99 protein-coding genes, 6 tRNA genes and 1 other RNA gene (2 of these 106 running past the window's edge) are annotated in these 112,521 nt (G+C 69.6%); 41 read left to right on the top strand and 65 right to left on the bottom strand.

Going from position 1 to position 112,521, the window contains the following annotated elements; translation table 11 throughout:
• On the bottom strand, positions 1-813 hold the 5' portion of the coding sequence (gene thyA, locus ACFFJC_RS06200) for a thymidylate synthase (protein ID WP_379486623.1). 153 nt of this gene lie to the left of the window's left edge; 813 of the gene's 966 nt are visible here — the first part of the coding sequence; its start codon is at positions 811-813; the stop codon falls past the left edge of the window.
• A 183-nt stretch (positions 814-996) separates the two neighbouring features.
• Between thyA and ACFFJC_RS06195 the strand changes: the two genes are divergently transcribed.
• Together ACFFJC_RS06195 and ACFFJC_RS06190 are read left to right on the top strand one after the other, a co-directional pair.
• Positions 997-1,073, top strand: a tRNA-Pro gene (locus ACFFJC_RS06195).
• A 49-nt stretch (positions 1,074-1,122) separates the two neighbouring features.
• Positions 1,123-1,407, top strand: a complete 285-nt coding sequence (locus ACFFJC_RS06190) for an NAD-glutamate dehydrogenase domain-containing protein (protein WP_379486622.1) — start codon at positions 1,123-1,125, stop codon at positions 1,405-1,407.
• Between the two features lie 74 nt (positions 1,408-1,481).
• Here ACFFJC_RS06190 and recG read toward each other — a convergent pair whose 3' ends face one another.
• The gene (recG, locus tag ACFFJC_RS06185) at positions 1,482-3,539 is read right to left on the bottom strand and encodes an ATP-dependent DNA helicase RecG (protein WP_379486621.1); all 2,058 of its coding nucleotides are present in this window, start codon (positions 3,537-3,539) and stop codon (positions 1,482-1,484) included.
• A 112-nt stretch (positions 3,540-3,651) separates the two neighbouring features.
• Between recG and ACFFJC_RS06180 the strand changes: the two genes are divergently transcribed.
• Together ACFFJC_RS06180 and ACFFJC_RS06175 are read left to right on the top strand one after the other, a co-directional pair.
• A complete protein-coding gene (locus ACFFJC_RS06180) occupies positions 3,652-4,074 on the top strand; it encodes a baeRF12 domain-containing protein (protein ID WP_379486620.1) in 423 nt (140 codons plus the stop codon).
• A 73-nt stretch (positions 4,075-4,147) separates the two neighbouring features.
• The gene (locus ACFFJC_RS06175) at positions 4,148-4,417 is read left to right on the top strand and encodes an FAD assembly factor SdhE (protein WP_379486619.1); all 270 of its coding nucleotides are present in this window, start codon (positions 4,148-4,150) and stop codon (positions 4,415-4,417) included.
• A 51-nt stretch (positions 4,418-4,468) separates the two neighbouring features.
• On the opposite strand, the gene ACFFJC_RS06170 is transcribed toward ACFFJC_RS06175, so the two are convergent.
• The gene (locus tag ACFFJC_RS06170; protein WP_379486618.1) at positions 4,469-5,227 is read right to left on the bottom strand and encodes a glucose 1-dehydrogenase; all 759 of its coding nucleotides are present in this window, start codon (positions 5,225-5,227) and stop codon (positions 4,469-4,471) included.
• Between the two features lie 141 nt (positions 5,228-5,368).
• Between ACFFJC_RS06170 and mfd the strand changes: the two genes are divergently transcribed.
• Complete coding sequence (gene mfd, locus ACFFJC_RS06165; protein WP_379486617.1) at positions 5,369-8,860, top strand: transcription-repair coupling factor; 3,492 nt, start codon at positions 5,369-5,371, stop codon at positions 8,858-8,860.
• A 322-nt stretch (positions 8,861-9,182) separates the two neighbouring features.
• On the opposite strand, the gene ACFFJC_RS06160 is transcribed toward mfd, so the two are convergent.
• Positions 9,183-10,529 (bottom strand): EAL domain-containing protein, encoded by a 1,347-nt coding sequence (locus ACFFJC_RS06160; RefSeq protein ID WP_379486616.1) that lies wholly within the window; start codon positions 10,527-10,529, stop codon positions 9,183-9,185.
• Positions 10,530-10,619: 90 nt separating this feature from the next.
• Between ACFFJC_RS06160 and ACFFJC_RS06155 the strand changes: the two genes are divergently transcribed.
• Both ACFFJC_RS06155 and ACFFJC_RS06150 read left to right on the top strand, forming a co-directional pair.
• Positions 10,620-11,399, top strand: coding sequence for an NAD kinase (locus tag ACFFJC_RS06155; protein WP_379486615.1), 780 nt, complete (start codon positions 10,620-10,622; stop codon positions 11,397-11,399).
• 109 nt (positions 11,400-11,508) lie between these two features.
• A tRNA-Asn gene (locus tag ACFFJC_RS06150) sits at positions 11,509-11,583 on the top strand.
• A gap of 109 nt (positions 11,584-11,692) precedes the next feature.
• On the opposite strand, the gene ACFFJC_RS06145 is transcribed toward ACFFJC_RS06150, so the two are convergent.
• The 4 genes from ACFFJC_RS06145 to ACFFJC_RS06130 form a co-directional block, all read right to left on the bottom strand.
• Positions 11,693-13,036: a PepSY-associated TM helix domain-containing protein gene (locus tag ACFFJC_RS06145; protein ID WP_379486614.1), complete on the bottom strand. Its 1,344-nt coding sequence runs from the start codon at positions 13,034-13,036 to the stop codon at positions 11,693-11,695.
• Positions 13,033-13,611 (bottom strand): hypothetical protein, encoded by a 579-nt coding sequence (locus ACFFJC_RS06140; RefSeq protein WP_379486613.1) that lies wholly within the window; start codon positions 13,609-13,611, stop codon positions 13,033-13,035. Before ACFFJC_RS06140 ends, ACFFJC_RS06145 begins: the two co-directional genes overlap by 4 nt.
• Before the next feature lie 228 nt (positions 13,612-13,839).
• A complete protein-coding gene (gene secA, locus ACFFJC_RS06135; RefSeq protein WP_379486612.1) occupies positions 13,840-16,587 on the bottom strand; it encodes a preprotein translocase subunit SecA in 2,748 nt (915 codons plus the stop codon).
• Positions 16,588-16,704: 117 nt separating this feature from the next.
• Positions 16,705-16,983, bottom strand: coding sequence for a hypothetical protein (locus ACFFJC_RS06130; protein WP_379486611.1), 279 nt, complete (start codon positions 16,981-16,983; stop codon positions 16,705-16,707).
• A gap of 169 nt (positions 16,984-17,152) precedes the next feature.
• On the opposite strand from ACFFJC_RS06130, the gene argJ reads away from it, so the two are divergent.
• From argJ to ACFFJC_RS06115, 3 genes are read left to right on the top strand one after another with little or no spacing between them, the layout of a single operon-like run.
• Positions 17,153-18,379, top strand: coding sequence for a bifunctional glutamate N-acetyltransferase/amino-acid acetyltransferase ArgJ (gene argJ / locus ACFFJC_RS06125; RefSeq protein WP_379486610.1), 1,227 nt, complete (start codon positions 17,153-17,155; stop codon positions 18,377-18,379).
• A gap of 1 nt (position 18,380) precedes the next feature.
• Entirely contained in the window at positions 18,381-19,004 is a 624-nt protein-coding gene (locus tag ACFFJC_RS06120; protein WP_379486609.1) for a glutathione S-transferase family protein, read from the top strand.
• Complete coding sequence (locus ACFFJC_RS06115) at positions 19,001-19,810, top strand: inositol monophosphatase family protein (RefSeq protein WP_379486608.1); 810 nt, start codon at positions 19,001-19,003, stop codon at positions 19,808-19,810. The genes ACFFJC_RS06120 and ACFFJC_RS06115 overlap by 4 nt, the downstream gene beginning before the upstream one ends.
• Before the next feature lie 123 nt (positions 19,811-19,933).
• Here ACFFJC_RS06115 and trxA read toward each other — a convergent pair whose 3' ends face one another.
• From trxA to ahcY, 8 genes are all read right to left on the bottom strand, one after another.
• Positions 19,934-20,257 (bottom strand): thioredoxin, encoded by a 324-nt coding sequence (gene trxA, locus ACFFJC_RS06110; protein WP_379486607.1) that lies wholly within the window; start codon positions 20,255-20,257, stop codon positions 19,934-19,936.
• A gap of 76 nt (positions 20,258-20,333) precedes the next feature.
• On the bottom strand, positions 20,334-23,858 hold the full coding sequence (addA, locus tag ACFFJC_RS06105) for a double-strand break repair helicase AddA (RefSeq protein ID WP_379486606.1): 3,525 nt from the start codon (positions 23,856-23,858) through the stop codon (positions 20,334-20,336).
• Positions 23,855-26,830, bottom strand: a complete 2,976-nt coding sequence (gene addB / locus ACFFJC_RS06100) for a double-strand break repair protein AddB (protein WP_379486605.1) — start codon at positions 26,828-26,830, stop codon at positions 23,855-23,857. The genes addA and addB overlap by 4 nt, the downstream gene beginning before the upstream one ends.
• Positions 26,823-27,548, bottom strand: coding sequence for a nucleotidyltransferase family protein (locus tag ACFFJC_RS06095; protein ID WP_379486604.1), 726 nt, complete (start codon positions 27,546-27,548; stop codon positions 26,823-26,825). The genes addB and ACFFJC_RS06095 overlap by 8 nt, the downstream gene beginning before the upstream one ends.
• Positions 27,545-28,555 (bottom strand): aminoglycoside phosphotransferase family protein, encoded by a 1,011-nt coding sequence (locus ACFFJC_RS06090; protein WP_379486603.1) that lies wholly within the window; start codon positions 28,553-28,555, stop codon positions 27,545-27,547. The genes ACFFJC_RS06095 and ACFFJC_RS06090 overlap by 4 nt, the downstream gene beginning before the upstream one ends.
• Positions 28,552-28,998, bottom strand: a complete 447-nt coding sequence (gene tsaE / locus ACFFJC_RS06085; RefSeq protein WP_379486602.1) for a tRNA (adenosine(37)-N6)-threonylcarbamoyltransferase complex ATPase subunit type 1 TsaE — start codon at positions 28,996-28,998, stop codon at positions 28,552-28,554. Before tsaE ends, ACFFJC_RS06090 begins: the two co-directional genes overlap by 4 nt.
• Complete coding sequence (locus ACFFJC_RS06080; protein ID WP_379486601.1) at positions 28,995-31,352, bottom strand: sensor histidine kinase; 2,358 nt, start codon at positions 31,350-31,352, stop codon at positions 28,995-28,997. Before ACFFJC_RS06080 ends, tsaE begins: the two co-directional genes overlap by 4 nt.
• A gap of 126 nt (positions 31,353-31,478) precedes the next feature.
• Positions 31,479-32,885: an adenosylhomocysteinase gene (gene ahcY / locus ACFFJC_RS06075; protein WP_379486702.1), complete on the bottom strand. Its 1,407-nt coding sequence runs from the start codon at positions 32,883-32,885 to the stop codon at positions 31,479-31,481.
• Between the two features lie 269 nt (positions 32,886-33,154).
• Here ahcY and ACFFJC_RS06070 point away from each other — a divergent pair, with 269 nt between their 5' ends.
• Positions 33,155-33,634 carry a peroxiredoxin gene (locus ACFFJC_RS06070; RefSeq protein ID WP_379486600.1) on the top strand — a complete coding sequence of 160 codons (480 nt, stop codon included), beginning with the start codon at positions 33,155-33,157 and terminating at the stop codon, positions 33,632-33,634.
• A gap of 144 nt (positions 33,635-33,778) precedes the next feature.
• Positions 33,779-34,459, top strand: a complete 681-nt coding sequence (locus ACFFJC_RS06065; RefSeq protein WP_379486599.1) for an SDR family NAD(P)-dependent oxidoreductase — start codon at positions 33,779-33,781, stop codon at positions 34,457-34,459.
• Between the two features lie 3 nt (positions 34,460-34,462).
• On the opposite strand, the gene ACFFJC_RS06060 is transcribed toward ACFFJC_RS06065, so the two are convergent.
• The 3 genes from ACFFJC_RS06060 to ACFFJC_RS06050 form a co-directional block, all read right to left on the bottom strand.
• Positions 34,463-35,905 (bottom strand): hypothetical protein, encoded by a 1,443-nt coding sequence (locus tag ACFFJC_RS06060; protein ID WP_379486598.1) that lies wholly within the window; start codon positions 35,903-35,905, stop codon positions 34,463-34,465.
• Positions 35,906-35,992: 87 nt separating this feature from the next.
• Complete coding sequence (gene folE, locus ACFFJC_RS06055; protein WP_379486597.1) at positions 35,993-36,601, bottom strand: GTP cyclohydrolase I FolE; 609 nt, start codon at positions 36,599-36,601, stop codon at positions 35,993-35,995.
• Positions 36,598-38,076, bottom strand: coding sequence for a phospholipase D-like domain-containing protein (locus tag ACFFJC_RS06050; protein ID WP_379486701.1), 1,479 nt, complete (start codon positions 38,074-38,076; stop codon positions 36,598-36,600). The genes folE and ACFFJC_RS06050 overlap by 4 nt, the downstream gene beginning before the upstream one ends.
• A 510-nt stretch (positions 38,077-38,586) precedes the next feature.
• On the opposite strand from ACFFJC_RS06050, the gene ACFFJC_RS06045 reads away from it, so the two are divergent.
• A complete protein-coding gene (locus ACFFJC_RS06045) occupies positions 38,587-39,222 on the top strand; it encodes a hypothetical protein (protein WP_379486596.1) in 636 nt (211 codons plus the stop codon).
• 143 nt (positions 39,223-39,365) lie between these two features.
• Here ACFFJC_RS06045 and ACFFJC_RS06040 read toward each other — a convergent pair.
• The 3 genes from ACFFJC_RS06040 to ACFFJC_RS06030 all read right to left on the bottom strand — a co-directional run bounded on the left by ACFFJC_RS06040 (position 39,366) and on the right by ACFFJC_RS06030 (position 40,058).
• Positions 39,366-39,442 (bottom strand) — tRNA-Arg (locus ACFFJC_RS06040).
• Positions 39,443-39,489: 47 nt separating this feature from the next.
• Positions 39,490-39,566 (bottom strand) — tRNA-Arg (locus ACFFJC_RS06035).
• 72 nt (positions 39,567-39,638) lie between these two features.
• Positions 39,639-40,058, bottom strand: a complete 420-nt coding sequence (locus ACFFJC_RS06030; RefSeq protein ID WP_379486595.1) for a (deoxy)nucleoside triphosphate pyrophosphohydrolase — start codon at positions 40,056-40,058, stop codon at positions 39,639-39,641.
• Positions 40,059-40,482: 424 nt separating this feature from the next.
• Here ACFFJC_RS06030 and ACFFJC_RS06025 point away from each other — a divergent pair, with 424 nt between their 5' ends.
• Positions 40,483-40,674, top strand: coding sequence for a Flp family type IVb pilin (locus tag ACFFJC_RS06025; RefSeq protein ID WP_379486594.1), 192 nt, complete (start codon positions 40,483-40,485; stop codon positions 40,672-40,674).
• Between the two features lie 93 nt (positions 40,675-40,767).
• Here the strand turns inward: ACFFJC_RS06025 and ACFFJC_RS06020 are convergent, their stop codons facing one another.
• The 3 genes from ACFFJC_RS06020 to ACFFJC_RS06010 all read right to left on the bottom strand — a co-directional run bounded on the left by ACFFJC_RS06020 (position 40,768) and on the right by ACFFJC_RS06010 (position 45,173).
• Complete coding sequence (locus ACFFJC_RS06020; RefSeq protein WP_379486593.1) at positions 40,768-42,273, bottom strand: M48 family metalloprotease; 1,506 nt, start codon at positions 42,271-42,273, stop codon at positions 40,768-40,770.
• Positions 42,274-42,361: 88 nt separating this feature from the next.
• Complete coding sequence (locus ACFFJC_RS06015; RefSeq protein WP_379486592.1) at positions 42,362-43,255, bottom strand: tyrosine recombinase; 894 nt, start codon at positions 43,253-43,255, stop codon at positions 42,362-42,364.
• Positions 43,256-43,259: 4 nt separating this feature from the next.
• Positions 43,260-45,173: a hypothetical protein gene (locus ACFFJC_RS06010; protein WP_379486591.1), complete on the bottom strand. Its 1,914-nt coding sequence runs from the start codon at positions 45,171-45,173 to the stop codon at positions 43,260-43,262.
• A 212-nt stretch (positions 45,174-45,385) separates the two neighbouring features.
• On the opposite strand from ACFFJC_RS06010, the gene ACFFJC_RS06005 reads away from it, so the two are divergent.
• Positions 45,386-45,985, top strand: coding sequence for a shikimate kinase (locus ACFFJC_RS06005; protein WP_379486590.1), 600 nt, complete (start codon positions 45,386-45,388; stop codon positions 45,983-45,985).
• Positions 45,976-47,091 carry a 3-dehydroquinate synthase gene (gene aroB / locus ACFFJC_RS06000; protein ID WP_379486589.1) on the top strand — a complete coding sequence of 372 codons (1,116 nt, stop codon included), beginning with the start codon at positions 45,976-45,978 and terminating at the stop codon, positions 47,089-47,091. Before ACFFJC_RS06005 ends, aroB begins: the two co-directional genes overlap by 10 nt.
• 249 nt (positions 47,092-47,340) lie before the next feature.
• Here aroB and ACFFJC_RS05995 read toward each other — a convergent pair whose 3' ends face one another.
• The 12 genes from ACFFJC_RS05995 to gor all read right to left on the bottom strand — a co-directional run bounded on the left by ACFFJC_RS05995 (position 47,341) and on the right by gor (position 60,037).
• Positions 47,341-48,120: a thioesterase family protein gene (locus tag ACFFJC_RS05995; RefSeq protein ID WP_379486588.1), complete on the bottom strand. Its 780-nt coding sequence runs from the start codon at positions 48,118-48,120 to the stop codon at positions 47,341-47,343.
• Positions 48,120-48,491: a tRNA-binding protein gene (locus ACFFJC_RS05990; RefSeq protein ID WP_379486587.1), complete on the bottom strand. Its 372-nt coding sequence runs from the start codon at positions 48,489-48,491 to the stop codon at positions 48,120-48,122. The genes ACFFJC_RS05995 and ACFFJC_RS05990 overlap by 1 nt, the downstream gene beginning before the upstream one ends.
• Position 48,492: 1 nt before the next feature.
• Positions 48,493-50,514: an ATP-binding protein gene (locus tag ACFFJC_RS05985; RefSeq protein WP_379486586.1), complete on the bottom strand. Its 2,022-nt coding sequence runs from the start codon at positions 50,512-50,514 to the stop codon at positions 48,493-48,495.
• Positions 50,496-51,230, bottom strand: a complete 735-nt coding sequence (locus ACFFJC_RS05980) for an alpha/beta hydrolase (RefSeq protein ID WP_379486585.1) — start codon at positions 51,228-51,230, stop codon at positions 50,496-50,498. Before ACFFJC_RS05980 ends, ACFFJC_RS05985 begins: the two co-directional genes overlap by 19 nt.
• Positions 51,231-51,361: 131 nt before the next feature.
• Positions 51,362-52,414 (bottom strand): biotin synthase BioB, encoded by a 1,053-nt coding sequence (gene bioB / locus ACFFJC_RS05975; RefSeq protein WP_379486584.1) that lies wholly within the window; start codon positions 52,412-52,414, stop codon positions 51,362-51,364.
• A gap of 70 nt (positions 52,415-52,484) precedes the next feature.
• Positions 52,485-54,635, bottom strand: coding sequence for a methylmalonyl-CoA mutase (gene scpA, locus ACFFJC_RS05970; protein ID WP_379486583.1), 2,151 nt, complete (start codon positions 54,633-54,635; stop codon positions 52,485-52,487).
• 168 nt (positions 54,636-54,803) lie between these two features.
• Positions 54,804-55,241 carry a methylmalonyl-CoA epimerase gene (gene mce, locus ACFFJC_RS05965; protein WP_379486582.1) on the bottom strand — a complete coding sequence of 146 codons (438 nt, stop codon included), beginning with the start codon at positions 55,239-55,241 and terminating at the stop codon, positions 54,804-54,806.
• Positions 55,238-56,428 (bottom strand): beta-ketothiolase BktB, encoded by a 1,191-nt coding sequence (gene bktB, locus ACFFJC_RS05960; RefSeq protein WP_379486581.1) that lies wholly within the window; start codon positions 56,426-56,428, stop codon positions 55,238-55,240. The genes mce and bktB overlap by 4 nt, the downstream gene beginning before the upstream one ends.
• Positions 56,429-56,435: 7 nt before the next feature.
• Complete coding sequence (locus ACFFJC_RS05955; RefSeq protein WP_379486580.1) at positions 56,436-56,651, bottom strand: hypothetical protein; 216 nt, start codon at positions 56,649-56,651, stop codon at positions 56,436-56,438.
• Entirely contained in the window at positions 56,648-56,929 is a 282-nt protein-coding gene (locus tag ACFFJC_RS05950; protein WP_379486579.1) for a plasmid mobilization protein, read from the bottom strand. Before ACFFJC_RS05950 ends, ACFFJC_RS05955 begins: the two co-directional genes overlap by 4 nt.
• Positions 56,930-56,982: 53 nt before the next feature.
• On the bottom strand, positions 56,983-58,509 hold the full coding sequence (locus tag ACFFJC_RS05945; RefSeq protein WP_379486578.1) for an acyl-CoA carboxylase subunit beta: 1,527 nt from the start codon (positions 58,507-58,509) through the stop codon (positions 56,983-56,985).
• Between the two features lie 181 nt (positions 58,510-58,690).
• Complete coding sequence (gene gor, locus ACFFJC_RS05940) at positions 58,691-60,037, bottom strand: glutathione-disulfide reductase (protein WP_379486577.1); 1,347 nt, start codon at positions 60,035-60,037, stop codon at positions 58,691-58,693.
• Between the two features lie 224 nt (positions 60,038-60,261).
• Here gor and ACFFJC_RS05935 point away from each other — a divergent pair, with 224 nt between their 5' ends.
• Positions 60,262-60,912 carry an RBBP9/YdeN family alpha/beta hydrolase gene (locus tag ACFFJC_RS05935; RefSeq protein ID WP_379486576.1) on the top strand — a complete coding sequence of 217 codons (651 nt, stop codon included), beginning with the start codon at positions 60,262-60,264 and terminating at the stop codon, positions 60,910-60,912.
• Between the two features lie 60 nt (positions 60,913-60,972).
• On the opposite strand, the gene pgi is transcribed toward ACFFJC_RS05935, so the two are convergent.
• Positions 60,973-62,493, bottom strand: coding sequence for a glucose-6-phosphate isomerase (gene pgi, locus ACFFJC_RS05930; RefSeq protein WP_379486575.1), 1,521 nt, complete (start codon positions 62,491-62,493; stop codon positions 60,973-60,975).
• A 151-nt stretch (positions 62,494-62,644) separates the two neighbouring features.
• Between pgi and lepB the strand changes: the two genes are divergently transcribed.
• From lepB to ACFFJC_RS05910, 4 genes are read left to right on the top strand one after another with little or no spacing between them, the layout of a single operon-like run.
• Complete coding sequence (gene lepB / locus ACFFJC_RS05925) at positions 62,645-63,523, top strand: signal peptidase I (RefSeq protein WP_379486574.1); 879 nt, start codon at positions 62,645-62,647, stop codon at positions 63,521-63,523.
• Positions 63,524-64,192 (top strand): ribonuclease III, encoded by a 669-nt coding sequence (gene rnc / locus ACFFJC_RS05920; RefSeq protein ID WP_379486573.1) that lies wholly within the window; start codon positions 63,524-63,526, stop codon positions 64,190-64,192. It abuts the gene before it with no gap.
• Positions 64,189-65,082, top strand: coding sequence for a GTPase Era (era, locus tag ACFFJC_RS05915; RefSeq protein WP_379486572.1), 894 nt, complete (start codon positions 64,189-64,191; stop codon positions 65,080-65,082). The genes rnc and era overlap by 4 nt, the downstream gene beginning before the upstream one ends.
• The gene (locus tag ACFFJC_RS05910) at positions 65,082-66,164 is read left to right on the top strand and encodes an SGNH/GDSL hydrolase family protein (protein WP_379486571.1); all 1,083 of its coding nucleotides are present in this window, start codon (positions 65,082-65,084) and stop codon (positions 66,162-66,164) included. Before era ends, ACFFJC_RS05910 begins: the two co-directional genes overlap by 1 nt.
• Before the next feature lie 18 nt (positions 66,165-66,182).
• On the opposite strand, the gene ACFFJC_RS05905 is transcribed toward ACFFJC_RS05910, so the two are convergent.
• A complete protein-coding gene (locus ACFFJC_RS05905) occupies positions 66,183-67,220 on the bottom strand; it encodes a bifunctional transcriptional activator/DNA repair enzyme AdaA (RefSeq protein WP_379486570.1) in 1,038 nt (345 codons plus the stop codon).
• The gene (locus ACFFJC_RS05900) at positions 67,217-67,717 is read right to left on the bottom strand and encodes a DUF1203 domain-containing protein (RefSeq protein WP_379486569.1); all 501 of its coding nucleotides are present in this window, start codon (positions 67,715-67,717) and stop codon (positions 67,217-67,219) included. Before ACFFJC_RS05900 ends, ACFFJC_RS05905 begins: the two co-directional genes overlap by 4 nt.
• 228 nt (positions 67,718-67,945) lie before the next feature.
• On the opposite strand from ACFFJC_RS05900, the gene ACFFJC_RS05895 reads away from it, so the two are divergent.
• The 6 genes from ACFFJC_RS05895 (at position 67,946) to ACFFJC_RS05870 (ending at position 74,411) form a co-directional block, all read left to right on the top strand.
• Entirely contained in the window at positions 67,946-68,500 is a 555-nt protein-coding gene (locus tag ACFFJC_RS05895) for a F0F1 ATP synthase subunit delta (protein ID WP_379486568.1), read from the top strand.
• Positions 68,501-68,513: 13 nt separating this feature from the next.
• The gene (gene atpA, locus ACFFJC_RS05890) at positions 68,514-70,043 is read left to right on the top strand and encodes a F0F1 ATP synthase subunit alpha (RefSeq protein WP_379486567.1); all 1,530 of its coding nucleotides are present in this window, start codon (positions 68,514-68,516) and stop codon (positions 70,041-70,043) included.
• Between the two features lie 60 nt (positions 70,044-70,103).
• On the top strand, positions 70,104-70,979 hold the full coding sequence (locus ACFFJC_RS05885; protein WP_379486566.1) for a F0F1 ATP synthase subunit gamma: 876 nt from the start codon (positions 70,104-70,106) through the stop codon (positions 70,977-70,979).
• Between the two features lie 23 nt (positions 70,980-71,002).
• A complete protein-coding gene (gene atpD, locus ACFFJC_RS05880) occupies positions 71,003-72,460 on the top strand; it encodes a F0F1 ATP synthase subunit beta (RefSeq protein ID WP_379486565.1) in 1,458 nt (485 codons plus the stop codon).
• A 1-nt stretch (position 72,461) separates the two neighbouring features.
• Complete coding sequence (locus ACFFJC_RS05875; protein WP_103730432.1) at positions 72,462-72,719, top strand: ATP synthase F1 subunit epsilon; 258 nt, start codon at positions 72,462-72,464, stop codon at positions 72,717-72,719.
• 162 nt (positions 72,720-72,881) lie between these two features.
• Positions 72,882-74,411: a glycosyltransferase family protein gene (locus ACFFJC_RS05870; RefSeq protein WP_379486564.1), complete on the top strand. Its 1,530-nt coding sequence runs from the start codon at positions 72,882-72,884 to the stop codon at positions 74,409-74,411.
• On the opposite strand, the gene ACFFJC_RS05865 is transcribed toward ACFFJC_RS05870, so the two are convergent.
• On the bottom strand, positions 74,393-75,733 hold the full coding sequence (locus ACFFJC_RS05865) for a sulfatase-like hydrolase/transferase (RefSeq protein WP_379486563.1): 1,341 nt from the start codon (positions 75,731-75,733) through the stop codon (positions 74,393-74,395). The genes ACFFJC_RS05870 and ACFFJC_RS05865 overlap by 19 nt on opposite strands.
• A gap of 281 nt (positions 75,734-76,014) precedes the next feature.
• Here ACFFJC_RS05865 and ACFFJC_RS05860 point away from each other — a divergent pair, with 281 nt between their 5' ends.
• Positions 76,015-76,326 (top strand): I78 family peptidase inhibitor, encoded by a 312-nt coding sequence (locus tag ACFFJC_RS05860; RefSeq protein WP_379486562.1) that lies wholly within the window; start codon positions 76,015-76,017, stop codon positions 76,324-76,326.
• A gap of 77 nt (positions 76,327-76,403) precedes the next feature.
• Here the strand turns inward: ACFFJC_RS05860 and ACFFJC_RS05855 are convergent, their stop codons facing one another.
• Entirely contained in the window at positions 76,404-77,543 is a 1,140-nt protein-coding gene (locus tag ACFFJC_RS05855; protein WP_379486561.1) for an epoxide hydrolase family protein, read from the bottom strand.
• Between the two features lie 288 nt (positions 77,544-77,831).
• Between ACFFJC_RS05855 and leuA the strand changes: the two genes are divergently transcribed.
• A complete protein-coding gene (gene leuA / locus ACFFJC_RS05850; RefSeq protein ID WP_379486560.1) occupies positions 77,832-79,499 on the top strand; it encodes a 2-isopropylmalate synthase in 1,668 nt (555 codons plus the stop codon).
• 178 nt (positions 79,500-79,677) lie between these two features.
• Here leuA and ACFFJC_RS05845 read toward each other — a convergent pair whose 3' ends face one another.
• On the bottom strand, positions 79,678-80,850 hold the full coding sequence (locus ACFFJC_RS05845; protein ID WP_379486559.1) for an FAS1-like dehydratase domain-containing protein: 1,173 nt from the start codon (positions 80,848-80,850) through the stop codon (positions 79,678-79,680).
• A 182-nt stretch (positions 80,851-81,032) separates the two neighbouring features.
• On the opposite strand from ACFFJC_RS05845, the gene ACFFJC_RS05840 reads away from it, so the two are divergent.
• Entirely contained in the window at positions 81,033-81,983 is a 951-nt protein-coding gene (locus ACFFJC_RS05840) for an NAD(P)H-dependent flavin oxidoreductase (RefSeq protein WP_379486558.1), read from the top strand.
• On the opposite strand, the gene ACFFJC_RS05835 is transcribed toward ACFFJC_RS05840, so the two are convergent.
• The 4 genes from ACFFJC_RS05835 to ACFFJC_RS05820 all read right to left on the bottom strand — a co-directional run bounded on the left by ACFFJC_RS05835 (position 81,938) and on the right by ACFFJC_RS05820 (position 85,215).
• Positions 81,938-82,525 carry an AHH domain-containing protein gene (locus ACFFJC_RS05835; RefSeq protein WP_379486700.1) on the bottom strand — a complete coding sequence of 196 codons (588 nt, stop codon included), beginning with the start codon at positions 82,523-82,525 and terminating at the stop codon, positions 81,938-81,940. The genes ACFFJC_RS05840 and ACFFJC_RS05835 overlap by 46 nt on opposite strands.
• Positions 82,526-82,557: 32 nt before the next feature.
• Entirely contained in the window at positions 82,558-83,328 is a 771-nt protein-coding gene (locus ACFFJC_RS05830; RefSeq protein ID WP_379486557.1) for a hypothetical protein, read from the bottom strand.
• Between the two features lie 78 nt (positions 83,329-83,406).
• The gene (locus tag ACFFJC_RS05825; protein WP_379486556.1) at positions 83,407-83,850 is read right to left on the bottom strand and encodes an NAD(P)H-dependent oxidoreductase; all 444 of its coding nucleotides are present in this window, start codon (positions 83,848-83,850) and stop codon (positions 83,407-83,409) included.
• Positions 83,851-83,898: 48 nt separating this feature from the next.
• Positions 83,899-85,215, bottom strand: coding sequence for a hypothetical protein (locus tag ACFFJC_RS05820; RefSeq protein WP_379486555.1), 1,317 nt, complete (start codon positions 85,213-85,215; stop codon positions 83,899-83,901).
• 138 nt (positions 85,216-85,353) lie between these two features.
• Here ACFFJC_RS05820 and recJ point away from each other — a divergent pair, with 138 nt between their 5' ends.
• The 4 genes from recJ (at position 85,354) to kdsA (ending at position 88,526) form a co-directional block, all read left to right on the top strand.
• Positions 85,354-87,141, top strand: coding sequence for a single-stranded-DNA-specific exonuclease RecJ (recJ, locus tag ACFFJC_RS05815; protein ID WP_379486554.1), 1,788 nt, complete (start codon positions 85,354-85,356; stop codon positions 87,139-87,141).
• Between the two features lie 92 nt (positions 87,142-87,233).
• A tRNA-Glu gene (locus ACFFJC_RS05810) sits at positions 87,234-87,309 on the top strand.
• Between the two features lie 37 nt (positions 87,310-87,346).
• Positions 87,347-87,422 (top strand) — tRNA-Glu (locus ACFFJC_RS05805).
• A gap of 261 nt (positions 87,423-87,683) precedes the next feature.
• Positions 87,684-88,526, top strand: a complete 843-nt coding sequence (gene kdsA, locus ACFFJC_RS05800) for a 3-deoxy-8-phosphooctulonate synthase (RefSeq protein WP_379486553.1) — start codon at positions 87,684-87,686, stop codon at positions 88,524-88,526.
• Between the two features lie 66 nt (positions 88,527-88,592).
• Here the strand turns inward: kdsA and ACFFJC_RS05795 are convergent, their stop codons facing one another.
• From ACFFJC_RS05795 to hrpB, 8 genes are all read right to left on the bottom strand, one after another.
• Positions 88,593-89,402: a 3-deoxy-manno-octulosonate cytidylyltransferase family protein gene (locus ACFFJC_RS05795; RefSeq protein ID WP_379486552.1), complete on the bottom strand. Its 810-nt coding sequence runs from the start codon at positions 89,400-89,402 to the stop codon at positions 88,593-88,595.
• Between the two features lie 17 nt (positions 89,403-89,419).
• The gene (locus ACFFJC_RS05790; RefSeq protein ID WP_379486551.1) at positions 89,420-90,448 is read right to left on the bottom strand and encodes a KpsF/GutQ family sugar-phosphate isomerase; all 1,029 of its coding nucleotides are present in this window, start codon (positions 90,446-90,448) and stop codon (positions 89,420-89,422) included.
• A 450-nt stretch (positions 90,449-90,898) separates the two neighbouring features.
• Entirely contained in the window at positions 90,899-91,936 is a 1,038-nt protein-coding gene (locus ACFFJC_RS05785) for a phytanoyl-CoA dioxygenase family protein (RefSeq protein WP_379486550.1), read from the bottom strand.
• A 62-nt stretch (positions 91,937-91,998) separates the two neighbouring features.
• Complete coding sequence (locus tag ACFFJC_RS05780) at positions 91,999-92,334, bottom strand: YbaB/EbfC family nucleoid-associated protein (protein ID WP_379486549.1); 336 nt, start codon at positions 92,332-92,334, stop codon at positions 91,999-92,001.
• 1 nt (position 92,335) lies between these two features.
• Positions 92,336-94,192 carry a DNA polymerase III subunit gamma/tau gene (locus tag ACFFJC_RS05775; RefSeq protein WP_379486548.1) on the bottom strand — a complete coding sequence of 619 codons (1,857 nt, stop codon included), beginning with the start codon at positions 94,190-94,192 and terminating at the stop codon, positions 92,336-92,338.
• Positions 94,193-94,300: 108 nt separating this feature from the next.
• An RNA gene (gene ffs, locus ACFFJC_RS05770) (signal recognition particle sRNA small type) lies at positions 94,301-94,395 on the bottom strand.
• Positions 94,396-94,494: 99 nt separating this feature from the next.
• Positions 94,495-94,773 (bottom strand): ETC complex I subunit, encoded by a 279-nt coding sequence (locus tag ACFFJC_RS05765; protein WP_379486547.1) that lies wholly within the window; start codon positions 94,771-94,773, stop codon positions 94,495-94,497.
• A gap of 45 nt (positions 94,774-94,818) precedes the next feature.
• Positions 94,819-97,305, bottom strand: a complete 2,487-nt coding sequence (gene hrpB, locus ACFFJC_RS05760) for an ATP-dependent helicase HrpB (protein ID WP_379486546.1) — start codon at positions 97,303-97,305, stop codon at positions 94,819-94,821.
• 179 nt (positions 97,306-97,484) lie between these two features.
• Here hrpB and ACFFJC_RS05755 point away from each other — a divergent pair, with 179 nt between their 5' ends.
• Complete coding sequence (locus ACFFJC_RS05755) at positions 97,485-99,404, top strand: putative bifunctional diguanylate cyclase/phosphodiesterase (protein WP_379486545.1); 1,920 nt, start codon at positions 97,485-97,487, stop codon at positions 99,402-99,404.
• A gap of 9 nt (positions 99,405-99,413) precedes the next feature.
• On the opposite strand, the gene ACFFJC_RS05750 is transcribed toward ACFFJC_RS05755, so the two are convergent.
• Positions 99,414-100,178, bottom strand: coding sequence for an energy transducer TonB (locus ACFFJC_RS05750; protein ID WP_379486544.1), 765 nt, complete (start codon positions 100,176-100,178; stop codon positions 99,414-99,416).
• Between the two features lie 130 nt (positions 100,179-100,308).
• Positions 100,309-101,325 carry a polyprenyl synthetase family protein gene (locus ACFFJC_RS05745; protein ID WP_379486543.1) on the bottom strand — a complete coding sequence of 339 codons (1,017 nt, stop codon included), beginning with the start codon at positions 101,323-101,325 and terminating at the stop codon, positions 100,309-100,311.
• A 108-nt stretch (positions 101,326-101,433) separates the two neighbouring features.
• Between ACFFJC_RS05745 and ACFFJC_RS05740 the strand changes: the two genes are divergently transcribed.
• Positions 101,434-101,772 carry a chorismate mutase gene (locus ACFFJC_RS05740; RefSeq protein ID WP_379486542.1) on the top strand — a complete coding sequence of 113 codons (339 nt, stop codon included), beginning with the start codon at positions 101,434-101,436 and terminating at the stop codon, positions 101,770-101,772.
• 40 nt (positions 101,773-101,812) lie between these two features.
• Here the strand turns inward: ACFFJC_RS05740 and ACFFJC_RS05735 are convergent, their stop codons facing one another.
• The 4 genes from ACFFJC_RS05735 to ACFFJC_RS05720 form a co-directional block, all read right to left on the bottom strand.
• On the bottom strand, positions 101,813-102,016 hold the full coding sequence (locus ACFFJC_RS05735; RefSeq protein WP_379486541.1) for a hypothetical protein: 204 nt from the start codon (positions 102,014-102,016) through the stop codon (positions 101,813-101,815).
• An 88-nt stretch (positions 102,017-102,104) separates the two neighbouring features.
• Positions 102,105-103,421 (bottom strand): sensor histidine kinase, encoded by a 1,317-nt coding sequence (locus tag ACFFJC_RS05730; RefSeq protein ID WP_379486699.1) that lies wholly within the window; start codon positions 103,419-103,421, stop codon positions 102,105-102,107.
• Positions 103,422-103,482: 61 nt separating this feature from the next.
• Complete coding sequence (locus ACFFJC_RS05725; protein WP_379486540.1) at positions 103,483-104,160, bottom strand: response regulator transcription factor; 678 nt, start codon at positions 104,158-104,160, stop codon at positions 103,483-103,485.
• Positions 104,161-104,252: 92 nt separating this feature from the next.
• On the bottom strand, positions 104,253-104,558 hold the full coding sequence (locus tag ACFFJC_RS05720) for a PepSY domain-containing protein (RefSeq protein ID WP_379486539.1): 306 nt from the start codon (positions 104,556-104,558) through the stop codon (positions 104,253-104,255).
• 274 nt (positions 104,559-104,832) lie between these two features.
• On the opposite strand from ACFFJC_RS05720, the gene ACFFJC_RS05715 reads away from it, so the two are divergent.
• The 4 genes from ACFFJC_RS05715 (at position 104,833) to ACFFJC_RS05700 (ending at position 109,016) form a co-directional block, all read left to right on the top strand.
• A complete protein-coding gene (locus tag ACFFJC_RS05715) occupies positions 104,833-106,617 on the top strand; it encodes an ABC-F family ATP-binding cassette domain-containing protein (RefSeq protein WP_379486538.1) in 1,785 nt (594 codons plus the stop codon).
• 80 nt (positions 106,618-106,697) lie between these two features.
• Positions 106,698-107,270, top strand: coding sequence for a helix-turn-helix domain-containing protein (locus ACFFJC_RS05710; RefSeq protein WP_379486537.1), 573 nt, complete (start codon positions 106,698-106,700; stop codon positions 107,268-107,270).
• Between the two features lie 53 nt (positions 107,271-107,323).
• Entirely contained in the window at positions 107,324-108,553 is a 1,230-nt protein-coding gene (locus tag ACFFJC_RS05705; protein WP_379486536.1) for a glycosyltransferase, read from the top strand.
• A gap of 94 nt (positions 108,554-108,647) precedes the next feature.
• Positions 108,648-109,016: a putative quinol monooxygenase gene (locus ACFFJC_RS05700; protein ID WP_379486535.1), complete on the top strand. Its 369-nt coding sequence runs from the start codon at positions 108,648-108,650 to the stop codon at positions 109,014-109,016.
• Positions 109,017-109,070: 54 nt separating this feature from the next.
• Here the strand turns inward: ACFFJC_RS05700 and ACFFJC_RS05695 are convergent, their stop codons facing one another.
• From ACFFJC_RS05695 to ACFFJC_RS05680, 4 genes are read right to left on the bottom strand one after another with little or no spacing between them, the layout of a single operon-like run.
• The gene (locus ACFFJC_RS05695) at positions 109,071-109,490 is read right to left on the bottom strand and encodes a nuclear transport factor 2 family protein (RefSeq protein WP_379486534.1); all 420 of its coding nucleotides are present in this window, start codon (positions 109,488-109,490) and stop codon (positions 109,071-109,073) included.
• 13 nt (positions 109,491-109,503) lie between these two features.
• The gene (locus ACFFJC_RS05690) at positions 109,504-110,058 is read right to left on the bottom strand and encodes a VOC family protein (protein WP_379486533.1); all 555 of its coding nucleotides are present in this window, start codon (positions 110,056-110,058) and stop codon (positions 109,504-109,506) included.
• Positions 110,055-111,392 (bottom strand): aromatic ring-hydroxylating oxygenase subunit alpha, encoded by a 1,338-nt coding sequence (locus ACFFJC_RS05685; protein ID WP_379486532.1) that lies wholly within the window; start codon positions 111,390-111,392, stop codon positions 110,055-110,057. Before ACFFJC_RS05685 ends, ACFFJC_RS05690 begins: the two co-directional genes overlap by 4 nt.
• Before the next feature lie 25 nt (positions 111,393-111,417).
• A complete protein-coding gene (locus ACFFJC_RS05680) occupies positions 111,418-111,957 on the bottom strand; it encodes a nuclear transport factor 2 family protein (RefSeq protein WP_379486531.1) in 540 nt (179 codons plus the stop codon).
• A 241-nt stretch (positions 111,958-112,198) separates the two neighbouring features.
• Here ACFFJC_RS05680 and ACFFJC_RS05675 point away from each other — a divergent pair, with 241 nt between their 5' ends.
• Positions 112,199-112,521: the 5' portion of a TetR/AcrR family transcriptional regulator gene (locus ACFFJC_RS05675; RefSeq protein ID WP_379486530.1), read on the top strand. Its footprint extends 382 nt past the window's final position; 323 of the gene's 705 nt are visible here — the first part of the coding sequence; it begins with the start codon at positions 112,199-112,201; the stop codon falls past the right edge of the window.

Here is a 112,521-nt window from a genome sequence, read left to right as displayed (position 1 = left end):
CGCCGCATGGTTCAGGTACAGGTGGACATCGCCGCCTGTCCAAACGGCTTCACCCGGCTCGAGGTTGCACTGCTGCGCCATCATCCGCGTCAGCAGCGCCAGCGACCACATGTTGAAGGCGAAGCCGAGGCCCAGGTCGCAGCTGCGCTGGTAGAGCAGGCACGAGAGCCGCCCCTCGGCCACGTGGAACTGGTAGGTCTTGTGGCAGGGCGGCAGCGCCATCGCGTCGAGCTCGGCGACGTTCCACCCCTCGATGATGTGGCGGCGGCTGCCCGGGCTGGCCTTCAGGCTCTCCACCACCTGCGCCACCTGGTTGATCCCCGGCCCGCGGCGGAACAGGCCGGGCTCCCCGGCTGGCTCGTAGGTGGCCCAGTCCACCCACTGCTTGCCGTAGACCGGGCCAAGGTCCCCCCACTCCTCGGCGAACTGCGCGTCGGCGACGATGCGGGCGGAGAAGTCCTGGCGGCTGATCGCCTCCCCGGTCTCGCGCCGGTAGCGATCGAGCGGCCAGTCGGTCCAGATCTCCACGCCCTGCGCGCAGAGCGGGCGGATGTTGGTGCCGCCGGCCAGGAACCACAGCATCTCGCGCGTCGCCGTCTTCCAGTAGACGCGCTTGGTCGTCAGCAGCGGCATCGCCCCGCCCGACAGGTCGAAGCGGATCGTCGCCCCCAGGATCGAGCGGGTGCCGACCCCGGTGCGGTCGACGCGCTCGTCGCCTTGCGTCCATATGCGGCGCATGAGATCGAGGTACTGCCATTCCCAGTGCGGGGCGGCGGGGGCGGCATCGGAGCGCAGGGGCGTGGTGGTGGTCATGCCCGCAGACCTATCCGCCGCCGCGTCAGAGGGAAAGTGCCCTCGCGGATCGCCCTCCGGCCGCCGAATTCCGGGCCGCGTGCGCAGGGGCTCAGAATTTCCGCAAAGCCCCCTTGCCACCCCCGGAATCGCCCTATATAGGCGCGCTCCTGCCTCGGGCGGTCCTCGGATCGCTCGATCGGTCGGGGAGTAGCTCAGCCTGGTAGAGCACTGTCTTCGGGAGGCAGGGGCCGGAGGTTCGAATCCTCTCTCCCCGACCATTTATTCGCAAAGGGCGCGTCGCAGGACGCGCCCTTTGTCGTTTTGCGCATGCGGAGTCCGGTGGCAGAGTGGATTCCTGGCCGGGGTCGACGGTGCGGGGGCTTCGACAAGCTCAGCCTGAGCGGGTTTGGGAAGACCTGCTTCGATCGCGGCAGCTGGCGGAAAAGACGCACCTGGGGCCTCGATCAGCTGCGGCAAGCTATCGAGCACGACCCGGTCGCCCGCGGCCGGCTGCGGTGGTCGGACCGGCGGGACGACTTATGTACCGAGATCCTGGGCTCGATGAAGGCGCAGCGCGTATTGGAACACCTCCCCCAAACCCGCTCAGGCTGAGCTTGTCGAAGCCCCAACAGCACACACACCAGCGGCTCCTCCAAACCCGCTCGGGCTGAACTTGTCGAAGCCCCTCACCCCGAACGCAGGAGCTGTACCCCCCAGTCGCGCTCGAACAGGTAGAGCAGCAGGCGCGCCGCCTCGCCGCGCGGGCCGGCGAGGCCGCCGTCGCGCTCGATGAGCAGGCGGGCGTCGTCGTGGGCGAGCGGGAGCAGCTTGGTGATCTGGTCCAGCGTGGCGATGCGGAAGGGGGTGTCGCCGGACTGGCGCGTGCCGAGCAGCTCGCCGCCGCCGCGCAGCTGCAGGTCCTCCTCGGCGAGCCGAAAGCCGTCCTGCGTCTCGCGCATCAGCGCGAGCCGCTGGCGCGCGGTCTCGGACAGCTGGGCGCCGCGCAGCAGGAGGCAGGTCGACTTGCCCTCGCCCCGGCCCACGCGGCCGCGCAGCTGGTGGAGCTGCGCGAGGCCGAAGCGCTCCGCCTGCTCGATCACCATCAGCGTCGCGTTGGGCACGTCGACGCCCACCTCGATCACCGTCGTCGCCACCAGCAGCCCCGCCTCGCCGCGCGCGAACCGCTCCATCGCAGCGTCCTTCGCCTCGGGGCGGAGCTGGCCGTGGACCAGCGCCACCCCGTCGCCGAAGCGCGCCTTCAGCGCCGCGTAGCGGGCCTCGGCGGCGGCGAGGTCGTCGGTCTCGCTCTCGTTGACCATCGGGCAGACCCAGTAGGCCTGCTGGCCGGTCGCGACATGGCGGGCGAGCGCGCCGATCACGTCGTCCATGCGCTCGACCGCGACCACGCGGGTGTCGATCGCCTGGCGGCCGGGGGGCAGCTCGTCCAGCTTGGAGACCTCCATCTCGCCGTACTGGGCCAGCGTCAGCGTGCGCGGGATCGGCGTGGCCGTCATCGCCAGGGTGTGCGGGGTGCGGCGGCCCTTGCGCGCCAGCATGAGCCGCTGGCCCACGCCGAAGCGGTGCTGCTCGTCGATCACCACCAGCGCCAGGTTGCGGTAGGCGACTGCGTCCTGGAAGATGGCGTGGGTGCCCACGACAATGGAGATCGAGCCGTCCAGCAGCCCGATCAGGATCGCCTCGCGCGCGCGGCCCTTGTCGCGGCCGGTCAGCAGGGCGATCGCGACGCCGGTGCCCTGCAGCATGCGCGAGAGCGTCTCGTAATGCTGGCGGGCGAGGATCTCCGTGGGCGCCAGCAGCGCGGCCTGCGCCCCCGCCTCCACCGCGATCAGCATCGCGGACAGCGCCACCACCGTCTTGCCCGAGCCGACGTCGCCCTGCAGCAGCCGCAGCATCGGCGCGGGCTGCGCGAGGTCGCCCTCGATCTCGCGGATCGAGCGCGCCTGGGCGCCGGTGAGCGCGAAAGGCAGGCGCAGCCGGGCGCGCAGCGTGCCGTCGCCGGCGAGCGGCGTGCCGCGCTGCGAGCGGTTGCTCTCGCGCACCAGCATCAGCGCCAGCGCGTTGGCGAACAGTTCGTCATAGGCGAGCCGGTCGCGCGCGGCGGCGTGGACGCCGCGATGCGCCGCGGTCAGCGCCTCGCGCCAGGCGGGCCAGCCGGTGCGGCCGAGCAGCCCCGGCTCGATCCACTCGGGAAGCTCGGGCAGCGCCTTGACCGCCTGCGCCACCAGCGCGGCGACCCGCCCCTGCGTCAGCCCTTCCGACAGCGGGTACACTGCCTCGCAGAGCTGCCCGAGCGGCGTCGAGGCGTCCGGCGAGACATGCTCGGGATGCACGATCTGCAGCATCTGGCCGTACTGGTCCAGGCGTCCCGCCACCCACCGGAGTTCTCCCACCGGCAGTTGCTTCTTCGCGCTGTAGGACGCGCGGCCGAAGTAGGTGAGCGTGCAGATGTTGCCCGCCGCATCCTCCGCCACGACGCGGAACGGCCCGCGCCCGCCGGGGGCGCGGTGTTCGCGCACGGTGAGTGCGACGATCACGTTCTCGCCGACGCTGGCCTCGTCGAGGTTGGCGATGGCGCGGCGTTCCACGAAGCGGTCGGGCAGGTGATACGCAATGTCGCGGATGCGGGTCAACCCCAGCTTTTCCAGCGGCTTGCGCAGCTTGGGGCCGACGCCTTCGAGCGCCTCGACTTCGACGAACAGGGAGTGGAGCGCTTCGGGCCGCATGGCAGCGCCTCTTAGCGCGAGTGCGCACCGTTTCGCCAGAGCGTGCGGAACTGCCTCGCCGGCGCCGCCGTTGGCTGGCTGTCAGCATGTCACAGAAGTGAAGGAGAAGCCCATGCTCTTGCCGCACGGAACCGTTTTCGCGATCGTCGACGGAGAGAAGTTCGAGCTTTACCGCAACGCGGGCATGGAGGCCGAGCCGCAACTCACCGCCCTCGACACGCCGGACCTCGAGGCGACCAACTACAGCGCCGCGGCCAAGGACCACGACAAGATCTCGCGCTTCCAGTCCGGTGCCCCCAAGGACCGGCTCGACAAGATGGAGGAAGCCGCCCACGTCACCGCCGTCGCCGAGTGGCTGAACGCGCAGGTCCTCTCGCGCCAGATCGACAAGCTGGTGGTGGTCGCCGATCCCAAGTCGCTGGGGCAGATGCGCCGCCACTACCACAAGGAGCTGGAAGGCGTGCTGGTGGCCGAAGTGCCCAAGAACCTCGCCGGGCGCCCGGCGCAGGAGATCGTCCGGGTGCTCCACACCTGAAGCGTCGCGCAGCGGCAGGCTCCGGATCGACCCGGAGCTTGCCCCTGCCCGCGCCGCGCGGTAACGGCGCGCCATGACCGCGCTTCCGCCCCGCCTCGCCCGCCTCAAGTTCCGCGCCTGGCACCGCGGCACCCGCGAGGCCGACTACATGATCGGGTGCTTCTTCGACCGTTTCCACGCCGAATGGTCCGAAGCCGACATCGATCTCTTCGAACGCATGATCGAGGAGGAGGACGTCGACATCATGGCCTGGGCGCTCGGCACGCAGAGCATACCCGAGGAATACCGCGGCCCGCTGCTCGACCGCATGATGAAGCTCGACTACGTCGACATCCCGCGCTGAGGCCCTTCTGAGGCCGCGCTAACGCGGCGCTAACGCGGCGCTAAGGCCGCGCTAGAGCGTACCCAGCAGATGCCCGCCGTCGACCGGGATCACCACCCCCGTCATGTAGCGCGAGGCGTCCGAGCACAGCAGCAGCAGCGGCCCGTCGAGATCCTCGAAGGCTCCGAAGCGGCGCTGCGGGATCCGCCGCGCCATCGCCTCGCCCAGCTTGCTCTCCAGGAAGTCGCGGTTCATGTCGGTCGCGAAGTAGCCCGGCGCCAGCGCATTCACGCGGATTCCGAAGCGGGCCAGCTCCAGCGCCATCTGCTTGGTCATCTGCACCACGCCGGCCTTGCTCATGGCATAGACCGCCAGCTGCCCGCCCTGCGCCAGCCCCAGGATCGAGGCCACGTTGACGATGGCCCCACCCCCGCCGCCACTCTTGCTCCGGTCGCGCATCCCCCGCGCCACCGCGGTGGCGACCAGGAACGCGCCGCGCAGATTGGCGTCCATCACGTAGTCGTAGTCCTCGACCCCCACCTCCAGGACCGGCTGTGCCCGCGATACCCCGGCGTTGTTGACCAGCACGTCGATCGGCCCCGCCGCCGCCACCGCCGCCGCGACGCTGGCAGGGTCGGTCACGTCGAGCGGGACGCAGCGCGCGCGCTTGCCGATCTGCGCCGCCAGCTCCTCCAGTGCCGCGGTCCGCCGCGCCGCGAGCACGACTTCCGCCCCCGCCTCCGCCAGCACCCGGGCGAAGTGTCGGCCCAGCCCGCTCGACGCGCCCGTTACCAGCGCGCGCCTGCCTTCAAGCCTGTCCGATGCCGCCATGCCGCTCTCCTTGCTTCGTGCGTGTCCCGATCCCGCGATGGGCGTGTTCGCGCCCGCGTGCAACGCGCAAGGTGCCCGCGTGCAACGCGCAAGGTGATTGTATTTCCGCGGCCTACCGCATATCTCGACCCGATCCCCGCCATGCCCGATCTCTCCCGCATCCTCTCGGCGACCGCGCCGCTGACCCTCGCCTCCGTCACCCGCGGCGCGCAGCCGCTGGTCATGGCCGACCTCGCGCGCGCCGTCGCCGGAGCCCAGGGCGGCGCCGGCGGCCGCGCGGTCTTCGTCGCCGACAACGAAGGCGCCATGCGCGCCATCGTCGAGGCGGCGCAGTTCTTCGCGCCCGAGCTGGACGTCATCGAGTTCCCGGCGTGGGACTGCCTGCCCTACGACCGCGCCAGCCCCGCACTGTCGGTCAGTGCCCGCCGGCTGGCCGCGCTGCACCGGCTCCAGGCCCGGCGCACGGGACCACAGCTGCTGGTCACCACCATCAACGCCCTGCTCCAGCGGGTGCTCACGCCGTTCCGCATCCGCGAATCGGTGCGGCTGCTCAAGCCCGGCATGGAAGTGGGGCACGAGAGCCTGATCGCGCTGCTGCGCCGGCAGGGCTACCACCGCAGCGACACCGCCATCGACGCGGGCGAGTTCGCGGTGCGCGGCTCGATCTTCGACATCGTGCCCTCGGGCCTCGACGGCGGCCTCCGCCTCGACTTCTTCGGCGACGAGCTGGAGACGCTGCGCCTGTTCGACACCGGCACGCAGCGCTCCACCGGCACCGTGCCCGAACACCTCCTGCTTCCCGCCAGCGAGGCGCTGCTCGACGACGAGAGCGTCAAGCGCTTCCGCACCCGCTACCGCGAGATGTTCGGCGCGCATGCCACCGCCGACCCGCTCTACCAGGCGATCAGCGACGGCCGCCGTCTGGCCGGCATGGAGCACTGGCTCCCGCTGTTCGAGGACCGGCTGGTCACGCTGTTCGAGCACCTCGACGACGACGACCTGATCGTCATCGACAGCGCGGCCCTGGGCGCGGCGGACGAGCGCATCTCCGACATCGCGGATTACCACAAGGCCCGCCTCGACACCTCCGGCCAGAAGGCCGGATCGTACCGCCCGCTGGCCACCGACTCGCTCTATCTCGCGCGCGACGAGTTCGAGCGCCTGGTCGCCGCGCACCCGGTCCACCGCGCCGATCCCTTCGCCCAGCCCGAAAGCGCCAAGGTCATGGACTTCGGCTTCGGCAACGCGCGGGACTTCGCCCCCGAGCGGGCCCGCGGCGACAATGCCTACGAGGCCGCGGCGAAGCACCTCCACGCGGTCGCCAAGTCCGGCCGCAAGGCGATCCTCGCGGCCTACTCGCCCGGCAGCCGCGCCCGGCTGGTCTCAATCCTAGGCGAGGCGCAAGGGCCCGAGCCGCGGCTGGCGGAGACCTGGCAGGAGGCGCTCGGCCTCGCCGTCCAGGGCCGCTCCGCCGCGCTGGTCCTGCCGCTGGAGACGGGCTTCGCCAACGACACGGTCGAGGTCGTCACCGAGCAGGACATCCTCGGCGACCGGCTCGTCCGGCGAAAGAAAAAGAAGAAGGACTCCGACGCCTTCCTCGCCGAACTGGCAGCGCTGACCCCGGGCGACCTGATCGTCCACATGGATCACGGCATCGGCCGCTACGAAGGCCTGCAGTCGATCCCGGTCGGCAAGAGCCCGCACGACTGCGTGATGCTGACCTATGCGGGCGGCGACAAGCTCTACATACCGGTCGAGAACCTCGACGTCCTGTCGCGCTACGGCAGCGAGGCCGAAGGCGTCGCGCTCGACAAGCTGGGCGGCGAGGCCTGGCAGAAGCGCCGCGCCCGGCTCAAGGAACGCATCCGCGAGATCGCCGGCGAGCTGATGAAGACCGCCGCCGAACGCGCGCTGCGGCAGGCCCCGGCGCTGGTCGCCGAGGAATCGAGCTTCAACCAGTTCGTCGACCGGTTCCCCTGGGCCGAGACGGACGACCAGGAAGCCGCCATCGCCGATACGCTGGACGACCTCGCCTCGGGCAAGCCGATGGACCGGCTCGTCTGCGGCGACGTCGGTTTCGGCAAGACCGAGGTGGCCTTGCGCGCCGCCTTCGTCGCCGCCATGGCGGGCCAGCAGGTTGCCGTCGTCGCGCCCACCACGCTCCTGGCGCGCCAGCACTATTCCAGCTTTGCCGAGCGCTTCGCCGGTTTCCCGCTCAACGTCGGCCGCCTCTCGCGCCTGGTGCCTGAGAAGGAGGCCAAGGCCACCCGCGACGGGCTGGCCGACGGCACCGTCGACGTCGTCTGCGGCACCCATGCGATCCTCTCGAAGTCGGTCAGCTTCAAGAACCTGGGCCTCGTCATCGTCGACGAGGAGCAGCGCTTCGGCGTCACCCACAAGGAGAAGCTCAAGCAGCTGCGCGCCGACGTCCACGTCCTGACGCTCACCGCCACGCCGATCCCGCGCACGCTGCAGATGGCGATGTCGGGGTTGCGCGAACTGTCCACCATCCAGACCCCGCCGGTCGATCGCCTCGCGGTGCGCACGTACGTGATGGAATGGGACGACATGGTGATGCGCGAGGCGCTGTTGCGCGAGCACCATCGCGGCGGCCAGAGCTTCATCGTCGTGCCCCGCATCTCGGACATGCCCGAGATGGAGGACTGGCTGCGCAAGCACGTCCCCGAAGTGAAGGTCATCGCCGCGCACGGCCAGATGTCGGCGGGCGAGGTGGAGGAGCGCATGAGTGCCTTCTACGAGGGCCAGTACGAGGTGCTGCTGTCCACCACCATCGTGGAATCGGGCATCGACATCCCGCGCGCCAACACCATCATCATCCACCGCGCGGACCGCTTCGGCCTCGCCCAGCTCTACCAGCTGCGCGGGCGCGTGGGCCGCTCGAAGCTGCGCGCCTATGCCTACCTGACGACGCCGCCGAACCAGGCGCTGAGCGAAGTGTCGGAAAAGCGCCTCAAGGTGCTGGGCGATCTCGATTCGCTGGGCGCGGGCTTCCAGCTCGCCAGCCACGACCTCGACATCCGCGGCGCCGGCAACCTGCTCGGCGACGAGCAGTCCGGCCACATCCGCGAGGTCGGCTTCGAACTCTACCAGTCGATGCTGGAGGACGCGATCCTCGCCGCCCGCGCCGGCGGCGTGGGGCTTGAGAAGGACACCTCCGGCCTGTCTCCGCAGATCACGGTCGAAGCGCCGATCATGATCCCGGAGGAGTACGTCCCCGACCTGGCCGTGCGCATGGCGCTCTACCGCCGTCTCAACGATGCCGACAGCAAGGACGAGATCGAATCCCTGTCGGCCGAGATGATCGACCGCTTCGGCCCCCTCCCCCCGCCGACCGCCAACCTCCTCCAGCTCATCCAGATCAAGCGGCAGGCGATCGAGGCGCACATCGCCAAGATCGACGTCGGCCCGCGCGGCACCCTCGTCAGCTTCCACAAGGACAGCTTCCCGAACCCCGCCGGCCTCATCGCCTACGCCGAGCGCCTGAACGGCGCGGTCAAGCTGCGGCCCGACAACAAGCTCGTGCTGCAACGCGCCTGGGGCGACCCCAAGAGCCGCCTCAACGGCCTGCTGCAACTGACCAAGGGCCTGAGCGCCGTCGCCCGCAAGGGGTGAGCGGGGGGTCGGGTGACGTCGCGTCCGACCCACTCAGCCTGAGCCTGTTGAAGACCTCACGGCGACGCGTGAGGTTCCCATGCTTCGACAAGCTCAGCATGAGCGGGATGAACGGGCGAGGCAGCTCGACCGCAGCCGGTCCCCTCCACACCGCTCAGCCTGAGCCTGTCCAAGGCCCCGCGGCGCGGCGCGGGGTTCCCATGCTTCGACAAGCTCAGCATGAGCGGGATGAACGGGCGAGGCAGCTCGACCCGCAGCCAGCCCCTCCACACCGCTCAGCCTGAGCCTGTCGAAGGCCCCCGCGGCGCGGCGCAAGGGACGCTCAGGCAGCTCGGTGCTCCTCCGTCTCTCCCCGGGCGAGTTCGGCGAACATCGCGGCGCTCATCGGCTGGGCGCGCAGGAAGCCCTGGAAGTAGGCGCAGCCCTCGCGCGCGGCGACTTCGCGCTGGCCGTCCTCCTCGATGCCCTCGGCGATCACTTCCAGGTCGAGCGCGCGCGCCATGGCCACGATCGCGCGCAACACGGCCACGTCCCGGCGGTCGGTGGTGATGCCGTCGATCATCGAGCGATCCAGCTTGAGGTAGTGAATCGGCAGGACCTTGAGGTAGCGGAAGTTGCAGAAACCCGCCCCGAAGTCGTCGAGCGCGACGCGGATGCCTTGTGCCGAGAACTCGGCCATGGTCTGGGCGGCGAGGCCGACGTCGCCGATCAGCGCCTGCTCCGTGACTTCGAGCGTCAGCCGGCGGGGCGGGAAGCCGCTCTCGCGAACGAGGTCGAGCATCTGGCGCGTGTAGCTGGAGAAGGCGAGGTCGGTGGGCGTGACGTTGACCGACAGGCGCAGCGCGCCCGGCCACTCGCGCGCGGCCCAGAGCGCCTTGCGGGCGATGTGGCGCGACAGCGGACCGGTGTGGTCGGCCCGCTCGGCGATGGCGAACAGCGCCGCCGCGCCGATGCGGCCGAGCTCGGGATGGTTCCAGCGCGCGAGCGCCTCGGCCCCGGTGAGGCGGTCGTCGGCCAGGTTGAACTGCGGCTGGAACAGCACCTCGATCTGGTCGCGGTCGATGGCGACGAGCAGGTCGGCCTCGAGCTGCTGCGCCGAACGGCCCGGCGGCGTCACCTCTCCATCGGCCCAGGCCAGACGCGCGCCGTGCTGCTCGTGCGCTTCGCCCAGCGCATGGCCGAGCCGGTCCAGCATCGATTCGACGCTCTCCTGGGCCAGGGCCCGCACCAGCGCGATGCGGGGGGAGAGCCGCAGGACACCCGCGGTCACCGGGATGGGGCGGGAGATCATGTCCGCCAGCTGGTCGGCGACGAGCTGCCAACGCTCGCGGCTGCAGGCCTCGTTGGCGATCAGCAGGAAGCTCCCGCCGCCGGCGCGCGCGAGCAGCCAGGGTCCGTCGAGCTCCTCCTCGGCGAAGTGGCCGATGCGCGCGGCGACCTCCTCCAGCGCGCCGTCGCCGGCGGCCGCGCCGTAGGCCATGTTGATGGCGTCGAGCCGGCGCAGGCTGAGCAGCATGGCATGCACGTGCGCCCGGTGCGGCATCAGCAGCGGATCCTCGCGCCAGGCGGCGACGCGATCGTGCACCGCGTCCAGGCCGGGAATGCCGCTCAGCCGGTCGGCGATCGCCTTGGAGTGACTGTGAACCTTGTCGTGCGGTTTGGCGCCCATCGCCGCGCCATAGCCCAAAGCCCTTGCAAAACCCCTCAAAATTCGACAGCCCCGGTCCCGGATTGGGACCACTGCGCCCCGGGAGACATGATGAGCAAGGACGCCAAGCTGGCGCTGATCGTATCGGACAGCGCCAAGGCGCAGGCCGGCGCCCACGCCCTGCGCGAATCGCACCCCTGGGTGAGCCCCCAGGACGCCGACGTGCTGGTCGTCCTGGGAGGCGACGGCTTCCTGCTGCACGTCCTTCATGAGATGCTCGAATGGGACCGCCTCAAGCCGGTCTTCGGGATGAACCTGGGCACCGTCGGGTTCCTGATGAACGGCCCCGCCGGACCCGTGCCCCTGGCCGCGCGCGTGGCCGAGGCGCACCGCGTGCCGGTGCGCCCGCTCTGCATGCACGCCACCGCGCGCGACGGCGGCACCTTCAGCTATCACGCGATCAACGAGGTCTCGCTCCTGCGCGAGACGCGCCAGACCGCCAAGGTGGAGGTGCGCATCAACGGCCGCGTGCGCATGGAGGAACTGGCGGGCGACGGCATCCTGGTGGCGACGCCGATGGGCTCCACCGCCTACAATCTCTCCGCGCACGGCCCGATCCTGCCGCTGGGCAGCCGCATGCTGGCGATGACCCCGCTCAACCCCTTCCGCCCCCGCCGCTGGAAGGGCGCCATCCTGCCCGAGAGCGCGGAGGTCGAGTTCCGCATCCTCGAGCCCGAGAAGCGCCCCGTCGCCGCCGTCGCCGACCAGAAGGAAGTGCGCGACGTCGCCACCGTCCGGATCGCCGCCTCGGCCGAAAAGGAGCTGACCCTGCTGTTCGACCCCGGCTTCACGCTGGAGGAGCGGATCTTCGCCGAGCAGTTCCAGGTCTGACCCAACTTTGTGCGATCCGATCAAAATTTCCTGCTGCACGGGCTTGCCAATCCCGACGGCGCTGTTATAGGCGCACCCCTGCCCGGCGGTGGTGACACCGACAGGCTGCTCCCCGATAGCTCAGCGGTAGAGCATTCGACTGTTAATCGAATGGCCGTAGGTTCGAATCCTACTCGGGGAGCCAACTTCTTCTAGCACGAGAGACACCAGCCCGCCCGGGCCGCGCATGCGGTTCCGGCGCTTCGCCGTGGGCGAGGGTGGCGTTGGCCGTGCGGGCGGTGCGAGCGCTTGGCTCAGGCCCAGCGCAGAACGAGGGCCAAGAGGCAGGCGGCGCCGAGCGCCAGCTGCAGCGCCCTGCGGAACCGCGCCGGCCGCATCGGCGCGAAGGCTGCGGCGAGCGCCAGCAGCGTGCCGATCCAGAAGATCGCCACCAGCGGTGCCGCGTTGCCGAGGGCGAAGCGCGCGGCCAGGGTGAGCGCGAGCACCAGCGGCATGCCCCAGACCACCGCATCCCACGCCTTGAGCAGGCGCGGCTCGTCGTGCCCGCGGCGGCGGCGCTTGCCGAGCCAGATGTAGGTGCCGGTGGCACAGATCGCGGTCAGCGCGGCGCCCAGGACGAAGTAGGCCAGCTTGACCGGCAGGCCTCCGAAGTTGCCGAAGTGCAGCTTGTAGGTCGAGGCCGCCGCCTGCTGCCCCAGCTCTCCGTCGGCGAGCCCGGCGGGGCCGAGGAAGCGCCCCTGCCCGTCGAAGCGATAGGTCTCGCCGAAGATCAGGCGGCGCGGATGCTCGGCCGAAATCTGGACCTCCTGCCCGACCGTGAGCGGATCGTGGATGATCGCGTATGTCACGGTCACGCCGGGGTAATGCCGGGCCATGTAGCCGAGCGCCCGGGCGACGTCGGGCGCGGCGGCCGGCCGCTTGTCCGGCTTGCCCTCCGCGCCGAACAGCGGCGCATAGACCGCCTCGATGTCGCCGCCGTGATCGAGCGCGGCGAGCGCGTAGCCGGTCACCGCCGCCAGCCCGATCACCGCCCCGGTCAGCGCCACCGCCACCGAGAACGGCAGCGACCACACGCTCATCCGGTTGTGCCAGTCCGCCAGCCCCAGGCCGCTGCCGTCGCGGGCACGCAGGAGGAAGGCATCGCGGAAGATTCGCGGATGCGCGACCACGCCCGAGATCGCGAGCGCCAGGATCATGACGCCCAGCCCGCCCACCACGATCATGCCGATCAGCCCCGGCACGTTCAGGGCGTAGTGCAGCGCGACCAGGAAGTCGGACCAGGCGATTTCCTCGGGTCCGGCCAAGCGGCCGTCGGGCAGGACGTGCGTGGCGCGGGTGTCGGTCGTCACCGTGGCGCGCGGCAGCTCCGCCACCGGCAGGTGGACGTAGAGGTGGCTCGTGGTCGGCTGGCCGTGTTCGGCCGCGAGCGCCGCTTCCACCGCGCGCTGCGCCGCCGCAGGCGCGATGGCCGTCATCTCGGGCGCCTGCGCCTGTTCGAAGCGCTGCAGTTCTTGGTAGAACACCGCCAGGGTCCCCGTCAGGCACACCAGGTAAAGCAAGGCGCCGGCGACGAGGCCGATGGCGGCGTGGCCGGCCAGCGCCCGCTTGACGGTGGAGGGCTCGGGCGCCGCGCTCATGTCAGCAGCCCCAGGGCCAGCGCCGGCCAGGTGGGCAGGCTGGCGAGGGCCAGCGCCTTGAACTGTCCCTTGCGGGTCGCCTGCACCAGCACGGCATAGGCGATCACCGACCAGGCCAGCGGCATCGTGAACAGGAGCATGGCGTTGGCGTTCGCCGCGCTCCAGCCCGCCGCCCGGGCCAGCGCGCCGACGGCCAGCGCGGCGCCAATGGCGAGCAAGGCAGAGACGACCGCCACCAGCGCGAAAGTCAGGAGCCGGCCGCCGATGCGCCGCGGCTCTCCGCGACCGGGCAGCATGCCCACCCGGCGGTTGGACGCCTGGCCCTTGCCCGGAGGCGAGGAGATGGCGGCCCAGGCCAGCGCCGCGAAGGCGGCGCCCATCGCCCACAGCGATGCCACCGCGCAGCCCCAGGCCCCTCCCGAGATCGCGCCCAGGACCAGGCTCGCGAGCAACAGGCCCCAGCCCAGAGTGACGAGGATAAACGAGCGCTGCGGGCGCGACCACGCCGCGCGCAGCACCGCCACGCCGCCGACGCCGGCCAGCGCGGCCAGGGCCAGGACCGCGTCGGCGCTCATGCCAGCAAGCCCTCGGGGCCGCCCGCCGCGACGCGATGGCGGCGTCCGCGCACCTTCAAGCTGAAACCCCGTAGCCGCTGCATCGCCATTCCCCGATCCCTCGGAAGAACGAACTAATGCAACTCATTCGCAATCACAAGGCGAACGTACCGGGCCGGGGTGCCACCTGCGATCCGACCGGAGCACTCTTCCCGAGGCGCACCGCACCTCGGGGACGGTGGCCCCGCCTCAGACGAGCGCGCCGTGACAGTGCTTGTACTTGTTCCCCGACCCGCAAGGGCACGGCGCGTTGCGGCTGATCGCCAGGTCGGCCCAGGGATTGCTCTCGGCATCGGCGCCCGGGGCGGAGGCGGTGGTCCCCTGCGGGCTCCCCGCCAGGGTGCCGAACAACTCGGGCCGCAGCGACGATCCGTCGCCATCCTGGCTGTCGTCGAGGCCGGTGAACGGATCGATGTGACCGGTGAGGAAATCGGGCAACTCAGGAAGCTGCGCCGGCTCGGGCATGCGCAGTTCGCTGACGGCGATGATCCGGGTCACGTCCTCGCGGATCGAATCGAGCATGCGCTCGAACAGGCTGAAGGCTTCCTGCTTGTACTCGTTGATCGGCTGCTTCTGGGCATAGGCGCGCAGGAACACCACCTGCCGCAGCGCGTCGAGCGTGGCGAGGTGCTCCTTCCAGTAGTGGTCGAGGCGGTCGAGCAGGATCGACTTCTCCACCTGGCGCCAGATCGCCGGGTCGTCCTGCGCCATCTTCTCGGCCATGCGGGCGTCCGCCAGCTCGGTGATGCGCTGCTCGACGTCCTCGGAATCGATGCCGTCCTCCTCGATCCACGCCTCGAGCGGAATGTCGAGGTTGAGGGTTTCGAGGACGCGCTCCTTCAGGCCCTGGACGTTCCAGTGCTCGGGATACGAGCCCTGCGGGCAGGCATCGGCGACCAGGGCGTTGATCGTGTCGTGGCGCATGTCGACCACCACGTCGTCCACTGCCTCGGCGTCCATGATGTCCGCGCGCTGCTCGTAGATGACCTTGCGCTGATCGTTCATCACGTCGTCGTACTCGACGACCTGCTTGCGCACCTCGTAGTTGCGCGCCTCGACCTTCTTCTGCGCGGTCTCGATCGCTTTCGACAGCCACTTGGAGCCGATCGCCTCGCCGTCCGCCAGGTTGCTGTTCATCATCTTGGCGAACAGCGTGTCCGGCCCGAAGATGCGCAGCAGGTCGTCCTCCAGGCACAGGTAGAACTTCGATAGGCCGGGGTCGCCCTGGCGACCGGAGCGCCCGCGCAGCTGGTTGTCGATGCGGCGGCTCTCGTGGCGCTCGGTGCCGATGACGCACAGGCCTCCGGCAGCGAGGACCAGGCGCTTCTGCTCGGCGACCTCGGCCTTGATCCGGGCGATGGCCTCGTCGCGCTCCGGCCCCTCGGGCACGTCGCGCAGCTCGTCCTCGACGCGGAACTCGACGTTGCCGCCCAGCTGGATGTCGGTACCGCGGCCCGCCATGTTAGTGGCGATGGTGACGGCGCCCAGGCTGCCCGCCTGCGCCACGATATGCGCTTCCATCTCGTGGAAGCGGGCGTTGAGGACCGAGTGCTTGACGCCTTCCTTGTTGAGGAAGTCCGACAGCAGTTCCGACTTCTCGATCGAGACGGTGCCGACGAGGACCGGCTGGCCGATCTCGTTCTTCTCGCGGATCAGCTTGGCGATGGCGGCGAACTTGTCGAGCGTGTTCTTGTAGAACTCGTCCTCCTCGTCCACGCGCATGACCGGCACGTTGGTCGGGATGGTGACCACGTTCATCTTGTAGATGTCGTAGAACTCGGCCGCTTCGGTCGCCGCGGTACCCGTCATGCCCGACAGCTTGGGATACATGCGGAAGTAGTTCTGGAAGGTGATCGAGGCCAGCGTCTGGTTCTCCGGCTCGATCCGCACGCCTTCCTTGGCCTCGACCGCCTGGTGCAGGCCGTTGGACCAGCGGCGCCCGTCCATCATGCGGCCGGTGAACTCGTCGATGATGACGACCTTGCCGTCCTTGACGATGTAGTCGGTGTCGCGCTTGAACATGACCACGGCTTTCAGCGCCTGGTCCAGGTGGTGTACCACCTGCGTGTTCTCCACGTCGTAGAGGTTGCTGCCTTCGAGCAGGCCGGCGGCCTCGAGCATGCGCTCGGCCTTCTCGACGCCGTCCTCGGTGAGCGAGATGTTCTTGGTCTTCTCGTCCGCCTCGTAGTCCTCGGGGAGGAGCTGCTTCACGATGGCGTCGACCTGGACGTAGAGCTCGCTCTTGTCGTCGGTGGGACCCGAGATGATGAGCGGCGTGCGGGCCTCGTCGATCAGGATCGAGTCGACCTCGTCGACGATGGCGAAGTTGAAGGGGCGCTGGACCATCTGGCTGCGCTCGTGCTTCATGTTGTCGCGCAGGTAGTCGAAGCCGAACTCGTTGTTGGTGCCGTAGGTGATGTCCGCGGCATAGGCCTCGCGGCGCTCGAACTCGTTGAGGTTGGGCACGATAACCCCCACGGTGAGGCCGAGGAAGCCATGGAGGCGCCCCATCTGCTCGGCGTCGCGGCGGGCGAGGTAGTCGTTGACGGTGACGACGTGGACACCCTTGCCTTCCAGCGCGTTGAGGTAGGTCGCGGTGGTGGCGACCAGGGTCTTGCCCTCGCCCGTGCGCATCTCGGCGATCTCGCCGCGGTGGAGCACGATGCCGCCGATCAGCTGGACGTCGAAGTGGCGCATGCCGAACACGCGCTTGGACGCCTCGCGGACGGTGGCGAAGGCTTCGGGCAGGATCTGGTCGAGCGTGGCACCGCCCGCGATGAGCTCGCGCAGGCGGGGCGTCTGCGCCGCCAGCTGCTCGTCGCTATAGGCCTCGAACGTCGGCTCGAAGGCGTTGATCTGCGCGACGACCTTGTCGAGCGACTTGACGTAGCGCTCGTTGGACGAGCCGAAGATGGACTTGACGAGTGCGCCGAGCATGGCGGGAATCCCTGTTTTCGTGAATCTGGAAGGTTCGGATAGGGACGCAGCGCGCCTGCCCGGCGCCGGTCTGCGTCGAAGGGAGCCGGGGCGGCCGGGACGGCGCCCGGCGGCGCCTCACTCGCGCGCGCGGTCGATGCCGGTGCGGACCGTCGCCGCGGGAACGCGAATGGGCGCGACAGGGCGGGCGGGCGCATGCAGGCGGGGGTCCGGCAGCCCGGGGCCGGGCAGCCGGGCCAGGGCCACGGGGGCCCTAGGGGCCCTGAGTGCCAGCGTTTCGCGCGGCGATGCCAGCTGAATGCTCGCCACCTGCGAGGCACGCGCCTCGGCCGGGCCGATCTGTGCGGCCAGGCCCGTCAGCAGGGCAAGCAGGGTCAGGAGCAGGCGATGAGCCATCGCGACCAGATAGGGACGCGCATCGGCCCTGTCCACCGTGCAGATGCCCCGATGCCCCGCTAACCGCACGCTGATGCGCTGCTAATGCGGCGCTAACGGCGTGTTGAGGGGCCCGGTGCTGGCCGCCTGACGCTTGACCTTGGCGGGCCATGCGCTACGCGCTCTCGCCATGGCCCACCCCGTCTCCCCGCTCGCCTCCCCCTTCCCCGCCATCCCGGAGATCGCGGGCGTCACCCCGTACGTCGTGCGCGCCGGATACAAGGACTGGGGGCGCTGCGACCTGACCTACGTCACCTTCGAGGAAGGCACCGCGGTGGCAGGCGTGTTCACCCGCAACCTATGCTGCTCCACCGAAGTGGAGCTAGGCCGGCAGAACCTCGCCCAGGGCCGCGCGCGGGCGCTGGTGGTCAACGCGGGCAACTCCAACGCCTTCACCGGCTACCGCGGTCGCGAGGCGGTCGAGCAGATCATGGACCAGGTCGCGGCGCACCTGGACTGCCCGCGCGAGCAGGTCTTCGTCTCCTCCACCGGCGTGATCGGCGTCCCGCTCCCCAAGGACAAGGCGCGCGAGGGCGTGGCCAACGCGCTCACCGCCGCACCCTGCAGCTGGGAAGACGCCGCCAACACGATCGCGACCACCGACACCTTCGCCAAGGGTGCGACGGCGACCGCGATGATCGGCGACGTCAGGATCACCATCGGCGCCATCATCAAGGGATCGGGGATGGTCGCCCCCGACATGGCGACGATGCTGGGCTACCTGTTCACCGATGCGGCGGTGGAGCCGGCCTTCCTGCAGCAGTGCCTTTCGGAAGCGAACGCGCGCACCTTTTCGTGCATCACGGTGGACTCGGACACCTCGACCAGCGACACCGTCCTGGCCTTCGCGACCGGCCGCGCCGGGAACGCCCCGCTGGCCTCGTTCGACAGCCCCGGCGCCGATGCCTTCGCTGCCGCCATCCACGACGTCTGCCGGCAACTCGCCCATCTCGTCGTGCGCGACGGCGAAGGAGCGCAGAAGTTCATCGCCGTCGCCGTGAGCGGCGCTGTGTCGGACGAGAGTGCCCGAAAGGTCGGACTGGCGATCGCCAACTCGCCCTTGGTCAAGACCGCCATCGCGGGCGAGGATGCCAACTGGGGACGCGTGGTCATGGCCGTCGGCAAGGCCGGGGAGCCGGCCGATCGCGACAGGCTCTCCATCGGCTTCGGCGGCACCTGGGCCGCGCGCGAGGGGCTACCGCTTGCGACCTACGACGAAGCGCCGGTCGCCGCGCACCTCAAGGGTCGCGACATCACGATCGAGGTCGACCTCGGCCTCGGCGAAGGGCGCGCAACCGTGTGGACCTGCGACCTGACCCACGGCTACATCTCGATCAACGCCGACTACAGGAGCTGAGATGCCTGCACCGTTCTTCACGATCTGGGGCCGCCTGAACTCGCACAACGTCAAGAAGGTGGCCTGGTTCGCAGAGGAACTGGGTCTGGCGAGCATCCGGCACGATATCGGCGGCGCCTTCGGCTACACCGAAGACTATCTGGCGAAGAACCCCAACCGCCTCGTCCCCACGATAGAGGACGGCAAGGTGGTCCTCTGGGAATCCAACGCGATCCTGCGCTACATGGCGGCGGAATACGGAGGGCCGCGCTGGTTTCCGGCCGACCCGATCGACCGCGCCCTCGCCGATCGCTGGATGGACTGGCAGTTCGGCTATGCCGATGCCCAGCGCACACCGTTCCTGAGCTTTGCCAGAACGCCGCAAGAGCAGTGGGACGAGGACGCCATAGCGCGCGGCATGGCAGAATGCGCACGCCTGCTTGCCGTGCTCGAACGCTATCTGGCGGATAAGCCGTGGCTCTCCGGCGCGCAGTTCGGCATCGGGGACATCCCCATGGGCGTATACGCCTACACCTGGTTCAGCCTGCCCTTCGAGAAGCCCGAGTTCCCCGCCATCGCGAACTGGTATGCTCGCATCCGCGAGCGCCCCGGCTTCGCCACCCAGGTGATGATCCCCCTGACATGATGACCCCTGCCCTCCACGCCGCCGTCGAGACGATCATGCGCGAGGCGAGCGAGCGCGCCATCCTGCCCCGCTACCAGGCGCTGGCTCTCAGCGACATCGACAACAAGGCCGTCGACGATGTGGTCACCATCGCCGACAAGGAAGCGGAAGCGATGCTCACCGAGCGTCTCTCGGCGCTCCTGCCCGAGGCCAGCGTCGTGGGAGAGGAAGCCTGCTTCGCCGACATGACGGTGATGGAGCGGCTCAAGGACCGCCTCTGCTGGATCGTCGACCCGCTTGACGGCACCAACAACTTCGCCGCGGGCAAGCCGCCGTTCGGCGTCCTCGTGGCGCTGGCGGATCGTGGAGAGATCCTGGGCGGCTGGATTCTCGATTGCCTGAGCGGACGCTTCTGCCGCGCGGACGCCGGGGGGGGCGCATGGATCGACGGGGAGCGCATCACCGCCCGCACGACCGGCGAGGAGCCTCCCCTGGCCGCGATCTCGACGCTGTTCCTCGACCCCGAGGCGCGGGAGAAAATACGGGCCCACATCGCTCCGCACTACCGGCTGGTCGATATCCCCCGGTGTGCTGCGGAGCAGTACCCTCGGCTCGTCGTGGGCGTGAACGACATCTCGGTCTTCAACCGCACCTTGCCCTGGGACCATGCCGCCGGCGTGCTGTTCCTGAACGAGGCGGGCGGAAAGGCGGCGCGGCCTGACGGTAGCCCCTATCGAGCGGATGAGTATGAGCGGTCCGATCTCATCGGCGCCGCCAGCCCCGCCTTATGGGACGCGTTCGCGGAGATCGTGGCGCGGATCGGCTGAAGGAGCCCAGCCGCATTCCCGCAGCCCGTGCCGCGTAAAAGCGGCTCTCGGCCGGGCATCCTGAACATGACAAAGCCCCCGCCGCTCACGCGAACGGGGGCTTCGAAGCGGATACCCGAAGGTTCAGCCAAGCTCGCCTTCGAGCCAGCCCTTCAGCGCGCTCTTGGGAGCAGCGCCCAGCTTCTGCGCAACCGGCTGGCCGTCCTTGAACAGCACCATGAGCGGGATCGACTTGACGCCGATCTGCGTGGGGATGTCGGTGTTCGCCATGATGTCCATCTTGGCGATCGTCACCTTGTCGGACAGTTCCTCGGCGATCTCCTCCAGGGCCGGCCCGATCATCTTGCAGGGACCGCACCAGTCCGCCCAGAAATCGACAAGGACGGGCTTGTCGGACTTGAGGACCTCGTCGTCGAAGCTGGCATCGGTGACGGCAATCGTGGACATCGCATGACTCCTGGAAATCGAATGGGGTGCAATCTAGGGATGAACCGGGACGGTGCAACACCGTGAGCCGAAACCTTTACTCCCGGGCTTCCAAGGCGGGCTTGTGCTGGGCAAGCACCTCCGCAGGGACCGGTATCAGCCGCGGGACCGCGGTGTAAAGCAGCGCCACCTCGACGGTGCGCCCCGGAAAAGTCGCCTCAAGCGCTGCGGCATAGGCGGCCATCTGCCGCAGCACGCCTGCGGGAACTTCGGCCAGCGACTGCGGCGGCCGCCGGGCGCTCTTGTAGTCGACGAGGCGCACCCGCCCGGGCTCCACGACCAGACGGTCGATGGTGCCGGCAACCACTTGCCCGCCCACGACCGCGGCGACAGGAACCTCGGGCAGGCTTTCAGGCCCGAAGAGATCCGACCAATGAGGATTTTCGAGCACCGTCAGCGCGCTGGACAGCAGAGTGTCCCGATCGCTCGTGGAGAACTCCGCAGCGTGGCGGGCCAGCCAGGCGCGGCCGGCATCGCGCCTGCCGGCAGGCGCGACTTCCGGCAGTCTTTCCAGCAGCTTGTGCACCAGCGTCCCGCGGCGGGCGGCATCGCGGCCGGCGCCTGGAGGGAATGGTGGATCGGGGGCCTCGTCCTCGCCGAGTGCCGAGGGCGCGAGCGGACGCGGCGGGCGCGGCTCCGCGGCGGGGGCGTGCTCCAGCCAGCGCGGGAGCGGCTCGCGCAGGTCGAGTTCGGGCTGCGCGAGCGGCACCGGCAGCGGCGGACCGAGCCGGCCATGCTCACAGCGAGCGCCCCATATCGGATCGCCAAGCTCCGCCTCGGGAGGAAACAGGGCGCGAAGGCGTGCATACCAGCTCTTCGGGCTGGGCCCGTCGCGGTCACGGCTGCCGAGCGCCCCGCCGACGAACAGCGCTTCCTCGGCGCGCGTCATCGCCACGTAGAGAAGGCGCCAGTGCTCCTGCTCGTCCGCCCTTCGCGCCTCCTCCAGATGGTCGGCGATACGCCCCTGCTTTTCGTCGCCGGAGAGCGGGGGCAGCGGGATGGTGCGCCCTGCGTCACGCGGGTCGGGCAGGTCGATACCACGCTCCCGCGCGGTGTCCGGATTGCTCGTCGCATCGGCGAGGATGACGATCGGCGCCTGCAGCCCCTTGGAGCCGTGGACGGTCATGACGCGCACCAGCCCCGCGGCGTTGCCTGCTTCGCGCTTAAGCTCGCCGTCCCCGGCATCGAACCAGGCGAGAAATCCGGCGAGGCTCGGCGTTCCGGTCACGGCATAGGCCTTGGCAGCGTTGACCAGTTCGTCGATCGGATCGTTCGCCTCGCTGCCGAGCCGGGCGACGAGGCGCCGCCGGCCCTGCCAAGGCCCGACCAGCAGCCACTGCAGCAAGTCCTGCGGAGGATCGTAGTCGGCCAGCGCCAGCAGGGCGCCCAGCTGCTCCATCACCGCAGCCACGTCGGGCTCGCGCGAACGGCGCAGGTGCTCCCACAAGCGCGTGTGCTTGTCGCGATAGCCGTGCGCAAGCAGCTGCTCCTGGCTCCAGCCGACCAGGGGAGACACCAGGAGGGATGCAAGATTGAGGTCGTCCAGCGGCTGGACCGCGAAGCGCAGCGCGGCCACGAGGTCCTTGACCGCGAGCGGAGCGCCCAGGCGCAGCCGGTCGACGCCCGCCACGTCTACACCGGCCGCATGAAGGCGCGCGACGATCAGGCCGGCGAGTTCCTTGCGCTGGCGGACCAGCACCATGATGTCCCCAGGTCCGGCACGGCGGGGACGTCCCTTCACCAGCGTGAAGCCGGGCCCGCCGGGATCAAGCCAGTCGCGCACCTGCTGTGCGATGCGCTCCGCCATCTGCCGGTCGGGCCGGGACAGCCAGCCGGGCGCTGTTCCGTCCTCTTGCCCGTCCTCGACAAGATCGTCGTCCTCGGCAGCGGAGCCCGCCCCGACCGGCTGCCACAGCGCGACATAGCCCGGGCGTTCCTCGCCCTGGTGCGCGCCAGCGGGCCGATCCAGGCCGAAGTTCTCGTGGCCGATCCCCGCGATCGCTTCGTCCACGAAGTCGAGCACCGGCTGGGCAGTGCGGAACGATCGGTCGAGGCCGAGTTCGAGCAGGCGGCGCGGCATGAGGTTGCTGCGCAGCACCTCGGCGTTCTGCGCCGCTTCCCCCATCTCGCGGCGGACCCGGTCGGCGGCGCGCCGGAAGTTCTCGGGACTGGTGCCCTGGAAGCGGAAGATCGCCTGCTTGTAGTCGCCGACGACGAAGAGCGTGCGCAGCAACGCGTCTCGATGAGCCCCACGGCGGCCCTCGTGCTGGCCGAGGCCGGCCCAGAACTCGCCGGCCATGGCGAAGATGATGTCCCACTGTGCCGCGTTGGTGTCCTGCGCCTCGTCGACAAGGATGTGGTCGAAGCGCCGGTCCAGCTTGTAGCGAATCCAGTCTGCCTGGGCCTGGTTGCTGAGCAACCCTGCGGCGCGGCGGATCTGGTCGTCGAAGTCGATCAGCCCCTCGCGCTGCTTTGCCGCGTCCCACACCAGCGCGAAGGCGCGCCCGAGGCGGAGCGCCGGCACCAGGCGGTCGGCCAGGCTCAGCAAGGCGCGATCTGCCCGGATCGCCAGGATGCGCTCGACGATGCGCGAGCACGAGCCGGAGTAGCCAGCATCGATCTTGTCCTGCGACGTGCTGGAGCGCGGTTCCCCCTTCTGCGTCAGGAACACGCCGGCAAGCGTATCGAGGGCCGCAAGCCGTTGCGCGCCGGTGCCGAGCAGCCACTCGCTGATCGCGTCGACGGCGTCGCGCCCTTTCTTGGTGCCCCACGTGTTGTTCACCGCCATGCAGTGCCGCAACGACGCAACATCGAAGGCGGCATCGGCGCACCGGGCCGCCAGCCAGTCGGCGTCGGCCTCCGCCGGAAGGCCGATCAGGCGCAGCACGTGGGTGCGCATGTCGCTCGCCTGCCAGCTGCCCGGCCCAAACCAGGCCTCCCGCGCGGACGCACAGCGCAGCAGGAAGGCCATGACCGCGTCCGGCCCGTGCCGCAGCGAGAGTTGCTCCACCGCCTGCAGGAGCGCCGGATCGCCGAGCGGGTCGGTCTCCGCCCCAACCAGCAGATCGGCCAGCACCTGCCGCGCCAGCAGATCGCGCTCGCGCTCCTCCATCGGCCGACTGCCAGGGATGAGGTCGGCCTCTTGCGGGAAGGTCGCGAGGAGCCATTGCGAGAAGGCATGGATGGTGTCGATCCGCAGCCCGCCTCCCGGGCAGTCGAGCACGGAGGCGAACAGCGTGCGCGCCCGGGCCTTGTTAGCCTCGCTCGCCACGGCGCCGATCGCCGCAAGGCGCATGCCGAGGTCCGCGTCGGGCAGCCGCACCCATTCGGCCAGGGTGCCGTTGATGCGCGCCGCCATCTCTGTCGCGCCCGCCTTGGTGAAGGTGAGGCACAGCACCTGCGACGGTTCGACTCCCGGCTGCAGCAGAAGCCGCAGCACGCGCGAGGACAGCACTTGCGTCTTGCCCGTCCCCGCCGATGCGGACAGCCACACCGTCTCCTGCGGGTCGACGGCCAGCATCTGGTTGCCGTGCAGCGGATGAACCGTCGCAGCGCCGCTCATGCCGCGTCCTCCGGACGGTTGCCCAGCGCGGTGATCCACTCGTCCAGCCGCATCAGCTGGTCATAGTCGGCATAGCTGCCAAGCTCCGGATTGAGCCGGGCCGTGAAAGCCTCATCGCCGAGGATCCAACGGTCGAGGGCATCATCAAGGAAGCGGGCCGTTTCCGGCAGGAACGCCTCACGCGGGATGCCGAACTTCTTCTTGCCCTCCCGCACGGGCTCGAAGACGTAGCCCAACGTGCCGTCCTTGGACTTCGCCATCGACCAGTACTCGAAGGCGTCGGCGGTTCCCGCGATCCCCTCGAAGCCGCCGTCCTGCGCGATCAGCCCGACGAGGCCCAACTGCAACGCGAAGCCCTCCTGCACGCGGCGGCCGGTGGGCGGCTGGCCGGTCTTGTAGTCGACCACGACGAGGCCGCCATCGGGCTTGCGGTCGATGCGATCGGCCCGGCCATGGATGCGCACGCCGCGGTACTGCATGTCGCCCCACGCCTCGATACCAAGGACCTGACGCCCCTCTGCCTTGGCATCCAGCACGCGGCGCTCGAAAGTCTGCAAGGCCGCGGAGAGTCGCGGCCACCACAGCACCCGCATGAGCGGATGCGCATTCTTCTCGTCCAGGACCTCGCCCGCGATGGCCTGGATCCTGTCCTTTGGCTCAGCGGCCTTGTGCCAGCGCTCCATGATGAGGTGCGCGACTTCCCCCTTCCACGCCGCGCTCGGCTCGGCATCGAGAGCGTCGATGCTGCGCAATCCCAGCACGGCACTGGCATAGAACTGGTAGGGATCGCCGCGCAGCCGGTCCAATCCGGTCACCGAGACATCCACCCGTCGCTGCGCGGGCGAAGGCCGGGGCTGCGGGCGCGGATGAGGCGGCACGGGCGCCGCATCGTCCAGCTTTCGCGCCAGGCGCACGCACTCGCCCTCGACATGCCCATGCAGCTGGTCTCCCAGCATGGCGCTCACGCGAAGCACGAACCGCGAGGGGATGACCGGCCCGCTCTCGTCGCGCTGCGCCCAACTGAGCACCACCTCCGGCGCCCCGAGAGCCGATGCGAGATCGTGTGCCGAAAGACCGATGCGGAAATCCGCGCCGGGCACGCCGAGCGCGCGCAGGACGGCGGGGGGAAGCAGCGAGTCCTGGGCCGGGCTGGCCGGCCAGACACCTTCCACGAGACCACCGCAGACGACGAGATCGGCCCGGCTCATGCGCGCTTCCAGCAGGCCGTAGATCGAGACGCGGGGATGGCCGCCCCAGGGGGGACGCACCGAGACGCGGTCCATCGCATCGCGCAGGACCGCATGCAGTTCGCGCGGCTCGATCAGGGTGGCAGCAGCGGCGGCAGCCTCTCGCAGATCCTCGATGAAACCGCTCAGCGCGCGGCCATCGGCACCGCCCCACAAGGTCTCGCCGCAAAGGGCCTCCGCCACCTGCGCCATCACGCCGAGCAGGCGATCGAGCGGCTCGGCTTCGCCAAGCGTGAAAAGCGGCGCCAGCACGGCCTCCACCTCGGCCCACCACCGGTCGAGCTTCACCTCGGCTGCTCGCGTCGCCAGGGGTGCCAGCCCGGCGCCGAGTCGCGGCCCTCGCAAGGCCAGGTCGAGCCTGCGCGCTTGCTCGAGCCAGCGCGCCCGGCCCTCGCCGCTCCCCGCCAGCGGGTGGACCAGCAGGGCGATGAGCGGCACCGGTGCGGCCTGCTCCGACACCACCTCCGCCAGCAGCAGCAGCAAGCGCCCCGCCGCGGTCTGGGGCAGAGGCCGCCCGGCGGTGTCGTCCGCTTCGATGCCCCAGCGCTGCAGATGCGCCACCACGCGCGCAGCCAGACCGCGGTCGGGCGTAACCAGGGCTACCCGTCGCTCAGACGTCTCCAAAGCCTCGCGGATGAGCACGGCGATGGCCTGCGCCTCCTCTCCCGGATGAGCGGTCTCCATCAGCCTGACACCGGCGAGCCGCCGGCGCTCGGCCGGCAGGTCGACCCAGGCGGCGGATGCGCCGGGCGGCAGGAACAGACTGGAGAGCGCCCGGCTGCGCTCGGGCGGCGCCGCCGCCACGCCCGAACGATGCCACGGCAGGACCTCGGCCCGCGACACGCTCATGCGGTTCAGCAGGAGCTTGAGGTGATATTGCGGATGCGTCACCGCGTCACCGCGACCGAACGGTGGGTCGTCGTGCTCCGCCGGCGCGCCCGCCGTGCCGAGCTCGTCCCAGACCTCGTCCGACAGCGACAGGTCGAGGTCGGGCAGGATGACGCTGCCTCGCTCGGTTTCGCTCACCACCCTGAGCAGGCGGGCGAGCGCCGGCGAGGCGCCCGTCACGCCTGCGGCAACGACGGCATGCGCAGGCGGCGCTTCGCGCCACCGCCGCGCGGCATGATCGAACAGGCGGTTGCGACGTTCGGGCGCATCCACCTCGCCGCGCGTCGCCAACTCCGCGATCCAGTACTGCTGCACCTTCAGGAAGGTGCGGGTATTGTCCGTCCAATGTCCGGCCAGGTCACCCACGATGCCGATGACCCGGTCCGACATGAGGTCGATCGGAGCGATGTCCTCCGCGATCAGGCGGTCCATCGTGCGCCCCATCTCGAACGCCCGTCGCAGCAGCGCCGCGCCCTTGCCCGCAGCGTCACCCTCCACCTCGCGCAGGAAGTGGGCGAGGCGCAGCCAGCGACGCGTCGGGTCTGCAGCCGGCGGGATATCCGCCGCGCCGAGCGGGTCGAGCAAGGGCCCGAGGGTCTCGTCTAGGTCGAGGTCGCCGACGACGGCCATGCGCGGCAGCAACAGCCCAGTGCCTGAGTGGCGCACGAAGGCCTCGGTCACCGTGCGCACCGTGCGGCGGCTCGGCAGCAGCAGCGTCAGGCGTGCGAGGCCCAGCTCACCCTGGCCGTATCGCGGCACCAGGCCGGCTACCAGCGCATCCGCGAAGCCGCGGTGCGCCGCGATCGAATAGACCTTCGGCCCCGCCCTTTCAGGCACGCGCCAGCCATTCCTCGGTGGGCTTGATCGCCTCCGGCGCTCCCACCTCGAACCAGAGACCCTGGTGCGAGATGCCGTAGAGCCGGCCTTCCGCGATCGCCCGGGTCCACAGGAGGTTCGTCGAAAACGGGCCGGCCGGCGCGTCACGAAGCAACCGGTGCGAGACGAGCTGGATGCCAGTGTAGATGAACGGCGCCACGCGGCCGGGACGCCGGCGGGACACCTTCCCCTCGGGATCGAGGTGGAAGTCCCCCTCTCCGCGGTAGTTGCAGGCACGGGTATGGGGTACCATCAGCAGCAGCGCGTCCATGCGCTCCGGATCCCACGCCTGGGACAGCTCGGTGAAGACGTCGGCGGGACCATCCAGCCAGATGTTGTCGCTGTTGAGGCAGAAGAACGGCTCCGGTAGCAGCCCGGCCGCCTTTACCATTCCGCCCCCCGTCTCCAGCAACAGATCGCGTTCGTCGGAGAGAGTGATCCGCGGGGCGCCCTTGCGCATCCGAAGATGCGCTTCGAGGGCGTCCGCCATGTAATGCGCGTTGACCACCGCTTGCGCCACCCCGGCGGCGGCGAGCTTGTCGAGCGCGTGGTCGATCAGCGACTTGCCTGCCACGCGCACCAGCGGCTTGGGCTGGGCGGCGGTGAGCGGGCGCATGCGCTTGCCCAGGCCGGCCGCCAGGATCATCGCGGTGTCGCTGGAGAGCGGCCTGCCGGTCATGGCTTCCAGCTGCCTCCATTGGCCTGCCGCAAGGCGGAAGGGACGTTCTGCTCGAACCAGAGCGCCACGGGAGCGAGCGCCGGGTGCGCAAGGTCGCGCTCCAGCATCGCCCAGACGCGTGGGATGAAGTCCAGGTAGCGCGGCTTTCCGTCGCGGCGCCAGAGGCGCACGAAGATGCCCACGATCTTGGCGTTGCGCTGCGCGCCCAGCCTCGCATAGTCCGCAAGGAACGCCTCGGCATCCACGCCCGCGCGGCGGACGTAGTGATCGAACATCTGCGCTTCCAGCTCCTGCGGCACGTCGCGCCGCGCATCCTGCAGGAGCGACACGAGATCGTAGGCGGGATGCCCGACCAGCGCGTCCTGGAAATCGAGCAATCCCTGCTTCTCCAGGCTCGCCAGCAGCATGATGTTCTCGGCGTGGTAGTCGCGCAGCACGGTCACCCCGGGGCGCTGGCGCGGGAGCAGCTCGGACAGAACCTGCTCCCAGGCGGCGACGAAGCCCGCAGCGTCCACGTAGAGGTTCTGCGCGGTGCAATACCAGTCGATGAACAGGCGCACCTCGCGCAGGTACTCGCTCATCGAGTAGTCGAGGAAAGGCCCCGCCGGCAACTGGTGCAGCTTCACCAGCGCGTCGATCGCCGCGGTATAGATCGGCACCTCGTCGTCGGGCCACTGGTCGAGGTAGTCGCGCATCCGCGCCTCCCCGAAGTCCTCCAGCAGCACCAGCCCCCGCTCTGGCCGCTCCGCCAGAATCCGCGGCGCACGCATGCCGTTGGCGTCCAGCCAGTGTGCGGCGCGCAGGAACGGGCCCGGATCCTCGTGCGGCGGGGGTGCGTCCATAAGCATCGCAGTGGAGCCGTCTTCCCTGCGCACGCGAAAATAGCGCCGGAACGAGGCGTCTCCCGGCAGCGGCTCGACGGCGGCGCCGCCCCAGCCGGCAGAGCCGAGGAAGGCGTCGAGATCGGCGGGGAGGCCTTCCGGGCGGGTGGGTGGATTCAGGGTCATACCGGCATCCGCCCTAGCCAATCGGGCCCGCCCTCGACAATGGCGATCCTGCCCTGTTCCGCAACTTCCAGCGCTATGGAGAGGCAGGCGGCCTCATGCGCGAAGCCGCCGGCGTGATCGGGCCACTCGGCGATCAGAGCGGCGCCCTGGCGATAGTCGTCGAGGCCGATCTCGGCCGCCTCTTCCGGATGGGACAGGCGGTAGAAGTCGGCGTGGACGAGCGGAATGCGCAGGGCCGGCGGCTCATAAGGCTCGATGATGGCGAAGCTCGGCGACGGGACCTCGCCCTTGTGGCCGAGACCCGCGATGATGGCGCGCGCCAGGGTCGTCTTGCCGGCCCCGAGCCCGCCGGTGAGCGCGACCACGTCGCCGGGCCGCAGCACCTTGGCGACCGCACGACCAAGGGCGTCCATGGCCGCCAGGTCGGGCAGCGAGATTCTCACGGCAGTTCGATCACGGCGCTGGTGCCCTTCCCCGGTTCCGATTCCAGCCGCAGCGAGCCGCCATGCGCTTCGACGAGCTGGCGCGCGAGCGGAAGGCCCAGCCCCTGACGGCTCTCCACCTTGCCGTCCGCTCCCACTTTCATCCCGTCGAGTGCCCGGGCGAGGCTGCGGCTGTCCATCCCGGGCCCCTTGTCCTGGACCAGGATGCGGACGATGTCGCCCTCGCCCGAGGCCGCCTTGCGGCGGGAGAGCTGGAGAAGGATGCGACCGCCGCGCTGCGAAGCCTCGATGGCATTGTCGATGATGTGGCCGATCGCGCGGGCCAGTCGCCGGCGGTCGCCCACGACGGGGCGCATCAGACCCTTGGCCTGGAGATCGAGCGTCAGCCCGGCCCGTTGCAGCCGCCCTGCGCGCTCCTCCGCCACTTCGCGGACGAAGGGCATCGGGTCGATCTCCTCGAACTTGAGCGGCAGCAGCCCCGCCTCGCTCTGCGAGAGGTCGAGCAGGCTGTCGATATGCTCGCCGAGCTGCTGCGACGCGGCGATGATCGACTGTACGTAATCCTTGCCGGCATCGCTCAGATCACCGCCAATCCCGGCCTCCAGCATCTCGGCGAAACCACCAATGGAGGTGAGCGGCGTGCGCAGTTCCTTGCTCATGTTGGCCAGAAAGCGCGTCTTGATCGCATCCGCCTCGATCAGAGCGACATTGCTCTCGCGCAAGGCCTCCTCCGCCTTCATGGAGTCAGTGATGTCGAGCACCGCGAGCAATCCGTTGCCGTCGGGCAGCGGCACGCCGGCGAACTCGAGGACGCGTCCATCCGCCAGCGTGATGCGGCCGCCCGTCTGGGCGCGGTCGAGCGTGGCAGCCCGGACCACGTTGCCCACGGTCTCTGCCTCCGCCGGCCGCTTCAGGCGCGAGCCGATCTTGCGCAGCAGCGCCTCGACGTGGGGATGCGTGTCGAGGAACTCGCTCTCAAGGCCCCAGTCCGCGGCGAAGCGGCGGTTCCACAACTGCATGCGCCCGTCCGGCGCGAAGACCGCGACCGATTCGAACAGGCTGTCGAACGTGGCGGTGCGCGTGCGCAGGAGCGTGTCACGCATGGCGGAAAGCCGCAGCTGCTCGGTCCGGTCCTCCACGATCAGCAGCAAGCCACCGTCGGGAACGGGCTGCGCGACGATGCGCAAGTGGGTGCCGTCGGCGAGCGTCCAGGCTTCTTCGCGCGTGGCGCCGGCCGAGAACCACGAGGCCTTCTCGCGCCGCCAGGCGGGGAAATCCCGCGCCTCCGGAACGCGCCCGGCATCCCGCGCCGCGTCGAGCAGGCGTTCGAAGGCTGGGAGATCCTGGAGCAGGCGGGGGTCCAGCTTGAACAGCCGCTGAAACGGCTGGTTGGCGAACGTCAGGCGCTTCTTGGCGTCGAACTGCGCCACCCCGGCCGACAGCTGATCGAGCAGAGCCCGCTGCGCTTCCCGGAAGGCCCGGAAAGAGCGGGACATCTCCTCCAGGTCCTCGATGTCGACGGCGTAGCCCGCGACCCCGTCGTCACCCAGCGGCAGGTCGCTCACCCGCAAGGCCCGGCGCTGACCGTCGATCGTGGTCGACACGATCCGTTCGATCGGCAGCCCCTTCTCTGCCGCCTTGCGGGCCACCTGGGCCGGAGCGAGCCCATCGACCGCTTCGATCAACTCGATGCCGCGCGCCACCGCATCCTCGGCGCTCTTGGCGCCGACGGCGGCGACATAGGCGTGGTTCACCAGTTGCAGTTCGCCATCGGGCCGGCGGAACCACATCGGCATCGGCGCGGCCTCGATCAGCGAGACGAGCGCGTGGAAGTCACCCCGCGCCCGTGCCGCCTCGTCGCGCAGCCGGACCAGTTCGGTCTCGCTGTCGCTGAAGTCGAAGACCCAGACGAGCGCGGCACCGCCCGGAGAGACCTGCGGGTCGGCAAGATGAGCGCGCAGCGCGAGGCTGCGGCTGGAACCGCGCGGGGTCACCGCCATCCGGAAAGGAGCGGCCGTCCTCTGGCAGCGGCGCACCGCCTCGCTCAGTTCGGCAAGCTTGTCCGCGGGAAGGCCACGATCGTGCCCATCGAGTTCGGAGAGGTACTGGGGAATGGAATCGAGGCCCAGCCACTGCGCCAGTCGCGGGCTGGCCTCGATCCGGCCATCCGTGCGCACTAGCAAGGGCAGCGCCGGCGATTCCTCGACCATGCGGCCGAGCCTGCGGGCGGAACGCAACTGGCTTTCCGCACGCTTCTGGCGCACCCGGGCGACAAGTACGGCCCAAGCCGCAGCCATGGTCCAGGCGCCAAGCAGCAGACCGATCAGGAGAGGCAGGAAGCGCGGGATTTCCATGGCGCTAGGCTATGGTGCGCGGGGCATCGCATGACAATGGGGGACGGCGCTAAACTGGTAGATTCCGCCGGGCCAAGGCGGCCGCCGGAATAAAGGGGATGTGCCGGCAGGCACATCCCCTTCATGTCAGTAGCGGTAGTGGTCCGGCTTGAACGGCCCCGCTTCCGGCACGCCGATGTAGTCAGCCTGCTTCTTCGAAAGCTTGGTCAGCTTCACGCCCAGCTTCTCCAGGTGCAGCGCGGCGACCTTCTCATCGAGGTGCTTGGGCAGCACGTAGACGCGGTTCTCGTATTCGTCGTTCTTGGTGAACAGCTCGATCTGCGCCAGCGTCTGGTTGGTGAAGCTGGAGGACATCACGAAGCTGGGATGACCGGTGGCGCAGCCCAGGTTCACCAGGCGACCCTTGGCCAGCACGATGATCTGCTTGCCGTCGGGGAAGGTCACCAGGTCGGTGCCCGGCTTCACTTCCTTCCAGTCGTAGTTGTCGAGCGCGGAGATCTGGATCTCGCTGTCGAAGTGGCCGATGTTGCAGACGATCGCCTTGTCCTTCATCGCGGCCATGTGCTCGCCCGTGATGACGGCTTCGTTGCCGGTCGCGGTAACGAAGATGTCGCAGCGGGTAACCGCCTCTTCCATGGTGACGACCTCGTAGCCTTCCATGGCGGCCTGCAGGGCGCAGATCGGGTCGATCTCGGTGACCATGACGCGGGCGCCGCCCTGGCGCAGCGAGGCGGCCGAACCCTTGCCCACGTCGCCGAACCCGGCAACGCAGGCGACCTTGCCCGCCAGCATGACGTCGGTGGCGCGGCGGATCGCGTCGACCAGCGATTCACGGCAGCCGTAGAGATTGTCGAACTTGGACTTGGTGACGCTGTCGTTCACGTTGATCGCGGGGAACGGCAGCTTGCCGTCCTTGGCGAGGTGATAGAGGCGGTGGACGCCGGTGGTGGTCTCTTCCGAAACACCCTTAATCGCGTTGACGGTGCGCGAAAGGTAGCCCGGCTTCGCCTTGAGGAATGCCTTGAGAGCGCGAACGAACTCGATTTCCTCGGCATTGCCGGGCTCGAACAGCGGCTCGCCTGCTTCCACACGCGCGCCCCACAGCGCGAACATGGTGGCGTCGCCGCCGTCGTCGAGGATCATGTTGCAGGTGAGGTCCGGATGGCCGTCGCTCGACCAGTCGAAGATGCGACCGACGTAGTCCCAATAGTCCGACAGCGATTCACCCTTGATGGCGTAAACCGGGATGCCCTGCGCGGCGATCGCGGCAGCAGCATGGTCCTGGGTGGAGAAGATGTTGCAGGTGGCCCAGCGCACTTCCGCGCCGAGGGCGACCAGCGTCTCGATCAGAACGGCGGTCTGGATCGTCATGTGCAGCGACCCGGTGATCCGCGCGCCCTTCAGCGGCTGGCTGTTTCCGAACTCCTCGCGCAGAGCCATCAGGCCCGGCATCTCGGTCTCGGCGATGTCGATTTCCATGCGCCCGAAATCGGCAAGGGCGATGTCGGCGATGGCATAGTCGGGGGCAGTCATCGGGGCAGTGGCCACGGGCGCGAACTCCTGGATAGCAGAGAGACGGCGCCGCTTCGATGCAGCGCCGTCGATACGCTGCTCCTAGCCCCTCAACCTTTGCGAGGCAAATATAAAGCTATCTTTATATGATGGCGCCGCAATGCTGGACCGGTCGGCGAGAACGCCGGAGCGCATCCCGGCCGAATAGGCGACCTAGCGGCGTTGCCCGCGCGCGAGGCGCCCCTATATCTGCGGCTCCAGCGATTCACCTCCAGGAAAGGACCAATGCCATGACCATCGCCGTGGGCGACAAGCTGCCCGACGTGAAGCTGATCAAGGTGGGCGAGAGCGGACCCGAGCCGGTCCAGTCGGCCGAATACTTCGCCGGAAAGAAGGTCGCCCTGTTCGCGGTGCCGGGCGCCTTCACGCCCACCTGCTCCGCCAAGCACCTGCCCGGCTTCGTGGAGAAGGCGAGCGAGCTGACGGCCAAGGGGATCGACGAGATCGTCTGCACCTCCGTCAACGACGCCTTCGTGATGGGCGCCTGGGCCAAGGGTTCCGAAGCCCGCGACGTGACCTTCCTCGCGGATGGAAACGGCGAGTTCGCCCAGGCCGTGGACCTGGTGATGGACGGCTCGGGCTTCGGCATGGGCACCCGCAGCCAACGCTACTCGATGGTCGTGAACGACGGCGTGGTCGAGCAGGTCAACGTGGAAGCGCCGGGGACCTTCGAAGTGAGCTCGGCCGATTACCTCCTCGGCAAGCTCTGAAACGACAAGGTGCGGACGCCTCTCCAGGGGGCGTCCGTAGCCTCTGCCGACATCGGCGAGGCGTTAGAACGCAGGCTCCGCTTGTTGGGCCGCTCCGGCCACGTTAGCAGTCGTCCCGGGCCCAGGTCGGCGGAGGGAAGCAGCATGGCACGTTCGGTAGTCGTCACCGGTGGTTTCGGCGTTCTGGGGCAGGCGGTAGCACAAGCCTTCGCGGGTGCGGGCGACCAGGTGGCGCGCATCGACTTCGCGCCGGAGCCGAAGACAGACCTTCCCGGCACACTGGACGTCGGCGGCGTGGACCTTACCGAGGCCGCATCCACCGCAGCAGCGCTCGATCACGTGGTGGCGGCCCATGGCGGGATCGACGTCCTGGTCAACGTGGCCGGGGGATTCCTCTGGGAAACGCTGGAAGGCGGCGCCATCGCCTCCTGGGCCAAGATGCAGGCGATGAACCTGACCACCGCGGCGACGATCACGCAGCTCGCGCTCCCTCACCTGAAAGCCTCCGCCGCCGGCCGCATCGTCAACATCGGCGCGGGTGCGGCGCTCAAGGCCGGCATGGGCATGGGCGCCTATGCCGCCTCGAAGTCGGGCGTACACCGCCTTACCGAGGCTCTTGCAGAGGAGCTCGCGGGATCGTCGGTCACGGTCAACGCCGTACTGCCCAGCATCATCGACACGCCCGCCAACCGGGCCGACATGCCGGATGCGGATTTCTCGACCTGGGTGCAGCCCGCCGCGGCCGCGGACGTCATCCTGTTCCTCGCCTCGGATGCGGCGCGGGCGGTGACCGGGGCGCTGGTCCCGGTGACCCGCGGAGGCTGAGGCTCAGCGCCTTTCGGGGACATAGACCACCACCCCGTCGGCGGCGAAGATCCGCCGCCAGGAGGGGCTGCGGGAAAGTTCGCCTGCCAGGGGTGCGTTGTGGCGGGAATCGAGCACGAAGGCGGCCGGCCGCCACTTTCGCTCGACGTCGACCAGGGGAACAATGCCGTTCTCGATGCCCCCGTTGTACTGCCATTCCTGCCGCGAATACCGGTAGTAGCGGCCGTCGTAGGCCACCCGCCAGGCGGGATATCCGGTGTCGATGATGACCCCGCCGAAGGGGAAATCGCCGTAGACGGTGCCGCGGACACCCTCCTGCTTCAGGCGGGCGACGGCGGCCAGCGGCAGGCCGGGCGAGAAGCGCGTGGGGAACACCACCGGCGACAAGGCGGCAACAAGGCCCACACAGGAGAGCATTAGCGCGACATGAGCGCGCTCGGGCGGGACCCGCCGCGCCCCACCCGCGGCGCGGGCGACGACCGGGACCATCGCGACCGCCCAGAACAGCACGAAGCGATAGGCGGCCACCGTCATCACCAGCAAGCCCAGGAAAACCGCCAGTTCCGCCGCGTCCACACGCGAGGGCCTGCGCATCGCCAGCCACACCGCGACAAGGCCCACTGCCAGCACGGGAAGCGCATTGGTGTGGTTGGCGGGGATCCACAGCGGCAGCCACTCGCTGGCCCCGATCGCCATGCTCGCCTCGGCATTGCGGGCAGAGACGGGGAGGATTCCCACCCCATCGGGGGTCAGGAACACCGCAGCGAGGCCGGCGAGCGCCAGCGCCGTCGGCACGAGCGGCACAGCCCGTCGCCGGTCGCGCAGCCAGGCGAACCACCCCGGGAGCGCCGCAAGGCCCATCGCGGCAATCCCCACGGTCACCGAGGGATGAAGGTTCTGCCAGGCGACCAGCAGGATCGCGCCGAGACCGATCGTCGGGGCGGGCCGCAGTTCCAGTCGACGCAGCGCCAGCAGCAGGCCGAAGCACAGGCAGGCGAAGCTCTGGGGGCGGACGCTCGCGGCCGGAAGCGCCGGCAGGACGGACAGCCCCAGCGCCAGGGCCACCGCCAAAGCGGGGGCGCCCCGCAGCCGGCAGGCCGCGGCCACGGCCCAGAAGCCCCCCACCCAGCACAGCGCATCGACCAGGCGCAGGAGCTCCCAGCCCCCGACCCGGCGCGCCAGGGCCAGGATCGCCTGCCCGGCCCAGGCCACCGCCGGAAGCGGCTCCCCCAGGTGGAGCGCCGCGAAGGGCTCCCCCTGCACGGGACCGCCGCGCTCGAGGATCATCTCGCCCAGCTTGAGCTGCCAGAAGATGTCGACGTCCCAGACCTTGCGCAGCAGCAGCACCGCCAGCATCGCTGCCGGCACCAGCGCAAGCAGGTATCCGGCGCGCGATCGCCCGCCCGCAGCCCTGTCGTGCCCGTCGTCCTGCCCTTGCCCGATCATTCGCCGATTCCGCCCGCCTGCGCCGCCTGTCGCCGCAAGCGAAGCGGGTTTCAAGCCCTCATGATCGCGGGCCGTGCCGCGGCCGGATCAATAGCCCATCAGGCTGAGCACTTCCTTGCGCGACCGCTCGTCCTCGAGGAAAGTGCCCATCATCCGGCTGGTTATCATGCCCACGCCCGGCGTCCGCACGCCGCGCGCGGTCATGCAGGCGTGACTCGCCTCGATCACCACCGCGACGCCCTGCGGCTTGAGGTGATCCCAGATGCACTGGGCCACTTCGGCGGTCAGGCGCTCCTGGATCTGCAGCCTGCGCGCGAACCCGTGCAGCACCCGCGCCAGCTTGGAAATGCCGACCACGTGGTTGCGCGGCAAGTAGGCGATCGCCGCCTTGCCGATGATAGGCGCCATGTGGTGCTCGCAATGCGACTGGAACGGGATGTCCTTGAGCAGCACGACCTCGTCGTACCCGCCCACTTCCTCGAACACGCGCGACAGGTGGAGCGCCGGATCCTCCTTGTAGCCCTGGCAATATTCCAGCCAGGCTCGCGCCACGCGCTTGGGCGTGTCGAGCAGCCCCTCGCGCGCCGGGTCGTCTCCAGCCCAGGCGATGAGCGTGCGGATGGCGTCCTGGACATGCGCCGGAACCTCGGGCTTGCCCAGCGGGTTGTCTTCGTCTGGACCGACCAGGCTGCTCATCCCTCGCTACTCCTTCTCAATCTCTTCATGAGTCGGATACGCATCAGCTGTCCCTTCCGCCGGAACAACCCGCGCCGCTCAATCGGCTCGAACATTTCGCCGGGGCGTTCCGGATCGAGCACGCCACTGCCGGCAAGAGCTCTTTCAGCTTCCGAGAGGTCTGGCAAGGGCAGAGGCTCCAGATGCTTGTGCTCGGGATACCCTTGCGCGTTGAAGGCCGCGACCATCGCGATCATCGAACCGTGCCGCTCGATGCCCGCGGCGATCTCCTCCTCGGCGACCCCGCAGTGCTCGGCCAGCAGGCGCAGGCGGATCTTGGTGATCTCCGGCTCGACCCCCGTATTGACGGGCCGCGTGCTGTCGATGAACACGTCGCACTCGCTGTCCAGCCCCATCGAGCGGTTGTTCATGTTGGCGGACCCGACGCGGAGGATCTCATCATCGACGATCGTCAGCTTGGCATGCACGTAGATCGGGGTGCCATCCGCGGCGACGGGATTGAAGATCGCGAAGCGACCGTGGCGGTCCGCCGCCTGCAGCGTCTCGACCAGCTCCACGCGCGCGAGGTCCATCGCGACCTGTTCCAGCCAGCCGTCCGCCGTCCGGGGATTGACGATGAAGAACTCGGGCGGATCATCCTCCATCAGCCGCTCGCACACGGCCTCGGCGATTGCCCGGGAGGCGAAATACTGGGTCTCCGCGTAGACGAAGCGCCGCGCCCGCCGGATTTGCGCGATGAAGAGCTGCTCGATCTCGGACACCTGCTCGCATCCGCCGTATTCCGCGCGCGTGCGGGCGATGCCGACCTCGACGTTCCTGAACTCGGCCGTCAGGCCCTGCGGCCAGGGGCTTTCCGCCTGCGGCCGACAGGGCTGCATCTCGGCCCCGCCCGCCGCCTTCCACCGATCGCGCCCGAGTTCCCCCAGTGCAAGCGCCACTTCGCCCTCCATCATCATGGTGACGTCGTGCCAGGGCCCGTAGAGCCGCCCGCTCGGGCGGCGCCGGCGTCGGTCGTGCGGCAGGTGCTCCGGGGTGTCCCAGCGGTCCGAGGTCATGTCGATGCCGCCGCAGGCCGCAACCATGTCGTCGATCACCACGATCTTCTGGTGGTGGCTGCACCCGACAGGGTGCGCGGAATCGAACTTGAAATTGATCTGCCGCCGCAGCGCCCAGCGCACCAGGTCCACCAGCATCGTCCCGCGGAACAGGTACTTGACGATCGCGAAGTTCCACTTGAGCAGCAGGATCTCCAGCTCCGGGTTCTTCTTCACCAGCCAGACCATGTAGGCCCCCAGCCGTGCCGGGAAATTGCGCTTGCGCCCGCCCTGCCACCAGCGGCGCCCGGTGGAGAGCAGGATCCGCGAATCGAAGTCCCAGCCGATCAGGAAGATCCGCTGGCGCGCCTGCTCCATGGCCTCGCGAATGACTTCGAAGTAGTCGGCCGCGTCGATCACCAGATGGGCCCGGCGCGCCATGGCATAGCGCCAGACCGTGGCCGAGCCGCCCTCCGCGGCCTGCGCCCATTCCTCACCCCCGGTCGGCGCGGGCTGCCGCACCTCCGGTTCCCCTACGCTGACCTGCCCTGCCGGATCTTCCACCACGCCGGATCAAGCGCCGAGCCGCGCTGTTGTTCCCCGCATGCGTGCCCACGCGCGCGCCAGGATATCCGGTGCCGGTGCGCTGCGCCTGAACGCTGTCCGCGCCGTGATGGCGCAAAACGCGTGCAGTTATCCCCAGCCGGGCGGTTTCATCGTACTCAGGGGGCAGCCTGTCCCTGATTTGGGCAACCGTTCACCCCACGGCGCATTGGCGTGACTATGTCTGTCCGCTGTCCTCTTCGCCTTGCGAGAGCCCGGCCTTCGGGCGGTTCTGCCGAAGAGGACGTTTGTCCCGGCGCATCGCGCTTCGGACATCCTTTGCGCCCCGCACCCGGGGCCCGTTTCGAAGCCGTCCCTCCCACGGCTTCGCAGAAGATGGAGTACGCCATGAAGAAAACCCTCATTGCCGCCGCGATCGCAGCGACCAGCTTCGCGCCTGCCGCCGTCATGGCGCAGGCTGCCCCCGCTACCGCCCCCGCCGCGGCACCGGCTGCGACGGCCACCGGTTCGGCAAACCCGACGGTGGGCGCCAAGGTGTTCGACGCGCAGGGCGGCGACGTCGGCACGGTGGAATCGGTGCAGGGTGACATCGTCACCGTCTCCACCGGCACCGCCCGCGCCGGCCTGCCGAAGACGGCGTTCGTCGCGCGCGACAAGGGCCTCACCATCGGCATGACCAAGGCCGAGCTCGAATCGGCCGTGAACGGCGCCAAGGCGGAGACCTCCGCCGCGAAGGATGCCGCGATCGTCGCGGATGCGCCGATCAAGAGCAGCGACGGCATCGTCCTGGGTACGATCACCAAGGTCGTGGGCGACGACGTCACCGTCCAGCTGAGCAACGGCTCCGCGGCTGCCCTGAAGAAGTCCTACCTCGGCCTCGGTGCCGATGGCTCGCTGGCGCTCGGCATGACGGCCGCCGACTTCGCCAAGGCCACCCAGGCGGCAAGCTCGGCGCAGCCGGGTACCGAAGCCGGCGCGGCCGCGGGCGCCCAGGCTGCGGCGACCGAGGGCTCGGGCGAGTAATCCGCCCGCTGCGGCATCGGTCTGCACGAGAAGGGGCCGGGAGCGATCGCCATCGCTCCCGGCCCTTTCGCATGGCGGGGCCACGGCAGCGGTCTCTCCGAAACGAAAAACCCCGCCGTGGGGCGGGGTTTTCGTGTCATGGCTGGCGCGCCCGGAACGATTCGAACGTCCGACCCTCAGATTCGTAGTCTGATGCTCTATCCAGCTGAGCTACGGGCGCGCATGGCCATGTCATGCCTCGAGGGTCGGATCGACCTTCGAGGAAAATGGCGCGCCCGGAACGATTCGAACGTCCGACCCTCAGATTCGTAGTCTGATGCTCTATCCAGCTGAGCTACGGGCGCGTTGGAGGTGCGCCTTTAGGAAGGGAATCGGCCGGGGTCAACGCCTATATCGCGTTTGACGGATTTTCTGCGTCAGGGCCGCGGCACGTGGCGGCACAGGGCCTCTGCCAGCGGATAGTCGAGCGGCGGCATGGGCAGCTGCGAAACCTCTTCGAGCGCGATCCACTGCAGTTCCGCGCCCTGCTCCGCCCGCGGCGTGCCCTGCCACTGCCGGGTCGCGTAGAGGAGCAGGATCAGAGGGCGCGGCGCCTGCGCTCCCGCCTGGCCGTGCTGCGGCTTGCCGGCGACCTGCCCCACCGCGAAGGAGACCGGATGGAGGTCCCCGTGGGCGATCTCGACGCCCAGTTCTTCCGCGATCTCGCGCGCGGCGGCCTGTTCGGGCGTCTCGCCGGGCTCCACCTTGCCCCCCGGGAATTCCCATAGGCCGCCATGCACCGCGCCTGAAGGGCGGCGCTGCACAAGCACCTGGCGCGCCGGATCGAGCAGGGCCACGGCCACGACCAGCAGTGGTGTCGGAAACTCTGTCAGTCTGGCCTCCCGCCCTCAACGCACTTCAACGCCGCAACGCGACCGAAGCGCTCCTTGCACGAACCTCACGGTGGAACATGCCGCTGCATCGCATTCCTGGCCGCATCATGAAATGCCGAAGCGGCGCCTCTTCCGTGGAGTACGGCATGATCCTCGCCCTTGTCGTGCTGCTCGTGCTGGTCGCGATCCAGGCTCTCGCGGGTGGGGCCGTGGCGATGTGGGATCGCATCGCAGCGCAGTCGGATGCCGCCGCACCCGGTAACTAAGCCACTGTTCCTTTAAGGCTTTTTCAAGAATTGCCGTGTAGAGCGCAAATTGCCCGTGGCGCAGAAGAGAAACCCAAGCGAGCGGGCCGGGTACACAAAACTGCTTTTTCAGGAGACAATAGATGAAGTTTCTCGCCAAGCTGCGCCGCGACGAAAAGGGTGCGACCGCCATCGAATACGGTCTGATCGCCGCTCTCATCGCCGTCGCTGCTATCGCAGCCATGCAGGGCATGGGCTCGCAGCTGAGCTCCACCTTCAGCAAGACGTCTTCGACGATGGCAGACGCGAACGCGGAGCCGGCTGCAGACGACTAAGTCGTCGATCGGCTAGCAAACGAAGGGCGGCAGGGTTCACCTGCCGCCCTTTTCGTATGCGCCGTCGGGACGCGCACGGTCGCCGGCCGGCGCTCAGTAGGTGACCAGCTTCACCTTCTGCCCGGGCGCGAGCGTCGCGTCCTGCTGGAGCCCGTTGAGCACCAGGAACCGTTCGAGCTGTCCATCGCGGTAGGCCATCCTGGCCGCCAGCGAGCGGACGGTGTCACCGGCCTTCACGGTCGTGACCCGCAGCAGCCGCGGCTTGACGGTGCCTGCATCGGCCGCCGAGATGCGGCGCAGCGAGCGGAACATCGGGGTGAAGGCCTCCGCCCCGCCCGCCTGCGCGATCGCGACGAAGTGGTAGGCTTGGCCGTTGCCGAAGTCGTAGGCGAACACCACCAGGTCCATGGTGGAGCCCGAGGACTGGACCCGCGCGACGCCGTAGGCCGCGGGGATGCCGTTCACGGTGGTGCGCTGCACGCTGGCCGGCGCGATCCGCGACTGGTTCCCCTCGGTCAGGGTGCCGAAGACGTCGGCGATGTAGGACTCCAGGCCGCCGGTCAGCTTGCCCCCGGCGAACTGCGCCTTGCCCGAGGCGCCGTTGATCGCGACCGCGCTGGTGCCGTTGACCATGTAGAACCCGGCGGGCGCTTCGAAGGCGAAGCGCAGCACCGGGTGGGTGAACTTGCGCCCGTCCACCACGCCCTGCTTGGGATCGTCGCCATAAACCAGCCCGTCGATCCCGCCGAGGAAGGCGTCGCGGTTGGTCGTCCCGGTGCTGGTGGTCCCGGCGTAGGTCAGCGCGCTGCGCACGCGCGAGGCCGGGTCGGGGTGGGTGGAGGCCCATTCGGGCACCTCGCTGCCGCTGCCCCGCAGCTGCGCCTCCAGTGCGTTCTGCCGCGCCAGGCTTTCCAGCACCCCGGCCATGGCGCGGGGATCGTAGCCGGACCGCTTGAGGTAGGTGATCCCGAGCTGGTCCGCCTGCAGCTCCTGCGAGCGCGAGAACTTGAGCGTGAGCAGCTGCGACCCTTGCGAGAAGATCTGCTGCCCCAGCCGGCCGAAGGCGTTGTCGCCCAGCACCGCGCCCGAGAGGATCGAGCCCAGCACCCCCAGCACCTGGTTGCGCTGCGCCGCCTTCTGCCGCTGCGCCGAATGGCGTGCCGCCACGTGGCCGACCTCGTGGCCCAGCACCCCGGCAAGCTCCGCCTCGTTGTTCATCAGCGCCGTGAGCTGCCGGGTGACGTAGATGTAGCCGCCGGGGATGGCGAAAGCGTTGTTCACGGGCGAATTGAGCAGGGTGACCGTGAAGTCCCCGGTGGCGTTCGACAGGCCGGACTGGACCGCGATGCGCTTGCCCACCTGCTCGACGTAGCGCGCCTGGGTTCCGCTCAACGCACCTCCGAATTCCGCCAGCAGCTCGGGATGGGCCTTGGCGCCCTCGGCCTTGTCGCGGGCGGAGATGGCGTAGACCGGTGCCGCGCGCGCGCCGGACTGCGCGTCCAGTGCCGCCGGCCCCACCAGCGCCGGCACCGCCGCGACCAGGGCCACGACGCCGAGCGCGCCTCTCTTCCGCAAGCCGCGCCTGAGTTGAATCGCCATGGCTCTCCTTCCGATGTACGGATCGCGCGCCTCGCAGCGATCCTCTTCCCAGCCCGTCAACGATGGCCCGGCCGGCTTGTTCCGCGGCTCAGCCAGTCGCATCCCCCCTCGTCGCCAGCGGGTGACGCGCATTCACCAGCGCGACGAGCCGGGCGCTGTCCACGTGCGTGTAGATCTGGGTCGTGGCGATGTCCGCGTGCCCGAGCAGCAGCTGCAGCACGCGCAAGTCCGCGCCGCCCTCCAGCAGATGCGTGGCGAAGGCGTGGCGCAGCACGTGAGGAGAGACCCGCTGCGCATCAAGCCCCGCCCGCGTCGCCAGGGCCCGCAGCAGCTGGAACAGGCGCACGCGCGTCAGGTGACCGCTCGCCCCGGTGGACGGGAACAGGAAGCGCGACTGGCTCCGCCGCACCGCCAGCCAGCGCGAGAGCGCGTGGCGCGCGCGCGTGCTCACCGGCACCATGCGCTGCTGCCCGCCCTTCCCCGTCACGTGAACGAAGGGCGCGTCCCGCGGCACCGCGGCGAGCGGCAGCGAGACCAGTTCGGTCGCTCGCAACCCCGACCCGTAGAGCAGCTCCAGCAGCGCCAGCAGGCGGATGGCATCCGGGCGTCCGGCCGCCGCTTCCTCGTCGGCCCGCGCCAGGAACTGCTCCACTTCCTCGCGGCTGAGGAGCCGAGGCAAGGGCCGGCGCAAACGCGGGCGCGGCAGCGCCCCGGAGGGATCGTCGGCCCGCAAGCCCTCGTCCACCAGGAAGCCGTAGAACTGCCGCAGCGCCGAACAGCGCCGCGCCAGGCTGGACGCCGCAAGGCCGCCCCAGGCCGAGCCCAGGCCTTCCAGCGCATCGCCGTCCGCGGTGCCGAGGTCTCCCAGCACCGCGCGCGCGGCTTCCAGGTCGCGGCGGTACGCGGCCAGCGTGTTGGCGGCCGCCCCGCGTTCGGCCGCCAGCATGTCCAGGAACCGCTCGGCGAGATCCTCGCCCGCCATCCGCCTAGACCCGCGCCACGGCCTCGGCGGCGATCATCCGGGCCTCGGCGTCCAGACCCACCTCGCGAAGGGCGGAGACGATGTGGAACAGGTAGCGCGGGGTCATCCGCTGCCATCCGTCACCCTGCATGCCGAACGCCGCCAGCAGCACCACGGTCGCCGCGTCACCGCGCGCGGCCGCGCTGTCGAGGGCCTCGGTCCAGCGCGTGGTGCCACGGATGCCGGCGCCGGTGTCGGCAGCGACGCGGTCGGCGGAGCCCGCCTCCATCCGGCCCAGCCCCGCCAGGCCGGCGACGAGCAGCGCGGTGCGCCGCTTTCCGGTACTGTCGTCCTGGTCGAGGAAACTCTCCACCGCGCCGCCGTCGACGCTGCTGACGCGGCTCGGGGCGGCCAGGACGAGGAGGCCCCAGGCAGGCGTTCCCGCGCCCACGACGCTGGACCAGCGCGAGGCATTGGCATCATAGCCGGCGGCGAGCATCGAGGCGATCAGGGCCGCCGCGCCATCGGCCAGGTCGGCGCTGGGCGCCATGCGCGCGGCCGCCGCGGCGGTCAGGACCTGCCGCCCGTACTTCTCGGACCCCGTGACGTTCCACAGCGACTGCATGGCGGCGAGCCGTGCCGCCGCGTCCTCCAGCGTATAGGCGTCGCGCAGCTTCTCGGCGCGCTGCTGCCACTCCCCGGTCACATCCGGATCGGCATAGAGCTGCGAATAGAGGTCCACCATCGCCGCATTCGACAGCACGCCGCTGGCGCCGGCGCGATCGGCTGCGGCCGCGCGGCGGGTGAGGCCCACCATCGGCGCGAGCGCGGTGACGTAGTCATAGCCGGGGCCCGCCTGTGCCATCAGCGCCGATGGCGGCTCCAGCCCGACGCCGATGGCGAGGCCGTAGCGCCAGGGCGTCAGGCCCGTCACCTTGTCCCACTCGATGGTGACGGCGCGGCGGGACTTGCCGGCAGCGCCGGCGTAGCGCTGGGCGAGCAGGAGGTCGATCTGGTCCATGGTCCCGCGGTTGCGGTCGCGGTCGAGCCGGGAAAGCGCCGCGGTGCTGTTGCCGCGGAACGCCTCGCAGATGGAGCGGGACACGCTCCAGGCCGGGTCGTCCCGCAGCGCACTCTGCGTCGCCATGACGGGGCAGAGCCCAGTGAAATCGGCGTTCCGGGCATAGACGTCGAGCACCAGCGAGGCGATCGCCGGGGTGTAGGCGGCGACGTCCATGTCCTGCAGCAGGGCGCGGGCGGCATCGGTCTCGCCCATGCGCAGCAGGAGCGAGACGCGCAGCGCCAGGAAGTCCTGCGCACTCATCCCGCTGGGTGGCGCGAGGCGCGAGGCGAGCGCCCGGCGCAGCAGGATATGCCCCCAGCGCGAGACCAGGACCCCGCGGTTGCCGGCCAGCGCCACCTGGATCAGCCGGCCGTTCTGCCCCGCCAGCGAATCCAGCGGCAGCCCGCCCTCGCTCTCGTCCAGCAGGCCCGCCTCGTCAGGCGAGCGGCGCGCCTGCGGAGGCATGTCGATCACGATCTTGCTGCCGAGGAGCGCCTCGAAATCCTCGGGCGTCATCCGCTCCAGCTCTTCGAGCGAGGGGACGCGCGTGAGCCCGCCCTCGTCCGGCGCTGCGACCGCGGCGAGCGGGCCTGGCTGCGGGAACGGGATCGCCTGCACCACGGGTGTCGAGACCGATCGCGGCGCCGCGGCCGACGTGGGACCGGCATTGGGACTGGGAGTGGGATTGGGGCTGGCCGCGGGACGCGGCGCGGCGGCGCGCGGCGGCGTGCGCGCGGGCGGCGTGCGGGTGGGCGCGGGAGCCGGTGCCGGCTCGTCGAACATCTTGGGCAGCAGGGATTCGGGCGCGTCCTGCGCGGCGGCCCAGGCGGAAGTCAGCGCGAGCGTAGCGCCCGCCAGCAGATGGACCGCTCTCACTTGGACGGTTCCGGAACCGCTACCGGGACGACGATATCCTCCACCGGACGCTCCCTGGCGTTCGTCCAGGCGGCGATTCCCAGCGCGACCAGGGCGAGAGGAACGGCAACGACGATGACTCCACGAAGCTTGCGCCTGTGCTCTATGCTCGTCACTCGCCTTCCTTCACCATGCTTGCGCTGCGACCTAGCGCAACTATAGGCGATGGGGCAATGGACGTTCAACAGACCCGGTTTTCCGCGCAGGAAATCGCGGCGCTCGCGCGCCGCATCGACCGACCGATCGTGCTCGTCGGCATGATGGGGGTCGGCAAGTCCAGCGTCGGAAAGCGCCTGGCGTCGCTGCTCGACTGTCCCTTCGTGGACGCCGACGACGAGATCGAGCGCTCCGCGCAGATGACCATTCCGGAGATCTTCGACACCTTCGGCGAAGCCTACTTCCGCGACGGGGAGCGCCGCGTCATCGCCCGCCTGATGGCGGAGCGCGATGCCGCCGGGAACCGGGACGGTTCCAACCGCATCGTCATCGCCACCGGGGGCGGCGCCTTCTGCAATCCCCAGACCCGCGCGCTGATCCTGGAGAAGGCGATCACCGTGTGGCTGGACAGCGACGTCGACACGCTGGTGGAGCGCACCGCCCGCAAGGACAATCGGCCGCTGCTGCGATCGGGATCCCCACGCGAGATCCTCGGCCGCTTGCGCGACGAGCGGGCGAGCGACTATGCGCTGGCTCCGATCCACGTGCTGAGCAGCAGCGGGCCGCACGTCCAGACGATCAACAAGGTCCTGCAGGAAATCTCGCGATGGCTGTAATCCCCGTCGACATCGCCGCGCGGCCCTACGAGGTGCGCGTGGGCGCCGGCCTGCTGGCCGAGATCGGAGCGCAGTGCCGCGGGCGCCTGCGCAAGCCGCGCGTCCCGATCGTCACGGATGCCCATGTTCATGCCGCCTGGGGCCAGGTGGTCGAGGCCTCGCTGCGCGAAAGCGGGCACGAGCCGCACTGGCGCATCCTGGCGCCCGGCGAGCAGACCAAGTCGTGGGAGGAGCTCGCGGCCACGGTCAACTGGCTCCTCTCGCTCGAGGTCGAGCGCGGGGACCACGTGATCGCGCTCGGCGGCGGCGTCATCGGCGACCTGACCGGCTTCTGCGCGGCGATCCTGAAGCGGGGATGCCACTTCATCCAGGCGCCCACCACGCTCCTGGCGCAAGTGGATTCGAGCGTGGGCGGGAAGACCGCCATCAACACGCCGGCCGGCAAGAACCTGGTCGGTGCGTTCCACCAGCCCTCGCTGGTGCTGGCCGACCTCTGCGCGCTGGAGACGCTGCCCGAACGCGAACTGCTGGCGGGCTATGCCGAGGTGGTGAAGTACGGGCTGATCGACGATGCCGCGTTCTTCGCCTGGTGCGAGAGCAACGGCACGGCGATGATCGCGGGCGACGACGGGCTGCGCGAATACGCCGTGGCGCACTCGGTCTCGGCCAAGGCGCGCATCGTGGCGCAGGACGAGTTCGAGACCACCGGCCGCCGCGCGCTGCTCAATCTCGGCCACACCTTCGGCCATGCCCTGGAGGCGGAGACCGGCTTCGGCGCGCGCCTGCTCCATGGCGAGGCGGTGGCGCTGGGCATGGTGCTGGCGGCGCGCTACTCGGCGCGCCAGGGGCTCATGCCGCTCTCCGAAGCCGAGCGCATCACCCGCCACATCGGCGGCATCGGCTTGCCGGCGGACCTGCGCCGGCTCGGCCTGGCCTGCGACGGCGCGGTGCTCGTGCGCCACATGCTGCACGACAAGAAGATGGACGCGGGCACCCTGCCCTTCCTGCTGATGCGCGGGATCGGCGAGACCTACCTCGACAAGCACGTCTCGTTGGACGACGTCAGCGCGTTCCTCGACGACGAACTGGCGCGCGCTCCCGCCTGACACACGCTCCCCCGCCCTGGGCGTGATCGCGCGGCGCGTCGTCCCGTGCCTGAAACTCGGCGAGGCGCCGATTCCCGCGGAGCGCCCGCCGCCCCCGGACGTTTGCCCAAGACAGGTCCTCGGAAGGTTCGCGTCGTCACGCTGGCCGGGGGGCCGGATGCATCCCGAGCGAACCGCAGGATGCAACGGAAGGCGGCAGGCTGATCGGTCTGCCGCCTTTTCCACGAGGCCGCTCCGAAGGCTCGCCCCTCAGCCGAATACGGCGACCGACTGGATGCCCGCCATCGCGGGAGCGCCCGCGGCGTTCCACTGCAGGATGTGCTCGCTGGCGCCGCCGCTGCGGGCGAACGCGCTGGTCGAGCGGATGAGCCACCAGCCATCGGGTGCCGGCCGCGGGTCCAGCATGTTCACGTGCCAGTGCATCGAGCTGATCGGCACGCGGAAGGACAGCAAGGGCAGTACGGCGGTCGGCAGCGCATCGCCGCAGAGCAGGCACTCCACCGCAGGGTCGAGCCCGTCCCTCTCGCGGACGCGGACCCACCAGCACAAGTCCGCAGCCCCGAGCGACGCCTTGGGCAGCGCGAACCGCGCCTCGAAATGGTGGCGCAGGAAGGCGGGGGCATGGTCCATCGGCACCGGCTTGGCGGCGTCCACCGGCACGAGCCCTCCGGGGACGGGGTACTCGTCGATCGCGAGCGCGCTCTCGATCGGGCGCATGAACACGAAGCTGGCGGAGAACCCGATGCCCTGCTCGCCCGACAGCTCGGCGGCGATCCAGGTGGCGTTGCGGCCCCGGCGCAGCACGCGGGCGCGCGCCTCGATCCGTCCGGCCAGCGGCGCGATCATGGCGAGCTGGGCCGAGCGCAAGGGTGCCAGCTCCGGATCGATCCGCTGCGCCGCCGCGAGCGCCAGCGCCGAAGTCAGCCCGCCGTAGGCGGTCCGGCCCTGCAGCCAGTCGTCGGGGATCACCAGCGCGAAGCCGTCGTCGCGCGGCTCGGCCCCGGCGAGCATGTCCGCCAGCCCCGGCATCAGAACAGCCGCGATCCGTCCGGCACGCGCTTGTCCGGCGAGAAAAGCGTCACCCGCCCCTTCTCGTCCGCGAAGCCCAGCGTCAGCACTTCGGACAGCGCCTTGCCGATCTGGCGGACGGGGAAGTTCACCACCGCGGCGACCTGACGCCCGACGAGCTCCTCCGGCGCATAGAGCGCGGCCACCTGGCCGACGCTCTTCTTCTCGCCCACGCCGGGGCCGAAGTCGATCCGCAGGCGGTAGCTGGGCTTGCGTGCGCCCTCGTGGACCTCGGCCGCCAGGATGGTGCCGACGCGGATGTCCACCTTGAGGAAGTCGTCGAAGGCGATCGTCTCGCCGGCCGGCGCGGCCGGGTCGTGGTCGAGGTGCATGTCACTCCATCTCGAGGATGATCGCGTCCACCGCCAGGCTCTCGCCCGCCTTGGCGTTGACGGACTTCACCACGCCCGCCTTCTCGGCGCGCAGGATGTTCTCCATCTTCATCGCCTCGACCACCGCCAGCGGCTGACCCGCCTCGACCTTGTCGCCCTCGCCCACGTTCAGCGAGACGAGCAGGCCCGGCATGGGGCAGATCAGGTACTTCGAGAGATCCGGCGGGATCTTCTCGATCATGTGCTGGGTGAAGCGGGCGATGTGCGCGGGCAGGCAGGCGACCTTGTGGATCGCGCCGCGGGTGGTCATGCGAAAGCCGGTGCGGGTGGTCTCCAGCTTAACCGTCAGGTCCTCGCCGTCCACCTCCGCGTCGACGAAGCGGTCTCCCGGGGTGTACTCGAGCGCAAGGTCGACTTCCGTGCCGTTCACCGTGACCACGTCCTCGTCGAGCGCGACTGCGTAAGTGCCGCCGTCGATGGTGACCGTCCACTCGGCCGGAGGATCGAGCGGTGCGCCCAGCTGCCCTTCGACGCGGCGCGAGCGGTCGGCGCGCGCCGTGGCGACGAAGGCCGCGACGGCGGCGAGCTTCACCTTCAGGTCGTCCGACGCGGGCGCGCCGGTGAAGCCCTCGGGGTATTCCTCGGCGATGAAGCCGGTCGTCAGCTCGCCCGAGCGGAAGCGCGGGTGCTGCATGATGGCCGACACGAAGTCGATGTTGTGGCCCAGCCCCTCGATCTCGAAGGCGTCGAGCGCGGCGACCTGCTTGTCCGCCGCTTCGTCGCGAGTCTCGCCCCAGGTGATGAGCTTGGCGATCATCGGGTCGTAGAACATCGAGACCTCGCCGCCCTCGTAGACGCCGTCGTCGACGCGCACGCCGTCCACGCCGCGGCGCCCGTTCTCCGCGCCGTCGTCGGTCCAGCCTTCCACCGGCGGATTGTAGCGCGACAGGCGCCCCGTCGAGGGCAGGAAGCCGCGGTACGGATCCTCGGCATAGACGCGGTTCTCGATGGCCCAGCCGTCGATCTTCACGTCGTCCTGCGTCATCTGCAGCGTCTCGCCCGCGGCGACGCGGATCATCTGCTCGACGAGGTCGACGCCGGTGATCGCTTCGGTGACGGGATGCTCCACCTGCAGGCGGGTGTTCATTTCAAGGAAGTAGAAGCTCTCGCCCGTCGGGTCGGCGCCCGAGACGATCAGTTCCACGGTGCCGGCCGAGTAGTACCCCACCGCGCGCGACAGCGCGACGCACTGCTCGCCCATCGCCTTGCGCATCGCCGGGGTGACGAAGGGCGACGGCGCCTCCTCGACCACCTTCTGGTGGCGGCGCTGGATCGAGCACTCGCGCTCGTTCAGGTAGAGGATGTTGCCGTGCTTGTCGCCGAGGATCTGGATCTCGATATGGCGCGGGTTGAGGATGAACTTCTCGATGAAGACGCGGTCGTCGCCGAACGAGTTCAGGCCTTCGCGCTTCACGCTCTCGAAGCCCTCGCGCACGTCCTTTTCGTCGTAGGCCAGGCGCATGCCCTTGCCGCCGCCGCCGGCCGAGGCCTTCATCATCACCGGGTAGCCGATCTCGTTCGAGATGCGCACCGCGTGCTCGGTGTCCTCGATCTCGCCGACGAAGCCGGGGACGACGTTGACGCCCGCCTGCTTGGCGAGCTTCTTGGATTCGATCTTGTCGCCCATCGCTGCGATGGCGCCGACGGGAGGGCCGATGAACTCGATGCCCTCTGCGGCCAGCGCCTCGGCGAACGAGGTCCGCTCGGACAGGAAGCCGTAGCCCGGGTGGACGGCCTCGGCGCCCGTCTGCTTGCAGGCGGCAATGATTTTGTCGGCAATGAGATAGGACTGCGCGGCGGGCGCGGGACCGATGTGAACCGCTTCATCGGCCATCTGCACGAACGGAGCGCGCGCATCCGCATCGGAATAGACCGCAACTGTCTTAATGCCCATGCGGCGGGCCGTCTTGATGACACGGCAGGCGATCTCGCCCCGGTTGGCAATCAGGATTTTCTTGAACATGGCACCTCGAACCCCCATTCGGGATCTTGCTTGTTGTCGGTCGGGAACAGGAACTGCAGCGCCTGCGGCGAAAGCACGTGATAGGCGGTTGCGTGGGTGAGGTCCGGACGTGGGACCAGGCATACGAGCGGCCCACCTGCACTGGCCACGGCTCGGGCAGCCTGCGACGTCTCGGGCCCCTCGTTGGAATAGGTGAGGTACAGCCCCCCTCGCGCCGGCTTGCCTGCAAGAAGACCGGCGGCGGCGCCGGCAAGCCGGCCATCGTCCCACCACAGGCTTGCGTCGATCGCGGCATAGCGACCGAACAGGCCGGGTTCGCGCAGCCAGGTCTCGACGATGAACAGCCCGGCGAGCGATTCGCCGATGACGCCATCGTGCCCGTTGGTGCGGTACGTCGCCGCGACGAGAGGCTTCACCGTGTCGCGCAGGAAAGCGCGAAAGGCGGCGGACTGCCCGGCAGTCGGGTACTGCTCATGTTGCGCCGCATTGCCGGGGCTGCCGATCAGTTCGGCCCGCCGGTCCTTGCTTTCGATGCCGACGACGATGACCGGCTCGGACCGACCCCATACGGCCCCGAGCGCGGTGGTCCCGGCAACGTGGAGGAAGTCCTGCGAAAGGCCGCCATCTATGACGTAAAGGACGGGGTAGCGCTTGTTTCCAGCCGCGTAGCCTTCGGGGAGGTAGACGTTGACCTGGCGCTGGTCTCGCTTGGTCAAGGAAACGAGGTGCGTTTCGCCGATCGTGATCGGCTGTGCGGCGGACGGCGCCGCGGACGGTGCGGCAGGCGCAACGCCCGGCGCAAGAAGAAGGCAGGACAGCGCCAGCAGCCTTGGTCCTGCCCGAACGATCACTCGGCGGCTTCCAGCTTGGCGCAGCCCTTGGGCATGCGCTGGGCTTCGACCTGAGCGGGCGTCAGTTCGATCGCCATCGGTTTGAGGCCAAGGCGCGCGAACATCGCGAGGTCGTTGTCATCGCCGGCGTTGGGCGCGGTGAGCAGCTTGTCGCCGGTGAAGATCGAGTTCGCGCCGGCCATGAAGCACATCGCCTGCGTCATCTCCGACATCGATTCGCGACCTGCCGAGAGGCGCACCATCGAGCCCGGCATCGTGATGCGCGCGACCGCGACGGTGCGCACGAATTCTACGTCATCGATCTTGGCCAGCGGCGTGTCGGCCAGCATGTCGCCCAGCACGGTGCCCTTCACCGGCACCAGCGCGTTGACCGGCACCGACTGCGGGTGATCCGGCAGTGTGGCGAGCGTGTGGATGAAGCCGACGCGATCGGCGCGCGTCTCGCCCATGCCGACGATCCCGCCCGAGCACACGTTGATGCCTGCCATGCGCACGTTCGACAGGGTGTCGAGGCGGTCGTCCATCGTGCGCGTGGTGATGACCTGGTCGTAGCGCTCGGGGCTCGTATCGATGTTGTGGTTGTAGTAGTCGAGGCCCGCCTCGCTGAGCATGTCGGCCTGCTCGGGCGTCAGCATGCCCAGCGTCATGCAGGTTTCCATGCCGAGCGCGCGCACGCCCTTCACCATCTCGATGATGGCGGGCATGTCGCGGTCCTTGGGGTTGCGCCAGGCCGCGCCCATGCAGAACCGGGTCGAGCCCTGATCCGCCGCCTGCGCCGCGCGCTGAAGAACCTGCTGGACCTCCATCAGCTTGGTCGCCTTGACCCCGCTCTCGGCATGGACCGACTGCGAGCAGTAGCCGCAATCCTCCACGCACCCGCCGGTCTTGATCGAAAGCAGTGTGGAAAGCTGCACTTCGTCCGCCTTGTGGCTGGCGCGATGGATCTCGGCGGCGCGGAAGACCAGCTCGGGAAACGGCAGGTCGAACAGCGCCGCGATCTCCTCGCGGGTCCAGTCGTTGCGGGGGGTGGTGGCGGGGGTTTCGGTCATCATCATTCCTCAGCTGGCATAAGCCAGCCGGCGTCATACGCGCCGACGCAGCCCTGATCCAGCGTCCGCATCACTCCGCCGCCTGCAGCTCGGAGCCGAGCGGGGGCATGTTGTGGCCGAGCAGCCGCAGGACGTCCGCCGCGCATTCCACCACATTGGAACCCGGCCCGTAGATTCCCTGGACGCCCGCGTTGCGCAGGTATTCGTAGTCCTGCGGCGGAATGACGCCCCCGGCGATGACCTTGATGTCGCTGCGCCCCTGCTCGCGCAGTTGGCGGATGAGCTCCGGGATCAGCGTCTTGTGCCCTGCCGCGAGCGAGGAGGCGCCCACCACGTCGACCCCGCTCTCCAGCGCCAGCACGACGGTCTCTTCGGGCGTCTGGAACAGCGGCCCGGAGACGACCTCGAAGCCCATGTCGCCGAAGGCCGAGGCGATGACGTTGGCGCCGCGGTCATGGCCATCCTGGCCCATCTTGGCGACCAGCAGCTTCGGCTTGCGGCCGAGGCGGCGCTCCACCGCGGCCACGCCGTCGAGCACCTGCTGCCAGCGGCTGTCCCCCTCGTAGGGCGCGGAATAGACGCCCTTCACCGGGGTCGGCTGAGTGCCGTAGCGCGCGAAGCTCTCTTCCATGGCCGAGCTGATCTCGCCGAGCGTGGCACGGGCGCGAGCGGCCTCGACCGCATGGGCGAGGAGGTTGGTCTCGATCGACTGCGGCGCGGCAGCGGCCTTGCGCAGCGCATCGAGCGCGGCCTGGCAGGCGGCTTCGTCGCGCTCCGCCTTCACCTTTTCGATGCGGGCGATCTGGGCCTCGCGCACCTTGGTGTTGTCCACCTCCAGCGTCTCGAGCAGGTCCTCGTTGGCGAGGCGGTACTTGTTGACGCCGACGATGACGTCGTCGCCGCGGTCGACGCGCGCCTGGCGGGCGGCAGCCGCCGTCTCGATCATCGCCTTGGGCCAGCCCGCGGCGACGGCCTTGGCCATGCCGCCCTCGGCCTCGACGCGGTCGATGATCGCCTGCGCCTCGTCCACCAGCTGCTGAGTGAGCGCCTCGACGTAGTAGGAGCCGCCGAGCGGGTCGACCACCTTGGTCATCCCGGTCTCTTCCTGGATGATGATCTGGGTGTTGCGGGCGATGCGGGCCGAGAAGTCGGTCGGCAGCGCGATCGCCTCGTCCAGCGCGTTGGTGTGGAGCGACTGGGTCCCGCCCAGCATCGAGGCCATCGCCTCGATCGTGGTGCGAATGACGTTGTTGTAGGGGTCCTGCTCGGTCAGCGAGACACCCGAGGTCTGGCAGTGGGTGCGCAGCATCTTGCTGCGTTCGCTCTTCGCGCCCAGCTTGGTCATCGCGCGATGCCAGAGCACGCGCGCGGCGCGCAGCTTGGCCACTTCCATGAAGAAGTTCATGCCGATGGCGAAGAAGAACGACAGGCGCCCGGCGAAGTTGTCCAGATCGAGGCCGGAGGCCACGCCATAGCGGGCATACTCGATGCCGTCGGCGATGGTGAAGGCCAGTTCCTGCACCTGCGTCGCCCCGGCTTCCTGCATGTGGTAGCCGGAGATCGAGATCGAGTTGAACTTGGGCATCTCGCGGCTGGTGTAGCCGAAGATGTCCGAGATGATCCGCATGCTGGGTTCGGGCGGGTAGATGTAGGTGTTGCGGACCATGAACTCCTTGAGGATGTCGTTCTGGACCGTGCCGTCGAGCAGCTTGCGATCGACGCCCTGTTCCTCGCCGGCGACGATGAAGAAGGCCAGGATCGGGATCACCGCGCCGTTCATGGTCATCGAGACCGACATCTGGTCGAGCGGGATGCCGTCGAACAGGATCTTCATGTCCTCGACCGAGTCGATGGCGACGCCCGCCTTGCCGACGTCGCCGACGACGCGGGGATGGTCGCTGTCGTAGCCGCGATGGGTGGCGAGGTCGAAGGCGACCGACAGGCCCTTCTGCCCCGCCGCGAGGTTGCGGCGGTAGAAGGCGTTGGATTCCTCGGCGGTGGAGAAGCCCGCGTACTGGCGAATGGTCCAGGGCCGGCCTGCGTACATCGAGGCGCGCACGCCGCGGGTGAAGGGCGCGAAGCCGGGCAGGCCCGGATCCACGGCCACGTCCTCGGCCGTGTAGAGCGGCTTGACGGCGATGCCTTCAGGCGTCTGCCAGGTCAGGTCCTTGCCCTTGACCTCCTTCGCCGCCGCCGCCTGCCAGTCGTTGATGTCTGCCATTACCCAATTCCTTCGACCCCTCTCTCCGTCCGGGGGAGAGGATAAGAAGGCTTGCCAGCTTGCTGGCTAGCCGTAGGTGGAGAGGAGAACCCTCTCCGCTGCGACTAGGCCCGCTGCGCAGGCCCAGGTCTCGCGCCCCCTTCCCCGCAGGAGAGAGGGCCGGTCGTCTCAATGCCCCGCCTTGGGCGTCTCCATGATCTCCGTCAGCTGGCCGCCCATGTCCTTGGGGTGGACGAAGAAGATCAGGGTGCCGTGGGCGCCGATGCGCGGCTCGCCCAGCACGCGCTTCCCGAGGCCTTCGAACCAGGCCTTCGCCGCGTGGATGTCCGGTACTTCGTAGCAAAGGTGGTGCTGCCCGCCGAGCGGGTTCTTCTCCAGCCACTTGCCCACCGCCGAATCCGGCGTGGTGGGCTGGAGCAGCTCGATCTGCGTGCCGGCGGTGCCGCCCTCGCCCGGCGTGTTCACGAAGCAGACGCGCACCTGCTGGCTTTCGAGCACGAAAGGCTCGGTCACGTCGGTGGCGCCCATCACGTCCTTGTAGAACGCGATGGAAGCGTCGAGGTCGGGCGTGGCGACGCCGATGTGGTTGAGGCGGCCGAGCTTCATGCCGCCTGCTCCACGTTCTCGATCACCAGGGCGATACCCTGCCCGCCGCCGATGCACATCGTCACCAGGCCGTAGCGCCCGCCGCTGCGCTTCAGCTCGTACATGCACTTGATCGTCAGCATGGTGCCGGTGGCGCCGACCGGGTGCCCGATCGAGACGCCCGAGCCGTTGGGGTTCACCTTCTCGGCATCGAAGCCGAGCACCTTGGAGACGGCGGCGGCCTGCGCGGCAAAGGCCTCGTTGCTCTCGATCACGTCCATCTGCTCGAGCGACAGCCCCGCACGCTTGAGCGCGATCGGCACGGCCTGGATCGGCCCCTCGCCCATGTACTCGGGCTCGACGCCGGCGTGGCCCCAGGCGATGATCCGCGCCATCGGCTTGAGGCCGCGCTTCTCGACCTCCGCACCGGTGGCAAGCACCACCGCGGCGGCGCCGTCGTTGATGCCGCTGGCGTTGCCCGCGGTGACGCTGCCGTCCTTCTTGAAGGCGGGCCGCATCTTGCCGAGCACTTCGGCAGTGGTGTCGCCCTTCACGTGCTCGTCGGTGTCGAACACGGTGACGCCCTTGCGCGTCTTCACCTCGACCGGGAGAATCTGCTCCTTGAAGCGGCCTTCGCTGATTGCGCGGGCCGCGCGCTGGTGGCTGGTTACGGCGAGCGCGTCCATGTCCTCGCGGCTGACGCAGTGGCGGGTCGCCACGTTCTCGGCGGTGATGCCCATGTGATAGCCGCCGATGGCGTCGGACAGGCCGACGGTCAGCGCGTCCTCCTGCGTGTTCTCGCCCATCTTGCGGCCCCAGCGCACGCCGTGGTCGTGGTAGGGGACGTTGGACATGACCTCGGCGCCGCCGGCGATGGTGACGGCGGCCTCGCCCAGCTTCATCATCTGCGCGGCCGAGACGATGGCCTGGACACCCGAGCCGCAGAGCCGGTTCAGCGTCAGCGCGGGGACGGCGAGCGGCACCCCGGCGTTGATCCCGATCACGCGGCTCAGCATCTCGTCGCGGGCGCTGGTCGGCATGACCTGGCCGATGACGATGTGCTCGACCGCCTCGGGCTCGATGCCGGCGCGCTTCAGCGCCTCGGTGGCGACCAGGCCGCCCAGTTCGGCCGGCATGAAGCTCTTGAGCGAGCCGCCGAAGTCGCCGACTGCCGTGCGCACGCCGCTGACGATGTAGACCTCTTCCATGTCCATCCTATCCTTCAAGCCGCGGCGGCGAGGCGCCCCGGGCCGTTGTCATCTCGATCATGGTCTCGATGCGGACCACCCGCTTGTCGACGCCGATCAGGTCGGAGGCGATGCGCTCCAGCGCCTCCCCCTGCTTCGCCCCGGCCTCTTCCACGCGGCGCACCTGCTCCTGGAGCAGCAGCAACTGCTTGATCCCCTGCAGGGCATCGCCCAGCGCGCTCACTTGCGGACCCCCGCCTCGCGGAGCATGCGATCGACCCGGTCGACCGTCTCCTCCATCTGGCGCGCGGTCCGCTCCAGGCTTGCCCGCATCTCCGGCACGACGCCCGCCAGTTCGCCGACGAGGGCGGCCAGCTCCAGCTCCTCCGCCGTTTCCTCCGGCATGCTTTCCACGGCCAGGCGAATGTACTCGCCGGTCGAGAGACCACGCGCGGCGGCGCGGGCGGTGAGCGCCGCCTTCGCCTCGGGAGTGGTCAGAAAGGTCACGCGTTCGGTCTGCATCGGGCGGCTCCTACACATTACAATATCATTGTAATGTGTAGCTCTCCTTTGTGCTAGAGCGGGATGTTGTCGTGCTTCTTCCAGGGGTTCTCGAGGCTCTTGTTGCGCAGCTTGCGCAAACCGAGGGCGATGCGGCGGCGCGTCGAGTGTGGGTAGATCACCTCGTCGATGTAGCCGCGGCTGGCGGCCACGAAGGGATTGGCGAAGCGGTCCTCGTACTCCTTGGTGCGGGCGGCGATGCCGTCCGGATCGAGGCCGCGGAAGATGATCTCCACAGCGCCCTTGGCGCCCATCACCGCGATCTCGGCCGTGGGCCAGGCGTAGTTGAGGTCGCCGCGCAGGTGCTTCGAGCTCATCACGTCGTAAGCGCCGCCATAGGCCTTGCGGGTGATGACGGTGATCTTGGGCACGGTCGCCTCGGCATAGGCGAACAGCAGCTTGGCGCCGTGCTTGATGATGCCGTTGTGCTCCTGGTCGGTGCCGGGCAGGAAGCCGGGCACGTCCACGAAGGTGATGATCGGGATGTTGAAGGCGTCGCAGAAACGCACGAAGCGCGCGGCCTTCTTCGACGAGTTGATGTCGAGCACGCCCGCCAGCACCATCGGCTGGTTGGCGACGATGCCGATGGTCTTGCCCTCCACCCGGCCGAAGCCGATGATGATGTTCCCGGCATGCAGCGGCTGGAGTTCGAAGAACTCGCCCTCGTCCACCACCTTCCGGATCACCTCGTGCATGTCGTAGGGCTGGTTGGCGCTGGGCGGGATGATCGTGTCGAGGCTGGGCTCCTGCCGGTCCCAGGCATCGGCGCTCGGCCGCTCGGGCACCTCGTCGCGGTTGGACGAGGGCAGGAAGTCGAAGAAGTCGCGCGCGGCGAGCAGCGCCTCGATATCGTTCTCGAGCGCGAGATCGGAGACGGAGGTCTTGCTGGAGTGCGTGACCGCGCCGCCCAGTTCCTCCTGCGTCACCACTTCGTTGGTGACGGTCTTCACCACGTCGGGCCCGGTGACGAACATGTAGGAGCTGTCCTTCACCATGAAGATGAAGTCGGTCATCGCCGGCGAATAGACCGCGCCACCCGCGCAAGGCCCCATGATGAGCGAGAGCTGCGGCACCACGCCCGAGGCAAGGACGTTACGCTGGAACACGTCGGCATAGCCGCCGAGCGATGCGACGCCTTCCTGAATACGCGCGCCGCCGGAGTCGTTGAGGCCGATCACCGGCGCCCCGACCTTCATCGCGGCGTCCATCACCTTGCAGATCTTCTGGGCGTGCCGTGCCGAGAGCGAGCCGCCGAAGACCGTGAAGTCCTGGCTGAACACGTAGACGAGGCGGCCGTTGATCGTGCCCGAGCCGGTGACCACGCCGTCACCCGGGATCTTCTGGTCCTGCATGCCGAAGTCGACGCAGTCATGCTCGACGTAGAGGTCCATCTCCTCGAAGCTGCCTTCGTCCAGCAGGACATCGAGGCGTTCGCGCGCGGTCAGCTTGCCCTTGGCGTGCTGCGCGTCGATGCGCTTCTGCCCGCCACCCATCTGGGCGGCGGCCCGGCGCTTCTCCATTTCGGCGATATTGGCTGACATCCGGCTTCCCTTGCCTGCGTGGTCTCAGCATCGAAATGCTGCTCCTGCTAAGGCATCTGGAAGGCTTCAGGTCAACCGTTTTTAATCGCCCGGTTAACGGGTAATGCGGGGGCGCTCGCGATCTATCCGTCAGGCGATATGGCGCCCGGCCCGGACGGCACGAAGCGCCCCCTCTTCGCCGCTACTTCAGCAGCACGAGTTCTTCCGACATCGTCGGGTGGATGGCCACGGTGGCGTCGAAATCGGCCTTGGTCAGCCCCGCCTTCACGGCCACCGCCGCCAACTGCATGATCTCCGGGGCGTCCGGTCCGATCATGTGGATGCCGAGCACGCGCTCAGTCTGCGCCTCGCAGACCATCTTGTAGAGCGAGCGCTCATGGCGATGGGCGACGACGTTCTTCATCGGCCGAAAGTCGCTCTGGTACACCTTCACGCTGCCGTACTGCTGCATGGCCTTCGCCTCGGTCAGCCCGACGGCGGCGATCGGCGGATGGCTGAACACGGCGGACGGGATGCAGGCATAGTCGACCGTAGTGGGCTTGCCGCCGAAGATCGTGTCGGCAAAGGCCTGTCCTTCCCGGATCGCGACCGGGGTGAGCTGGACGCGGTCGGTGACGTCGCCCACCGCATAGATCGAGTCGATGTTCGTGCGCGAGTTCTCGTCCACCGCGATCTCGCCGCGCTCGCCCAGCTCTACGCCCACCTCGGCAAGCCCCAGGCCTTCCACGTTGGGGACCCGGCCGGTGGCGAACAGGACGCAGTCGACCTCCAGCGGCTCGTGCCCGGTCATGTGGACGAGCAGTGAGCCGTCGGCGTTCTTCTCGATCTTCTCGAACGCGGCGTTGAAGCGGAAGTCGATGCCCTTGGTGATGGAGATCTGCAGCAGACGGTCGCGCACGCTCTCGTCATAGCCGCGCAGCAGCTGGTCGGAGCGGTTCATCAGCGTCACCTTGGCGCCGAACTGATGGAAGATGCCGGCGAACTCGTTGGCGATGTAGCCCGCTCCGGCAATCAGGATGCGCCGCGGGATCGCATCGAGGTGGAACGCCTCGTTCGAAGTGATGCCGTGCTCGTGCCCGGGGAACGAGGGCACGTGCGGCCGCGCGCCGGTGGCGACCAGGATATACCGCGCGGTCTTCTTCGCGCCGCTGGCCAGCGTGACCTCGTTCGGGCCGGTGATCGTCGCCCGCTCGTGGAAGATCGTGACCTTGTTGTTCTCCAGGGTCTGCGTGTAGAGGCCATTCAGCCGGTCGACGTCGCCCAGGACGTTGTCACGCAGCTTGATCCAGTCGAAGCGACATTCCGGGATTTCCCAGCCGAACTGCTTGGCGTCCTCCAGATCCTCGGCGAAATGCGCGCCGTAGACCAGCATCTTCTTGGGCACGCACCCGCGGATGACGCAGGTTCCACCGATCCGGAACTCCTCCGCCACCGCGACGCGCGCGCCGTGCGCCGCCGCCACCCGGCTCGCCCGAACGCCCCCCGATCCCGCGCCGATGGTGAAGAGGTCGTAGTCGAAATCGGCCATGCACTTGTGCTCCTGGGCGGCGGTGGTGGGTCGCAGGCATATGGGACATGGCTGGGGCGATTGCCAGCGGCCAGCCTCCATACCGGGCAAAACGGGTCGGCGCGGCGGGTTCACTCCCCGTCGCAGCCCTATTGTCTACTGCTTCGGTTGATATAATGTGCACACCAGGCAGCCCGGACTCGCGAGGCGCGGGAACGACCGGGGCAAACCTGGGAGATCGAAAGATGGCATCCTTGCAAGACGCCGCGGCGGACCGGCAGAAGCCCCTCATCCTGCTCGTTCCGGGCCTCGAAGGCAGCGGCCCACGCCACTGGCAGCGCCGCTGGGCCGACGAGCTCGAGGACGCGCAGCTGGTCGAGCTGGGCGCGTGGGACCGGCCGCACCGCAACACCTGGATCAATCGCCTGAACCTGGCGATCCACAACGCCGGGCGCCCGGTGGTGCTGGTCGCCCACAGCCTCGGCTGCATCCTTGCCGCCTGGTGGTCGAAGTTCGAGCAGCCGGGCTGGGCCTCTCCCGTGGTCGGCGCGCTGCTGGTCGCTCCGCCGGAGGTGGACTTCTTCCCGCGCGACGATCGGCTCACCGGTTTCGCGCCGACACCGGCCGAGGCGCTGCCTTTCCCGTCCATCCTGGTCGCCAGCCGCAACGATCCCTGGATCGGCTTCCAGACGGCGCGGCACCTCGCCCGCCAGTGGGGCAGCGCCTTCGTGGACGCGGGCGAGGCCGGACACATCAATGCCGATTCGTCGCTCGGAAGCTGGGACGAAGGCAAGCGGCTGCTGGGGCGCCTGATCGAAGGCGGCGTTCCCACCCCCGGCACGGAGCCGGTGCGCAACCATGCCGACTGGTCGGAAGGGCTGGAATTCCGCGCCTGATCCGAGCGCCTGCCTCCCGGTGAACGCGCCGGTCGGGCGCGTTCACCGGGCTCGCGCCCCTCAGCCGATGCCGGCCAGCGCCAGGAGAGCGGTGGTCGAGGGGTCGAAGGAGGCATCGCCCTCCTCGATCTGCTTGGCGATGGCCTTGCCCAGCTCGACGCCGAACTGGTCGAAGGGATTGATGCCCATCAGGACGGCGTTGGCGAACGTGCGATGCTCGTGGAACGCCACCAGCGCGCCGAACGTCGCGGGGGTGAGGTCGTCGAGCAGGATCGTCGCCGAGGGGCGGTCGCCCGGGTAGGCGCGCGCCGGATCGTCGCTGTCCTTGCCCGCCATCAGCGCCGCGCCCTGGGCGAAGCAGTTGGACAGGAGAATGCGATGGTGCGCCGGGTCGAGATCGTCCCCCGGCGCGATCGAGGCGATGAAGTCCACTGGAACGAGGTTGGTGCCCTGGTGCAGCAGCTGGAACACGGCGTGCTGCGCGTCGGTGCCGACCCCGCCCCAGGTGATCGGCGCCGTCGGCCCGGCGACCGGCGAGCCGTCCACCTTCACGCTCTTGCCGTTCGATTCCATCTCCAGCTGCTGGAAATAGTCGGGCAGCAGCGCCAGCCGCTCGTCGTAGGCGAACACGCCGCGGGTCTGGCAGCCGCGCAGGCGCGTGTAGAGCTGGTCGGCGAAGGCGGCGCGCAGCGGCAGGTTGGCCATACCCTCGGCGTCGCGGAAGTGGACGTCCATGGCGGCGGCGCCGTCCAGGAACTCGGCGAAGTCGGGCCAGCCCAGCGCCATCGCGACCGGGAAGCCGATCGACGACCACAGCGAATAGCGGCCGCCCACGCTTTCGGAGAAGGGCAGGATGCGCGTCTCGTCCACGCCCCACTCGATCGCCTTGGCCGGCGAGGCCGTCAGCGCGACGATGCGGCCGTAGGGATCCTCGACCCCGTTCTCGCGCAGCCAGGCGATGGCGCTGAGGGCGTTGGTCATCGTCTCGATGGTGGTGAAGGTTTTGGACGCGACCGCCAGCATCGTCGTCGCCGGGTCGCAGGCGGCGAAGGCCTGCTCCAGCGCGCAACCGTCGATGTTGGAGACGACATGGACGTCGACCATCGCCCCGTCGCGCGCCAGCGCATCGATGGCGAGCGCCGGGCCCAGCGCCGAGCCGCCGATCCCGATGTGGATGAGGTGCTTCACCTCGCCCATGGCGCCGCGGTGAATGGCCTCCACGATCGCGGCCATGCGGTGGTGGTTTTCGGCCGCCAGAGCGACGCTCTCGTCCGCGCCGACGCCGCGCTGGGCGGTGTGCTCGGCGGCGCGGCCCTCGGTCGGGTTGACGACCGCGCCGGCGAACAGCGCGGCGCGGCGCCCGGCGAAGTCCATCTCCGCCGCCAGCTGCTCGAAGGCCGCGACATGCGCGTCATCGAGGTGGGTCTTCGACCAGTCGAACAGGATGCCGGTGGCGTTCTCCTCCTCGCCGAGGCCGAAGCGGGTGGAGAGCTTGTCGAGGCGTTCGGGATCGGCATCGAAGAGCTGCCTGAGGGTCGGCTTCTCCAGCCCCGCCAGCTTCGTCCAGACCGCTTCGCTCATGCCCTGCTTCTCCTCTAGCGCTTACGCCAGCGCCTTATGCGTTCCGCAACTGCGAAAACCAAGTCCGACGTGCGCATTCGTCGGCCGGCGGGGCGCCGCGGACGGGATCGCACTTGACGGATGCGAGCGGGCGTGGCCAAGGGTTTCCCCCATGAGCGACACCCAAAGCGCCACCAAGATCGACGCCGGCGACGCCGCCGCTTCCGCCGACCGGCCGTCTGCCCCGCCCAAAAAGGACGAGAACTTCTTTTCCTTCCTGTTCTGGCTGGTGCTGGGCGTGGTGGTGCTGCGCAGCTTCATCGTCTCACCCTTCAACATCCCCAGCGAATCCATGCTGCCGCGGCTGCTGACGGGCGACTATCTGTTCGCCACCAAGTGGTCCTACGGCTACTCGAAGTACTCGCTGCCCTTCAGCGTGCCGCTGATCCCGGGCCGCATCTTCGCCAGCCAGCCCGAGCGCGGCGACGTCGCCATCTTCAAGGCGCCCCCGGGTAACGACGTCGACTACATCAAGCGCGTCATCGGCCTTCCGGGCGACGAGATCCAGGTGAAGGCCGGGCAGCTCTTCATCAACGGCACCGCCGTCCCCAAGGTCAAGGTCGCGGACTTCGTCGTGCCGGTGAGCCCCAACACCGATTGCGAGCGGGCACAGTTCCAGGCGACGCTGGCGGACGGCTCGGAAGTCTGCCGCTACCCGCAGTTCCGCGAGACGCTGCCCAACGGTGTCAGCTACACCGTGCTGGACCTGGGCGACTCTGCCGGCGGCAATCCCTGGGGCATCGATGCGGACAACACCCAGGCCGTCATCGTGCCCGAAGGCCACCTGTTCCTGATGGGCGACAACCGCGACAACTCGATGGACAGCCGCTTCCCCGCAGCCGAGGGCGGCGGCATCGGCATGGTCCCGCAGGAGAACCTGGTCGGCAAGGCCGCGGTCATGATGTTCTCCACCGACGGCTCGTCCGAATGGATCAAGCCGTGGACCTGGTTCACCGCCGCGCGCTGGAGCCGGATCGGGAGCGTGATCTGAGTGCTGGACGGCGATACCCGCGACTTCCTGACCCGGCATGCCGGCTGCGCGCCCGAGGATGACGCGCTCTGGCTGGCGGCCCTCACGCACGGATCGACCGGCGAGAAGCGCAACTACGAAAGGCTGGAGTTCCTGGGCGACCGGGTGCTCGGCCTGTCGGTGGCCGAATGGCTTTTCCGCAACAGCGACGAGGCCGAAGGGCGCCTCTCCCAGCGCCTGAACGCGCTCGTCAGCCGCGCCACCTGCGCTGCCATCGCCCGCGACATCGGGCTGGGGCCGCACATGCGGCTCGGCAAGCAGGCGCGCGACGACGGTGGCGAGGATTCCGACAACATCCTGGGCGACGTGATGGAGGCGATGATCGGCGCCTGCTTCACCGAGCGCGGCTTTCCCGCCGCGCGCGACATGGTGCTGGGGCTCTGGGCCGACACGCTCCAGGGCAAGACCGGCAAGCGCAAGCACCCCAAGTCGGCGCTGCAGGAATGGGCCGCCGGCAACCGCCGCCGCATGCCCGAGTACAAGCTGGTCGAACGCTCCGGCCCCGACCACGCCTCGCGCTTCACCGTCGAGGTCTCCATCCACAACGTCGGTTCGGCGCAGGCCACCGCCAACTCGAAGCAGGACGCAGAGACCGCCGCCGCCGAGGAATTCATGAGGAAGTTCGGATGACCCAGCACTGCGGTCTCGTCGCCGTCATCGGCGCGCCCAACGCGGGCAAGTCCACGCTCGTCAACGCGCTGGTGGGGCAGAAGGTGGCGATCACCTCCGCCAAGGCGCAGACCACCCGCGCGCGCCTGCTCGGCATCGCGCTGGAGGGCGAGGCACAGATCATCCTCGCCGACACGCCCGGCATCTTCGCCCCGCGCCGCCGGCTGGACCGCGCGATGGTCGCCGCGGCCTGGGAAGGCGCGCAGGAGGCGGACGCGATCCTGCTGGTGGTGGACGCGGTCAAGCTGCGCCGGCACGAGCTGATGCCGCTGCTGGAGACCCTGCGCGACCGGCCCGAGCGCAAGGTGCTCGTGCTCAACAAGGTCGATGCCAGCGCCAAGGAAAGGCTGCTGGAGCTGGCGCAGGAGTTCACCGCCGAAGTTCCGTTCGACGAGGTGTTCTTCGTCTCGGCGCTGACCGGCGACGGCGTGCCGGAACTGAAGACCTGGCTCGCCGGGCTGATGCCCGAAGGCCCCTGGCACTACCCGGAGGACCAGGTGTCCGACGCCAGCGAGCGCCTGCTGGCCTGCGAGATCACGCGCGAGCAGCTCTATCGCCAGCTTCACGAGGAACTGCCCTACGACGCCGCGGTCCGCCCCGAGGCCTATACCCCGCGCAAGGACGGCTCGGTGGAGATCCGCCAGCAGATCGTCGTCGCCCGCGAGGGCCAGCGGGCGATCGTGCTCGGCAAGCGCGGCGCCAAGATCCGCGCCATCGGCGAGGCGGCGCGCAAGGAGCTGGCCGAAGTGCTCGGCCATCCGGTGCACCTCTTCCTCCATGTGAAGGTCGAGGAGAACTGGGCCGAGGCCAAGGACATCTACGAGGAAATCGGGCTCGACTGGGTGAAGTGATGAAGCGCGCGCTTCCTGTCCTCGGCGCCCTGGCGCTCTGCAGCGCTGCCCTGCCTGCCCTGGCGGCGGCGCGTCCTGCCCCATCCCCGGTACAAGTCCCGGCCCCGGCCCCATCCCCGGCCCCAGCTCCGGCGCAGCCGCAGGAGAGCCTGGTCGGCGCTCGCTACGTGGCGATCGGCTCGTCCTACGCCGCCGGGCCGCAGCTGCCGCCGGCCAAGCCGAGCTGGCCGGCCCGCTGCGGGCAAAGCCAGAACAACTACCCCACCCTGCTCGCCGACCGCTTCGGCCTGGTCCTGATCGACCGCAGCTGCTCGGGTGCGACGACCGACAACGTGCTCGGCCCCTGGGGCGACGTGCCGCCGCAGATCTCCAGCGTCACCGCCGAGACGCGCCTGGTGACGGTGACGATCGGCGGCAACGACCTGTCGTACATCGGCAACCTGTTCTCGGCGACCTGCCTCTCGGAATCGCGCATCATCGCCGCCACCGGCGCCAAGACCCGCGCCTGCGGTGCCGTGCGCGTGCCGACCGAAGCCGACTACCAGCGCGACGAGGCCCAGTTGACCGAGATCGCCCGCCGCCTGAAGGCGCAGGCCCCGCGCGCGCGCATCGTCTTCGTCCAGTATCCCACGCCGATCCCCGGCCCGGGGGCGCTCTGCGCGGTGACCCCGGTCAGCGAGAGCGATGCCGCGATCGTGCGCGAGATCGGCCGCCGCCTCGCGGAGATCACCGCCCGCGTGGCGCAGGCCAACGAACTGATCCTGGTCGACATGAAGCAGGTCTCCGCCACGCACACGCCATGCGATCCGGTGCCATGGATGATCGGCGCCCCCGAGGGCTACGACGGGCGCGAGGGACTGCAGTGGCACCTCAACAAGGCCGGGATGCAGGCCAGCTCCGATGGCATCGCCGCCGCCCTCGTCGCTGCGGGCGTCAAGCCGCTGAAGCCGGCGGCACCGCTCCCCGCGACCGCGGCCGGACCCGGTCTGGCCCCAGCGCCGGTCGCCGCGCCGGTCGCCGCGCCGGTCGCCGCGCCGGTCGCCGCGCCGGTCCTGCGCGCGCCGCCACCGAAGGCGAACTGACGGCGAAGGCGCGGAGCGTCAATCCCGCTCGCGACGGAGCAGTTCGCGCTTGATGGCATCGCCGTAGGCGTAGCCCCCGATGCTGCCGTCCGAACGGATGACCCGGTGGCAGGGGATCAGCACCGCCACCGCGTTGGCGCCGTTCGCCGAGCCCGCCGCACGGACTGCACCGGGCTTGCCGACGGCGGCGGCGATCTGGGCATAGGTGCGCGTCTCGCCCGCAGGGATCTGCTGCAGCTCGCGCCAGACGGCTTCCTGGAAGGCGGTCCCCTGCACGTCCAGCGGAATGGCCCGCGACTGGCCCGGAGCCTCGACGGCCCCGACCACGTCCGCCAGCAGCGCCGCGAACTCCTTCCCGCCTTCAACCAGGTCCGCGCGCGGGAAGCGCACCGCGAGGTGGTCGCGTCCCTCTGCGAACGACAGGCGGCATACGCCCTTGTCGGTGGCGGCCACCAGCATCGGCCCCAGGCTCGTGGGCACGACAGCCCAGCGAATGGTGACGCCGCGCCCGCCGTCGCGCCATGCGGAAGGAGTCATGCCCATGCGTCCCCGGCTCGCTTCGTAGAATCGGGAGGCCGCACCGAAGCCTGCCTCGTAGATGGCTCCTGTCACGCTCGCCCCCTCACTCAGCGCGGTGCCGGCCCGCTCGATCCGGCGGAGGCGGCCATAGGCGGCGGGAGACAGTCCGACCGCGCGCGTGAAGACGCGCTGGAAATGAGCGGGGCTGTAGCCGACGTGCTCGGCCAGCTCGGCCAGCGACGGTGCCGATTCCGTCGTTTCCAGCATGGCGAGCGCCTGCGCCACGGCGCCTTCGTCCCGAGACACCTCGCCCGGCCGGCAGCGCAAGCAGGGGCGCAGCCCCAGGGCCTGCGCCGCCCCGGAATCCGCGAAGAAGCGGACATTCTCCCGTCGGGGATGCCGCGCCGAGCAGGACGGGCGACAGTAGATCCCGGTCGACAACACGCCGGTGACGAAACGCCCGTCGAACCGGCGGTCGCGCGCGAGCACGGCCTGCCACGCCTGTTCTTCGTCGATCTGGCAGTCCGCCGCAGTCACCGGTCGTCTCCATGGCGCTCGATCCGCGCCGCGAAGCAGCCATAGGCGGCATTGTGCGCGTGGATGCAAGCGATCGTGGGATCGGCGAAGAGCTCTGCGATCGCCTCCTCCACCCCGCCGAGCGGTGCGCCTGCCTCGCCCTGGGCAGCCAGCCTCGCGCGGCGCAGCATGCCCGGCGCATCGAAACCCCGCAGCGACAGCGTCCGGCCGGCGAAGACGGGCGGCAGCCGATCGACGTAGGCCTGCGCCTGCGCGGCCCGCTCGCGAACATATATCGCATAGGCGCTACGGTACGGGCCGGAGACGTCGTGGCTCGTGAAGTTGAGCAGGATCAGCGCTTCGCCGCGTGCCGCGTCCTCCAGGCTGACGCGGCATGGGAAGCCCCGATCGGCGTCTGCAATCACGCGCCGGGCGCCCATCTCTTCGAGTTCTTCGGCGCTCCTGCCGAAATACGGGGCGAAGCCGGCGCGCGGTAAACCGAGGATGCGATAGGCCATGGAAATCTCCGTCACCAATAGAGGCCCTTCATTGCACGGCCTGCCGGGGGAACGCGTCCCGCCCCTTGCTTTTAAATTCCAGACCTAGTCATTGTCCCCAGGAGCCAAGGGGCACCTTGCATCGTGACAGTATCGTCGCTATGCGCGCCCCGTCTGCGGGCCGGGGGAGCACGCTGTCGCGTTGTGCCCCAAGTGCCTCAGCCCACCCGATGTAAGGATAGGACAGGCGTGGAGAATTCCGGAGGCATCAAGGCCAGCTTGCAGGGGCGCTACGCTTCGGCGCTCTTTGATCTTGCAAGCGAAAACGGGACCGTTTCTGCGGTCGAGACCGATCTCGACAACATCGGCCAGGCCATCCGCGAGAGCGATGAGTTCGCCGCCCTGATTCGCAACCCCCAGGTCAGCCGCGAAGCTTCGGCCAAGGCGATGGATGCGGTCTGCGGCGTGCTCGGCGTCTCGCAGCTGACGAAGAATTTCCTGGGCGTGCTGGCGGCCAATCGCCGCCTCGCCGCCCTGCCCGAGGTCGTCCGCGCCTTCGCCGCGATCGCCGCCGCCCAGCGCGGCGAGGCGACTGCCGAAGTCGCTTCCGCCCACGCGCTGACCGACGAGCAGGTCGAGCAGCTGCGCCAGAAGCTGGAAGCGCGCGAAGGTCGCAAGGTCAAGATCAAGACCAGCGTCGATCCCGAACTCCTCGGCGGCCTCGTCGTCACCATCGGGTCCAAGCGCATCGACAGCTCGATCCGCACCCGTCTCAATTCGCTCGCCCAGGCCATGAAGGGCTAAGAAAGGCAGAACAATGGATATCCGCGCAGCAGAAATCTCGAAGGTCATCAAGGACCAGATCGCCAGCTTCGGCACCGAAGCGCAGGTTTCCGAGGTCGGCTCGGTTCTGTCGGTGGGTGACGGCATCGCCCGCATCCACGGCCTCGACAACGTCCAGGCGGGCGAGATGGTCGAGTTCGCCAACGGCGTGCAGGGCATGGCGCTCAACCTCGAAGCCGACAACGTCGGCGTCGTGATCTTCGGCTCGGACGCCGAAATCAAGGAAGGTGACGACGTCAAGCGCACCGGCACCATCGTCGACGTCCCGACCGGCAAGGGCCTGCTCGGCCGCGTGGTCGACGCGCTGGGCAACCCGATCGACGGCAAGGGCCCGATCATGTACGCCGAGCGCCGCCGCGTGGAAGCCAAGGCCCCCGGCATCATCCCGCGCAAGTCGGTGCACGAGCCCGTGCAGACCGGCCTCAAGGCGATCGACGCCCTCGTCCCGGTGGGCCGCGGCCAGCGCGAGCTGATCATCGGCGACCGTCAGACCGGCAAGACCGCCGTCGCCATCGACACCTTCATCAACCAGAAGGAAGCGAACGCGGGCGACGACGAGAGCAAGAAGCTCTACTGCATCTACGTCGCCGTCGGCCAGAAGCGCTCGACCGTCGCGCAGATCGTCCGCCAGCTCGAAGAGAACGGCGCGATGGAGTACTCCATCGTTATCGCCGCGACCGCTTCGGAGCCGGCGCCGCTGCAGTACCTCGCGCCCTACACCGGCGCCGCGATGGGTGAATTCTTCCGCGACAACGGCATGCACGCCGTGATCGTGTACGACGACCTCTCCAAGCAGGCCGTCGCCTACCGCCAGATGTCGCTGCTGCTGCGCCGCCCGCCGGGCCGCGAAGCCTACCCCGGCGACGTGTTCTACCTCCACAGCCGCCTGCTCGAGCGCGCCGCGAAGATGAACGACGAGAACGGCGCCGGCTCGCTGACCGCGCTGCCCGTCATCGAAACCCAGGCAGGCGACGTCTCGGCGTACATTCCGACCAACGTGATCTCGATCACCGACGGCCAGATCTTCCTCGAGACCGGCCTGTTCTACCAGGGCATCCGTCCGGCCATCAACGTCGGCCTCTCGGTGTCGCGCGTGGGCGGTTCGGCCCAGACCAAGGCGATGAAGAAGGTTGCCGGCTCGATCAAGCTGGAGCTGGCGCAGTACCGCGAGATGGCGGCCTTCGCGCAGTTCGGCTCGGACCTCGACGCCTCGACCCAGAAGCTGCTCAACCGCGGCGCGCGCCTGACCGAGCTGCTCAAGCAGAAGCAGTTCTCGCCGCTGTCGTTCGAGGAGCAGACCGTGTCGATCTTCGCCGGCACCAACGGCTACCTCGACGCCCTGCCGGTCTCGAAGGTCACCGAGTACGAGGCCGAGATGCTCAGCTACATGCACTCCGAGCACCAGGACGTGCTGGACCTGATCCGCTCGACCAAGGACTTCGGCGACGAGGCCAAGAGCAAGACCAAGGCCGCGCTCGACGCCTTCGCCAAGCAGTTCGCTTAAATATGATCACTGACCCGGTCGGCCCCTAGGGCCGCCGGGGCAGTCAATGGGGAACAACGAGTGGCTTCGCTCAAGGAACTCAAGGGCCGCATCAACTCGGTCAAGTCGACCCAGAAGATCACCAAGGCCAAGCAGATGGTCGCCGCGGCCAAGCTGCGCAAGGCGCAGGCCGCCGCCGAGGCCGCGCGGCCCTATGCCGCGCGCATGGCCGAAGTGATGGGCTCGCTAGCCTCGAAGATCACGGTCTCCGAGAACAGCCCCAAGCTGCTCGCCGGCACCGGCAGCGACAAGGTGCATCTCCTCGTCGTCGCCAACTCGGACAAGGGCCTGGCAGGCGCGTTCAACTCGAACATCGTCAAGGCCGCGCGCCTGAAGGCGCAGGAGCTGGAAGCGCAGGGCAAGACCGTCCTGTTCTACCTGGTGGGCCGCAAGGGCCGCGCGGTGATCCGCCGCGAGTACCCGAACCAGATCGCGCACATGTTCGACACCACCGACGTGCGCGACCCGGGCTTCAACGAGGCCGAGCGCATCGCCGACGAGCTCGTCGCCCTGTACGAGGCCGGCAAGTTCGACGTGGCGCACCTGTTCTACTCGAAGTTCCGCTCGGCGCTGCTGCAGGAACCGACCAGCCAGCAGATCATCCCGGTGCCCGCTCCCAAGGCGGCCGCGACCACCGCCGACGCCGTCACCGAGTACGAGCCGGATGAGGAGGAGATCCTGGCCGCGCTGCTGCCGCGCTACCTGAAGACCCAGCTCTTCGGCGCGCTGCTGGAGAACGCCGCTTCCGAGCAAGGCGCCTCGATGACCGCGATGGACAATGCCACGCGCAACGCCGGTGACCTGATCAACAAGCTGACCATCCAGTACAATCGCAGCCGCCAGGCCGCGATCACCACCGAACTCGTCGAAATCATCGCGGGCGCGGAAGCGCTCTAAGACCTGCAGGCAAGGAAACCATAATGGCCACCGCACCCGTGCTCAACCTCACCACAACCGGCAAGATCAGCCAGGTCATCGGCGCCGTCGTCGACGTGACCTTCGAAGGCGAGCTGCCGCCGATCCTCGCGGCGCTGGAGACCGACAACAACGGCCAGAAGCTGGTCCTCGAAGTCGCCCAGCACCTCGGCGAAAACACCGTGCGCACCATCGCCATGGACGGCACCGACGGCCTGACCCGGGGCCAGGCCGTGACCAACACCGGCAAGCAGATCTCGGTGCCGGTGGGCCCCAAGACGCTCGGCCGCATCATGAACGTCGTCGGCGATCCCATCGACGAAATGGGCCCGATCGGCTCGGAGCAGTTCGCCCCGATCCACGCCAAGGCTCCCGAGTTCATCGACCAGTCGACCGAAGCGGCGATCCTGGTCACCGGCATCAAGGTCATCGACCTCCTTGCGCCGTACGCCAAGGGCGGCAAGATCGGCCTGTTCGGCGGCGCTGGCGTCGGCAAGACCGTGCTCATCCAGGAGCTCATCAACAACATCGCCAAGGGCCACGGCGGCGTCTCCGTCTTCGCGGGCGTCGGCGAGCGCACCCGCGAGGGTAACGACCTCTACCACGAGTTCCTCGACGCCGGCGTCATCGCAAAGGACGCCGAGGGCAACGCCACGTCGGACGGGTCGAAGGTCGCCCTCGTGTTCGGCCAGATGAACGAGCCCCCGGGCGCCCGCGCCCGCGTCGCGCTCTCGGGCCTCACCATGGCCGAGTACTTCCGCGACCAGGAAGGCCAGGACGTGCTCTTCTTCGTCGACAACATCTTCCGCTTCACCCAGGCGGGCGCAGAGGTTTCGGCCCTCCTTGGCCGTATCCCTTCGGCGGTGGGCTACCAGCCGACGCTGTCGACCGACATGGGCGCGCTGCAGGAGCGCATCACCTCGACCACCAAGGGTTCGATCACCTCGGTCCAGGCGATCTACGTTCCCGCGGACGACCTTACCGACCCGGCGCCGGCCACCTCGTTCGCCCACCTCGACGCAACGACCACGCTGAACCGCGCCATCTCGGAGCTGGGCATCTACCCGGCGGTCGACCCGCTCGACTCGACCTCGCGCGTCCTTGAGCCGCGCATCGTGGGCGCCGAACACTACGAGACCGCCCGCCGCGTCCAGGAGACCCTGCAGAAGTACAAGTCGCTGCAGGACATCATCGCCATCCTGGGCATGGACGAGCTCTCGGAAGAGGACAAGATCACGGTCGCCCGCGCCCGCAAGATCCAGCGCTTCCTCTCGCAGCCGTTCCACGTCGCCGAAGTCTTCACCGGCATCCCGGGCAAGTTCGTGCAGATCGAGGACACCGTGAAGTCGTTCAAGGCCGTCGTCGACGGTGAGTACGATCACCTTCCGGAAGCAGCCTTCTACATGGTCGGCGGCATCGACGAGGCGGTCGAGAAGGCCAAGAAGCTGGCGGCCGAGGCCTGAGATGGCGCTGCACTTCGAACTCGTCACGCCTGCGAAGCTGGTCCGGTCCGAGGACGTCCACATGGTGGTCGTCCCGGGCACGGAGGGTGAGTTCGGCGTGCTGGCGGGCCACGCGCCCTTCATGTCGACGATCGCCGACGGTGCGCTGAAGGTCTACAAGACCGAGAACGGCGCACCGGAAGAGATCCGCATCACCGGCGGCTTTGCCGAAGTGGGCGATGCCGGCCTCACCGTGCTCGCCGAGCACGTCGAAGGCTGACCTTCCGCCACAAGGAAACGACAAGGGCGTCGCCGGGTCCTCCGGCGGCGCCCTTGTCGTATCGGCGCGGCGGATAGCTGCGCTCTGCACTGGCCGGTAGCGGTGTCATCCCAACGCTATGACGCTCCGGCGCAAGGCTTACGACGCGGGAGGCCTCTCGAAATGCAAGATCGCCCCCCAGCCGTCCACAGCGCTGACGTCGACCGCCCCGACGTCGACCGCGCTGCCATCGCCGCACCACGTGCTGCGGGCGAACGCTCGCGCCCGTGGTTCCAGTTCGCCTGCCTGCTCGGTTTCGCCGCACTGATACGCTGTCCCGCGTTCGGTGAATGGAACTACGCCATCGACGACCAGTATTTCGCGTTGGTGGGCAAGCGACTGCTGGCGGGAGACCGGCTCTACGTCGACATCTGGGATCGCAAGACCCCGCTGCTCTATCTCGTCTACGCGGCGGCGGCGACGCTCGGCAACCAGACGCTCGCCTACCAGGCGTTCGCCACCGTCTGCGCAGCGCTGGGCGGATACGCGACCGCGCGCCTGGCGCGCCTTTTCGCGCCGCCCGGAGCGGCACTCATGGCCGGGCTCGCCTACGTCACGCTCCTGAGCCGGTTCGGGGGCGACAATGGCGAGGCGGCGGTGTTCTACAACCCCCTGATGGCCGCCGGTGCCCTGGCGGTCGTCACCTCGCTCGAGCGCCTGCGCCAAGGCTTCGTCCCGTGGCGCGTGACCGGCGGCATGCTGGCGGCGGGCACGGCTGTCGCGTTCAAGCAGTCCGCCGCGTTCGAGGCCTGCTTCCTCGGGGCTGCCAGTGCATGGATGGTGCTGGCCAGCCGGAGGCCCGACGGGCAGACCTTGGCCCGGGTCGCGGGGCTTGCCCTGGCCGGTGCGACGCCGCTCCTCGCCATCGCGGCCTGGTACTGGCGCAGCGGGCACTTCGCCGAGCTGCGGCAGGCTGTGGTCGAGTCCAACCTCCTGCGCATCTATCCGCCGCCTGGTGAGCGTTTGAGGCGCATCGCCGCCTTGGTGGGGATGATCGGACTTCCCCTGGTGCTCGCGATGCTGGGCCGGCGACGAGGGGCGACCGATGCAAGGCCATGGGCCTTCGTCGCGCTCTGGGGCGGCGTGGCGCTGGCCGCGGTGCTGGCCTATCCCAACCTCTATCTCCATTACGCGCTTCCGCTCGCCTGCCCGCTGGCCGCGCTGTGCGCGCCGTTCTTCGCGCGGCCCGACATCGGCAGGCTGGGCTTCGCCGCGATGCTGGCGGTCAACCTGTGGCTATGCGACACCTTGGCGCTTGCGGACCGGCTGAAGGCCCGGCCCGCGGCCGAGGCGCTGGTCTCCTATGTGGCGCAGGAAACCCCGAGCCGGAAGCTCCTCGTCTTCGGCATGCCGAGCTACCTCTATGCGCTGCTCGATGCCAAGCCGCCGTCCGTGCTGGCCTTCCCGCCGCATCTCTTCGACGGCGCAGAGGCCGGCGCCACCGGGCACGACGAGGTGAAGGCGATGCAGCGCATCCTGGCGAGCCGCCCGTCCACCGTCGTGCTCCAGCAGCCGTTGCCGGCCGCTCCGGTCAACCTCGCGACCGTGAGGCAGCTGCACCGCTACGTGCGCTCATGCCGGCGGGCCCGGACGATGCAGGTCTACGACCATGACGGAGCCGTTGCCCTGCGCATCTACAGTCGCTGCGGCTGAGGCGCCTCGCTGCGGTGCCGCAGCAGGATCCACGGCACGTGCGCCGAATCGAAGCGCACGCGCAGCGACCTCTGGAAGTAGGGTGGCATGTGGTCACCGACGATGAGGATGTCGGTGTCGGGGAAGTCGGACCGCATGATCTCGGCCGTGAGCGCGTCCGCCACCTGCTTGTGCAGCTCGTACCCGCGGCAGAGCATCGGGAAGCCTTCGGCGAAAGCCCGAGTACCGATGCGGCAGTCCTGCGTGTGCAGCTCGGCATTGCGGGGTATCGGAAGATGGGCGTTGACCGTCAGCCAGTACACGAACTGCGGGCGTCCGCGCCGCTCGCGCAGCAGGTCGCCGATGATGCGGGGCACGTCGCGATCACAGGCGCCGGCGAAGATCCCCGGGCACGGCCTGGCCCCCCGGTCCGTCAGATCGTCCCGGAAGAGCCGACGCGCGAAGCCGATCTCGGGATACCACTGCCGGCGGCTGAAGATCTCACCTTCGAAGCTGTGAATGGCGAGCGTATCGTATCCCGCGGCGCGATAGTGCTCGGGCAGGCACGGCGCAGCGCGCGAGGGCAGCTGTGGGTAGTTGCCCCAGAAGCCGCAGAGTTCGCGCATTTCGCCGGTGGTCGTCGACCCGAAATAGGGCGTGCTGCCTTGCGTCACTTCGTAGCGAGCGGACCATGCCTGCTTGTCCCAGATGCGGTCGAACAGGGCGCGGTCTTCGGGGGCGGTGGGCAGACCCATCGATTCGACCATCACGACGAGCACGTTACGCCCGCGCTCGATCTCGGGCGCAAGGCGGGTCTGGCGCACGGCCGAAGTGAACGGCGCATCGGCCGGCGCGGCCATCTTGTAGGTTCCCCGCGTTCCGCCGGTGGCAACGGTGTCGAGGTTGATCGCGAGGGCGAGGCCGGTCACCGCCATGAGCACCTGGCGCCAGCCGCGGGGCCGGTCCACCCGCGATCCGTAGCGGACGCTGACCGCCATCGCTACCGCCACCACCAGCCCGGCGACGACATATTCGGGTGACTGCAGAGGGCTCAGTTCCAGCACGTACTGCAAGGACGAGAACGCCCTCTCGACGTCGATGTTGAAGGCGCAGGACACGTAGAACAGGGTGCTGAGCAGGAACACCGCGACCAGCCCGAACGCGCGGACAAGCGGTTGCCCGGAAAGGGAAATCAGCAGGGCCAAAGCCCCGCAGATGACCATCGACCAGGCCATGTCGGGCCCACCGAGGGGGAGCAGGAGGAATGCGCCGATGTTGGGCATGACGATCCACCACAGGACCCAGCGCAGCGGAAATTGGCTGAAAAGCTCGAAGCGGAACATCGGCGACCCCCGTTCGCGTACGGGCCTCCGATCGGGCCGCGCGGACCCTGAGCCGCCTACGTAGGCCCGCGTTAACACCGCGCTAAGGCGGGGTTAGCGTGCTAGGATCGCGAGCGGGCCGCGCCGTGATCCGCCGCCGGGGGCGAGCTCAAGCGTATCACCTCGGCCGCAAACTCGGCCGCAAATTGGGGCCATGCGCCCCCGGAACGGAGGATAGCGGGGGTCGTTCAGGTGGGATACGGACACCGCGGCTAAGCTCGCATGCGCAAAGGAGAGATCCCATGTCGTTCAAGCCCCTCGCCCTCCCCGCCCTGCTCGTCGTCTCCCTGTCCGCATGCCAGGCGCAGACGCCGCCCCCGGAGCCCTCGCCGGGCGCCGCGACGATGGAGCCCAACTGCGGCGCGGACCAGCTCGGCAGCTACGTGGGGCGCCAGGCCAGTGATGAGGTGCTCGCGGCGATCACGGCGGCGCGCAGCGGGCACGCGGTCCGGATCATCAGGCCGGGCACCGTGGTGACGCAGGATTACCGCCCAGACCGGCTCAACGTGACCGTCGACGAAAGCGGCACCATCACGGCGCTGCGCTGCAGCTAGAGCCTTGTCGCGATGACCGGGACCATGCGAGGTCGACAGCCCCGCACCGCGGATCCGATGCCTTGGCCTCGCGAACTCTAGCGCATCAGCCTGAAGCAGGCGCGCAGCTCGTCGACGAAGATCCGCGGCTGCTCCCAGGCGGCGAAGTGGCCGCCGCGGGGGCAGTCGTTCCAATAGACGATGTTGCGCAGGATCTTCTCCGCCCAGGGCCGCGGGGCCTTGGTGATCTCGCGCGGGAAGGTGGAGACACCCGCAGGCAGCGTGACCGGGCCCGCGGTGCCGATCGCGCCGAAGCTCTCCCAGTAGAGGCGCGCTGCCGATGCGCCGTTAGCCGGCAGCCAGTAGAGCATGATGTTGTCGAGGATCGCATCGCGCGAGAGCGCGTCCAGCGGAGAGCCCGCGTTGTCCGTCCAGCTCCCCATCTTCTCGTAGATCCAGGCCGCCAGCGCCACCGGGCTGTCGACCAGCGCGTAGCCGATCGTCTGCGGACGGGTCGACTGGATCTTGGCATAGCCCGAGTCCCAGGCCTGATAGCGCTGCCCGGCCTCGCGCGCCGCTCGTACTGCGGGATCGGCGCTCGCCTTGTCCTCCGCGCTGGGGCGGGCGAGCGGCATGTTGGTGTGGATGCCGGCGAGCCCGGCCGGCGCCCGACCCGCCATCGTGGTCGTGATGATCCCGCCCCAGTCGCCCCCTTGCGCGAACCAGCGTTCGTACCCCAGCCTGCGCATCAATGCGGCCCAGGCCTGGCCGATCCGCTCCACGCCCCAGCCCGTGGCTTGCGGCTTGCCGGAAAAGCCGTAGCCCGGCAGCGAGGGCACGACGAGGTGGAAGGCATCGCGGGCGAGCCCGCCGTGCGCCACCGGGTCCGCCAGCGGCCCGATCACCTCCAGGAACTCGATCACCGAGCCCGGCCAGCCATGCGTCAGGATCAGCGGGACGGCTTCGGCGTGGGGAGAGCGCACATGCAGGAAGTGGATGTCGAGCCCGTCGATCTCGGTCAAGAACTGGCCCAGTGCGTTGAGCCGCGCCTCGCAGGCGCGCCAGTCGTACCCCTCCGCCCAGTAGGAGACGAGATCCTGGATCGCCGAGAGCGGCGTGCCCTGCGACCAGTCCGCCACCGTCTCGCGCTCGGGCCAGCGGGTGCCGGCGAGGCGGCGGCGCAGATCTTCGAGCGCAGTCTCGGGCACGGCGAGATGGAACGGGCGGATGGCGGACATGGCGTGCGACTATGCCGCAGGAATCGGAAAGGCCAAGGCCCGGTGCCAGCCCTTGGCGGCAATCCCGGGCGCTCCTGACCGATGCGCGACGGCGCCGGATCGCGCCGATTGCCCCTTTACATCGCCGGCCGCGATGCCCATAGGCACGGCCATGACTCTTCGTCTCGGCCTTACCCTGCGACTTACCCGCCCTTGGGCGTGAGGTGACGCGTCGGCCTGCGGCGCGCTCGGCGCCCAAGGGACCCTGAAGACAGCGCCTGCAGACACACCATCCGAGCGAGAATACCCATGACCATGCTGAAAGACCCTTCGGTCAAGTATCGCCCCTTTCCCCAGATCGCGCTGGCGGATCGCCAGTGGCCTTCGCGCGTCATCACCAAGGCGCCGCGCTGGCTCTCCACCGACTTGCGCGACGGCAACCAGGCGCTGATCGACCCGATGGGCGCGGAGAAGAAGACGCGCTTCTTCGACCTGCTGGTCAAGGTCGGCCTCAAGGAGATCGAGGTCGGCTTTCCCAGCGCCGGCGCCACCGAGTTCGACTTCATCCGCGGCCTGGTGGACGACGAGCGCATCCCGCAGGACGTGCTGGTCCAGGTGCTGACGCAGTCACGCCAGGACCTGATCGAGCGCTCGTTCGAGAGCCTCGCCGGCGTCCACGCCGCCATCGTCCATCTCTACAACGCCGTTTCGCCGCTGTGGCGCAGCGTGGTGTTCGGCATGGAGCGCCCCGAGATCCGGGCCATCGCCGAAAACGGCGCCAAGGTCCTGCGCGATCAGGCGGCGAAGTACCCGCAGACCCGGTGGCACTTCGAATACAGCCCGGAGACCTTCTCCACCGCCGAGCTCGATTTCTCGATCGAGTGCTGCGAGGCGGTGATGGAGATCCTGCAGCCCACGCCCGAGAACCCGATCATCCTCAACCTGCCGGCGACGGTCGAGGCGGCGACGCCCAACATCTACGCCGACCAGATCGAGTATTTCTGCCGCAACCTGCCGAACCGCGATGCCGCGGTGATCTCGCTCCACACGCACAACGACCGGGGCACCGGGGTGGCGGCGGCGGAACTGGGCCTGATGGCGGGCGCCGACCGCGTGGAGGGCTGCCTGTTCGGCAACGGCGAGCGCACCGGCAACTGCTGCCTGGTGACAGTCGCGCTCAACATGTACACGCAAGGCGTTGATCCGGAGCTGGATTTCTCCGACATCGACGAGGTGATCCAGACCGTCGAGTACTGCAACCAGCTGAAGGTGGCGGAGCGCCACCCCTATGGTGGCGAACTGGTCTTCACCGCCTTCTCCGGCTCGCACCAGGACGCCATCAAGAAGGGGTTTGCGGCGCAGGAGAAGCGCAATGACGAGCTCTGGGCGGTGCCCTACCTGCCCATCGATCCGGCGGATCTCGGCCGTGACTACGAGGCGGTGATCCGCGTCAACTCGCAGTCGGGCAAGGGCGGCTTCGCCTGGGTGATCGAGCAGGACCAGGGCCTGAAGCTGCCCAAGCGGATGCAGGCGCACTTCTCCAAGCACGTGCAGGAGCTGGCCGACGCGCTGGGCCGCGAACTGCAGGCGTCCGACATCTGGGATGTGTTCCGCAAGACCTACCGCCTGGAGGACGGCCAGCGCTTCCAGCTGATCGACTGGGACGAGGCCAAGGGCCCCGACAACACCCGCGTGTTCGCCGGCAAGATCGGCGTGGACGGCAAGGAGCAGTCGGTCTCCGGCCGCGGCAACGGCCTGATCTCGTCCGTCACCGCGACGCTGGCCGAGAGCTTCGGCGTGGCGCTCGAGGTCAAGGACTACGCCGAGCACTCGATGGGCCAGAGCAGCGACGCGCGCGCGGCCGCCTACGTCGAATGCGCCCTGCCCGACGGCCGCACGGTCTGGGGCGTGGGCATCGACGAGGACGTGGCCACCGCCAGCGTCCGCGCCGTGTTGAGCGCCGCCAACGCGGCCTGACGCTTCGCGCGACCACGCATGACAAAGGGCCCCGGCCGGGATCGGCCGGGGCCCTTTTTGACGCTTGGAGCGGCGCCGCTCGTCGATGACAGGCCTGCGGCGCATTCGTCGCTTGCCCCTGCTCCCCGTCACCCCGGCCAGCGCCGGGATGACGCAAGGGGATCGCCCGGGTTCCGCCTCAGCCTTTCTTGGGCAGTTCGATCTCGGCCACGCCCAGGCACATCTTCACGCCCTTCTGGTTCTGCATGAGGTGCTTGACCTGGACGAGGTGGCGGCCCTCCTCGTCCACCATCTTGTCGACCACCTCGGCGGTCTGGATGGTGATGTCGCCCGAGAGCGCGGGACCGCGGTAGTTCGCCGTCGAGTGGACCACCATGCCCCACTCCCCTGCCCAGCCGGCGAGGTAGTCGGTCACCCACGCCCCCATCGAGGCGCCGTAGCCATAGGCACGGGGCATGCCGATCTTGCGCGCGTACTTGGGGAACAGGTGCCCGCGCGAGGGGCCGAAGTAGGCGCCGTCGGTGAGTTCCGGGTTGATCCGCTCCATGTGCGGATCGTTCTCGTGCCCGGCCATCTCCTTGGTGAAGCCGAGCGCCTCGAGGTTCAGTTCGCGGCGGTCGAGCGTGCCCCAGGTGGTGAACAGGAACGAGCGCCACTCGGTGGTGAAGCTGGCGACGGTATGCGGACCGAAGACGCGCTCGGGCAGCTGGTCGCCCACGTTCACGTCGTCCCACCAGCGCTCGCCGTGGCCGAGGTCATGGAGCATCTGCACCCAGGCGAACTTGCGCTCCTCCAGCTTGTCGAGTTCCGCGTCGGTCCACTCCGGCTCCTCGAACTCGGCGGTGTTGACGGTGTCGCCGCCCGCAGCCGCGCGGTAGCGGATGGCGGTGGAGCGCTGCTTGGCGATCAGCTCGCCGTTCTGGTTGCGGTAGAAGTTGTCCCCCCGCTGGAAGCAGGTCGGCCCGAAGCCCGTGTTCTTGACCACGTAGTCGAACGGGATGCGCTCGTTGCTGACGACGTCGCCGCCAAACACGCGCGGGCCGTAGTGCCAGAACTCGTCGCCACCAAAGAGCAGGTGCGAGTTCTCGATCTTGCCGACGCAGGACGGCGCCGTGCCGTGGCCGTCATCCATGACGATCGGGAAACTCTGCGGCGCCACCAGCTTGCCCCAGCGGCTGGCCGCGGCATAGGCCGGGTCGAAGTGGACGAGGTTGGGATAGTGCATCGCTTGGACCCAGCGGCGGATGTCGTTGTTGCCCAGCGGCTCGCGGATGGGCGAGGAATCGATGACCTTGCCCAGGTACTGGTCGATGTCCGAGCAATCGAGCGTGTCTTCTGCAACGTCCGGCATGGCGGGTCCTCTCTGGAAAATGCTTGTTGATCGACAGTGGTGTCTATTTCAGCGGGGGCAGGAGGTCACGCCCCCGCGCGCCGGGCCCGCGCGGAAACGCACCGGCGGTATGGCGGGGCTCTCGACAGCACGGCGGCGGCGCACTATGCGACAGTTTAATCGATCGGTTAAACGGAGACGAGATGCCCCTCCCCGCGCTGTTCCAGTCGCTGCGCCTGCCCGTGATCGCGGCGCCGATGTTCATCGTCTCCAATCCCGAGCTGGTGATCGCGCAAGTGCGCGCCGGCATCGTCGGCAGCTTTCCCGCGCTCAACGCGCGGCCCGCCAGCCAGCTCGACGAATGGCTGCATCGCATCACCCAGGAGACGCAGGATTGCGCCGCTCCCTTCGCGGTGAACCTCATCGTCCACCGCACCAACACGCGGCTCGCCGAGGACCTGGCCATCCTGGAAAAGTGGAAGGTCCCGCTCGTCATCACGTCGCTCGGGGCGAACCCGGAGGTAAACGCGGCGGTCCACGGCTGGGGCGGCATGGTGCTGCACGACGTCATTGACGACACTTTCGCCCGCAAGGCGGTGGAGAAAGGCGCCGATGGCCTGATCGCCGTCGCCGCCGGTGCGGGCGGGCATGCCGGCCCGCAGTCGCCCTTCGCGCTGATGCAGGAGATCCGCGCCTGGTTCGACGGACCGGTGGCGCTGTCGGGCGCGATCGCCTCGGGCCGCTCGATCCTGGCGGCGCAGGCGATGGGCGCCGACTTCGCCTATATCGGCACGCCGTGGATCGCGACGCCCGAGGCCAACGCCGCAGACGGCTACAAGCAGGCGGTGGTCGACGGGCATGCCGCGGACATCGTCAACTCGAACCTGTTCACCGGCGTGCACGGCAATTACCTGCGCCCCTCGATCGTGGCGGCCGGCATGGACCCGGACAAACTCCCCCAGGGGGACAAGAGCCAGATGGACTTCGGCTCGGGCGGCAACACCGCGGCCAAGGCCTGGAAGGACATCTGGGGCGCCGGCCAGGGGATCGGCGCGGTCCATGCGGTGGAGCCGGTCGCCCGCCGGGTGGAGGCGCTGGCGGCGCAGTATCAGTCCGCGCGCGCGGACCTGGCGGCACGCGTCGGCATTGCCTGAATCGGCGGCGGATCGGTGCCGGGCGAGACCGACCATCCCGCCGCCGCGGTCGAGCCCCAGAGCGCTTCGGCCATGTGGTCGAGGTCGGTGAAGTCGATTCCCGCCCCCAGCGGGTCCAGCCGGTTCAGCCTGATCTTCCCCGCGCGGCCGCTGAGGAGATAGCGGCGCAAGGCGCGCTGCAGCAGGTCCATCCGCATCCGCGCCTGCACGGCGGCGCCCTGCGGGTCGCGCGCGTGCGCGAGCGACCAGGCGCTCTCGATCTGTCCCATCCGCTCGGCCACCAGCTGGGAGTAGAGCCGGTGCGGGCCGCGGTGCAGCGGCAGGCCCATGCGCAGCGCCGCCGCTTCGCGGCAGGGCAGCAGCAGCCCGTTCTCGCGGAAGTCCTCGAAGCGGATGCCGGGGTCGCCGATGGTCGCGAACATGCGCGCGAACGCCGCGCGGCGCAGCAGCTGGCGCGGCAGCAGGTGGTGGCGCTGCAGGCCCGGGTCGTAGCCCGGCGCGCCGTTGCGGTTGACGGCGCGGAACGGAAGGCTTCGGCGCAGGACCGTGATCTATCCGGTCGCGGGCGCCGCGCTCAACCCCCGCGCCAGACGAGCACCAGCTGGCCCACCTGCGAGGGTTCGGCCACCAGCGTGTCGGCGCCGGTGCCGATCGTCAGCGGCGCGGTGACCCGCCCTTCGCGCACGAGGCGGTCGATCACCCGGACGGCGAGCTTGGCGGTTTCCGCCGGCGGTTCGTCCGCCCTGCCCTCCAGCTGCATCTCCTGCCCGGTGAAGAATGCCAGGCCGCGGCTGGCCATACTGCCGTCCTGGCCGCGCAGCAGCGCCGTCAGCCCCAGCGCGGGGAAGGCGCCCCCGGCCAGCCAGTTGAGCACCAGGCTGGCGAAGTGGCGCGTCTCCATGACCGTGCGCGCCGGCTTCCACGCCACCGCCGCGACCGGCAGGTTCAGCGCCAGGTTGGCCGCGAGCGCCATCATCGTGCGCAGGATCGGCTGCAGCCCCGCGCCTGCGACGATGTGGCCGGAGGGGACCAGCTCGATCGCCTCACGCCCGGCAAGCGCGGTGGCGGCGTCCAGCCCGAAGGCGAAGTCCGCCGGCGGCAGCTCCGCCGCGGGTGCCGGCGCCAGCCCGCGCACGTCGAAGGTGAGGCCGCTGCTCAGCAGTTCGAGCCACCCCGCCTCCGGCTCCGCCCGGTGGCTCACGCGCGCCAGCAGGCCGGTGGCGCGCGCGGCTTCGATCAGGTCGGCGACCGCGTCCCCGGTGGGCCGCTGCCCGGCGGGGAAGAGGAGCGACAGCCCGGGGGCGGAGGGGCCGCCTTGCGTCATCGATTCGGGCAGGACGGGCACTCCCCTGTGGTTGGCTGCTGCCGCCGAATAGGCACGATCGGCAGGCCGGCGTCGAGTCCGTTAACCACCGGGACGGCGCTAGAAGATGCCCATCGCCAGTCCCTCGCAGAGCGCCGCGCCCAGCTCCCGACAGGCGGCGAGCTCCGGAGCCGGCACGCGCTTGGGGGCAAGGATCGCCTCGGGCGTCTGCGCACCGAGGTTGACGATCAGCGGCTCGGCGACGCGGCGCAGGCGCCAGCCGGTGACGATGCGGTCGATCTGCGCCTGCGCACCTCGCCCGTCGGACCCGGCGGCGATCGCCGTGGCATAAGGCCGCCCCTCGATCCGGCCGAGCAGCGGATAGTAGCAGCGGTCGAGCATCTCCTTCATCAGGCCGCTGGCCGCGCCGAGGTTCTCCGGGCAGACGAAGAGGTAGCCGCCGGCCGCCTCCAGATCCGCGGGCGCGGCATCGGCGGCGGCGAGCATCCGCGCTCCGCCCGAGCCGCCCTCGGCGACGGCCCCCTCCAGGATCGCTTCCGCCATGGCGCGCGCCGCGCCGGTCCGACTGTGCCAGAGTATCGCCAGCAAGAATCAGCAGCCCTTCTTTGCGCCTCCCAGCATACCGCCCGCCACCGCGCCGCCAAGCCCGCCGAGCATGCCGCCCAGGCTCGGCTTCCTCGGCTTGCACGCCGCCTTGCGGTCCTGCTCGCGCGCGTCCGCCGCATCCGCGACGCCCGCCTCCTCGGCCCCAGCGTCCTCGGCCCCGGCGTCCTCGGCACCACGCATCGCCGCGCCCAGGTCCATGCCCTGCGCCTGCATCCAGCTGGTGGTCGAGCGATGGCGGATGCGCGCCGTCCACTCGGGCTTCCACGCGATCTTGGGATCGGCGGGGCGCGGCGGGTAGGCGAAGCTCTCCTGCGGCCCGAACGCCGTCAGCGTGCCCACGCGGAAGTCGGGCGAGGCGGCCACCACCTCGGCCGGGATCACGCAGCTCGTCGCCGCGGGCGCCAGCAGGGTGCCGCTGCGCACCAGCGAGGCGGCCTGGTCGGGCGCAATCCAGTCCATCAGCCCGCCGCCGAACTGACGGTCGGCGCTGCTCGTCCACATCACCATGTCGCCCATCGTGCCTCCCGGCCCCTGCTTGCCGCCGGTCAGGAAGGCCAGCCAGGCGGTCGCCCCCGCAACGCCCGTCCAGCTCAGGCGCGACGCCCCGCTCGGCAGCTTCGCGGTGTGCGCGGTCACCGGTGCCATGAAGTCCTTGGACAGGGTGAAGTCCATCTCGGGGGCATAAGTGCTGACCACGCGGTGCGCCCCCAGCAGCGAGCTGTCGGGCTTGACGAACTTGCGGTCCTCCGCCGGCCACCGGGCGAAGCTGCGGGCGTTCTCCGGCGTCGGCCCCCAGTCGCGCACCACCGCCGCGCCCGGCATCCCGGCCGGCATCTGCCCGGCAGCGACCTTGGCGAAGTCGATCACCACCGGCTGCCCCTGAGGCGCATGCTCGCCGCAACCCCAGAAGATCAGCAGGCGGTCCCGCGGCTTCTCCGGCAGCAGCTCGGGCACGGTCTCCTGCGCGCGCGGGGGAGCCACCAGCGCCACCGACCTGCCGAGCTTCGCGCCGGCCGGAACGAAGTGGTCGGCACTGGCCTTGCCTCCGGCCGGCGCCTGCGCCGAGCCGAGGCGCAAGTAGAGCTCGTGCTGCACGCTGCTGGCGCCGCCGCCCATCATCATGCCCATTGCCGCACCCATGCCGCCAGTCCCGCCCGTTCCCATGCCGGCCAGGCCCGAGACGGTGCCCGCGCGCATGTCGTAACGCGCGGTCGGGGCCGCCTCGCCGGCGGCGATGACAGCGACGGGAACCAGTACAAGCGGCGCCATCGTCCACGCCATACGGATCTTCCCCCAGGTCATTACATATTCTCCTTCACCTTTTCTTTCGCCTTACTTCGGCAGATCGGGCGCCCCTAACGACAAATGCCGTCACCAAATGCGGGGATCGACGAAGGCGCGACTCTTCCCGTCGAGCGGCGGGTCGGCTAACGGATCGACATGGAATCACGATCCGCTTCCGTCTTCGGGATCGACAGCTCGCTCAGCGGCAAGGCCTGGCGCTGGCGCGGCGGCAACATGGACCTGAGCGAAGGCCCCGCCGGGCTCGAGGACGACATCGTCACCCAGATCCTGCTCTCCCGCGGCGTCGCGCGCGAGGATCTGGAGCGCCATCGCAACCCGTCGCTGCGCGCGTTCCTGCCCGACCCCTCGCACTTCCGCGACATGGACGCGGCCGCCGAACGCCTGGCGCAGGCGGTCATGACCGACGAGACGGTCACCGTCTACGGCGACTACGACGTCGACGGGGCGACCAGCGCGGCGCTGCTGATCCTGCTGCTGCGCAAGCTGGGGCACGAGGCGCGCTACTACATCCCCGACCGCCTGCTGGAAGGCTACGGCCCCAGCGGCGAGGCGCTGGTGCGCCTCGCCGGCGAAGGCTCCAGCCTGATCGTCACGGTGGACTGCGGCGCGATGGCGCACGAGGCGCTGGAGATGGCGCACGAAGCGGGCGTGGACATCATCGTGGTCGACCACCACAAGTGCTCGCCCGAACTGCCCCGCGCCGCGGCGCTGGTCAATCCCAACCGGCTCGACGAAGGCCAGCTTGCCGCCTCCCACGGCCACCTGGCGGCCGTGGGCGTCGCGTTCCTGCTGGCGGTGGCGACGGTGCGCACGCTGCGCGCGCGCGGCTACTTCGAGACGCGGCGCGAGCCGGACCTGTTCGCGCTGCTCGACCTGGTGGCGCTGGGCACGGTGGCCGACGTCGCCGCGCTGCACGGCCTCAACCGTGCCTTCGTGGCCCAGGGGCTCAAGGTCATGGCCCGGCGCGACAACATCGGCATGTCGGCGCTGATCGACGCCAGCCGGCTGGGCCGGGCTCCCACCTGCAGCGACCTGGGTTTCGCGCTGGGCCCGCGCATCAACGCGGGCGGCCGCGTGGGCGAGGCGACGCTGGGCGTGCGGCTGCTGACCACCACCGACCCCGAAGAGGCGCGCGAGATCGCCGCGCAGCTGTCCCGCCTCAACGACGAGCGCCGCGCCATCGAGCAGGCGGTGCAGGAGATGGCCGAGCTGCAGATCGAACGGCAGCACAACCGCGCGGTCATGGTGCTCGCCGGCGAGGGCTGGCACCCCGGCGTGATCGGCATCGTCGCCGGCCGCATCAAGGAGAAGACCGGCAAGCCGGCCCTGGTCATCGCGCTGGGCGCGGACGAGGCGGGCAACGGCAAGGGATCGGGGCGCTCGATCCCCGGGGTCGACCTCGGCGCCGCGATCATCGCCGCGCGCGAGGCGGGCCTGCTCGTCGCCGGCGGCGGTCACGCCATGGCCGCGGGCCTGACCGTCGCGCCGGGCAAGCTGGACGCCCTGTCCGAGTGGCTCGACGAGCGCCTGGGCGCCGACGTGGTGCGGGCCAGCGCCAGCCAGGCCGTGCTTCTCGACCTGGCGCTATCCCCCCGCGGCCTGTCGCCGACTCTGGTGGACACGCTCGAGAGCGCCGGCCCCTTCGGCATGGGCTGGCCGGGGCCGCGCGTGGCGGTGGGACCGGTGCGCATCGTCAAGGCGGACGTCGTGGGGGCGAACCACCTCCGGCTGATCGTCAGCGGGCCGGATGGCGGGCGGTTCAAGGCGATGGCCTTCCGCGCGGCGGAAACGGACATGGGCCAGACCCTCCTCCACGCGCGCGAGGGGCGGCGGCTCTGGCTCGCGGGGCGGGCCCGGATCGACGACTGGGGCAGCACCCCGCAGGCCGAGCTCCACCTCGACGACGCCGCTTTCTGCGATTGAATCCGGGAGTTCAAAATTATTGGAACGCAGGGGTTGACCCCCCATCAACCCGCAGCTAGAGGGCCGGTCCTGCCTCCGGCGCAACCCGGTACGGCCCCTTCGTCTAGCGGTCTAGGACGCGGCCCTTTCACGGCTGAAACACGGGTTCGAGTCCCGTAGGGGTCACCATCGGCGCTTGGGTCGAGGCAGGAGAAAATGGCTTAACGGCCCCTTCGTCTAGCGGTCTAGGACGACGCCCTCTCACGGCGTAAACACGGGTTCGAGTCCCGTAGGGGTCACCATTTCCAAGCGGCCAAGCCGCTTCGCCTGCGCGCTGCGCAGCCGCCCTCCTCGCTTTTGCCCGCGCTTCGAAGAAGACGCCAGCTGTAGACGCGCATACGCACACGGCCGCTGCCGATCGTACGGTGTGTCGCCGGCCACGATCGGGCGGCTTGACGCGCCTCCCTGCGGGTTCCAGAGGCCTGGCTCCATTCCGGTCGCGGTGTCGGCTCGCAAAGGCGACCGTCGCCTCGCCGGCCTGCAGAAGGCCCGCAGACTTAGACATGAGCCACACCGTCACGCTCCCCCAGGGCATCACGTTCGCCAACGACGCGCCTTTCGTGCTCATCGGCGGGATGAACGTGATCGAGAGCACGCAGACCATGCTGGAGGTGGCCGAGCAGTTCGCGCGCGTCACCGCCAGGCTCGGCATCCCGTGGGTGTTCAAGGCGAGCTTCGACAAGGCCAACCGCTCCTCCATCGCCGCGTTCCGCGGCCCGGGCCTGGACGCCGGGCTGCGCGCGCTGGCGGAGGTCAAGGCGCGGTTCGGCGTGCCCGTGCTGACCGACGTCCACGAACCCATTCAGGCCGCGCCGGTGGCCGAAGTGGCCGACATCGTCCAGATTCCGGCCTTCCTGGCGCGCCAGACCGACCTGGTGGTGGCGGTGGCCCGCACCGGGCGCGTCATCAACGTGAAGAAGCCGCAGTTCCTCGCCCCGCACGAGATGCGCCACATCATCCGCAAGTGCCAGGAGGCGGGCAACGACCAGGTGCTGCTGTGCGAGCGCGGCACCGCGTTCGGCTACAACAACCTCGTCGTCGACATGCTGGGCATGGACGAGATGAAGGCGATGGCGCCCGTCGTCTTCGATGCCACCCATGCGCTGCAGCGACCGGGCGGTCGCAGCGACAGCGCCGACGGCCGCCGCGCCCAGGCGGCGGCGCTCGCGCGCTCGGGCATGGCGCTGGGGATCGCGGGACTCTTCCTGGAAGCGCACCCGGACCCGGAGAACGCCCTGTGCGACGGTCCCTGCGCGCTGCCCCTCGACCGGCTCGAGGCCTATTGCGAGCAGGTCCAGGCGATCGACGCGCTGGTCAAGCGGTTCCCGCCCCTGCACACCGCCTGAGCCCCTCTGCGCCCGCGAGCACTGCGCCGGTCAGGCGATGCCGCGCTCGCGCGAGCGCGGCTGCGGTCAGGCGATGCCGCGCTCGCGCAGGATGCGCTCGATGACGGGGGCATCGCCGGGATTGTTCAGTTCGATCGGGTCCCATTCGAGCGCATCGAGCGTGAGCACCGAGACGGGCAGGCCCAGGTGCAGGAAGCGCAGCTGCTCCAGCCCCTCCAGCTGCTCCAGCGCGCAGGCGCCCGCGGCCGTGTAGGCTGCCAGCGCCGCCGGTCGATAGGCGTAGAGGCCGAGGTGCAGATGGACCGGCGGCCGGTCCTGCGCCGCATCCTCGCCGCTCAGGTGCGGGATGACGCGCTTGGAGAAGTAGAGCGCCCGACCGCGCTGGTCCATCACCACCGTCGTGCCGCCGACCCGGCCCTGGGCCTGGTCTTCCACCAGGTGCCGGTAGACGCTCGCCGAGGCGCGGACGCCGGGGGTGGCCATCACGGCGCCCGCGTCCTCCCCCAGCCGGGCGACCAGCTGCGGGACGATGCCGGCGGGCGAGAGCGGCGCGTCGCCCTGCAGGTTCACGATCACCTCCGCCACCGGGCCCAGCTTCGCCGCCGCTTCGGCGCACCGCTCCGTCCCGTTGGCGCAGGCCGGCGAGGTCATCACGACTTGCCCGCCGAAGCTCTCCACCTCGGCGGCGATCCGCTCGTCGTCGGTCGCGACCCAGACCCCCGCGGCGCCTTCGACCTGCATCGCGCAGTCCCAGCTGCGGCGGATCAGCGCGCGCGCTTCCCCGGTGGCGCCGGACAGCGGGAACAGCGGCTTGCCGGGAAAGCGCGTGGAAGCATAGCGCGCCGGGATCAGGATCGCGAAACTGGGGCTCGTCATGGGTGTGGCTGGCCCGCTCAGGACAGGCCCAGGCGCAGGAAGTCGTGGATGTGGACGATGCCGATCGGCTGCTGCTGGCGCGTGCGCTCCCCCACGACGGTGCAGCTCGGCTCGTCGTCCGCCACCACGAAGGCACAGGTCACGGCCGCATCGTTCAGCATCCGCAGCGCCTCCTGCGCAGCCATGCCGGCGCGCAGGACGCGCGGGCTGCGGGTCATCACCTGGCGCGCGGTCACCTGGCCCAGCACGTCGAAGTGCCGGCGCAGGTCGCCGTCGGTGATGATCCCGATCAGGCCGCCCGTCTCGTCCACCACGCCGGCGATGCCGAAGCCCATCCCGGTCATGGTGGAGATCACCGTGTCCATCCGCAGGTCCGGATCGACCAGCGGCAGCTTGTCGGGCCCGTGCATGATCTCGGACACGGCGGCGAGCCGCAGGCCGATGGCGCCGCCGGGGTGCAGCGACTTGAGCTCCTGCCGTCCGAAGCCGCGCATGTCCATCAGCACCATCGCGATGGCATCGCCCAGGGCGAGCTGCTGCGCGGTGGACGCGGTGGGCGCGACGTTGACCGGGCAGGCCTCCTGCGCCTCCGGCAGGATCAGGCACACGTCGGAGCGGCGATCGACCAGCGAGCCGGCCTGGGAGGTCATCCCCACCACCGGGATGCTGAGCACGCGCGCGTGGTCGAACAGCGCGCGCAGCTCGGGCGTGCTGCCCGAGTTGGACAGCGCCAGGATGGCATCGCCCGGGATCACCATGCCCAGGTCGCCATGCGCCGCCTCGGCCGGGTGTACGTAGATCGCCGGGGACCCGGTGGCGGCCAGCGTGGCTGCGATCTTGCGGGCGATGTGGCCCGACTTCCCGACGCCGGTGACCACGATGCGACCGCGGGTGGCGGCCAGCAGCCGACAGGCGCGGCCGAACGTCTCGTCGAGGGATTGCGCGAGCCGATGGAGCGTCTGCGCCTCGACGTCGATGACTTCACGGCCGCGGAGGATGAGGTGGTCGAAGGAGCCGGGTGCTTGGGGCAGTGCGGAAGATGGCAAGCCTGTTATCCATTCATTGAGCTACGCTGCGGCCCCTCATGCGCTGGGTCGACCTGCAGGCGTACCATAGTTTATTTATTCTTCAATCAGTTGGCGAACCTGACGATCCACCTGGACAACGGCGACAGCCCCTTCCTACGCCCGCGACCGCGCCTGGCATAGAGGCAGTACGTCGGTTCGGCGACGATCCGCTTCCTGCCGGCGCAATCTCGATGGGAAGGGGTACGCGGATGAAACGTCCGCGGCGCTCCTTTCGGATCTTGCCGATGATCGCAAGTGAACATTTTATAATGCCTCGCTTTTTCGCCGGACCGCATCCGCGCTGCCCGCAGGTGGCTGTGGCCGGGCGCCGGGCGCTTCATCGCTCCTCGAGACGATAGACGGAGCCAGACGCCGCCAGCCTTGGAAAATGATCCACTCCGGGCGGGAGCGCCCCGCACGGGCCTGGGATCAAGCGTCCGGACCCGCCGCGGTGCGCCGGCCCACCTTGCGCCAAGGCTGGCCCACCCAGCGCTCCAGGCGGTCGCGCGCACTCCACAGCCAGCCCACGCGGCGCTCGGCCAGACCGGGAAGGCTCAGCGGATCCGCCCCCAGCCACGGGACGAAGGGATTGCGGCGGCTGTAGGACCAGATCTCCACCCGCTCCACCGGCCGCACCGATGCGCCGCGCGCATGAAAGCCCACGGTGTCGGCGACCACCAGAGTGTTGGCGGAAACCGCCAGGTCGAGCGCCGGGGGCAGCGCCATGGCGTCCAGGTCGCCCGCGCCGACCCGCGGCGACCCGCGTGCGGAGAGCCGGTCGATCGCCCTGGGATCGGCCAGGCTGCGCCGATATTCCCAGTCGAGCCGCGCGCCCTCCATCCGGTGCGAGCCGGGGACGAACCGGAACGGCGCCTCGTCCGCGCTGACCGGGTTGAGGAACAGCCACGCCTTCAACGACGAATGGAAGGCATCGGCATGCAGCGCCTCCTGCGGATCGGCCTCGTTCGCCCCATCGTGCGTGACGATGGTCTGGATGTAGTGCAGCGGCTCGATGCGGAAGCCCGCGACATAGTGGAACAGCGCCCGCACGTCGGGCCGCGCCAGCAGCCGCCGCAGCTGCGGGAGGGCGGCAAGCATCGCAGGGTCGACGGCAAGGCGGCGCGTGATCGCGTCTCCCTGCCGCATCTCGCGCGCCGGCCCTTCGTAGGCCAGCAGGGCCTCACGAAGCGCCGGGAACTCGCCGGGCGGGACGATCTCGGGAATCGCGACGTAGCCGTCCCGGTCGAACGCCTCGCGCCAGGCCGCGGGCACGCGGTGCGCCAGCCGCCGCCGCCGCCACCGGGTCATCGCGGCGGCCAGCCGCACGCGTTCGCGGTGAAGCCCGGCGCGGTTCAGCCGCTGCGAGCCGAGCAGCGGATTGTCGAGGAAGCTCTTGGCCGAAGTGCCCAGCTGCGCGATCCAGATCGGCAGCCACACCACGGTCTTGAGCGGCTTGAGGAGATTCATGCGTCACCAGACCTGCTGCGGGAAGACCCTTGCGGGCCATTCCCGCATGCGGCACGTCCGGATCAGAACGGCAGCTTGAAGCCCGGGGGCAGGCCCATGCCCTGCTGCGCCTTGGCGAGTTCCTCGTTCGCCACTGAATCCGCCTTCACGCGCGCATCGTTGTAGGCGGCGGCGATGAGATCCTCCAGGATCGGCTTCTCGCCGGGCTGCATCAGGCTGTCGTCGATCGATACGCCGATCACCCGCCCCTTGGCCGAGCAGCGGATCTTCACCAGGCCGCCGCCCGCAAGCCCCTCGACCTCGAGCTGGTCGAGCTTGTTCTGGGTCTCGCTCATCTGCTTCTGGATGGTCTCGGCCGCCTGCTGGGCAGCCTGGATCATCTCTTCCATGGACTTCATCTCAACGTCTCCAGTTGCGGGAACCGCCGCCGATCACGGCCGGACGGTCATCCTGAATGAGTTCGGCGCCGGGGAAGGCGGCCAAGGTCGCAGCGACGAGCGGCGAGGTGCGCAGCGCCTCGGCATCGGCCGACTTCTTCGTCTCGGCCATCTCGACCAGCGTGGGCGCCCCTTCGCCGGACACCCGCTCCACCTGCCAGTGCTCCCCGGTCGCGGCCTGCAGCCCCCCGCGCACGAGCGCGGATATGTCCTCGCGGAACCCTGGCGGCTGGGCATAGCGCAGGAGCCCCTCGGCGAGCTCGACCACCCGCACCTGCATGCGCATGGTGTTGGCAATCGCCAGCTCGCCGGCGTGCTCCACGTCGTCGACAAGCGCTTCCCAGCGCGGCGCGACCGCAGCAGGGGAGGACGCCGAAGGGTTGCCCGGCGCGGGCGAAGCGCCCGGCTCGCCCGCCTGCGGGGCCGGCGCGCGCGCGGCGATCTCCTCCAGCTTGCGCACCAAGGCGCCGGGATCGGGCATGTCGGCGGCATGCATGACGCGCAGCAGCGCCATCTGCGCCGCGACCAGCGGATCGGGCGCGGACTTCACCTCGTCGTGCCCCTTGAGCAGAAGCTGCCAGAGGCGGTGGATCTGTCCGGGGCGCAGGGCGCCGGCCCAGCCCTCGATCGCCTCGCGCTCCTCGGTCGAGCGGGCGTCGGCCGCATTGCCGCCGACCTGCGCCAGCGCGACACGATGCGCGAGGTCCATCAGCCCGCGCAGCATCGCGATCGGCTCCACCCCCAGCGCGAACTGGTGCGCGACGATGTCGAGCACCTCGCCGCCGCGGCCGCCCAGGATCGCGCCCAGGAGGTTGCGCTGCACGCTCCGGTCGGAAAGGCCGAGCATGTCGCGCACCGTCTCGGCGCGGACCTGCCCCTCGCCGTCGAGGTCGGCATGGGCGATGGCCTGGTCCAGGATCGAGAGCCCGTCGCGGACCGAGCCCTCGGCCGCCGCCGCCACCATGGCGAGCGCCTCGTCCTCCGCCGCGACGCCTTCCAGCCCGCACACGCGCGCGAAGTGCCCGGCTAGCATGGGCGCCGGGATGCGGCGCAGGTCGAAGCGCTGGCAGCGCGACAGGACCGTGACCGGCAGCTTGTCCACCTCGGTCGTCGCGAAAAGGAACTTCACGTGCGCCGGCGGCTCCTCCAGCGTCTTGAGCAAGGCGTTGAACGCGTTGCGCGAGAGCATGTGGACTTCGTCGATGATGTAGATCTTGTAGCGCGCCGACACCGCGGCGTAGCGCACCGCTTCGATGATCTCGCGCACATCGTCGACGCCGGTGTGGCTGGCGGCGTCCATCTCGATCACGTCGATGTGGCGCCCCTCGGCGATCGCGACGCAAGGCTCGCACTGGCCGCAAGGGTCGATGGTCGGACCGCCCTGCCCGTCCGGCCCGATGCAGTTGAGCGCCTTGGCGATCAGCCGCGCCGTCGAGGTCTTGCCCACCCCGCGCACGCCGGTCATCAGGAAGGCGTGCGCGAGCCGGTCGCGGCGGATGGCGTTGGCCAGCGTCTGGACCATAGCCTCCTGGCCGATCAGTTCGGCGAAGGTCTGGGGGCGGTACTTGCGCGCGAGCACGCGATAGGGCTGCCCAGCCGCAGGCGCCTTTTCGGACGCCTTCGCGAGGGCGGCCGGCGCTTCGGCGGGCTGAGGCGCGGGCGCAGGCGCCGGAGTGTCGGAAGCCGGAGTCTCGGGCGCGCCGAACATGGACTGCTGCCCCGCCGCTTCCAGCGCCGCGGCATCGGGCGCGGCCTCTTCGGCGTCCTCCCCGTCGTCCCAGGGCGGCGTGTCGCCGAATATGTCGCGTGAATCGTCCATCGGGGCGCAAACTAAGGACTGGCCGTCCGCTTGTCAGGAGAAAAGCGCGGTACTCCACAGCCTTCGCGCGGCGATGCGCGCGAAGGGCCGAAGTTTCAGCGCTGTGATGCTGAAGGAGCCGGACGACCCACCGCAACCCGTTGTGGCTGCTTCCTTCCGGACCTGACCAGGTTGGCGGACGCAAGCGTCCGTCCGACTCCCGGGCGGGCATATGGCGGGCATTTCAACGGATTGCAAGCGGTCAGGTGAGGAACCGCGACGTGGCCACGCCCCGCCCCGCAAAGGGGGGCGGCAAACGCGGCTCAGCGGAAGTTGTCGGCGTAGGCCTGGATCTTGAGCCGGCGCGGCGGCGTGGGATGCACTTCGGCCTCGATGCCGTAGCGTTCGGCATAGGCCTTGGCATCGTCGCACGTGGGAAAGCGCAGGACGACCTGCTGCTGCATGTCGCCCGAGCCGGCCCAGCCCATCAAGGGGTCCGGCTTCTTCGCCTCGGCCGGCGCGAACTCCAGGATCCACTGGTCGAGCAGCGCCTTGCCGGACTGCATGGCATTCTTCGGGCGTTGATAGATGCGTGCACTCATGGACCGGGGCTTTGCCCCCGAATCGACCTCGAAGGCAAGCCGGAATCAGCGGTTGCGGCTGGCTTCGAAGGCGTTGCGGGTCTTGAGGCTGGGGTCCTCGGTCCAGGGCTCGTCCGGCCAGCGATGCCGCGGGTAGCGGCCTTTCATGTCGCGCTGCACGTCGCGCCAGGAGCCGCGCCAGAACCCGGGCAGGTCGCGCGTGGTCTGGAGCGGCCGCCCGGCCGGGGAGGTGAGCTTGAGCAGCAGCGGCTGCGCGGGCTGGCCATAGGTCGGGTGCCGGTCCAGCCCGAACAGCGCCTGCACCCGCACCTCCACCGAGGGACCGCCCTCGTCCTCGTAGTCGATCGCGTGGGTCGTGCCTGCCGGGCTGCGGAACTCGGCCGGCGCCAGGCGCTCGAGAGACTGCTGGTCGTCCCAGTCGAGCCGGTTGCGCAAGGCCTGCGCCAGCGCCGCGCCGTCGAGGTCGTCGAGCCGGCGACCCAGCAGCGGTGCCAGCCACTCCTCCAGGTCGTCGAGCAGCGCCTGGTCGGACAGCGCGGCGATCCCGGCATGGCGCGCCCGCTTCAGCAGCGCCTGCGCGCCCTTGCCGAACGGCAGGATGCCCAGCCCCTTCGCGCGCACCCGCTCGAGCAGGAAGGCGCGGATCGCCTCGGCATCGGGCGCCGGGTCTGGCCCGCTCGCCAGCGTGATCGCGCCCAGCCTCCGCTCGAGCCGGGCCTCGACCCGGCCCTCGCCCTCGTTCCAGCGCAGGACGGTGCGGCGCTCCACCGCATCGCCCAGCCACGCCTCGACCTCGGCCGGCTCCAGCACCGCGCCGGACAGGATGCGCGCGCCGCGGGCCTGGCCCTGCGCATCGCCGATCACCATCCACTCGCGCGCGGCCAGCGGCGAGGCGGGATCGAGCATATAGCCCCGGCCTCCTGCGCTCAGCCAGGTCTCGCCCGAGGGATCGCGGCGGCGCGCGACCATGTCGGGCCGGCCGAACGCGAGCAGCACTCCGACGGGGACCGCTTCCGCGCCCGCCGCGCCGCCTTCCGCGCCCGCCGCGCCGCTGTCCGCAAGAGGGGCGAGCGCCTGCGCGCGGCGCGCCCAGCCGGCGGCGAGGCGGCGCGAGGCCTGGGCCCGGGGCGAGCGGTCGGCGTCCCACCGCGCGAGGCGCTGCGCCAGATCCTCGCTGCGCCCGCCAAGGCCGCGCTCCTGCAGCAGCAGCGCCAGCCGCGCGGCGGTCTCGCCGCCCCCCAGCGCGGCGGCGCGCAGGATCATCGCCGCCTGCGCCGGGTCCATCGGCAGGCTCGCGACCTGCCGGCCGAACCGGGTGATGCGGTGCTCCGCGTCGAGCGCACCCAGCGCGCGCAGTTCCGCCCGTGCCGCCGCCAGCGCGGCCGGGGGCGGCGGGTCGAGCCAGGCCATCCCCGCCGGCTCGGCCGCGCCCCATTGGGCCAGCGCCAGCGTCAGCGGGGCCAGGTCGCTCGTCAGCATCTCGGGCGGGTCGAAGGCAGGACGGCCGGCGTGGGCGGCCTGCTCCCACAGGCGATAGGCGACGCCCGGCCCCTGGCGGGCGGCGCGGCCGGCGCGCTGCGCGGCGGAGGCCTGGCTGGCGCGGTGGGTGACGAGCCGGGTGACGCCGGCCGACTTGTCGAACTCGGCGCGACGCGACAGGCCGGCGTCCACCACCACCGAGACGCCGTCCAGCGTCAGCGAGGTCTCGGCGATCGCGGTGGCGAGGACGATCCGCCGCCGCCCCGCGGGATCGCGGCGGATGGCGGCGCGCTGGTCCGCCGGGTCGCACTGGCCGTGCAGCGGCAGGACGAGCGCCGCGGGTAGCTTCTGCGCCAGCCCCTCGGCGACGCGCTCGATCTCCCTCACCCCGGGCAGGAAGGCCAGCACGTCGCCGTCCTGCTCGCGCCAGGCGGTGAGCACGGCCGAAACCATCGCGTCCTCCACCCGGCGATCCGCCGCGTGGCCCAGCCAGCGCAGGTCCAGCGGCCAGGCCTTGCCCGCGCTCTCGATCACCGCAGTGCCCTCCCCCAGCAGGCGGGCGAAGCGCGTGCCGTCGATCGTCGCGGACATCACCAGCACGCGCAGATCCTCGCGCAGGACCGCCCGGCTCTCCAGCGCCAGCGCCAGGCCGAGGTCGCTGTCGAGGTGCCGCTCGTGCGCCTCGTCGAACAGCACGGCCGACACGCCGGCCAGCTCGGGATCGTCGAGGATGGTGGAGACGAAGATCGCCTCCGTCATGACCAGCACCCGGGTGCGCGCGGATCGCCGCACGTCGAGGCGGGTGACGTAACCGATGGTCCCGCCTGCCTCCTCGCCCAGTTCCTCGGCCATCCGCTCCGCCGCCGCGCGCGCCGCGACTCGCCGCGGCGAAAGAAGCACGACCATTCCGGAGCACCAGTCCTCGCCGATCAGGGCGGGTGCGACGGCGGTGGTCTTGCCCGCACCCGGCGGGGCGACGAGGACGGCGCCGGTGCTGCGGCGAAGCGCGGCGAGAAGGTCCGGAAGGACGGCATGGATGGGAAGCGAACTCACGCGCGCAGCCTTAATGCGCCTGTGCGATGGCGCAAAGCACCGGAGCGGCGGTTCTTTGCCGAAGTTTACCACCGAAATGGATCAATCTCGGGGACACATGCACAACTCCTAAACGCTTGGTGTCCTAGGCCAGAGCTCGCAGCTTTCCCGAACCCTCCAGCGGACGCGACGATCCCGAGATGCCCCGTACCGGCCAGTACCCGCTCACCGTCGCGCAGTACCTGCGCTTGCGCGAGCACATACCGCCGCTGTACGGGCTGCTCTCGATCAACGCCGCCGTCCTGGCGTTCACGCACCGCGCGGTGGCCCCGGGGGTGCTTGTCTACACCTTCCCCGCGGTCCTGATCGCGGCCTGCCTGGTGCGCATGCTGGCGTGGATGCGGCCGATCACGGCCGCCGACCTCGATCCCGCCACCGCCCGCCACCGGATGCGGCGGACGGTCGCCCTGGCCGTGGTGCTGGCCCTCGCCTTCGTCGCCTGGTCGCTCGCGCTCGACCAGTACGGCGGCCCGTACGAGCATGGGCATGTCGCCGTCTTCGTCTCGGTGACGGTGCTGGGCTGCGTGTTCTGCCTCAGCTTCCTTCCGGTCGCTGCCGTCGCCGTCTGCGTGACGGTGCTGGGGACGTTTCTCGCCTATTCGCTCCGCACCGGCACCGAGGTCCTGATCGCGATCGCCGGCAACATGGCGCTCGTGGCGATGGTCATCCTGAAGATCCTGCACGATTCGTACCGCTCCTTCGTGGAGCTGGAGAACTCGCAGCGCGAGCTCTACAGCGAACGGCGCCAGGCACAGGTCCTGGGGGAGGAGAACGCCCGCCTGGCCCAGACCGATCCGTTGACCGGCATGCCCAACCGAAGGTTCTTCTTCGCCACTCTGGAAGACCTGCTCCAGCGCTCCGGACCCGGCGACGTATTCAGCGTCGGGCTGATCGACCTGGACCGGTTCAAGCCCGTGAACGACACCCACGGCCATGCGCAGGGCGACCGGCTGCTGCAGGTGATCGGCGGCCGCATGATCGGGGCCTGCCCGGCTGACGCCACCGTAGCCCGGCTCGGCGGAGACGAGTTCGGCCTGATCGTGCCGGGCGACGCCGCACAGGGAGAGCAGGTGGCGAACGCGCTGTGCAAGGCCATCCGCGAGCCGGCCCGCATTGGCGACACGCTGGTCTCGGTAGGATGCTCGGCCGGCCTCGCGGTCTATCCCGACACCGCCACCAGCGCCAACCTGCTCTTCGACCGTGCCGACTTCGCGCTCTACCATGCCAAGAACCACCGGCGCGGGCAGTGCGTGCTGTTCTCCGAGAAGCTGGAGCGCCTGATCCGCAGCGAGCAGGCGCTCGACGCCGCGCTGCAGGGCGCCGACCTGTCGGTTGAGCTTTCGCTCGCCTTCCAGCCGATCGCCTCGACCGAGACGCTGGAGCCGGTCGGCCTCGAATGCCTGGCGCGATGGCACTCGGCGCGGCTGGGCGACGTCGCTCCCGAGCTGCTGATCGCCTCCGCCGAGCGGGTGGGTCGCGGGCGCGAGGTGACGCTGACGCTGTTCGACCTCGCGCTCGGCGCGCTGGCGCGCCTGCCCGCGCCGCTGCGCGTCTCGTTCAACCTTTCGGGCGACGACATCTGCAATCCCGAGACGATCGACGCCCTGCTCGCGCGCATGGCGGCCTCGGGCTGCGATCCGGAGCGGGTGCTGATCGAGATCACCGAGTCCTCGCTGATCTCGGAGTTCGACCGCGCCAATGCCGCGCTCCAGCGCCTGCGCGAAACGGGCATGCGCATCGCGCTCGACGATTTCGGCACCGGCTACTCCAGCCTGTCCTCACTGCACCAGCTGCCGCTCGACATGGTGAAGATCGACCGCAGCTTCGCCATCCGGCTGGACGAGGCCGCCGGCCGGCGCCTCATCACCGCCATCCGCCACCTCGCCCGCTCGCTGTCGCTGGAATGCGTGATCGAGGGGATCGAGACGGAGAGCCAGCTGGTGAGCGCGCGCCTGGCCGGCTTCGCGCTGGCGCAAGGCTACTACTTCGCGCGTCCGATGCCGCTGGAGCCGGTGCTCGCCTCCCTTGCCGCCCATGGCCGCAGCAGCCTGGCGGGCTGAGGCGCCCGCTCAGCCGGCGGCGCGGGCTCCGTAGTCGATGCGGATGCGGACCCACTCGCCCACTTGCGGCTTGCCGTTGATCCGCGGCGGCACCACCTGGAACTGCCAGGCCGCATTCAGGACCGCGCGCCCGAAGCCGGACCCGCGCGGCGATTCGCCCAGGATCTGGCAGTTGTCGACGCGGTAGTGCTCCAGCGTCTGGCAGGCGATCATGCCCCAGCCCGTGCGCGGCCCGTTGGCCGGCATGTAGCCGCCCAGCTGCGCGTCGGTCGGCTCCTTGTACCAGTCGGCGTTGTAGAGCACGGCGCCGCCCGGTCCCTCGCCCGGGCCATACGTCGAACCGCCCTTGCCCCGGGCGAGTCCCGCGTCGCCGGCGCCCGGCCGCGCCATCGCTCCGATGTCCGCCGCCGCCATGTCCGCCCGCGACATCTTGAGGAACGAGAACGCGGGCTTCTCCGGCGCCGGGCTCGGTGTCTCCACCGGGGGTACCGGGGTCTCCACCCGCACTTGCGGTGTCTCGGGCTGGTCCTTCTCCTCGGTCCTGGCCTGCTCGCGCTTTTCCGGAGACTTGGCGCCGCTGTCGGCATCCTGCCCCTTCACGTCGAAGGTGACCGGGTTGCGCGCGCGTTCCAGCCGGGGCGCGACGGTCGTCTGGTAGATCGCGATCAGCAGCGCGATCACGACGATGGCTGCGGCGAGCAGCGAGGAGATCAGGCGTTGGCGGGGCGATCCGGGCTGATAGCCGGTGGCGACCCGATCGGCTTCGGAAGGCATGGCGCGCCTCAATAGGCGAGCCGGAGACACCCGGCAATTACGCCTTTGTTGCAGATCGTCGCAAAGGCGCGCGCTGCGGTGAAGATGTCACGCCGCAGACGCCGCGCCGGATGGCCCGGCGCCGCCCGGCTCAGTAGCGCCGGGCAACCGCGAACTCGACCGCCTCGGCCATCGCCGCGCGCGCCTCGGCAGCGGGGAAGCCCGCGATCGCGTCGATCGCGCGCTGCGCATAGTGGCGCGCCCTCTCGCGCGTCGCCTCGACGCAGCCATGGCGATTGATGAGCTCCACCGCGTGGGCCAGGTCCTCGTCCTCGGTACGGAAGCCGGCGATGGCCTCCTCCCAGAACTTGCGCTCGACCGCGTCGCCGCGGGCATAGGCGAGGATCACCGGCAGGGTCATCTTGCCCTCGCGGAAATCGTCGCCCTTGTCCTTGCCCGATTCGCTGCTTTCCGAATCGTAGTCGATCGCATCGTCGACGAGCTGGAAGGCGATGCCGAGGTTCCGCCCGAAGGCGTCGAGCGCCTGCTCCTCCGCCTCGCTCTTCTCCGCGACCACCGCCGAGATGCGGGTGGCAGCGGCGAACAGCGCGGCCGTCTTGGAGCCGATGATCTGGAGGTAGTGCTCCTCGCTGGTCTCGATGCGGCGCTGCGCCGTGAGCTGGTCGACCTCGCCCTCGGCGATGATCGAGCTCGCCTTGGAGAGGATCTTGAGGACCTTGAGGCTGCCGTCCTCGACCATCAGCTCGAAGGCGCGGGTGAACAGGAAGTCGCCCACCAGCACGGTGGCGGGATTGCCGAAGACGATGTTCGCGGCGGCCTTGCCGCGGCGCATGTCGGAACCGTCGACGACGTCGTCGTGGAGCAGCGTGGCGGTGTGGATGAATTCCACCGCCGCCGCCAGCTTGTGATGGCGGTTGCCCTGGTAGCCGCACAGCTCCGCCGCCGCCACCGTGAGCATCGGGCGCATGCGCTTGCCGCCCCCCGAGATCAGGTGGCCGGCCAGCGCCGGGATCAGGGGGATCTCGCTCTGCATGCGGTCGAGGATGACGGCATTGACGCTGTTCATGCCGGCCGCGGTCAGCGCCAGCATGGGGGCAAGGGAGGGCTTGTGCCTGCGCGATTGCAGGGAGACGACATCTGCACTCATCGCCCGGGGCTTTGGGCGCAAGCGCGGTGCAACGCAAGTGCAAACGCCGTGAAGCGGGCACGGGCGCCGACTGGAAGAGCGAGCCAAGCCGTGCTAGCGGGCGAACCCATGATGCAGGACACTTCGCAGGATACCGTGCCGGCCGCCACCCGCGATGCCGCCCCCGTCGACCCTGTTCTGGCGGGCTTCCGCGCCAGCATCGACAACATCGACGCCGCGCTGGTCCACATCCTGGCCGAGCGGTTCCGCATCACCAAGGCGGTGGGCGCCTACAAGGCCGAGAACAACCTGCCCGCCTCCGATCCAGGCCGCGAGGAGCGCCAGATCGCCCGCCTGCGCGCGCTGGCGGAGGAGGCGCATCTCGATCCCGACTTCGGCGAGAAGTTCATCCGCTTCGTCATCGACGAAGTGATCCGCCACCACCAGCGCGCCCAGGGCGGGAACTGAGCCTTCCCGCCGCGGCCACGCCGGCCTGCCGGGAAGGCGCTTACTCCTCCACCATGTCCTGCAGGCGCGCCATCAGCGTCTGGATACGAGTCGCGGCCTCGGTGAAGGTCTTCACGTCGTCGCGGTTGCCGTTGCCGCGCGCTTCCTTGGCCGATTCCAGGTAACCCTCGAGATCGGCTTCGAGCGCGTCGACCAGCATCTCGATCTCGTCCGAGGTGAGCGGGACGTTGATGGGGTTGCTCATGAATGCTCCTGAATTGGGGGACCGGCGCAGATGACCACGATCGCGCCGAAGGGCAACCGCGCCCCGGTCGATTTCCCCCGCATTGGCCTCAGCCCGTCGCGCGCGGGAGCCTGAGCTTGACCAGCAGGCCGCCGAGATCCTCGCTTTCGTCCAGCTCCACGGTGCCGCCGTAGATCTCCACCACGTCGCGCACGATGGCAAGGCCAAGGCCGGTCCCGGGCTTGCCGGTGTCGAGCCGGGCGCCGCGATCGAAGATGCGGATACGCTCGGCCTCCGGGATTCCCAGACCGTCGTCCTCGATCCAGATCTCGCAGAAGCGCTCGCTACGCGCCGCGTCGACGGTGACGAAGACGCTGCCGCCGCCGTACTTCGCCGCATTCTCGATGAGGTTGCCGAGGATCTCCTCGAGATCCTGCTTCTCCAGCGCCACGACGACGTCGCGATTGCCATCGAGGTCGAAGCGCGTCTGTTCGTAGAGCCGCTCGACGGCGCGCAGCACCGCCTCCAGGCTGGGCCAGACGTCCGCGCGCGACTGGCCGACGGCGCGCCGGCCCACCGCCCGCGCGCGCGCCAGGTGGTGGTCCACCTGCCGGCGCATCACCGCCGCCTCGCGGATCACGGTGTCGGCGAGGTCGGGCGACTTGGCGGTGGCGGCGTTCATCACCACCGTCAGCGGCGTCTTGAGCGCATGCGCGAGGTTGCCCGCATGGGTACGCGCCTCCTCGGCCTGCCGCTCGGTGTGGGCGAGCAGCGCGTTGAGCTCCTCCACCAGCGGGGCGACTTCCCTGGGCAGCGGGTCGGTCACCCGGCTCGCGCCGGTGGTGCGCAGCTTCTGGATCGCGCGACGCACGTGGCGCAGCGGGAACAGGCCGTACCAGGTCTGCATGCCCGCCATCAGCAGCAGGCCGAAGCCCAGCACCACGAAGCTGTACACCAGGATCGAGCGGATCACCTTGATCTGGTCGTTGAGATCGCGCCGGCTGGCGGCGACGGTGAACATCCACTGCGTGTCGCTGCCCGGCAGGATGATCGAGCGTTCCATCACCCGCAGCGGCTCGCCGGGGAACTGGTCGCTGTCGTAGACGTGCGGCTGGGCATCGAAGTGCCCGGCTGGCACGACGAGGCTGCGATCCCACAGCGAGCGCGAGGGGAAGTCCTCGTGTCCCTTGGCGCGGATCTGCCAGTAGAGGCCCGAATTGGGCTCCAGGAAGCGCTGGTCGCCCAGCGGGCGGATGAAGAACACTTCGCCGTCCGGACCGATCTCGGCCGAGCCGATCATGCCCGTCAGCATGTAGCCGAGCTGTTCGTCGAAGTTGCGGGTGACGATGCTGGTGACGGTGTGGTCGAGCGCCAGGCCGCCCGCGAGGAGGAGAAACGAGATCCACCCCGCCGCGATCAGCATCATGCGCCGCGCGAGCGAGCCCGTGTCGGCAGGCCGGGCGGGCTGCCCGGCCGTGTGCTCCGGCTCAGCCGCGACCAGGTTCTGCGGGGTCGTCGAGACTGTAGCCAAGGCCGCGGATCGTCGTGATGACGTCGGCACCCAGCTTCTTGCGGATGCGCGTGACGAAGACCTCGATCGTGTTGGAATCGCGGTCGAAATCCTGATCGTAGATATGCTCGATCAGTTCGGTGCGGCTGACCACCTTGCCCTTGTGGTGCATCAGGTAGGACAGCAGCTTGTATTCCTGCGCGGTGAGCTTCACCGGCTCCCCGTCCAGCGTGACGCGGCCCGAGCGGGTGTCGAGGCGCACCGGCCCGGCGGTCAGCTCGCTCGAGGTGTTGCCCGAGGCGCGGCGGATCAGCGCACGCAGCCGGGCGATCAGCTCCTCGGTCTGGAACGGCTTGGCGAGGTAGTCGTCGGCGCCGGCATCGAGCCCCGCCACCTTGTCCGACCAGCTGTCGCGCGCGGTGAGGACGAGGACGGGAAACGTGCGCCCCTCGCGCCGCCACATGCCGAGCACGGTGAGGCCGTCGATCTCGGGAAGGCCGAGGTCGAGGACCACGGCGTCGTATTCTTCGGTCGAGCCGAGGAAGTGCCCGTCCTCGCCGTCGGTGGAGAGGTCCACGGCGTAGCCGTTCTGCTCCAGCGTGGTCTTGAGCTGGGCGCCCAGGGTGGGTTCATCCTCGACGATCAGGATGCGCAATGCTTGGTCCTCCCTACTTGAACCGGGCTGGAATGGGGCGAAAGCCCCCGAGGGTCAAGCAACGGCAAACCCCAAGGTTCCAGCCCCGGGGCTCAGCGCGACTGGCCGATGATGCGGCCAGTGCGGGCATCGACGTCGACGAAGGTGACCTTGCCGTTCTTGATGAACTTGAGGCGATAGGCCATCGCCGCAGGGTCGTATTCGGGGCCGAGGTACTGCATGCCGCCCATGCGCGGGAGCACGATCTGCTCGATCTGCCGGATCGCCAGGATGTTGCCCGCCTTGCGCTCGCGCCGCGCCTCGCCCTGCTCGCCCACCTGCTCGGCGCGGGCCGGGACCACGGATGGGAGGAGAGACAGCACGGCCAGTGCGGCAAGCGGGGCAGGGAAGCGTTTCATCACGGGTTGGGTGCCTAATTCCAAAGCGTTGAACAAGTCCTGAATGTGGCCGGAAGGTGGCAGCAAGGTGCGCGCGTGCCGCCGCTTCCCTCGATCCTCCCTGTCGCGCCGCGATGGCGAGGTGGCGCCGACGTAGTCGGTGACGGAAGGGCTTTCCCCTCAACTCCACCACCCCTTACGCGAGCAGTCCCTCGCCAGCGCGGCGCCACCGGGAGGATCGGAGATCGATCGCCGCACTTGCCCTGCCCCCGCCCTGCCCTGTAGGGCGCCGCGCATGGCACTCGCACCGATCCTCAGCTGGGAAGGCCTCGGCCTGATCCAGGGCTCCGGCTGGCTCTTCAAGGACCTCGACATCAACATCGCCCCGCGCGACCGGCTGGCCCTCATCGGCCGCAACGGCGCGGGCAAGACGACGCTGCTCAAGCTGATCGCGGGGCTCGTCGATGCGGACAAGGGCACCCGCTCGGTCCAGCCCGGCACGCGCGTGGTGACGCTGGAGCAGGACCCGTTCTTCACCGGGTTCGACACCCTGCTCGATTTCGCCGTCCACGGCGACGACGCGCCGCCGCAGCACGAGGTGGAGGCCATCGCCGACCAGCTCGGCATCGACCTCTCGCGCGAGGCGAAGAGCGCCAGCGGCGGCGAGCGGCGCCGGGCGGCGCTGTGCCGCGCGCTCGCGTCGGAGCCCGACCTGCTGCTGCTGGACGAGCCGACCAACCACCTCGACCTCGCCGCGATCGACTGGCTGGAAGGCTGGCTGCAGCGCTACAACGGCGCCTTCGTCGTCATCAGCCACGACCGCACCTTCCTCACCCGCCTGACCAACGCCACCTTGTGGCTGGACCGCGGCTCGCTTCGCCGAAAGGACGTCGGCTTCGGCGGCTACGAGGCGTGGGAAGAGGAAGTCTACGCCGAGGAGGCGCGCGCGGCGCAGAAGCTCGACGCCAAGCTCAAGATCGAGGCACACTGGCTGGAACGCGGCGTCACCGCGCGGCGCAAGCGCAACCAGGGGCGGCTGGCCAAGCTGTGGGAGATGCGCGCGCAGCGGGCCTCGATGGTCGGCCCGCAAGGCGCGGCCAAGCTCGCCGTGGTGGCCGACGACAGCAAGACCAAGTCGGTGATCGTCGCCGACCATGTCACCAAGCGCTTCGGCGATCGCACCGTCATCAAGGACTTCAGCCTGCGTATCCAGCGCGGCGACCGGATCGGCGTGGTCGGGGCGAACGGCTCGGGCAAGACGACCTTGCTCAAGATCCTGATGGGCGAGATGGCGCCCGACGAGGGCACCGTGACGCTGGCCAATACGCTGGACGCCACCGTGATCGACCAGCAGCGCAGCCGCATGGCGCCCGAGATGCGCATCCGCGACGTGCTGGCCGAAGGCGGCGACTGGATCGACGTGCGCGGCGTGCGCAAGCACATCCAGGGCTATCTCAAGGACTTCCTGTTCGATCCGGGCCTCGTCGAGGCGAAGGTCGGCACGCTATCGGGCGGCGAGCGCTCGCGCCTCCTGTTCGCCCGCGAGTTCGCGACCACCTCCAACCTGCTGGTGCTCGATGAGCCGACCAACGACCTCGACCTCGAGACGCTGGACCTGCTGCAGGAGGTGATCGCCGACTACGACGGCACCGTCCTGATCGTCAGCCACGACCGCGACTTCCTCGACCGTACGGTCAACGTTACGCTCGGGCTCGACGGGTCGGGCCACATCGACGTGATCGCCGGCGGCTATGCCGACTGGGAGGCTAAGCGCCGCCAGCGCACCGCCACCCCGGCGAAGAAGGCGCGCGCCGAGGATGCGCCGGCGCCGCCGCCGATGCCGCCGCGCAAGGCCAAGCTCTCTTACAAGGACCAGCGCGACTACGAGCTGCTGCCCCAGCGGATCGAGGAGCTGGAAGCGGCCATCGGCCGCGACGAGGCGGCGCTGGCCGACCCCGCGCTCTATACCCGCGACCCGGCGAAGTTCGCCGCGCTTTCGGAGGCGATCGCCAAGGCGCGCGCCGACAAGGAGGCGGCGGAGGAGCGCTGGCTCGCACTGGCCGAGCAGGTCGAGGGCTGATCGGAAGGGTCCTCAGCGGACTTGCCAAATGCCGCCGGCTGTAGGAAGGCGGTAAACCAAACCGGTTAAGAGGGCAGCACATGATCAACCGCATCCGCGACATTCGCCTGCAGAAGGGCCTGACGCTCGCCGACGTCGCGAAGGCCTGCGACCCGCAGACCACCGCGCAGACGATCGGGCGGCTCGAAACCGGCATGCGCAACCTCTCGCTGGTCTGGATGAACCGCATCGCCGCCGCCCTGCAGGTCGAGCCCGAGACCCTGCTGCGCAGCGAAGGCAACGAGCCGGCGCGGATGGTCGCGAGCCTGGGTGCGCGCGGAGCGGAGCCGCTGCGCAAGCCGATCGAGGCGGTGCTGCCCAGCGACCTCGCGGCCGACGTGCCCTGGCTGGTGCTCGCGGTGGAGGCGGCGCACGGCGAATACCGTGCTGGCGACCAGATCTGGCTGCGCCAGCACGCGCCGGAGGAGGCCGCGCGGCTGATGCACCGCGACGTTCTGGCGCCGCTTCCCGGCGGCCGCTTCGCCTTCGGCCAGCTGATCGCGGCGGATGAAGCGGGCGTCACGCTGCTGCCGCCCGCAGGCGGTGCAGACCGGATCGCGGTGGAACAACCGGCCTGGCTGGCGGTTGCCGAGATGCTGGTCCGCAAGCTCTAGTCGCATGTTAACCCCACGCTAACCCCACGCTAACAGGCGCAGCCTAGCCCGCGATGCACGTCCTCTCGATCGCCACGCTGTTCCCGAACCCGGTGAAGCCCTCGTTCGGGGTCTTCGTGGGCAACCAGATGCGCGCAGTGGCGGCGCGGGGCGAGGTGGAGCTGACCATGGTCAGCCCCATCGGCATCCCGCCCTGGCCCCTGTCGCTTCGCGAATCCTACGTGCGCCTTAAGGACATTCCGGAGACGAGCGACGGCGTCGGTCTGCCCGTCCACTACCCCCAGTTCACCACCTTTCCCAAGGTGGGAGGCGACAGCAATCCCGGGCGCATCGCCCAGGCCGTGCTGCCGCTGGCGCGCCGCCTCCATGCCGAGCGCCCGTTCGATCTCGTCGATGCGCAGTTCTTCTTTCCCGACGGCCCGGCGGCGGCGATCGTCGCGCGCGCACTGGGGCTGCCGCTGACGATCAAGTCGCGCGGGGCGGACATCCACTTCTGGGGCCAGCGGCCGCATGCGCTGAGGCAGATGCTGGCCGCGGCCCACCAGGCGGCCGGGCTCCTGGCCGTGAGCCAGGCGCTGCGCCAGGACATGATCGCGCTCGGCATGCCGGCCGACCGCATCGAGATCCACTACACCGGGCTGGATCGGGAGAAGTTCCACCCGATCGAGCGCGGCGCCGCGCGCGCGCTGGTCTCGGCCATGCCGAACCTGCAGATCTGGTCGGAAGGCCCGCTGCTGGTCACCCCCGGCGCGCTGATCCCGCGCAAGGGACAGGCGCTGGTGATCGAGGCGCTCGTCCACCTGCCCGAGGCGCGCCTCGCGCTCGCCGGCACCGGCGAGGACGAGGCGCGGCTCAAGGCCCTCGCCCGCCAGCTCGGCGTCTACGACCGCGTCCACTTCCTGGGCCTGGTGGACCACGAACTGCTGCCGCACCTGCTGTGCGCAGCCGACGTGCTGGTGCTGCCCTCGGCCAGCGAGGGGCTCGCCAACGTCTGGATCGAGGGGCTTGCCTGCGGGACCCCGATCGTCATTCCCGACATCGGCGGCGCGCGCGAGATCGTGAGCGACGAGAGCGCAGGTCGGATCGCCGCCCGCACGCCCGAGGCGATCGCAGAAGCGGTGAAGCAGATCCTCGCGAATCCGCCCGGCCAGGCGGAGGTGGCGGAGCACGTCAGCCGCTTCTCCTGGGGCGTCAACGCCGAGAACATCGAGCGGTTCTGGAAGGGGGTAATGGGGATCGCGCCGCAAGCGGTGCACACCGGCTATGGCGACGCGGCCGCGTGACGGCTCCCCTTCCCACCTGTGCAAATTGCCAGCGGCGTGGGCCGCGGCACGCCCCTAGCCTCCGCGCCACGAACAAAGCGAGAGGACAGACCCCATGCGCATCATCGTGGCCGGATGGCTGCGTTACGCCGGCGACGACAAGACCTGCGCCGCAATCATCACCGGCGGCGCCGAGCACATCCTCGCCGCCCGCGAGGAGCAAGGCTGCGTCGCCTATACCTGGGCGGTCGACCCCATCGATCCCGGCGTGATCCAGGTCTACGAGGAGTGGGAGAGCGAGGAGGACCTGCTCAGGCACTTCGTCGATCCCGCCTATGCGAAGATGCGCGCCCACCTGGAGACCTACGAGCTCACCGGGTTCGGCGTCCGGCTATACGGAACCTGCGGGGTGGAGCCGGTCTACGGCGAGGACGGCTGGCCGCGCCGCGAGATCTTCGGCGTGACGCTGGAGGACGCGGCCTAGAGCGTCGGTGGGCGCTGCGGCCTGCTGCAAGGCAGGCCGTCAGCCACCAGTTCCTCAACCCTCCGGCGGAATCAGGAAGTCCATCGTGTAACGCTTGGCCTTCCACCCCTCGGGCCTGCGCACGACGTCGAAGTAGTAGCGTCCGTGGACGGTGATGCCGCCGCCCGCCTTGTACCGTCCCATGCCGATCACGTAGGCGCGGATCGAGGCCGCATCACCCTGCCAGTCGGTGATGGCGAAGTTGGTCAGGTAGTGCGCGTGGGCGGCCATCGCGGCGAAGGTGTCGGCGAAGAAGGCGCGGATCTCGTCGTGGCCGACGAGGCTGGGAAAGCCGATGCCGGACAGGTCGAACACCGCGTCCTCGGCGAAGACAGCGCAGATGCCGTCGAGGTCGTGGAGGCTGTCCACGGCATGGGCATAGGCGACGAGCAGGTCCTGGATCGCCAAGCGATCCTCGATGGGGCAGTCGGTCAAGGCTTTCTCCGTGTCAGGACGCCGGGGTGGGGAAGCCGGGCCGGATCGGGTCGGTAACGCCGTCCCAGCCCTGCGCGGCCTCGGCGATGCGGGCGAAGAACTCGCTCTGCGCCCGGTTCTCTTCGATCAGCTCGATCATGCAGCCGATCGCCGGCGTGGCGTCGATGTAGCTGAAGCGGAAGCCGCCGAAGGTGCCGTCCACCGCCGCCACGAAGCCCTGCCTGCGATAATGCGCATAAGCGGCCTCGTAGTCGCCGGTGTAGACGGCCAGATGGTGGAACCCGCCCTGCCCCTTGGCGATGGTGTCGCGATAGGCGGAGACGCTGTCGCAATGCTGCTGGACCAGCTCGACCTGCACGCCGCCCGACTGCGCGATGGCGACCGAGAAGTCGAGCCCCGCGGCAGGCTGGCCCCGGTAGCCGTACTCCTCCAGCACCACGTGCGGCACTTCCAGGAACGGGCCGATCCCGGTGGTGCGGATCCAGTTCCTGCAGGCGCTCTCCAGGTCCTCGACCATGAAGGCGACCTGCATGACGTGCGGTCCCGACACCCCGGGCGCGGGGATCACGCCTCTTCGCCGGCGGGCGCACCCTTGACGTAGTCGTCGAGCAGTTCGTGGAAGCGCTGGATGCGCTTCTCCTGCCCGGGCAGAATGCAGCCCTTGAACCCGCGCGAGTTGAGCCCCTGCTGCTGGCTGGTGCCGATCGAGAGGTCCTGGTCCGCCACGTAGCCGACCGAGACGCCGTCGCCGTAGACCGAATGGCGCGCGACCGCGTCGTGTTCCAGCGGCAGCATGCCGAGCGGCGTGAAGACCTCGTCCATGCCCTCCACCGGCGGATAGAGGCACCAGTGCTGGAACACGCACTTCTCGGGATCGGTCGGGTGCGGCTCGGTGCGCAGGACCTGGAGCTGCTCCGGGCTCATGGTGAGCGTCAGGTTGGGGAACAGCGTGCAGTGGAAATAGTCCACCAGCTGCTGGTCGCTCATGTTCTCGTAGTTGGTGTAGCCACGCGCAGGCCCCAGGCGGCGCTTGGCGGCAATGATCGCCTCGCGCAGGTCGCCGGTGCGGCCGTTGTACTCGTCCGGGTCGATGCCCCAGGCGCGCGCCGCTTCACCCAGCGGAGCCGGGACTTCGGTGGTGTGGTAGTCGACCCGGGTGGTGGCCTGGTGCCCCTTCATCCACATCGAGTTGTGGCCCGAGGGGTACATCTCGAACAGCGTGTCGGGCAGGCCGTCGTTGATGAACGTCGCCAGCTCGGGGTGGATGGTCGGCAGGTGGTAGCTCTCGTTGAAGTTGTCGCGGATGATCTTCCAGTTGAACTCGCAATCGGCCGAGACCTTGAGCACGCGGACCCAGTTGTCGATGCCGTATCCGGCCAGCCGCTCGGGGAACGGCGCGAGCCACTCGTGCAGCGGGGCGACGTCGTCGTCCATGCACCAGAACACGAAGGGACCCCAGGTCTCGCAGCGCAGTTCCGAAAGGTGGACCCTGCCGCAGGGGCTGCCGCCCTCGAAGTCGTCCGGATCCTGCACCTTCGCCAGCGTGCCGTCGAGATCGAAGGTCCAGTTGTGATAGCCGCACACGATCCGGGGCACGCTGGTGAGATCGCCCAGCACCAGCCGGTTCCCGCGGTGGGGACAGGCGTTGTAGAAGGCCTTGATCCCGCCATCCTCCTGGCGGACCATGATGACCGATTCCTTGGCGAAGTTGTGGCGGATGATGTCGCCCGGCTCCTCCAGTTCGGCGAGGACCCCGCCCAGGTGCCAGACCTTGGGCCAGAGGTTCTCCATCTCGGCATCCATCCACGCCTTGGACGTGTAGCGGTCGGCGGTGATCGGGTCGCCGCGCACCGGTGGGTCGAACTCCTGCGAGTAGCGGGAGACCTTGGTCTGGATGTTCATGGGCCCGGGTTCCTGTGCTGTCGTTCTAATTCTGAGGCTGCGTCTGGCTGGGGTCCGCACCCCGGCGGCCGCCGCGCGGCGCACCGGGGTTGGCGGCGAAGAAGTCGAGCGTGCCCGGATCGTCCTTGACCCAATCGGTCACCAGCGTGCGGCGCACGATGCGCCACTCGCCGTCGCGGCAGGCGTAGGCGTCCAGGTAGCGGCCGGCGATGAAGAGGTCGCGCACGCCGCCGTCGTCCTGCGGGGCGGAGTGCCAGGCCTGGAAGTACCATTCCCCGGTGGCGGTCTCGCCGTGGATGGCGAGGCGCGACTGGCCCAGCAGGTGGTGCGTCGCGCCCATGTCGGCGAGGAAGCCCTGTGCGAAGGCGACAAACGCGTCGGCACCGCCCTTCATCAGGCCGCAGTCGATCTCGGCATCGTCGTGGAAGGCGCTGCGCTGCAGCTCCGGATCGAGCCGGTCGAGCCCGCGCATGTAGCGCGCCGCCGCATCCGCGATGTCGCGCCGGGCGGCCAGGTCGCGCACCTCGGCCTCGAGATCGAAGCGGGTTCCGGTCAGCGCGTCCAAGGGCCGGCCCTCCAGACGGAATGCGCGCGTATGCTGGGCATGTCTTCTCCACTCTCCCGTTCGCGACCGGGGCGCGTCTGCTTGCCGCACGCCTCCTGTCGCCGGGCAGCCGTCGAAACAAACCGACTCAACTGCCGGTTTTTTTATGCTACCATCGCGCCCTGCCGCTCACCTGCGACTTAGGCTAGGTTCCCGTGTGCGAACGCGGGGCGCAGTACCGCGGAGAAACGGGAAAGGACGGATGAAGGCTCAGTCGCTGCAGGATCGCATGCTCTGTGCGCTCATGCCCGAGCTGCACGGCGAAGGCGCGCAGGACCGCGCGTCCGAGAAGTGGCAGCAGCGCAAAAGCGCGCTGATGCGCGAGAGGCTGGTCTCGGCTGCGATCGACCGGTTGGTGGAGAACGGCTACCCCGGCCTCACCACCGCGGCCGTGGCCGCCGCCTGCGAGGTCTCGCGCGGGGCGATGCACCATCATTTCCAGACGCGCATGGAACTGGTCGCCGCCGTGGTCGACCACGTGGTGTACCATCGCATGCGGACCTTCCTTGCCGACTACTTCGACGC

The sequence above is a fragment of the Novosphingobium soli genome (assembly GCF_042432915.1).
In the GTDB taxonomy this organism is placed as follows: domain Bacteria; phylum Pseudomonadota; class Alphaproteobacteria; order Sphingomonadales; family Sphingomonadaceae; genus Novosphingobium; species Novosphingobium soli.
This window is presented reverse-complemented; position numbering and strand designations above follow the sequence as displayed.

Coding starts and splice junctions, on each gene's coding strand:
- ACFFJC_RS06190 (WP_379486622.1), top strand. CDS start 1,123: ATGCGGAGTCCGGTGGCAGAGTGGATTCCTGGCCGGGGTCGACGGTGC.
- recG (WP_379486621.1), bottom strand. CDS start 3,539: ATGCGGCCCGAAGCGCTCCACTCCCTGTTCGTCGAAGTCGAGGCGCTC.
- ACFFJC_RS06180 (WP_379486620.1), top strand. CDS start 3,652: ATGCTCTTGCCGCACGGAACCGTTTTCGCGATCGTCGACGGAGAGAAG.
- ACFFJC_RS06175 (WP_379486619.1), top strand. CDS start 4,148: ATGACCGCGCTTCCGCCCCGCCTCGCCCGCCTCAAGTTCCGCGCCTGG.
- ACFFJC_RS06170 (WP_379486618.1), bottom strand. CDS start 5,227: ATGGCGGCATCGGACAGGCTTGAAGGCAGGCGCGCGCTGGTAACGGGC.
- mfd (WP_379486617.1), top strand. CDS start 5,369: ATGCCCGATCTCTCCCGCATCCTCTCGGCGACCGCGCCGCTGACCCTC.
- ACFFJC_RS06160 (WP_379486616.1), bottom strand. CDS start 10,529: ATGGGCGCCAAACCGCACGACAAGGTTCACAGTCACTCCAAGGCGATC.
- ACFFJC_RS06155 (WP_379486615.1), top strand. CDS start 10,620: ATGAGCAAGGACGCCAAGCTGGCGCTGATCGTATCGGACAGCGCCAAG.
- ACFFJC_RS06145 (WP_379486614.1), bottom strand. CDS start 13,036: ATGAGCGCGGCGCCCGAGCCCTCCACCGTCAAGCGGGCGCTGGCCGGC.
- ACFFJC_RS06140 (WP_379486613.1), bottom strand. CDS start 13,611: ATGAGCGCCGACGCGGTCCTGGCCCTGGCCGCGCTGGCCGGCGTCGGC.
- secA (WP_379486612.1), bottom strand. CDS start 16,587: ATGCTCGGCGCACTCGTCAAGTCCATCTTCGGCTCGTCCAACGAGCGC.
- ACFFJC_RS06130 (WP_379486611.1), bottom strand. CDS start 16,983: ATGGCTCATCGCCTGCTCCTGACCCTGCTTGCCCTGCTGACGGGCCTG.
- argJ (WP_379486610.1), top strand. CDS start 17,153: ATGGCCCACCCCGTCTCCCCGCTCGCCTCCCCCTTCCCCGCCATCCCG.
- ACFFJC_RS06120 (WP_379486609.1), top strand. CDS start 18,381: ATGCCTGCACCGTTCTTCACGATCTGGGGCCGCCTGAACTCGCACAAC.
- ACFFJC_RS06115 (WP_379486608.1), top strand. CDS start 19,001: ATGATGACCCCTGCCCTCCACGCCGCCGTCGAGACGATCATGCGCGAG.
- trxA (WP_379486607.1), bottom strand. CDS start 20,257: ATGTCCACGATTGCCGTCACCGATGCCAGCTTCGACGACGAGGTCCTC.
- addA (WP_379486606.1), bottom strand. CDS start 23,858: ATGAGCGGCGCTGCGACGGTTCATCCGCTGCACGGCAACCAGATGCTG.
- ACFFJC_RS06095 (WP_379486604.1), bottom strand. CDS start 27,548: ATGACCGGCAGGCCGCTCTCCAGCGACACCGCGATGATCCTGGCGGCC.
- ACFFJC_RS06090 (WP_379486603.1), bottom strand. CDS start 28,555: ATGACCCTGAATCCACCCACCCGCCCGGAAGGCCTCCCCGCCGATCTC.
- ACFFJC_RS06080 (WP_379486601.1), bottom strand. CDS start 31,352: ATGGAAATCCCGCGCTTCCTGCCTCTCCTGATCGGTCTGCTGCTTGGC.
- ahcY (WP_379486702.1), bottom strand. CDS start 32,885: ATGACTGCCCCCGACTATGCCATCGCCGACATCGCCCTTGCCGATTTC.
- ACFFJC_RS06070 (WP_379486600.1), top strand. CDS start 33,155: ATGACCATCGCCGTGGGCGACAAGCTGCCCGACGTGAAGCTGATCAAG.
- ACFFJC_RS06065 (WP_379486599.1), top strand. CDS start 33,779: ATGGCACGTTCGGTAGTCGTCACCGGTGGTTTCGGCGTTCTGGGGCAG.
- ACFFJC_RS06060 (WP_379486598.1), bottom strand. CDS start 35,905: ATGATCGGGCAAGGGCAGGACGACGGGCACGACAGGGCTGCGGGCGGG.
- folE (WP_379486597.1), bottom strand. CDS start 36,601: ATGAGCAGCCTGGTCGGTCCAGACGAAGACAACCCGCTGGGCAAGCCC.
- ACFFJC_RS06050 (WP_379486701.1), bottom strand. CDS start 38,076: ATGGCGCGCCGGGCCCATCTGGTGATCGACGCGGCCGACTACTTCGAA.
- ACFFJC_RS06045 (WP_379486596.1), top strand. CDS start 38,587: ATGAAGAAAACCCTCATTGCCGCCGCGATCGCAGCGACCAGCTTCGCG.
- ACFFJC_RS06025 (WP_379486594.1), top strand. CDS start 40,483: ATGAAGTTTCTCGCCAAGCTGCGCCGCGACGAAAAGGGTGCGACCGCC.
- ACFFJC_RS06020 (WP_379486593.1), bottom strand. CDS start 42,273: ATGGCGATTCAACTCAGGCGCGGCTTGCGGAAGAGAGGCGCGCTCGGC.
- ACFFJC_RS06015 (WP_379486592.1), bottom strand. CDS start 43,255: ATGGCGGGCGAGGATCTCGCCGAGCGGTTCCTGGACATGCTGGCGGCC.
- ACFFJC_RS06005 (WP_379486590.1), top strand. CDS start 45,386: ATGGACGTTCAACAGACCCGGTTTTCCGCGCAGGAAATCGCGGCGCTC.
- aroB (WP_379486589.1), top strand. CDS start 45,976: ATGGCTGTAATCCCCGTCGACATCGCCGCGCGGCCCTACGAGGTGCGC.
- ACFFJC_RS05995 (WP_379486588.1), bottom strand. CDS start 48,120: ATGCCGGGGCTGGCGGACATGCTCGCCGGGGCCGAGCCGCGCGACGAC.
- ACFFJC_RS05990 (WP_379486587.1), bottom strand. CDS start 48,491: ATGCACCTCGACCACGACCCGGCCGCGCCGGCCGGCGAGACGATCGCC.
- ACFFJC_RS05985 (WP_379486586.1), bottom strand. CDS start 50,514: ATGTTCAAGAAAATCCTGATTGCCAACCGGGGCGAGATCGCCTGCCGT.
- bioB (WP_379486584.1), bottom strand. CDS start 52,414: ATGACCGAAACCCCCGCCACCACCCCCCGCAACGACTGGACCCGCGAG.
- scpA (WP_379486583.1), bottom strand. CDS start 54,635: ATGGCAGACATCAACGACTGGCAGGCGGCGGCGGCGAAGGAGGTCAAG.
- mce (WP_379486582.1), bottom strand. CDS start 55,241: ATGAAGCTCGGCCGCCTCAACCACATCGGCGTCGCCACGCCCGACCTC.
- bktB (WP_379486581.1), bottom strand. CDS start 56,428: ATGGAAGAGGTCTACATCGTCAGCGGCGTGCGCACGGCAGTCGGCGAC.
- ACFFJC_RS05950 (WP_379486579.1), bottom strand. CDS start 56,929: ATGCAGACCGAACGCGTGACCTTTCTGACCACTCCCGAGGCGAAGGCG.
- ACFFJC_RS05945 (WP_379486578.1), bottom strand. CDS start 58,509: ATGTCAGCCAATATCGCCGAAATGGAGAAGCGCCGGGCCGCCGCCCAG.
- gor (WP_379486577.1), bottom strand. CDS start 60,037: ATGGCCGATTTCGACTACGACCTCTTCACCATCGGCGCGGGATCGGGG.
- ACFFJC_RS05935 (WP_379486576.1), top strand. CDS start 60,262: ATGGCATCCTTGCAAGACGCCGCGGCGGACCGGCAGAAGCCCCTCATC.
- pgi (WP_379486575.1), bottom strand. CDS start 62,493: ATGAGCGAAGCGGTCTGGACGAAGCTGGCGGGGCTGGAGAAGCCGACC.
- lepB (WP_379486574.1), top strand. CDS start 62,645: ATGAGCGACACCCAAAGCGCCACCAAGATCGACGCCGGCGACGCCGCC.
- era (WP_379486572.1), top strand. CDS start 64,189: ATGACCCAGCACTGCGGTCTCGTCGCCGTCATCGGCGCGCCCAACGCG.
- ACFFJC_RS05910 (WP_379486571.1), top strand. CDS start 65,082: ATGAAGCGCGCGCTTCCTGTCCTCGGCGCCCTGGCGCTCTGCAGCGCT.
- ACFFJC_RS05900 (WP_379486569.1), bottom strand. CDS start 67,717: ATGGCCTATCGCATCCTCGGTTTACCGCGCGCCGGCTTCGCCCCGTAT.
- atpA (WP_379486567.1), top strand. CDS start 68,514: ATGGATATCCGCGCAGCAGAAATCTCGAAGGTCATCAAGGACCAGATC.
- atpD (WP_379486565.1), top strand. CDS start 71,003: ATGGCCACCGCACCCGTGCTCAACCTCACCACAACCGGCAAGATCAGC.
- ACFFJC_RS05875 (WP_103730432.1), top strand. CDS start 72,462: ATGGCGCTGCACTTCGAACTCGTCACGCCTGCGAAGCTGGTCCGGTCC.
- ACFFJC_RS05870 (WP_379486564.1), top strand. CDS start 72,882: ATGCAAGATCGCCCCCCAGCCGTCCACAGCGCTGACGTCGACCGCCCC.
- ACFFJC_RS05865 (WP_379486563.1), bottom strand. CDS start 75,733: ATGTTCCGCTTCGAGCTTTTCAGCCAATTTCCGCTGCGCTGGGTCCTG.
- ACFFJC_RS05860 (WP_379486562.1), top strand. CDS start 76,015: ATGTCGTTCAAGCCCCTCGCCCTCCCCGCCCTGCTCGTCGTCTCCCTG.
- ACFFJC_RS05855 (WP_379486561.1), bottom strand. CDS start 77,543: ATGTCCGCCATCCGCCCGTTCCATCTCGCCGTGCCCGAGACTGCGCTC.
- leuA (WP_379486560.1), top strand. CDS start 77,832: ATGACCATGCTGAAAGACCCTTCGGTCAAGTATCGCCCCTTTCCCCAG.
- ACFFJC_RS05845 (WP_379486559.1), bottom strand. CDS start 80,850: ATGCCGGACGTTGCAGAAGACACGCTCGATTGCTCGGACATCGACCAG.
- ACFFJC_RS05840 (WP_379486558.1), top strand. CDS start 81,033: ATGCCCCTCCCCGCGCTGTTCCAGTCGCTGCGCCTGCCCGTGATCGCG.
- ACFFJC_RS05825 (WP_379486556.1), bottom strand. CDS start 83,850: ATGGCGGAAGCGATCCTGGAGGGGGCCGTCGCCGAGGGCGGCTCGGGC.
- ACFFJC_RS05820 (WP_379486555.1), bottom strand. CDS start 85,215: ATGACCTGGGGGAAGATCCGTATGGCGTGGACGATGGCGCCGCTTGTA.
- recJ (WP_379486554.1), top strand. CDS start 85,354: ATGGAATCACGATCCGCTTCCGTCTTCGGGATCGACAGCTCGCTCAGC.
- kdsA (WP_379486553.1), top strand. CDS start 87,684: ATGAGCCACACCGTCACGCTCCCCCAGGGCATCACGTTCGCCAACGAC.
- ACFFJC_RS05795 (WP_379486552.1), bottom strand. CDS start 89,402: ATGACGAGCCCCAGTTTCGCGATCCTGATCCCGGCGCGCTATGCTTCC.
- ACFFJC_RS05785 (WP_379486550.1), bottom strand. CDS start 91,936: ATGAATCTCCTCAAGCCGCTCAAGACCGTGGTGTGGCTGCCGATCTGG.
- ACFFJC_RS05780 (WP_379486549.1), bottom strand. CDS start 92,334: ATGAAGTCCATGGAAGAGATGATCCAGGCTGCCCAGCAGGCGGCCGAG.
- ACFFJC_RS05775 (WP_379486548.1), bottom strand. CDS start 94,192: ATGGACGATTCACGCGACATATTCGGCGACACGCCGCCCTGGGACGAC.
- ACFFJC_RS05765 (WP_379486547.1), bottom strand. CDS start 94,773: ATGAGTGCACGCATCTATCAACGCCCGAAGAATGCCATGCAGTCCGGC.
- ACFFJC_RS05755 (WP_379486545.1), top strand. CDS start 97,485: ATGCCCCGTACCGGCCAGTACCCGCTCACCGTCGCGCAGTACCTGCGC.
- ACFFJC_RS05750 (WP_379486544.1), bottom strand. CDS start 100,178: ATGCCTTCCGAAGCCGATCGGGTCGCCACCGGCTATCAGCCCGGATCG.
- ACFFJC_RS05745 (WP_379486543.1), bottom strand. CDS start 101,325: ATGAGTGCAGATGTCGTCTCCCTGCAATCGCGCAGGCACAAGCCCTCC.
- ACFFJC_RS05740 (WP_379486542.1), top strand. CDS start 101,434: ATGATGCAGGACACTTCGCAGGATACCGTGCCGGCCGCCACCCGCGAT.
- ACFFJC_RS05735 (WP_379486541.1), bottom strand. CDS start 102,016: ATGAGCAACCCCATCAACGTCCCGCTCACCTCGGACGAGATCGAGATG.
- ACFFJC_RS05730 (WP_379486699.1), bottom strand. CDS start 103,421: ATGATGCTGATCGCGGCGGGGTGGATCTCGTTTCTCCTCCTCGCGGGC.
- ACFFJC_RS05720 (WP_379486539.1), bottom strand. CDS start 104,558: ATGAAACGCTTCCCTGCCCCGCTTGCCGCACTGGCCGTGCTGTCTCTC.
- ACFFJC_RS05715 (WP_379486538.1), top strand. CDS start 104,833: ATGGCACTCGCACCGATCCTCAGCTGGGAAGGCCTCGGCCTGATCCAG.
- ACFFJC_RS05710 (WP_379486537.1), top strand. CDS start 106,698: ATGATCAACCGCATCCGCGACATTCGCCTGCAGAAGGGCCTGACGCTC.
- ACFFJC_RS05705 (WP_379486536.1), top strand. CDS start 107,324: ATGCACGTCCTCTCGATCGCCACGCTGTTCCCGAACCCGGTGAAGCCC.
- ACFFJC_RS05700 (WP_379486535.1), top strand. CDS start 108,648: ATGCGCATCATCGTGGCCGGATGGCTGCGTTACGCCGGCGACGACAAG.
- ACFFJC_RS05685 (WP_379486532.1), bottom strand. CDS start 111,392: ATGAACATCCAGACCAAGGTCTCCCGCTACTCGCAGGAGTTCGACCCA.